The sequence below is a fragment of the Citrobacter sp. wls710 genome, from assembly GCF_005281115.1.
In the GTDB taxonomy this organism is placed as follows: Bacteria; Pseudomonadota; Gammaproteobacteria; order Enterobacterales; family Enterobacteriaceae; genus Citrobacter; species Citrobacter werkmanii.
In genome coordinates, this window is record NZ_SZXD01000001.1 from 1 (window position 1) to 115343 (window position 115343).

Below are 115343 nucleotides of genomic sequence, written 5' to 3' on the forward strand. Positions count from 1 at the left end.
TATACCCATTTACACACAGAGTTATCCACAATCGCCGAAAAATTACTGATGCGCATTGCTGAAAAGTGGAGAGAACCGGTCCAGAGATCTCTATATAGAAAGCAATTCACACTACATATATAGAAGAAGGACTGACAACTTAAGCCCCATAATCCCTACCACCTTTGAATTACGCATCCCATCAGGCAATAATACCCGCACAAACCGTGATTCCAGGACCGTGATGAGATACTCACTGCAACGTACAGCTATACGCAAACGCCCGATGAAGCTCGGCACTACCGTGATCCTCATGGTCAGTGCAGTACTCTTCTCAGTGCTGCTTGTTGTTCATCTGATTTACTTTTCGCAAATCAGCAACATGACGCGCGATGCGTTAGCGGATAAAGCGCTTGCGGTCGCGCGGACGCTGGCAAACTCGCCGGAGATCCGTCAGGGATTAATGAAAAAACCTGAGGAAAGCGGCATTCAGGCTATTGCCCAGGCGGTGAATAAGAGCAACGATTTTTTGTTCATTGTCGTCACCGATATGCAAAGCATTCGTTACTCCCATCCCGAAGCGCAACGAATCGGTCAGCCATTTAAAGGCGATGACATTTTGCTGGCTTTGCAGGGCAAAGAGAATGTTGCCATTAATCGCGGGTTTCTGGCTAAAGCTCTGCGCGTGTTTACTCCTATCTATGATGAGCATCACCGACAGATTGGCGTAGTGGCGATCGGCCTTGAGCTAAGCAGAGTGACTGAGCAGATCAATAACAGTCGCGGCAGCATCTTCTGGTCCATCTTGTTTGGCGTTCTGGTTGGGTTACTCGGCACATGGGTATTCGTCAAAGTCCTTAAGCGCATTCTGTTTGGTCTGGAGCCGTATGAAATCTCCAATCTGTTCGAACAACGCCAGGCGATGCTGCACTCTATAAAGGAAGGTGTCATTGCTGTTGACGAGTGTGGTGAAGTCACGCTGATAAACCAGGCGGCGCAGGAACTGCTTGATTACCACAAATCACAAGACGATGCCCAACTCTCAACGCTCAGCCACGCGTGGTCACAGGTGGTCGATTTTTCGCAGGTGCTACGCGATGGAACGCCACGCCGCGATGAAGAGATCACGGTGAAAGATCGGCTACTCTTAATTAATACTGTTCCGGTACTCAGCAACGGAAAAATCATCGGGGCCATTTCAACGTTCCGCGATAAAACTGAAGTTCGGAAATTGATGCAACGCCTGGACGGTATGGTTAACTATGCCGACGCACTTCGTGAACGATCCCACGAATTCATGAACAAATTGCACGTGATTCTGGGATTATTGCACCTGAAAAGTTATAAGCAGCTTGAAAATTACATCCTGAAGACCGCGAACAATTATCAGGAAGAGATTGGCTCACTGTTAGGAAAAATAAAATCTCCGGTGATCGCTGGATTTTTACTCAGCAAGATTAATCGCACATCTGATTTAGGCCATAGTCTGGTCATTAGCAATGAAAGCCAATTGCCGGAAAACAGCAATGAAGATCAGGTAGCGGTGCTGATTACCGTTTTGGGGAATTTGATTGAAAACGCCCTGGAGGCGCTAGGTCAAGAACCGGGTGGCGAGATCAGCGTATCCTTGCACTATCGACACGGCTGGTTGCATTGCGAAGTGAATGACGATGGTCCAGGGATCGTCCCTGAACACATTGAGCACATCTTTGAAAAGGGCGTCTCGTCAAAAGGAACCGAACGAGGCGTCGGTTTAGCACTTGTGAAACAGCAGGTTGAAAGTGTTGGCGGCAATATTTCCGTCGAATCTGAACCTGGGGTCTTCACCCAATTTTTTGTACAGTTACCGTGGAATGGTGAGAGGGCCAGCAGATGATCAATGTCTTAATTGTCGATGACGATGCAATGGTAGCGGAATTAAATCGTCGTTATGTCGCACAACTCTCCGGTTTTCATTGCTGCGGAACAGCCTCTACGCTGGAGAAAGCCAAAGAGATCATCTTTCATAGCGGTCATCATATCGATTTGATTTTGCTAGATATTTACATGCAAAAAGAAAACGGTCTGGATCTGCTGCCCGTTCTGCACAGCGAAGGCTGCAAGTGTGATGTTATTGTCATCTCTTCCGCCGCTGACGCCACCACCATCAAAGACTCTCTTCACTATGGTGTCGTTGACTACCTGATCAAACCTTTCCAGGCCTCCCGTTTTGAAGAAGCGCTAACCGGCTGGCTACATAAGAAAACAGAGATGGAAAAGCATCAGTACTATGAACAGTCTGAGCTTGACCAACTGATTCACGGCAGCTCATCCAGTGAGCAGGAAGTACGTCGCTTACCGAAAGGATTAACGCCACAAACATTACGCACGCTGTGCCAGTGGATTGATGAGCACCAGGATCAGGAGTTCTCTACGGATGAGCTGGCCAATGAGGTCAATATCTCTCGTGTTTCTTGCCGAAAATACCTTATCTGGCTGGTTAATTGTCACATCTTATTTACCAGTATCCACTATGGCGTTACCGGTAGACCTGTTTATCGTTACCGCGTTCAGGCTGAGCAATACTCATTGCTTAAACAATATTGCCAATAAATACATTTTTGGGATTATTTGTTATTTGAAAGTAACAATTATTAAAATAATGAAAAATCCCTATTTTACTGACTGAAGCAGACGCTTTATTAATTTGCGTTAGATCAAATATATTTGTGCACAACATGTCAAACGCTATATTTCAATATTGATAAACATCACACTGTTTTTAATTTCAAAATCGCTAACAAAAGTTAATTAAGTATTATCTAACTCGCAGAGTGTGTATTTTTACCCATAAAGGATTAGTCTGCAATTAACCAGACATACAAAATCTAGACTGGTAGCAATGGAGACCATGCTACGTACCATGGACACCGTACATTTTTGTGAGCAAATAAAAGCATCCGCATGCCAATCTCATTACATCATGAAATGGCGTGACCGTGATCACATAAATAACCCACTCACTCATTCTGTCGGTGGTTCATACCATAGCGGAAAACGCAAAACAGATAAATTACAGCGTCAACCGCAGCTCTCTATGCCCAGTTATGCTTCCCATCGCCTGAGGATTCTCTCCTCTGTTCAACGCCACAGAAAAAAGCTAAATATCGCCATAACTTTAAAAAAACATTCTAGCAAGACATTTGAACATTAATCGCAAATACGGACATATCGAATACTGACCATTTTTTGATGCCTATTCTGGCAAAAAAGAATGTGGCACAGATCCATTTTTCAAAAAATTGACTGGGTTTTTCGCGAGGGTAAATAAAATGTTATTTAGTATACAACTTCTCATAATATTAATATGTTTGTTCTATGGTGCCAGAAAAGGTGGTATCGCACTGGGCTTATTAGGCGGTATCGGCCTGGTCATTCTGGTTTTCGTTTTCCATCTCCAGCCGGGTAAACCACCTGTAGACGTTATGCTGGTTATTATTGCCGTGGTGGCCGCATCGGCAACTTTGCAAGCCTCCGGCGGCCTTGACGTTATGCTGCAAATTGCTGAAAAGCTGTTGCGCCGTAACCCAAAATACGTTTCCATCGTCGCGCCGTTTGTTACCTGCACTCTGACAATTCTCTGTGGTACAGGCCACGTGGTATACACCATCCTGCCAATCATTTATGACGTTGCCATTAAGAACAATATTCGCCCGGAACGTCCGATGGCGGCGAGTTCTATCGGTGCGCAGATGGGTATTATCGCCAGCCCGGTTTCCGTTGCCGTTGTGTCACTGGTCGCCATGCTGGGTAACGTGACGTTTGAAGGCAAACATCTCGAATTCCTCGACCTGCTCAGCATCACCATCCCATCTACCCTGCTGGGTATACTGGCTATCGGTATTTTCAGTTGGTTCCGTGGTAAAGATCTGGATAAAGATGAAGAATTCCAGAAGTTTATTTCCGTACCTGAAAACCACAACTATGTTTATGGCGACACCGCCACGCTGTTAGACAAAAAACTGCCGAAAAGCAACTGGCTGGCTATGTGGATCTTCCTTGCCGCTATCGCCGTTGTTGCCGTGCTCGGCGCATTCTCTGAGCTGCGCCCTACCTTCAGCGGCAAACCGCTGTCCATGGTGCTGGTTATCCAGATGTTCATGCTGCTGACCGGTGCGCTGATTATTATCCTGACGAAGACCAATCCCGCTTCAATATCTAAAAACGAAGTCTTCCGTTCCGGTATGATCGCGATTGTGGCGGTGTACGGTATTGCCTGGATGGCCGAAACAATGTTCGGCGCGCACATGACGGAAATCGAAGGTGTGCTGGGCAATATGGTGAAAGAGTACCCGTGGGCCTATGCAATTGTTCTGCTGCTGGTATCCAAGTTTGTAAACTCCCAGGCAGCGGCGCTGGCGGCGATTGTTCCAGTCGCGCTGGCAATCGGGGTTGATCCAGCGTACATCGTTGCTTCGGCGCCGGCATGTTACGGTTACTACATTCTGCCGACCTACCCGAGCGATCTGGCTGCTATTCAGTTTGACCGTTCCGGTACCACCCACATCGGCCGCTTCGTTATCAACCACAGCTTCATTCTTCCTGGTTTGATCGGCGTAAGCGTATCCTGTGTCTTTGGTTGGATATTCGCCGCAATGTACGGTTTCCTGTAATCACAGTTCGCGTGCCGTCCGCATTGGTACGGCACGCCACTCTTAAGACACAGTGAATTTCTAAATTCCTGATAAAAATGAAAAGGCTGGAAGCAAATGTCAAAAGTTGAATTCACTTACCAGGCGGCTTTCCCACTGGGGGAAGACAAAACTGAGTACTACCTGCTGACATCCGATCACGTCAGCGTCGGCGAGTTTGAAGGCGAGACAATACTGAAAGTAGCCCCGGAAGCACTTACGCTACTGGCCCAGCAAGCCTTCCACGATGCCTCCTTCATGCTCCGCCCTGAACACCAACAGCAAGTCGCCTCAATTCTCCATGATCCCGAAGCCAGCGAAAACGATAAGTACGTAGCGCTGCAGTTCCTGAGAAACTCTGAAATCGCCGCCAAAGGCGTATTGCCAACCTGCCAGGACACCGGTACGGCCATTATCATGGGTAAAAAAGGCCAACGCGTATGGACCGGCGGCGGCGATGAAGCAGCGCTCTCCAAAGGCGTATTTAATACCTATATTGAAGATAACCTGCGCTACTCGCAAAACGCGGCGCTGGATATGTACAAAGAAGTGAATACCGGCACCAACCTGCCTGCGCAAATCGATCTGTACAGCGTGGACGGTGACGAATACAAATTCCTGTGCGTGGCCAAAGGCGGTGGCTCAGCCAACAAGACCTATCTGTATCAGGAAACTAAAGCGCTGCTGACTCCCGGAAAACTGAAAAACTTCCTGGTGGAAAAAATGCGCACGCTGGGTACCGCAGCTTGCCCGCCGTACCATATTGCATTCGTCATTGGCGGCACGTCAGCGGAAAGCACCCTTAAAACGGTGAAGCTGGCCAGCACACACTACTATGATGCACTGCCGACTGAAGGCAATGCCCACGGCCAGGCGTTCCGCGATCTGCAACTGGAACAGGAACTGCTGATCGAGGCACAGAAACTCGGCCTCGGCGCTCAGTTTGGCGGGAAATACTTCGCGCACGACATCCGCGTGATCCGCCTGCCTCGCCACGGCGCGTCCTGCCCGGTAGGTATGGGCGTTTCCTGCTCCGCGGACCGTAACATTAAAGCCAAAATTAACCGCGAAGGGATCTGGATTGAAAAACTGGAACATAATCCAGGCCAATACATCCCAGAATCTCTGCGCCAGGCTGGCGAAGGCGAAGTGGTTAAAGTCGACCTTAACCGCCCGATGAAAGAAATCCTCGCCCAGCTTTCGCAGTATCCGGTTTCTACCCGTCTGTCACTGAGCGGCACGATTATTGTTGGTCGTGACATCGCCCACGCGAAGCTAAAAGAGCGTATTGAGTCCGGCGAAGGTCTACCGCAGTACGTGAAAGATCATCCGATCTACTACGCGGGCCCGGCAAAAACGCCAGCAGGTTATCCGTCCGGCTCTTTAGGCCCGACTACCGCAGGTCGTATGGACTCCTATGTTGACCTGTTGCAGTCACACGGCGGCAGCATGATCATGCTGGCAAAAGGTAACCGTAGCCAGCAGGTGACAGACGCTTGCCACAAACACGGCGGTTTCTACTTAGGCAGCATCGGTGGACCGGCAGCGGTACTGGCGCAGCAGAGCATTAAGCATCTGGAATGCGTGGAATACCCGGAGCTGGGTATGGAAGCTATCTGGAAAATCGAAGTAGAAGATTTCCCGGCGTTCATCCTGGTCGATGATAAAGGCAACGATTTCTTCCAGCAAATCGTCAGCAAACAATGCGCTAACTGCGCGAAGTAACCTATTCGGCCCGGCACTGGACTGACACTAAAACTTTTGGCGTCAGTCCAGCGATCCCCCCGGGCCACCTTAATCCCCCCATTTACTGGCGTTGAATTTTTCCTGCTCACAGGGAATAGTAATCTTTTCCATTACGTGTGAATTCATAATGCTCCGCACACTGAACCCCATGATTTTGCAGTCTGGCGCGCTGATTCTGGCGCTGAACCTTATCTACACCGGCATCTGTGCCACTGAGAAAATCACCTGGCTGATGGAAGTCACGCCGGTCATTATCGTCGTACCGTTGTTGCTGACTACCGTAAAGCGCTACCCGTTGACGCCGCTGCTCTACACGCTAATTTTCTTTCACGCCATCATTCTGATGGTCGGCGGTATGTATACCTATGCCAAAGTCCCCGTCGGTTTTCAGGTTCAGGAATGGCTGGATCTTAGTCGCAATCCCTATGACAAGCTGGGTCATTTCTTTCAGGGGCTGGTGCCAGCACTGACGGCAAGAGAGATTTTAGTGCGCGGTAATATTGTCCGTGGCCGAAAAATGCTGGCATTTTTAGTCTGCTGCGTGGCATTGGCGATTAGCGCGACCTATGAGCTGATCGAATGGTGGGCGGCGCTGGCAATGGGTCAAGGAGCTGATGATTTTCTCGGCACGCAGGGCGACCCATGGGATACCCAATCCGATATGTTTTGCGCCCTGCTTGGGGCCTTAACCACCGTGATTTTACTGGCTAGGACGCATTGCAAGCAGCTGCGCCATTATGGGTTAGTCACCGCCAACTGAATGAAATCATTACCGGATGTCGCTGATGCGCATCCGGCCTGCGCCCTTGCCATTCAGCAATATCAGTATCAGCCAAAAAAATATTCCCCCTGTCGATAAACGGCGGTTAAAATCCGCCATCAATATAGAGTAACCCATTGTTTAAAAACACATAAAATACAAATCAGTCTGTTTTTCACCCGCTTTACAGCCCATTTTCTCAGGATAATACTTGCCTGCGTCACATTCATACGGTGTGTCTGCAATCCATAAATTGCAACCTTTCCACAACCGGGTAAAAGATGATGAAAGTATTAATTGTTGAAAGTGAGTTTCTGCATCAGGACACCTGGGTCGGTAGCGCTGTCGAACGCCTGGCTGACGCATTAAGCCGCCAGAATGTTACCGTCATTAAGTCCACCTCATTCGACGATGGTTACGCCATCCTCGCCGCAAATGAAGCCATTGATTGCCTGATGTTCAGCTATCAAATGGAACAACAAGATGAGCACCTGAATGTCAGGCAATTGATCGGCAAGCTCCACGAGCGCCAGCAAAACGTTCCCGTTTTCCTGTTGGGCGATCGCGAAAAAGCCACTGCATCTTTGGATCGCGACCTGCTGGAGCTTGTCGATGAATTCGCCTGGATTCTGGAAGATACCGCAGACTTTATCGCCGGGCGCGCCGTGGCGGCAATGACCCGTTACCGCCAGCAGCTTCTGCCGCCGCTGTTCAGCGCGCTGATGAAATACGGCGACATCCATGAATATTCCTGGGCAGCGCCTGGCCACCAGGGCGGCGTCGGTTTTACCAAAACCCCAGCCGGTCGTTTCTATCATGACTACTACGGTGAAAACTTATTCCGTACCGACATGGGTATCGAACGCACCTCCCTGGGTTCACTGCTGGATCATACTGGCGCATTTGGCGAGAGCGAAAAATATGCCGCCCGGGTGTTTGGGGCTGACCGCTCCTGGTCCGTGGTGGTCGGGACTTCCGGCTCTAACCGCACCATCATGCAAGCCTGTATGACCGACAACGACGTCGTGGTGCTGGATCGCAACTGCCATAAATCGATTGAACAGGGGCTGATCCTTACCGGGGCAAAACCGGTATACATGGTGCCTAGTCGCAACCGCTACGGCATTATCGGGCCTATCTACCCGCAGGAAATGCAGCCTGAAACATTGCAGAAAAAAATCAGTGAAAGCCCACTGACAAAAGGCAAAGCCGGACAAAAACCGTCATACAGCGTCGTGACTAACTGTACCTATGACGGCGTTTGCTACAACGCAAAAGAGGCGCAGGATCTGCTCGCGCAAACCAGCGATCGCATCCACTTCGATGAAGCCTGGTACGGCTATGCCCGCTTTAACCCAATTTATGCCGATCACTACGCCATGCGTGGCGCGCCGGGCGATCATAACGGCCCTACCGTTTTTGCCACCCACTCGACTCACAAACTGCTGAATGCGCTCTCACAGGCATCTTATATCCACGTCCGTGAAGGTCGTGGGGCCGTGAACTTCTCCCGCTTTAACCAGGCGTACATGATGCACGCTACCACCTCTCCGCTGTATGCCATCTGCGCCTCAAACGATGTGGCGGTTTCCATGATGGACGGTAACAGCGGCCTGTCGCTCACCCAGGAAGTGATCGACGAAGCGGTCGATTTCCGCCAGGCCATGGCGCGGCTGTACAAAGAATTCACCGCCGAAGGCGACTGGTTCTTCAAACCATGGAACAAAGAGGTGGTAACCGATCCGCAGACCGGCAAAACCTATGACTTTGCCGATGCGCCAACCCAACTCCTGACCACTGACCAGAATTGCTGGGTAATGCGTCCGGGCGAATCCTGGCACGGGTTTAAAGACCTGCCGGATAACTGGAGCATGCTGGACCCGATTAAAGTCAGTATTCTGGCGCCGGGTATGGGCGACAATGGCGAACTGGAAGAGACCGGTGTTCCAGCTGCACTGGTCACCGCCTGGCTTGGCCGTCACGGTATCGTGCCGACGCGTACCACCGACTTCCAGATTATGTTCCTGTTCTCAATGGGGATTACCCGTGGGAAATGGGGCACACTGATCAACACGTTGTGCTCTTTCAAACATCACTACGATGCGAATACTCCGCTGGCACAGGTAATGCCTGAACTGGTGGAGGAACATCCAGACACTTACGCAAACATGGGCATTCACGATCTTGGCGACACCATGTTTGCCTGGCTGAAAGAGAACAACCCTGGCAGCCGTCTCAATGCAGCCTACTCCGGCCTGCCTGTTGCTGAAATTACACCGCGTGAAGCCTATAACGCGATTGTCAGCGATAACGTTGAGATGGTGGCCATTGAAAATCTGCAGGGCCGTATAGCAGCGAACTCCGTGATTCCTTACCCACCAGGAATTCCGATGCTGTTGTCCGGGGAAAACTTTGGCGATGCTAACAGCCCGCAGATTAGTTATCTACGTTCGTTGCAGTCCTGGGACCACCACTTCCCTGGATTTGAACATGAAACCGAAGGAACGGAAATTATTGACGGTGTGTATCACGTCATGTGCGTGAAAGCATAATGTCTTTTTTAGATAGTCCGATTTGAAGGATGACATGTCATGCTTGAGTAATTCCTGAGTATTGCTGCAAAACAATAACATTGTCATACCTTTTTGCGCGGGACCACCCCGCGCTTTTTTTATACGAAAATTGTACGTTGCCACTTGCGTAAAAATTTATGTACACGGCAATAATCCCTACAGATATTGTAATTAATCAAAATATCGCTATTTTATCGCTTGTCTTGATTCATCACACAATTTCATTTGCCGGTTATTTCTTGCCCAATGGTGAGTTACGGTAGTTTATGTCATATTCCTGGAGTTTGGGTATGAGACTTTGCAGCAAAGAAGCGTGTGTTGTGGTATTAACAGAGAAGGATGTTTGGTTAAGGATTAACGGTAAAGAAGCCATCAGTTTAAAAGCTAATCATATGGCATTAGTGGCATGTGATAACAATATTATCGATTTCTCATCACTTAATAACGCACAGGTCGTACATATCAACCGAGATATCATTAAAGACTATCTGCGTTTTTTAAATAAGGACCTTTCACAGATCCCATTCTGGCAGCGGAGTGCTAACCCAGTGATCACCGCTACCTGCCTGACGCCGGATGTCTTCCGGGTGGCCGCTCAACATAGCGTAATGGAAACAGGGGACGAAGGTGAAAGAGAGCGCACACGCTCACTACTATTCACGGTGCTATCCCGCTTTCTTGACAGCAAAAAATTTATCTCTTTGCTCATGCATATGCTGCGTAGTCGTATCAGCGACAGCGTTTATCACATTATTGAGAGCGACATACACAAAGACTGGAATTTAAGCATGGTCGCCAGTTGCTTATGCCTGAGTCCCAGTTTGTTAAAGAAAAAACTCAAAAGTGAAAATACAAGTTATAGCCAAATAATTACCACATGTCGCATGCGTTATGCCGTCAATCAACTCCTGATGGACGAGAAAAACATTTCCCAGGTCTCTCAACTGTGCGGATATAACAGTACCTCATACTTTATTTCCGTATTCAAAGAGTTTTATGGGATGACGCCACTGCATTATGTTAGTCAATATCGGGAGCCATCCGCTGCCTGAGTTTTAATCAGTTAGCGATAAGCCATAATAATATCAGCATTAGCGATACCCCAGCTCCGTCATCATAAAATAGTCTTTTGAAGAGGTATGATAAGTCCGTCATTTATCCTTATCAGGAGTTAAAAAATATGTCGACGGATGCTGATGCTCACAAAGTGGGCTTAATCCCCGTCACCCTTATGGTGTCGGGGAATATTATGGGTTCCGGTGTATTCCTGCTGCCCGCAAACCTTGCGTCAACTGGCGGGATTGCAATCTACGGATGGTTGGTCACGATTATCGGTGCTCTGGCACTGTCGATGGTGTACGCAAAAATGTCGTCCTTAGACTCCAGTCCCGGTGGTTCTTATGCTTATGCCCGCCGCTGCTTCGGTCCATTTTTAGGCTACCAGACTAACGTCCTGTACTGGCTGGCCTGCTGGATTGGTAACATCGCCATGGTGGTCATTGGCGTCGGTTACCTGAGCTACTTCTTCCCCATCTTAAAAGATCCGCTGGTCCTGACGCTGACCTGTGTCGTGGTACTGTGGATCTTCGTATTGCTGAACATTGTCGGCCCGAAAATGATCACCCGTGTACAGGCCGTCGCAACGGTGCTGGCGCTGGTGCCGATTGTTGGGATTGCCGTCTTCGGCTGGTTCTGGTTCCGCGGTGAAACCTATATGGCGGCCTGGAACGTCAGCGGTATGAATACCTTCGGCGCAATTCAAAGCACCCTGAACGTGACCTTATGGTCATTTATCGGGGTGGAAAGTGCCTCCGTCGCGGCAGGCGTGGTTAAAAATCCTAAACGTAATGTGCCTATCGCCACCATTGGCGGGGTGCTGATTGCCGCCGTTTGCTACGTGCTCTCCACAACGGCGATTATGGGGATGATCCCTAACGCTGCGCTACGTGTTTCGGCCTCGCCGTTCGGTGATGCCGCAAGAATGGCGCTGGGCGACACCGCAGGCGCTATCGTCTCCTTCTGCGCTGCTGCCGGGTGTCTTGGTTCACTGGGCGGATGGACGCTGCTGGCCGGACAAACCGCCAAAGCGGCGGCCGATGACGGTCTGTTCCCGCCGATTTTTGCCCGCGTTAACAAAGCCGGTACCCCGGTGGCCGGGTTAATTATCGTCGGCATCCTGATGACCATTTTCCAGTTCAGCAGCATGTCGCCGAACGCCGCAAAAGAGTTTGGTCTGGTCTCTTCGGTTTCGGTCATCTTCACGCTGGTGCCATATCTGTACACCTGTGCCGCGTTGTTGCTGCTCGGTCATGGTCACTTCGGCAAAGCGCGCCCGCTGTATCTGGCGGTAACCTTTATCGCCTTTGTCTACTGCATCTGGGCGGTTATTGGTTCTGGCGCCAAAGAGGTGATGTGGTCGTTCGTCACGCTGATGATTATTACCGCGCTGTACGCACTTAACTACAACCGGATCCATAAAAACCCCTATCCATTGGATGCCCCGGTAAAAAATAGTTAACGCAAGCGGCACTGGTGAATAGCCGACATCCAACAAAAAGCCAATCTTAAGAACTTAAGGTTGGCTTAATTTTACTTTGAGAGGATCTGCCCCACTTAGTCGATGGAATCCCTTTCATGTTAAAGCACCTGTTTAAAAGGCCCGCTCTCGGGTTAATCAGCTGGCTTCTGCTGCTCTCATTTTATCTTGCGACCTTTCTGAACATTGCGTTCTATAAACAAGTGCTGCAAGACCTGCCTCTGGATTCTGTGCGCAACGTGTTGGTGTTTTTATCGATGCCGGTCGTCGCTTTCAGCGTTATGAATATCGTGCTGACGCTGGCCTCCTTCCTGTGGCTTAACCGTCTGGTGGCGTGCGTTTTTATTCTGGTTGGCGCATCGGCTCAATATTTCATCATGACCTACGGCATCATCATCGACCGCTCGATGATCGCCAATATGATGGACACCACGCCCGCCGAAACCTTCGCCCTGATGACGCCACAAATGGTAATTACGCTCGGGGTGAGCGGTATTCTGGCCGCGCTCATTGCCTGCTGGATAAGAATCAAGCCTATTACTCCAGCGCTGCGCAGCGTGTTGTTCCGTGGCGCGAACATTCTGATCTCCGCGCTGCTGATCGTACTGGTCGCCGCGTTCTTCTATAAAGATTACGCCTCACTGTTTCGCAACAACAAAGAATTGGTGAAATCCCTCAGCCCATCCAACAGCATTGTGGCGACGTCATCATGGTATTCGCACCAGAGGCTGGCCCACCTACCATTGGTACGCATTGGCGAAGATGCGCATCGCAATCCGTTGATGGTCAAAGAAAAGCGTAAAAACCTGACAATTGTGGTTCTCGGCGAGACCTCCCGCGGCGACAACTTCTCCCTGTCCGGCTATGCGCGCCAGACCAACCCGCTACTGGAAAAAGATAATGTGGTCTATTTCCCGCGCACGACGTCCTGCGGTACGGCCACGGCGGTATCTGTGCCCTGCATGTTCTCCGATATGCCGCGCGCGCATTACGATGAAGAACTGGCTCAGCATCAGGAAGGCGTACTCGACATCATCCAGCGGGCGGGAATTAACGTGCTGTGGAATGATAACGACGGTGGATGTAAAGGAGCCTGCGATCGGGTGCCGCACCAGAATATGACTAAGCTGAACCTGCCAGGACAGTGTATTGATGGTGAATGCTATGATGACGTCCTGTTCCACGGGCTGGAAGAGTACATTAATAATCTGCAAGGCGACGGCGTGATTGTGCTGCACACCATCGGCAGCCACGGTCCGACCTATTACAACCGCTATCCTGCGCAGTTCAAGAAATTTACGCCAACCTGCGACACCAACGAGATCCAGACCTGTTCCCAGCAACAGCTGGTCAATACGTACGACAACACGATTCTATATGTTGACTATATTGTTGATAAAGCAATCAATATACTGAAAGAGCATCAGGATAATTTTACCACCAGCCTGGTCTATCTTTCCGATCACGGCGAATCCTTAGGGGAAAATGGCGTCTATTTGCACGGCCTGCCGTATTCGATTGCACCAGATACACAAAAACATGTGCCGATGCTGCTGTGGCTCTCAGAAGATTATCAGCAACGCTATCAGGTCTCTCAGACATGTTTGCAAAAACGAGCAAGCTCAGAGAACTTCTCACAGGATAATCTGTTCTCGACCCTGCTGGGATTAACGGGCGTGCAAACACAGAAATATCAGGCGGCAGATGATATTCTGCAACCCTGCCGGGGAGGCTAAGCGAATGAAAATTCTGATTGTTGAAGACGATACGTTGTTATTACAGGGACTGATACTCGCCGCGCAAACGGAAGGCTATGCCTGCGACGGTGTATCAACGGCCCGGGCAGCGGAGCAATGTCTGGAGACCGGACATTACAGTCTGGTGGTTCTGGATCTGGGTTTACCGGATGAAGACGGTCTGCACTTCCTGAACAGGATCAGGCAGAAAAAATACACCGTACCGGTGCTTATCCTCACCGCCCGCGATACGGTAAAAGACCGGGTCAGCGGGCTGGACGTGGGCGCCGATGACTATCTGGTCAAACCGTTCGCGCTGGAAGAACTGCACGCCCGCATCCGGGCGCTGCTGCGTCGTCATAACAATCAGGGTGAAAGCGAATTAATTGTCAGTAACCTGACGCTGAATATCGGTCGTCGCCAGGTGTGGATGGACGGGCAAGAGATTATCTTAACGCCGAAAGAATACGCGCTCCTGTCGCGTCTGATGCTCAAGGCAGGCAGTCCGGTTCACCGGGAAATTCTGTATAACGACATCTACAGTTGGGATAACGAACCGTCGACCAATACGCTGGAAGTCCACATCCATAATCTGCGCGATAAAGTGGGGAAATCACGTATCCGCACGGTCAGGGGATTTGGCTATATGCTGGTCGCCACTGAGGAAAGCTAAGTGAAGCTGCTGCAATATCTAAAACGACCTCTCCCTCTTCGCCAACGGTTAATACTGACGATCGGTCTAATTCTGCTGGTCTTTCAGCTCATTAGCACCTTCTGGTTGTGGCACGAAAGTACCGAGCAAATACAGTTATTCGAACAGGCGCTGCGCGATAACCGTAACAACGATCGCCACATCATGCATGAGATCCGCGAGGCTATCGCCAGCCTGATCGTCCCCGGCATCTTTATGGTCAGCCTGACGCTGCTGATTTGCTACCAGGCGGTGCGACGTATTACCCGTCCCCTTGCCGATCTGCAAAAAGAGTTAGAAGCACGGGCAGCCGATAACCTGGCCCCCATTGAAATTCACAGTTCAACCGTTGAGATACAGGCGGTCGTCTCAGCGCTCAACGAGCTGGTGACGCGGCTGACCACCACTATCGAAAACGAACGCTTATTTACCGCCGATGTCGCCCACGAACTGCGCACACCGCTGTCAGGCGTTCGCCTGCATCTGGAATTATTGTCCAAAACCCATAAAGTCGACGTTTCGCCGTTAATTGCACGCCTTGACCAAATGATGGACAGCGTGTCGCAACTGCTGCAACTCGCCCGCGTCGGGCAGTCGTTTTCGGCCGGAAGCTACCAACATGTCAAACTGCTGGAGGACGTGATTCTGCCCTCCTATGACGAACTCAGCACCATGCTGGACCAGCGCCAGCAGACGCTGCTCCTCCCGCAAAGCGCGGCGGACGTTGTCGTACGTGGCGACGCAACGCTGTTACGCATGCTGCTGCGCAATCTGGTAGAGAACGCCCACCGTTACAGCCCGGAAGGCACTACTATTACGATCGGCCTGAATACCGAACATGATGCCGTCATGGCCGTCGAAGATGAAGGTCCAGGCATTGATGAAAGTAAATGCGGGGAGTTAAGCAAAGCGTTTGTACGGATGGACAGCCGTTTTGGCGGCATTGGGCTGGGGCTGAGCATTGTCAGTCGGATCACCCAGCTACATCACGGGCATTTCTATTTGCAGAATCGTCAGGGAACGAGCGGCACTCGCGCCTGGGTGGAATTAGCGAAAGCTCAGTAAGAACTCACCCATACGTACAAAAAGCTGCTGACGATCAGCACGCTACACAGGGCAGTTAAACTTTCATAAATGCGGGTTTTCATGACACTCTCCTCCGAAACTATGGAGGAGAGTTTGCCTGAAGGATATTAAGCCAACCTTAAGTCGCTGTGATAGATCAACATAATGCGCCGGATGGCAGTTGGCGCCTTATCCGGCCTACTGAGTACAACGCTACCTGTAGGCCTGAGAGCTGATTACTCATCAATACGCGGATGCTGCTGCACCAGGCGCGAACGCTTAAGCTGCAATTCCGCAATTTCCTGATCAATATCTTCGATTTTATGCTCGATGTTATCGTAGTGCTCACCGAGGATCTCTTTCGCTTCCTGAATATCCGAAGCGGCAGGCGTCGCCCCTTTCAGTGGCTTATTCGCGGTCTCTTTCATGGTGATACCGGTAATTAAACCAACCACCGCAATCACCATCAGGTAATAAGCAGGCATCATCAGATTCTGCGAACTTTCCACCAGCCAGGCAGCCAGGGTTGGCGTCAGACCCGCAACCAGGACCGAGATATTAAACGCCGCCGCCAACGCGCTATAACGAATATGCGTCGGGAACATCGCCGGTAACGTTGAAGCCATCACCCCGGTAAAGCAGTTGAGGATCACCGCCAGCATCAGCAGCCCGGCAAAAATCAGGCCGATGACATTACTGTTAATCAGAATAAATGCCGGAATGGCCAGCACAAATAGCGCAATACTGCCCATAATCACAAACGGGCGACGACCGAAGCGGTCGCTGAGCAGACCCATCACCGGCTGCACAAACAACATACCAATCATAATGGCGATAATAATCAGCACGCCGTGATCTTCAGAGTAATGCAGGTTATGCGACAGGTAGCTCGGCATATAGGTGAGCAGCATGTAATAGGTAACGTTGGTGGCAATCACCAGGCCGATACATGCCAACAGGCTGCGCCAGTGTTTGGTAGCAATCTCTTTAAAGGAAACCTTCGGACCTTCCTGCAGACCCTCACGGTCGCCCTGTTCCAGTTTATCAACGTGCTGCTGGAACGCCGGCGTCTCTTCCAGCGCATGACGCAGGTACAGACCAATCAGCCCTAACGGCAGCGCCAGGAAGAACGGAATACGCCAGCCCCACTCAAGGAAATTTTCCTCGCCGACAATGGTTGAAATCAGAACCACCACGCCCGCGCCCAACACAAACCCGGCGATCGAACCGAAGTCCAGCCAGCTCCCCATAAATCCACGCTTACGGTCAGGCGAATATTCCGCGACAAAAATCGACGCCCCGGTGTACTCTCCGCCGACCGAGAATCCCTGTGCCATCTTACATACAAGCAGCAGAATCGGCGCCCAGATACCAATCGAGGCATACGAGGGAATAAGACCGATACAGAAGGTACTGATCGACATAATCACAATGGTGATAGCGAGGATCTTCTGACGACCGTATTTATCGCCGAGCATACCGAAGAACAATCCGCCAAGCGGTCGAATCAGAAAGGGAACAGAGAAGGTGGCGAGCGCGGCAACCATCTGCACGCTGGGGTCAGCCCCCGGGAAGAACACTTTACCTAATGCGTAAGCAACAAACCCATAAACACCAAAATCGAACCACTCCATCGCATTACCTAACGACGCCGCGGTAATGGCTTTTCGCAACTTTCCGTCATCAATGATGGTGACGTCGCGCAGCGTAATGGGTTTTATTTTTTTCCTTTTTAGCATACCAGTCCTCTTAGACTTAGCCCTGTCGCGCACAGTTCGACGCTCCTAACGCAACATGCGCTAAGGTCATCGCCGAGCGGGGAATGCACAGACGCAATCCCTGTAACAAGCGTAGCAGGTTTACTTACACTGGCTGGAAACGAGCAGTACAACCGAACCTGTTGACGCCTGATTGGGCGGTTAATGACCTCTTTACCCTAACAGTGTTTAAATTTGTGATCAACTTCACACATGGTATTTCATTTCGTCAACCTGCGTAAATAAGGTCATTCTGAGTCAGCTTTTTTACATGTCATGCTTGCGATTTACTGACAATTAAATACAAGAATAAATCGCTTTATTAAACAAACAATCACAGCGGTCACTATTATTCTGCTAGCAAAAAAACCACCTAATCACTTCACAAAAAGATCACAGCTTTTTTAATAATCAGAGCGCTTGAGAATTTTTGCGCGGAATATGTGATGAAGATAACTAAAACATCGTTTTATTTTGATTGAATCAATGTTCCCATGAATGCAAACTAATTCCAGACGCAATATCCTTGGGAGCAGTAACACGCTCAACGTATGCCGCGTTAGATTCTATAAAACAAAGAGATAGCGATTACCTTTGTTAAGAAATTTTAGTAACCATTTGAATTTATTAATTTTTAACTCCTTGCGCATATAGTGCCTGCGACAAGATATGAGGACGTTTATGAAAATTAAAGCCACGATTGAACGCATCCCCGGCGGAATGATGTTGATTCCCCTGTTATTAGGCGCAGTGTTAAATACCTTGGCTCCCGATACTGGCGCGTATTTCGGATCGTTTACCAAAGGCATGATCAGCGGAACGGTGCCTATTCTGGCGGTGTGGTTTTTTTGTATTGGCGCATCTATTGATTTACGGGCAACCGGTACAGTATTACGTAAGTCCGGTACGTTGGTCATCACCAAAATAGCCGTGGCGTGGGTAGTGGCAATGATAGCCGCGTCATTTATTCCTGATACCGGTATTCAAACCGGGTTCTTTGCGGGACTTTCGGTACTGGCAATTGTTTCCGCGATGGATATGACCAACGGTGGTCTGTACGCCAGCCTGATGAACCAGTACGGAACGAAAGAAGAGTCCGGCGCATTTGTATTAATGTCTCTGGAATCCGGTCCGTTGATGACGATGGTGATCCTTGGTTCAGCGGGCCTGGCCTCCTTCGAGCCACACCATTTTATCGGCGCGGTATTACCGTTCCTGATTGGCTTTACGCTGGGTAACCTGGATCACGATCTACGTTCTTTCTTCAGCAAAGCCACGCCGGTACTAATCCCGTTCTTCGGCTTTGCGCTGGGCAATACCATTAACCTGAGCGTCATCGTTGATACCGGTCTGTTGGGTATTCTGCTGGGCGTCGCGGTAATCGTTATCACCGGTATCCCGCTGATTATTGCTGACCGCGTTATCGGTGGCGGGAACGGTACGGCAGGTGTGGCAGCCTCTTCTGCGGCAGGCGCTGCGGTGGCAAACCCGGTGATTATCGCCCAGATTAACCCGGCATTTGAACCGGTTGCCGCCTCCGCCACGGCGCTGGTTGCTGCCAGCGTGATTGTCACCGCCATTTTGGTGCCGATTATCACCGCGCTGTATGCCAAACGCTTTAATAAAAACCTGGTCGCCAACGAGACGATGGCAACCCCGGCAGATACTCTGCACCACTAACTCTGCCTTAGCCTCACTGACCGTCCCTGCTCAATTGATGAGTGGGGGCGGCGCAAAAATCTCCTCAACCATCGCATCAACCAGACGTTTTGCCGAACACAATCGCGGCATTCCCAACGCCACATTTTGCCAACGCTGCGTCACAGACCAGCTCACCGGATGGCGCTGCGCATCACACCAGTCGCCTAACCAACTCAACATATCGTTGTGCTCGCCCGAGCCGCCGACCGTCGGCGCGCTGAGCCAATGATGATAATAATGACGCGTAGCGGGCGCCGCATTCACGCTGTCTGCCAGCGTCTGAGCAGCCATGATGCGCAGATTGTCTTTAAGCATTGAGACCACATCGGCATTCGCTAACCGGCAGGCGTCACCGAAAGCGCCCCAGCGCAGTTCTTCCAGCGCGACAAAACAGCGCCCGGGTAACGACCAGCCGTCATACGCCCCAGCTCGCCAACGGGTAAAAATTTGCTCGCTGTGTTCACCCGCCTGAACCGTCAGGCCGCGTTGCGTCAACGCCTTCTCCTTATACGCGCCGCGTTGAGTGAACCCGTCCATAAGCGAATTTATCTGCTGTATGAGACCGGGGGTGGACAGCCCCCGCGGATGTTCGGTCTGTTGCAAAAACATTAGCCCTTCAGCGATGCGCACCAGCGCCAGATGGCCTGGATCGATCATGCCCGCCAGCTTCTCCACCAGCTTCAGACGCATCACCAGGTGCTCGCTGGACACGCCCGCCATCACCCACGCACGCAGTTGCGTCTGGGATAGCACCTCCTGCGTCAGGCGTGCACGCAGACGCTGCTGCTGTTGCAGAAAACCGCCGGAACGTTTGGTTTCATCTCCTTGAACCAGATCGACCATAAACTTCGGGTAGACACACTCCAGCGTCCGCCCGGGGCCTTCCAGTAACACGTTAGTCATGTGTGCTCAGTTGCAAAAAGGGTGTTGATATCGTCGCGCAGCAAGCGGGAATCTTCATAAAGCCATGCCGCCATCGTAATACGATGCTGCAATTGTTCATTCAACGCATTCACCGCAGACTCATTTTGCTGGCGCAGAGTCAGGCTCTCACGCAGGCTCGCCTGTAATTGCGCCAGACACAGTGAAAAATCAGCAAAAAACGTGGCCATGCCTGCCGTAACGGAAATATCGACCTGAGCAACTAAAGCTTTACGAATTTGTTGGCAAAACTGGGTAACGTAATGCACAAGACTCTTGTGCAGCGCGCCCATATCAATGAGATAACGCGTTTTTGTTTCGACGTAATCATTCCACCCCCAGTTGGGTTGGTTCAGCCAACGGGAGAAAGTGTCACGCACCACACCGCCAGTAGTCGACGCATTTTCCGCCGGAATATCCTGCTCAATGGCCTCATTGAACAACTGGCGGGTATTGAAGTTAAACATCGCCGCATGAAACGCAGGAAAACGGATCCGCGCACGAAATCCGGCGTGATTCAGCTCCTCTTTCACCCGCAATTCAATGGGGTGCATAGCGTCATTGAGAGCCCGGGACAGGGTCGACTCAAGCTGCTCAAAACGTAGCGCTAAATCCCGGCTAATACTCTCCTGCGCTGCCAGCAATACCCCTTCACAGGACGAGCGCATTTTATCTAAGACAATTTTTGCCTGCCCTTCATCATGCAGCACCAGCATTTCACCCGCCATTTCAGCCGTTATAGCGCCTGATCCCTGACCGTGCGGTGACATCATCAGGACGTTTTCTTTGACAAAAAACGTATTGATGCCACACAGAATCTCAGTCTGTTGCTCATTGAGATAGGCCGCGGCAGACGCCAACGCCAGTTCTACCTCATGGTTAACTTCATCGCTCACTCGCCCCTGGCTCACCTGTAACTGCTGCATATCCTCTTCAATATGCGTAATGTTCAGCCGCAGTTTTTCATAGGCCACCGTTAATCCATGGGCGCGAAACTCCAGATATTCGTGCGCGCTTTGCGCATAGTTTAATAACTTATGCGACGCGGAACGTAGCGCATATAGCGAGGCATTGGCGTGAGCGGCATGAATCACTTTCTGGATCGGCTGCTCAAACAGCGAATCTTCCCACAGTAAATCGGCGGCATGACGGATATGCTCCGTATCCTCAAGATCGGTGGTACGCCAGCGTCTGCCAAGCGCCGCTTCGGCAAAATCCTGTACCCAGCGTTGCACCTGATGATCCGGCAACCGCCCACGGGTGGTTAGCTCATGACGCGCTCTGTTCGCCAGATAGCCCCACATCGAAGAAACCGGATAGATCCGCTCAGGGGTGATTCCGCCTTGCATCAGCGTGCCAGATATCAAGGCCCGCACCTGCTCTTCATCATCACTGTTGCGGTCTTTCTGATCGAATTTGTTGACCAGCGCGTACAGCGGCACTGATTTCCCGACCGCCATAATCGACCGCCGGACTTCTTCATCGGAAATCGACTTCAGTTGGGTGTAATCCATCACCGCCAGCACCGCAGAAGCCCGCGCCAGCTGTTCATTCAGCATTTTTTGTAAGTGCGGTTGTCCGGCCTCGTTCGGCCCCGGCGTATCCAGCAGCGTTAATTGCCCCGGATAGCTTGCCTGTCCGGCCAAATGGACAAATTCGACCTCGATAACCGGAATATGCTCAATCGCGGCATAGGCGGCAAAAGGAAAATCAGCCTCCAGCGCTTTTGACAAACGCACCAGGTCATTCAGGCTTTTAAGACAATGGAAAATAGGCTGGGCGCCAAGATAATACCGTTCAAATGCCACGCCGTTTTCAATATGCTGCAGCAGGACGTTCATATCCTTATCAATTTCCAGCGTCTGCGTAAGACGCTGGCGATCGCATGCCCGCATACGCTGCTGTAAAACTTTCATTAAGGCGTCGATCGGCGCGACATGCGAAAAATGCAGCACCGGCTCTTTCTGCCCCGGCGTATGGCGAATAAGCGTCGGTAACGCCGTCATCGGGCGATTGCGATTAGGTAAAACTTCTGTGCCGACAATCGCATTAATCGTCGTCGATTTTCCCGCTTTCATGGTGCCAACGATGGCCAGCACCATTTCCAGACGCGTAATCTTGCGCAGTTCATTATTGAGCGTTGCTTGCTGGACATCCATGCCACGCACGCTGAAATGCAGGGGCTGAACAACCTGTCTGCTGTGCTCTCCATGTTGTAGCGCGACATCATCCAACGACGTGATGGGCAATTTTTGTAATTGCCGGAGATGTTCAAGAGAGAGCATCAGCAAGCGTTCAGCTTCCTGACTTAATTCATATATTGTCTGTGTGTGCATGGAAAATTTTTCCTTAACGCAAATGGCATTGCTTTTATTTAGCCTAATCGTTTTATTTATAGATTTTCGGCTTTTATAATTACGTGTAGAAATAATTAAAATCGAAACAACCAATTGATATTATTAAAATAAATTTGGCATATAACCGCTGGCCTGATGCCTCTCACTTATGTAATAAGTAAGAAAGATAAACAGCGTAGTTCAGTTTTATAAAATCCCCGCTGAATTCCCCTACTAAAATTAAGGGGGCAGGAGATATTCAATCATCAGGACGTAGACACCCGTAAGCGGTGTTACCTATGAATATCAGTTATTTCGCCTCACCTTATCTTAAATAACCTGGGGTAGCAATTTCCCTTAAAAAATATTGCGCCATACTTCATTGATGTGAAAGCAAAGGATCTTTACAGCAGATCATTTTGCTTTATCGCGCAGTAGTCCCGACAAAAGCAGGGATTTTATGTATAATTGCGGCCTTTTTCGGCAATCTGCCATTTTTTGGGCGCATTTGCCCCTGCTGACTTTTGAGGAAATCCACATGTCATTACCAAACTGCCCGCAATGCAACTCCGAATACACTTACGAAGATAACGGCATGTTCATCTGCCCGGAATGCGCTCACGAATGGAACGATGCTGAACCGGCTCAGGACAGCGACGAGCTCATCGTTAAAGATGCTAACGGCAACCTGCTGGCCGACGGCGACAGCGTTACCGTAGTGAAAGACCTGAAGGTAAAAGGTAGCTCTTCAATGCTGAAGATCGGTACCAAAGTAAAAAACATTCGTCTGGTGGAAGGCGACCACAACATCGATTGCAAAATCGATGGCTTTGGCCCAATGAAACTGAAATCAGAGTTTGTGAAAAAGAACTGATGCAAATTGCCTGATGGCGCTGCGCTAATCAGGCCTGCGCCAGCTCATCTGCCAGGCGGGAAGCTCATACTTCCCGCCTGGTTTATTTGTGCAGACGCTAACTACACTTAACTGGTTTCTTTTACCTGAGGTAAAGATCATGCCGTTAAGTCCCTATATCTCCTTTGCAGGCAACTGCGCAGACGCCATCGCCTACTATCAAAAAACATTAGGCGCCGAGCTTCTCTACAAAATCAACTTCGGTGAAATGCCCAAATCGGCGCAGGACAGTGAAGAAGGTTGCCCTTCAGGAATGAAATTCCCCGATACCGCCATCGCCCACGCCAACCTACGCGTTGCGGGCAGCGACATCATGATGAGCGATAGCGCCCCCGATGGAAATGCCCACTACTCTGGCTTCACGCTGGTGCTCGACACGCAAAATGTCGACGAAGGAAAGCGCTGGTTTGATAACCTCGCGGCAAACGGAAAAATCGAAATGGACTGGCAGGAAACCTTCTGGGCCCACGGTTTTGGTAAAGTGAGCGACCAGTATGGCGTGCCGTGGATGATCAACGTCGTCAAACAGCAGCAACCTACCGAGTAATCCGACGGGAGGCTTGCCCTCCCGTACTGTCATTAAAAATCGCTCAACTCTTCATCGTCAAGTAACCATCCCTTAACGAAAGCGTCACATTGATCCGCCACGATGGGGCCACTTTTTTAGGGAGGCCGCATCATGCAAACGATTATCCGCGTCGAGAAACTCTCCAAATCTTTCAACCAGCATCAGGCGCTCAATGCGGTTGATCTGAGCATCTGTTCCGGTGAGATGGTGGCTCTGCTTGGGCCGTCTGGCTCCGGCAAATCCACCCTTTTACGTCATTTAAGCGGTTTGATCACAGGTGATAAATCGCCCGGTAGCCACGTCGAGCTGCTGGGTCGCACCGTTCAACACGAAGGTCGGCTGGCGCGCGATATCCGCCAAAGCCGCGCCCACACCGGCTACATCTTCCAGCAGTTCAATCTGGTGAACCGTCTGACGGTGCTGGAGAACGTGCTGATTGGCGCTCTCGGCAGCACGCCATTCTGGCGCACCTGTTTTAGCTGGTTCAGTCAGGAGCAGAAACAACGCGCGCTCCAGGCGCTGACCCGCGTTGGCATGGCGCACTTTGCGTATCAGCGCGTTTCCACGCTTTCGGGCGGGCAACAGCAACGCGTCGCTATCGCCCGGGCGCTGATGCAGCAGGCCAAAGTGATCCTGGCCGATGAGCCGATTGCTTCGCTGGACCCGGAATCCGCACGCATCGTAATGGATACCCTGCGCGACATTAACCAGACCGACGGCATCACCGTGGTCGTCACGCTGCACCAGGTGGATTACGCCCTGCGCTATTGCGAACGCATTGTCGCGCTGCGCCAGGGCAACGTCTTCTTTGATGGCAGCAGCCAGCATTTTGATAACGATCGATTTGACCATCTCTATCGCAGCATGAACCGCGTCGAACAGAACGCGCAAGCTGCCTGACATCCCCACAATGAGGAATGGAAATGAGCTATAAGACAGTTGCCGCGCTGGCCTTTACCAGCATGTTTAGTCTCAGCACCCTGCTCAGCCCGGCCCATGCCGAAGAGCAGGAAAAAGCGCTGAACTTCGGCATTATTTCGACCGAATCACAGCAAAACCTGAAGCCGCAGTGGGAACCGTTCCTGAAGGACATGGAAAAATCACTGGGCGTGAAAGTGAACGCCTTCTTCGCCCCGGACTACGCCGGGATCATCCAGGGAATGCGCTTTAACAAAGTTGATATCGCCTGGTACGGCAACCTCTCGGCAATGGAAGCGGTGGATCGCGCTAACGGACAAGTGTTTGCCCAGACCGTCGCCGCCGACGGATCCCCGGGTTACTGGAGCGTGTTGATCGTTAACAAAGATAGTCCGATCAACAACCTGAACGATCTGATCGCCAAACGTAAGGATCTGACCTTCGGCAACGGCGATCCCAACTCCACGTCAGGCTTCCTCGTCCCCGGCTACTACGTCTTCGCCAAAAACAACATCTCCGCCAGCGACTTCAAACGCACCGTTAACGCCGGACACGAAACCAACGCGCTGGCCGTCGCCAACAAGCAGGTCGATGTCGCCACCAACAACACCGAAAACCTCGACAAACTGAAAACTTCCGCACCGGAAAAACTGAAAGAGCTGAAGGTGATCTGGAAGTCACCGCTGATCCCGGGCGATCCGATCGTCTGGCGTAAAAACCTCTCCGAAACCACCAAGGACAAGGTGTACGACTTCTTTATGAATTACGGCAAAACGCCGGAGCAGAAAACCGTACTGGAGCGTCTGGGCTGGGCGCCGTTCCGTGCCTCCAGCGACCTGCAACTGGTGCCGATTCGTCAACTGGCGCTGTTTAAAGAGATGCAGGGCGTGAAGGACAACAAAGGGCTGAACGAGGAAGAGAAAGCCAGCAAAACCTCGGTGCTGAAAGCGCAGCTCGACGACCTTGACCGTCTGACCGCCGCACTGGGTGCTATGACCAGCGTCACTAAAGCTGTGCAGTGATTTGTAGTCCGGATAAGCACAGCGCCATCCGGCCTACAACGCAAACACACGTACCAACGGAGCTAAACATGCAAACCATCACCGTCGCCCCGCCCAAACGTAGCTGGTTCTCGCTGCTGAGCTGGGCCATTCTTCTCGCCGTGCTGGTGGTCTCGTGGAAAGGTGCCGAAATGGCGCCGCTCACGCTGATCCAGGATTCTGGCAATATGGCGACCTTCGCCGCCGACTTCTTCCCGCCGGACTTCAGCCAGTGGCAGGACTATCTCGGTGAAATGGCCGTCACCCTGCAAATCGCCGTCTGGGGGACCGCCCTCGCCGTTGTACTGTCGATCCCCTTCGGCCTGATGTGCGCCGATAACCTCGTACCGTGGTGGATTTACCAGCCGATGCGCAGAGCGATGGACGCCTGCCGCGCCATCAACGAAATGGTCTTCGCGATGCTGTTCGTGGTCGCCGTCGGCTTAGGTCCATTCGCCGGGGTGATGGCGCTGTTTATCCACACTACCGGGGTGCTCTCCAAACTGCTTTCCGAAGCGGTAGAAGCCATTGAGCCAGGACCGGTAGAAGGCATTCGCGCCACCGGGGCCAACAAAATTGAAGAGATCCTCTACGGCGTTTTGCCGCAGGTGATGCCGCTGCTGATCTCCTACTCGCTGTACCGTTTTGAGTCCAACGTTCGCTCGGCCACGGTGGTCGGCATGGTGGGCGCGGGCGGTATCGGCGTGACCTTATGGGAGGCGATTCGCGGCTTCCAGTTCCAGCAAACCTGCGCCCTGATGGTGTTAATCATCGTCACCGTCAGTCTACTGGATTTCCTTTCCCAGCGTTTGCGTAAGCACTTTATCTGATTAGCGAGGCATTGATTGCTATGCACTTGTCTACACATCCGACCAGTTATCCAACGCGTTATCAGGAAATTGCCGCAAGACTTGAGCAGGAGCTTCGTCAACATTATCGCTGTGGGGACTATCTCCCCGCCGAGCAGCAGCTTGCCGCACGCTACGAGGTGAATCGCCATACCCTACGCCGCGCTATTGACCAGTTGGTTGAGCGTGGTTGGGTTCAACGTCGCCAGGGCGTCGGCGTACTGGTGCTGATGCGCCCGTTTGATTACCCGCTCAATGCCCAGGCGCGTTTCAGTCAGAACCTGCTGGACCAGGGTAGCCACCCCACCAGTGAAAAACTGCTGGCGGTGCTGCGCCCGGCCTCCAGCCATATTGCCGACGCGCTCAGCATTAACGAAGGCGACAACGTTATTCACCTGCGTACTCTGCGCCGGGTTAACGGCATCGCCCTGTGCCAAATCGACCACTATTTTTCCGACCTCACGCTGTGGCCGCTTATGCAGGGCTTTAACAGCGGTTCGCTGCATGACTACTTACGCGAACAGTCCGGTCTGACGCTCCTGCGCACGCAAACGCGCATCAGCGCCCGCCGGGCCCAGGCCAAAGAGAGCAAGGTGTTGGAAATCCCCAATATGGCGCCGCTGCTGTGCGTGCGCACCCTGAACCACCGTGAAGGCGAAGAGCAGGCGACGGAATACTCCGTCAGCCTGACCCGCGCCGACATGATCGAATTCACTATGGAGCACTGAATGCATTTCGATACCGCCACCCGCCAGCGTTGGATGCGCGCGCTGGCTTATAGCAATGCCGATGCCCTGAGTGCCCGCATCAACGCGCTCAAACTGACGCCGGACTATGAACTTATCCGCGCACCGGAATGCGGACTGCTGCAAATCCAGGCCCGCATGGGCGGCACCGGCAATCGCTTCTTTGCTGGCGACACCACGCTCACCCGCGCGGTGGTGCGCCTGAAGAGCGGCACGCTGGGTTACAGCTACCTGCTGGGACGTAACAAACACCATGCCGAGCAGTGCGCGGTAATTGACGCACTGCTGCAGGAACAAACGCATTTCCAAAGCTTAATGGAAACCTTGATTGCCCCGCTGGAAGCGGAACGCGATGCGCTGATTAGCGCACGCCGTGCCGAAATCAACGCCAGCCGGGTCGACTTCTTCACGCTGGTACGCGGAGATAACGCATGACCTTACAAACCGCTTTTAATTTACCCGTTCAGGATGCGCAGCAGAGCTTTCGTCGCCTGTTGAAGGCCATGAGCGAGCCGGGCGTGATCGTCGCCCTGCATCAACTGAAACACGGCTGGCAGCCGCTGGGTCTGGCAACCACCAGCGTGCTGCTGACTCTGGTTGATGGCGACACGCCGGTCTGGCTGGCGCCGTCGATGGATAACGATATTGCCAGGCAGAATCTGCGTTTTCATACCAACGCGCCGCTGGTGGATCAGCCGCAGCTGGCGGCATTTGCCGTCGCCGACGAACACATTAGCAGCGAACAGCTAAACGCCCTCTCCGCCGGTTCCGCCGTCGCGCCAGAGACCAGCGCCACGCTGATTGTTCAGGTCTCTGGCTTAAGCGGCGGACGCATGCTGCGTCTGACCGGCGCCGGTATTGCCGAAGAACGCATGATCGCGCCCCAACTGCCGGAATGCCTGATTCACGAACTCACCGAACGCCCGCATCCGTTCCCGCTGGGGGTCGATCTGATCCTCACCTGCGGCGAACGCCTGCTGGCTATTCCGCGAACGACTCATGTGGAGGTGTGCTGATGTACGTCGCCGTAAAAGGGGGCGAAAAGGCGATAGCCAACGCCCACGCCCTGCAGGAAAACCGACGCCGGGGCGAGAAGACCATTGCCGAACTGAGCGTCGCACAAATCGAACAGCAGATGAACCTGGCTGTCGACCGGGTGATGACCGAAGGCGGCATCGCCGACCGTGAACTGGCGGCGCTGGCGCTAAAGCAGGCCAGCGGCGATAACGTCGAAGCCATCTTTTTACTGCGTGCCTACCGCACGACGCTGGCAAAAGTGGCGGTCAGCGAGCCGCTTAACAGTGCAGAAATGCGCCTTGAGCGCCGAATCTCGGCGGTCTACAAGGACATCCCCGGCGGGCAGTTGTTAGGTCCTACCTACGACTACACCCATCGCCTGCTGGATTTTACCCTGCTGGCCAATGGTGAAACGCCGCCGCTGCGCTGCGCGGATAGCACGCAGGATGCCTCCCCGCACGTCTTTTCCCTGCTGGCAAAGCAGGGGCTGGCAAAACGCGAAGAAGACAACGGCGACGCACCCGACGATATCACTCGCACACCGCCGGTTTATCCGTGCTCGCGTGCCTCACGCCTGCAACAGCTGATGCGCGGCGACGAAGGCTATCTGTTGGCACTGGCCTACTCCACCCAACGCGGTTACGGACGCAACCACCCGTTTGCCGCCGAGATCCGCAGCGGTTACGTAGCACTGGAAACCGTACCGGAAGATCTGGGATTTGCGGTAAACGTCGGCGAACTGCTGATGACTGAGTGTGAAATGGTCAACGGCTTTGTCGCGCCAGAGAACGAATCTCCCCATTTTACCCGCGGCTACGGGCTGGTGTTCGGCATGAGCGAACGTAAAGCAATGGCGATGGCGCTGGTGGACCGCGCCTTACAGGCAGTCGAATACAATGAAACGGTCACGGGACCGGCGCAGGACGAAGAGTTCGTGCTGGCGCATGCGGATAACGTCGAGGCGGCGGGTTTTGTATCGCACCTCAAGCTCCCCCATTACGTCGATTTCCAGGCCGAACTGGAACTGCTCAAACGCCTGCAACAGGAGGCCGCCCGTGACCGCTAACCTCTCCGGCTACAACTTGGCGTATCTTGATGAACAGACCAAACGCATGATCCGCCGCGCCATTTTAAAAGCGGTAGCCATCCCCGGCTATCAGGTGCCGTTCGGCGGACGCGAAATGCCGATGCCCTACGGCTGGGGCACAGGCGGCATTCAACTTACCGCCAGCGTGATTGGCGAACCGGACGTGCTGAAGGTGATTGACCAGGGCGCGGACGACACCACCAACGCGGTGTCGATCCGCAACTTCTTCAAACGCGTGACGGGCGTGGCGACGACGGAGTGTACCGAAGACGCCACGCTGATCCAGACCCGCCATCGCATCCCGGAAACCCCCTTGGTGGAAGATCAGATAATCATCTTCCAGGTGCCAATCCCTGAGCCGCTGCGCTTTATTGAACCGCGCGAAACGGAAACCCGCACCATGCACGCGCTGGAAGAGTACGGCATCATGCAGGTGAAACTGTATGAAGATATTGCCCGCTTCGGCCATATCGCCACTACCTACGCCTATCCGGTGAAGGTCAATAACCGCTACGTCATGGACCCGTCGCCCATCCCGAAATTCGATAATCCGAAGATGGACATGATGCCGGCCCTGCAACTGTTTGGCGCTGGTCGCGAAAAGCGCATCTATGCCGTTCCTCCTTATACCCGCGTGGAGAGCCTCGATTTCGACGATCACCCGTTTACCGTGCAGAGCTGGGATGAGCCTTGCGCCATCTGCGGCTCTACCCACAGCTATCTCGATGAAGTGGTGCTCGATGACACCGGCAAACGCATGTTTGTCTGTTCCGACACCGACTACTGCCGCCAACAGAGCGAGGCTCTCAGCAAATGACGCAACCGCTGCTTTCAGTCAACAACCTGACTCACCTCTACGCGCCGGGCAAAGGCTTCAGCGACGTCTCGTTTGACCTGTGGCCTGGCGAAGTGCTGGGTATCGTCGGCGAGTCCGGTTCCGGCAAAACCACCCTGCTGAAATCAATCTCTTCACGGCTGACGCCGCAGAACGGTGACATTTTGTATCAGAACCGTTCGTTGTACGGCATGAACGAGGCCGACCGCCGCCGTCTGCTGCGCACCGAGTGGGGCGTGGTGCATCAGCATCCGCTGGATGGCCTGCGCCGTCAGGTTTCCGCAGGCGGCAATATCGGCGAACGCCTGATGGCTACCGGCGCGCGCCACTATGGCGACATCCGTGCCACCGCACAGCGTTGGCTGGAGGAGGTGGAGATCCCTGCCTCACGTATCGACGACCTGCCGACCACCTTCTCCGGCGGGATGCAGCAACGCCTGCAGATCGCCCGCAACCTCGTCACCCACCCAAAGCTAGTGTTTATGGATGAACCCACCGGCGGGCTGGACGTGTCGGTACAGGCCAAACTGCTGGATTTGCTGCGTGGCCTGGTGGTGGAACTGGATCTGGCGGTGGTGATTGTCACCCACGATCTGGGCGTGGCGCGTCTGCTGGCGGACCGTTTGCTGGTGATGAAACAGGGTCAGGTGGTGGAAAGTGGGTTAACCGACCGCGTGCTCGACGACCCGCATCATCCGTATACCCAGCTGCTGGTGTCATCCGTATTGCAGAACTGATTTTTTGTTGTGCCCGATGGCGCTGCGCTTATCGGGCCTACCTGGATCGCACTTTTGTAGGCCGGATAAGGCGCAGCCGCCATCCGGCAAAAAATCTCGAGGCAAAAATGATTCGCGTTGAAAACGTCAGTAAAACCTTCGTGCTCCACCAGCAAAACGGCGTACGTCTGCCGGTGCTGCAAAACGCAACTCTGGCAGTGAAAAGCGGCGAATGCGTGGTGCTGCACGGCCACTCCGGCAGCGGAAAATCCACGCTGCTACGTTCGCTGTACGCCAACTACCTGCCAGATGAAGGACACATCCACATTCGCCACAGCGATGAATGGGTCGATCTGGTGCAGGCCCCGGCGCGCAAAGTGCTGGAAGTTCGCCGTTCAACCATCGGCTGGGTGAGCCAGTTTCTACGCGTGATCCCAAGGATTTCCGCGCTGGATGTGGTGATGCAGCCGCTGCTGGATCTCGGCGTATCCCGTGAAGAATGCGCCGCGAAAGCCGCCAGCCTGTTAACACGTCTCAACGTGCCGGAACGCCTGTGGCACCTTGCGCCATCGACCTTTTCCGGCGGCGAACAGCAGCGCGTCAACATCGCCCGTGGGTTTATCGTCGATTACCCGATTCTGCTGCTCGATGAGCCGACCGCCTCACTGGACGCCAAAAACAGCGCCGCCGTCGTCGCTTTAATTGAAGAAGCGAAAGCCCGCGGCGCGGCCATTGTCGGTATTTTTCACGATCAAACCGTGCGCGACCGCGTAGCGGACCGCCTGCACCTGATGGGAACAACCGCATGATTATCAACAATGTAAAGCTGGTTCTGGAAGATGAAGTGGTGCAAGGATCGCTGGAAATTGCGGGCGGGTTTATTCGCGCCTTTGCCGAAACCCAGAGCTGTCTGCCGGAGGCCTTAGACGGCGAAGGCGGCTGGCTGCTGCCAGGATTAATTGAGCTGCATACCGATAATCTGGATAAATTCTTCACCCCACGTCCGAAGGTCGACTGGCCTGCCCACTCGGCGATGAGTAGCCATGACGCGCTAATGGTCGCCAGCGGTATTACTACCGTGCTGGATGCGGTGGCGATTGGCGACGTGCGCGACGGCGGCGATCGGCTGGAAAATCTGGAGAAGATGATCAACGCCGTGGAAGAGACGCAAAAACGCGGGGTCAATCGCGCCGAACACCGCCTGCATCTGCGCTGCGAATTGCCGCACCACACTACACTGCCGCTGTTTGAAAAACTGGTCGGGCGCGAGCCGGTGACGCTGGTTTCACTGATGGATCATTCGCCGGGCCAGCGCCAGTTCGCCAATCGAGAAAAGTACCGCGAGTATTATCAGGGCAAATATTCGCTCACCGACGAGCAGATGGCCCGCTATGAAGAAGAACAGTTGATCCTCGCCGCACGCTGGTCGCAGCCCAATCGTAACGCCATCGCCCAGCTTTGCCGCGAACGTAATATCGCGCTGGCGAGCCATGACGATGCCACCAGCGAACATGTGCTGGAATCGCACCAACTTGGCAGCGTGATCGCCGAATTTCCCACCACTTTCGCGGCGGCTGAAGCCTCGCGTCAGCATGGTATGAACGTACTGATGGGGGCGCCCAACATCGTGCGCGGCGGTTCTCACTCCGGCAACGTGGCGGCGCATAAGCTGGCTGAACTGGGGCTGCTGGATATTCTCTCTTCCGACTACTACCCCGCCAGCCTGCTCGACGCGGCATTTCGCGTAGCGGATGACGACACCAACCGCTTTACCCTGCCGCAGGCGATTCGCCTGGTCACCCGCAACCCGGCGCGGGCATTGAATCTCGACGATCGCGGCGTTATTACCGAAGGTAAACGGGCGGATCTGGTGCTGGCACACCGCAAAAGCGGCAACATCCATATCGACCACGTCTGGCGTCAGGGCAAAAGGGTATTCTGACTATGGGGAAACTGATCTGGCTGATGGGGCCATCCGGCTCTGGTAAGGACAGTCTGCTGGCAGAACTCCGCCTGCAGGAGCCCGCGCAACTGCTGGTGGCGCATCGATACATCACCCGTGCCGCTAACGCCGGGAATGAAAATCATATTGCGCTGAGTGAACAAGAATTTTTTACCCGCGCCGGGCAGAATCTGCTGGCGCTGAGCTGGCACGCGAACGGCTTCTACTACGGCGTGGGCGTGGAGATTGACCTCTGGCTGCACGCCGGTTTTGATGTGGTGGTCAACGGATCGCGCGCCCATCTGCCCCAGGCGCAGGCTCGTTACGGCGCGTCGTTACTTCCTATTTGCTTACAGGTTTCCCCAGCGATTCTACGGCAGCGTCTGCAGGCGCGTGGGCGGGAGAGTGAAACGGAAATCGCCGCCCGCCTTGAACGCGCGGCCCGCTACGCGCCGTATGACTGCCACGTCCTCAACAATGATGGCAGTTTGCTACAGTCTGTCGATACACTGCTCGCACTGATGGGACGCAAGGAGAAGAAACATGTCTGTCTGTGAATTACGCCGCGCCACGCTCTACGATACCGATGCGGTTTACGCGCTTATCTGTGAACTCAAGCAGGGACAATTCGATCACCAGGCCTTTAACGCCGGATACGCCGCGAATCTGCAAGATCCTAATATGCACTACCAGCTGGCGCTGCTCGACGGGCAGGTCGTCGGCTTGATCGGTCTGCACCTGCAGTTTCATCTGCACCACGCCAACTGGATTGGCGAGATTCAGGAACTGGTGGTGATGCCACAGGCGCGAGGATTAACGGTAGGCAGTCAGCTACTGGCCTGGGCCGAAGCCACCGCGCGCGAAGCAGGCGCAGAAATGACCGAGCTTTCCACCAGCACCCAACGCCTTAACGCGCATCGTTTTTACCAGCGCGAAGGCTATACCCAGAGCCATTTTCGCTTCACCAAACCGTTGTAGGAGGAGCCATGAGTCTGACCATTACGCTGACGGGAACCGGCGGCGCGCAGCTGGTGCCGGCATTTGGCTGCGACTGCGCGGCCTGTCAGCGGGCGCGCTTACAGGCGCAATACCGTCGACGCCCCTGTAGCGGGGTGGTCAAATTCAATCATGCGGTGACCCTGCTGGACGCGGGGATCCCGCATCTGATGGACGACTGGCCAGCGGGCAGCTTTCAGCAGTTTCTGCTGACCCACTATCATATGGATCATGTGCAGGGGTTGTTCCCGTTGCGCTGGGGCGTAGGGGCGAATATCCCGGTGTACGGTCCGCCGGATGAACAGGGTTGCGACGATCTGTTTAAGCATCCCGGTATTCTCGATTTTAGCCATACCGTTGCACCGTTCGTGGTATTTGACCTGCAAGGGTTGCAGGTGACGCCGCTGCCGCTCAACCATTCAAAGCTAACGTTTGGCTATCTGTTCGAGACCGCGCACAGCCGCGTGGCGTGGCTCTCCGACACCGCCGGGCTTCCCGATAAGACGCTGAAGTTTCTCCACAATAACCCACCGCAGGTGATTATCATCGACTGCAGCCATGCCCCGCGTGCCGAGCCGCCGCGCAATCATTGCGATCTCAATACCGTCATCGCGCTGAACGAGGTTATGCGCTGTCCAAGGGTGATCCTGACGCATATCAGCCACCAGTTCGACCAGTGGTTAATGGAAAATCCGCTGCCGGCAGGCATCGAAGCAGGATATGATGGGATGGAGATTGTGCTGGAGTAACAGCTAACGATCATAATCCTCTTCCATTCTGCGTTCTTCGTCTTCTAACTGACGTCGTTCCTGATCGAGCTGGCGCTGGCGGTCATCCAGTTGGCGACGTCGGTCTTCAAACTGACGGCGGCGATTATCATACTGTCTGCGTCGATCGTCACTCATCTGACGCTGCCAGCTTTCATCACGAGAGTCATCATAATCCCGCCCGTTGTCCGGTTTGTATGCGTCGTTAATCGCCTGCTGAATATTGCCGATGGCGTCATCGATAATATCCGCCTGTGCCGATACGGTGGTCAGCATTAGCAAACTACAAAGAAGGAATGTCGCGGAGCGTTGCATAAAACCAGCCTCATCAAGAAACTCGCCCCACGGTAATCAAAGCGTATTTGCACGGGTAGCGGAGGAATCTCAATTACGCGAATGCCGCAGCGCCTGCGCCAACTCTCCCCGAGTAAAAGGCTTACGCAATAACGCCACATCCGGCAGTGCCGGGTTATGGGCCGGACGCAAATCCTGACCGCTCATCAGCAGGATGTTCAGCTGCGGATAATGTGCCTGGGCATGGTTAACCACATCCACGCCGCTTAAACCACCAGGCAGCATGACGTCGCTGATAAAAATATCAATCTCGGATGAAGCCGCCAGCATGTGCATCGCCTGTTCGCCGTTGGCGGCTTCTAACGTCAGGTAGCCCAGCAGGTGTAATTGCTCACACAACGTCTGGCGCACATCAGCCTCGTCCTCAAGCACCAGCACCAGTTTTTCACCGCTGTTCGCCGCATGTACCGCCACCGGTTCTGCCTGAGCCTGCACCGGCACTACGGCGCGAGGCAGTTGCAACCTGACCGTCGTTCCCTGCCCCGGCGCGCTTTCAATCTCCACGCGCCCGCCGGACTGACGTACAAAGCCGTAGACCATTGATAACCCCAGCCCGCTGCCGCTGCCGGTCTGTTTGGTGGTGAAAAACGGCTCAAAGACCTGAGCTTTCACCTCCTGCGACATCCCGCAGCCCTGGTCGGCGACCTCCAGCATCACCATATCCTGCTTACGCCCATCGCTGCGCGTGACCCGCTGGTTCCAGGTACGGATTTTAATCGTGCCCGCCTGCCCGTCCATGGCGTCACGGGCGTTCATCACCAGATTGATAATGGCGTTTTCCAGTTGGCTGACGTCAATCCACGCGGGCCAGGCGGGAGACTGGGCTTCAATCTCCAGCGTCAACGTGGCCGGAAGAGAGTGGCGCATCAGTTCGCCCAGATTTTCCAGCAGCGTTTTCAGCTCCACCGCATGAGGGTGCAACGACTGTTTGCGCGAAAAGGCCAGCAGTCGCTGGGTAAGCAGCGCCCCGCGCTCGGCGGCTTTTAGCGCCCGATTTACCCGTGGCGCATCGGGTGAGTCTGGGTTCACCAAATCCAGACTGCCAATAATCACCGCCAGCAGGTTATTGAAATCATGCGCTAATCCGCCCGTCAGTTGCCCCACCGCCTTCAGCTTTTGGCTGTGCAGCAGCGCCTCTTCCAGTTCCTGGCGCTCGGTGCGGTCGATTTCCATTTGGCTGGTTTTTTCTTTAAGTAATCGGGTGGTGTGCTCCAGCGAAGCGGTGTTACGGGCAAAGACACTAAAAGCGCGGGCCAGTTCGCCCAGCTCATCGCGCCGCTGCAGGGCCGGAACGCTGACGTCCGATTCGCCGTGCGCCAACCGGGTCATCGCCTGCGAAATTGCCGTCAGGTTAGAGCCGAGATTACGATAGATATACCAACCGGCAAAACCGGTAATCACTACGGCCAGCAACGCAAACACCATAATAAACAACGCGCCGGATTGCAGTTCCTGATGGCTTTGCGCCACCCGCTGCTCAGAAATCAGCGCCACCTGCGAGGCATATTGATTGATATCGCTATTAAGGATCGCCACCAGCGCTTTGATATGAAACATATACCAGTTGATCGCCAGATCGCTCTGCTCCAGCGCGGAAGAAAGCGGCTCCAGCTTATGCAGTTCCTGATTGAAATCGTTGAGGATTCTGCTTATCAACGGGCTGGAGTGATGTAAAGGCAGCGCGGTCATCACGCTGTCGAGTTGTTTCACTACCGATCGCGGCGTGGGAGTCTCAATGGCGGCAATGATCAAGCGGTCTATTTGCCCCAGCAGCATGTCATCCTGCGCGCCGGTAAGCGTTTGCAGATGGCGCAAATAGCTTTGATTCTGATACAGCGAACTGAGCAGCGCGTTACGTTCCAGATGCCGCAGCTGTCCGCGCTGCAACATCCCTTCTACGCTACTTTGTAACTCATTGCTGCGCTGGATAATACGCTCGACCAGCACCGGCTCCTGCTGAGCCAGCGGCGCGGTAGCCAGTTGTTGCAGCGAATGCTTCATCGCCCGCTGGGTCTCCTGCAACCGCTCCGCTTCACCTTTGTATTCCAGCGCACCGACCACCTGCGAGAGCCGCACCGCCGCCGTCGCCACATTGGCCGTATCGCGCGCCAGGTTCATGCTGCCGGTCATGTCATCGACAGTTTGCTGCTGTACCTGCTCCTGAATTTGACTGGCATGCTGAAACCCCAGCACCGCCACGCCGCTCACCATCAGCGTGACCGCCACGACCAGCAGATTGAAGAACAGCAATCGTCCGCGCGCACTGGCGAAAAAGTGACGTCCCGGTTGCGGCATATCACGCTCCGTGAAGAAAAATCGCAATATGACAAATATGAACGGCTTCTGACATTTTGCATTTACATTCCTGTGATGGACTGCTGATATCGGCCACCCCACAGGAGATCCGCTATGAGCAGGACACCGGTTCTGGAGATGCGCAACATTGCCAAAGCGTTTGGCAAATTTTACGCGCTGAAAGGGGTCGATTTAACCGTCTGGCCGGGTGAGATTCATGCCCTGATGGGCGAGAATGGCGCGGGGAAAAGCACCCTGATGAAGATCCTCGCGGGTGCCTATACCGCCACCAGCGGCGAGATCCTGATTGACGGTCAGCCGTTCCACATTCGTGGACCAAAAGATGCGCTCAGCGCGGGCATCACGCTGATTTATCAGGAGATGCAGCTAGCGCCGAACCTGACGGTAGCGGAAAATATATTTCTTGGCAGCGAGCTGTCGCGCGGCGGTCTGGTCCAGCGTAAAGAGATGGTGCTGCAGTCGCAGAAAGTCATCGACCGACTCGGCGCCCAGTTTAAGGCCAGCGATCGCGTGATGACGTTGACCATCGCCGAACAGCAACAGGTAGAAATCGCCCGCGCTCTGCACCGTAACAGCCGCATTCTGGTGATGGATGAACCCACCGCCGCCCTCTCCTCACGTGAAACCCACCGCCTATTCGAACTGATCATGCGCCTGCGCGATGAAGGGATGGCGATTATTTACATCAGCCACCGCATGGCCGAAGTGTACGAACTTTCCGATCGCGTCAGCGTCCTGCGCGACGGGCAATACGTCGGTAGCCTGACCCGCGACAAGCTCAACGCCGCGGAGCTGGTGCGCATGATGGTGGGCCGTCCGCTAAGCGATCTGTTCAACAAAGAGCGCGATATTCCCTTAGGTAAAGCGCGCCTCAACGTCCACCACCTGACCGACGGTCATAAAGTCCAGCCGTGCAGCTTGTTGGTGCGCTCCGGGGAGATCGTCGGCCTCGCCGGGTTAGTTGGCGCCGGGCGTTCTGAACTGGCGCAGCTGATTTTTGGCGTGCGTAAAGCCATCGGCGGCATGATTGAAGTAGACGGTGAACCGGTGGTGATCCACTCCCCGCGCGAAGCGATTGATCACGGCATCGGCTTTCTGACCGAGAACCGCAAAGAACAGGGGCTGTTTTTAGAACTGGCGGCAGCAGAGAACATCACCATGGCGACGCTGGAGCGCGATGCCAACTGGGGCATGCTCGATCGCAAAAAGGCGCAGGCCATTTCCGATGACGCTATCAAACTGCTCAACATTCGCGTGCCGCACGCGCAGGTACGCGCAGGTGGGCTGTCCGGCGGCAATCAGCAAAAATTGTTGATCTCGCGCTGGGTGGCGATCGGCCCACGCATTTTGATCCTCGATGAACCCACGCGCGGGGTAGACGTTGGCGCGAAAAGCGAGATCTACCGGATCATGAACGACATGGCGCGCAAAGGCGTGGCGATCCTGATGATCTCCAGCGAATTGCCGGAAGTCGTTGGCATGAGCGATCGCGTGTACGTCATGCGCGAAGGCAGCATTGCCGGCGAGCTGAACGGACAAAGTATTACCCAAGAAAATATTATGACGCTGGCGACCGGCGTGAACGACTCCCATCATCAGGCGGTGCCCCATGAATAATCCAACCACTCCCCAGCAGGTGGCGAAATCCACCACCGCAAAAAAGATGCTGATGAGCGATCTGATGCAAACGGTCGGCATCTTACCGATTTTGATCCTGATTGTGGCGGTATTTGGTTTTATTGCGCCCAATTTTTTCACCGAGAGCAACCTGCTGAATATTACCCGCCAGGCCTCAATCAATATCGTGCTGGCGGCTGGCATGACCTTTATCATTTTGACCGGCGGGATCGATCTCTCAGTTGGCTCGATTCTCGGCACCACCGCCGTAGCGGCGATGGTCGTTTCTCTTATTCCTGAGTTTGCCATGCTGTCGATTCCGGCGGCGCTGATGCTCGGCCTGGTGCTGGGGCTGTTTAACGGTGCGCTGGTTGCTTTTGCCGGGCTGCCGCCGTTTATCGTCACGCTTGGAACCTATACCGCGCTGCGCGGCGCGGCCTATCTGCTGGCCGATGGCACCACGGTGATTAACTCCAATATCAGCTTTGAATGGATCGGCAACAACTATCTCGGCCCGGTTCCGTGGCTGGTGGTCATTGCGCTGGCGGTGGTGGTGGTGTGCTGGTTTATTCTGCGCCGCACCACGCTCGGCGTACATATCTACGCGGTCGGCGGCAACATGCAGGCCGCACGCTTAACCGGGATCAAAGTATGGCTGGTGCTGCTGTTCGTCTACGGCATCAGCGGTTTGCTTTCAGGTCTGGGCGGGGTGATGAGCGCCTCGCGGCTGTACAGCGCCAACGGCAACTTAGGTATGGGTTACGAGCTGGACGCCATCGCGGCGGTAATCCTCGGCGGCACCAGCTTTGTCGGCGGGATCGGCACCATCACCGGCACGCTGGTGGGGGCGCTGATCATCGCCACGCTCAATAACGGCATGACGCTAATGGGCGTCTCCTATTTCTGGCAACTGGTGATCAAAGGGGCGGTGATCATCATAGCGGTGCTGATCGACAAATACCGTACCCGACACCATCAAAGTGCATAGACAAGCTTGCCGGATGGCGGCGTAATCGCTTTGTCCGGCCGATAACAACAATACCCTACGTGAGGAAACGAGTATGCGTTTGAAGCCATTAGTGACCGCGCTCTGTGCTGGCGCACTGCTTGCTGCAGCTCCGTTTGTGCAGGCAAAAGAACTGAAATCGATCGGCGTTACGGTGGGCGACCTGGCGAACCCATTCTTCGTGCAAATAACCAAAGGCGCGGAGCTGGAGGCACGTAAACTGGCGGGTGATAGCGTCAAAGTGACGCTGGTCTCCAGCGGCTACGATCTGGGGCAACAGGTGTCGCAAATCGACAACTTTATTGCCGCCAAAGTCGACATGATTATCCTTAACGCCGCGGACTCCAAAGGCATCGGTCCGGCGGTAAAACGCGCGAAAGACGCCGGGATTGTGGTGGTGGCCGTTGACGTGGCGGCGGAAGGCGCAGACGCGACCATCACCTCCGATAACACTCAGGCGGGTGAAATGGCCTGCAAATACATTACCGACCGTCTGAAAGGGAAAGGCAACGTCGTCATCATCAACGGACCGCCGGTTTCCGCCGTCCAGAACCGTGTGGAAGGCTGCCAGACCGAGTTCAAACGCCATCCGGACATCAAGGTGCTGTCGTATAACCAAAACGCCAAAGGCAGCCGCGAGGGCGGGCTGGAGATCATGACCGCGCTGCTGGCGGCAAATCCGAAGATCGACGGTGTATTCGCCATTAACGATCCCACGGCGATCGGTGCCGATCTGGCGGCAAAACAGGCGCAGCGTAACGAATTCTTTATTGTCGGCGTCGACGGATCGCCAGACGGTGAAGAGGCGCTGAAGCGCGAAAACTCATTATTTGTGGCGACGCCGGCACAAGATCCGCAGGTGATGGCTGCCAAAGCGGTCGAAATCGGCTATGACATACTGCAGGGGAAACCCGCCCCAAAAGAGCCCGTGCTGATCCCGGTGACAATGATCGATAAAAACAACGTTGCTAATTATAAAGGTTGGACGGTGAAATAACCCGCCACAGCAACGTCGGATAGCGGCAAAAATGCCTTCTCCGGCCTACAAGATCGGTATGAATTTGTAGGCCGGAGAAGCGCAGCGCCATCCGGCATTATTCTAAGGAGAATTCTGCGATGAAACGCTCCGCAATAAACGAAATCCTTGGCCACACGCGCCAGTTTTTTTCTCTGCACGACGTGCACCTCCCCCCTTTCGCCAGTTTCCCGCCGACCCAATGGCGCAAGCTTGATGCTTCTGCCTGGAGCGAAGTTTTCGACCTTAAGCTCGGTTGGGATGTCACCGCCTTTGGCGGCAACAATTTCGCCGCGCAAGGGTTAACGCTGTTCACCCTGCGTAATGGCTCGCCGAAAGGTATGCCTTACGAGAAATGCTACGCCGAGAAAATCATGCATGTTCGCGAGGCGCAGGTCACGCCGATGCATTTTCACTGGCGCAAACGCGAAGACATTATCAATCGTGGCGGCGGTAATTTAATAGTGGAACTGTGGAATGCGGGGCTGCGGGAGCAAACGGAGGACAGCGACGTGAACGTGGTGATTGACGGCTGTCGGCAAACCCATGCCGCGGGCAGCCAACTGCGCCTGACGCCGGGTGAGAGCATCTGCCTGCCGCCGGGCCTGTATCACAGCTTCTGGGCGGAAAAAGGTTTTGGCGACGTGCTGGTTGGCGAGGTCTCATCTATTAATGACGACGACCACGATAACCATTTTCTGCAACCTATCACCCGCTATAACGACATTGAAGAAGATGAACCGGCGCAGCTGGTGCTGTGTAACGAATATCGCCTGTTCCGCTAACCAAGGAGCGCATTATGCCGTTGATATCTCTCGCCGATGGCCTCGCCCATGCCCGTGAGCACCGCTATGCATTAGGCGCATTTAACGTTCTGGACTCGCATTTCCTGCGCGCCCTGTTTGCCGCGGCTAAACAGGAACGTTCGCCGTTTATCATCAACATCGCCGAGGTGCATTTTAAATATATCTCGCTGGATTCTCTGGTCGAAGCGGTCAAATTCGAAGCCGCCAGGCACGACATTCCGGTGGTGCTGAACCTTGACCACGGCCTGCACTTTGAGTCAGTGGTGCGGGCGCTACGCTTAGGTTTCAGTTCAGTGATGTTCGATGGCTCCACGCTGGAGTATGAAGAAAATATCCGCCAGACCCGCGAAGTGGTGAAGATGTGTCATGCCGTCGGCGTCTCGGTGGAAGCCGAACTGGGTGCGGTGGGCGGTGATGAGGGCGGCGCGCTGTACGGTCATGCTGACGAGTCGTTGTTTACCGACCCGATGATGGCGCGTGATTTCGTCGACAGAACCGGGATTGACGCGCTGGCGGTCGCCATTGGCAATGCGCACGGCAAATATAAAGGCGAACCGGAACTCGACTTCCCGCGTCTGGACGCTATTCGCCAGCAGGCGGCGATCCCGCTGGTACTGCACGGCGGTTCAGGCATCAGCGATAACGATTTCAAGCGCGTAATTGAACTCGGTATTCACAAAATCAACTTCTATACCGGCATGTCGCAGGCGGCGCTGACAGCGGTAGAGTCGCGGATGGCCAATCGCCAGTCGCTGTACGACGAGTTTGCCGAACTGCTGCTGGCCATTGAAGAGGCCATTACCGATACCGTTTCTGAACAAATGCGCATTTTTGGCAGTGCGGGGCAGGTCTGATGGAACGCAAAGGCGTTATCGCCGCAGGCAACATGCTGGTCGATCATGTCCATCAAATTGTGCAGTGGCCGGAACGCGGCTGGCTGGCAGAAATCACTCGTAGCGAACGCGCCACGGGCGGTGCGCCGCTGAACGTGCTGCTGACGCTGGCAAAAATGCACACTGGGCTGCCGTTGCAGGCGGTGGGGTTAATCGGTCAGGACAGCGACGGCGACTACATCATGGCGATGCTGGAGCAGTATCACGTTAATCGCCAACATGTGCAGCGCACCACATTCGCCCCCACATCGATGTCGCAGGTGATGACCGATCCCAGCGGTCAGCGCACTTTTTTTCATTCGCCCGGTGCCAATCGACTACTGGATTTACCCGCCTTTGAGCAACTGGATACCTCGATGAAAATCTTCCATCTTGGCTATCTGCTGCTGCTCGACAGTCTGGACATGCCGGATGAGGAGTACGGGACGCGTAGCGCACGGCTGCTGGCGCAAATGCGCGACAACGGCTTTGAAACGTCGTTGGATCTGGTCTCGCGTAAGGGCGATCCGCGCTACCAACCACTGGTGATGCCGGCCCTGCGCCATCTCGACTATCTGGTGATTAACGAGCTGGAGGCCGGGGAGTTCAGCGGGCTGGAGATTCGCCAGCCCAACGGCGAGCTGCATATTCCCCATATCGCTACCGCCGCGCGCGAACTGCTGGATGCAGGCGTGCGCCAGCGGGTGGTGATCCACTGTCCGGAAGGTGCCTGGGGTGAAGCGCCGGATCTGCCGGGCGTCTGGATACCGTCACAGTTACTGGCGCAAGAAGAGATTGTCGGCAGCGTCGGCGCAGGAGATGCGTTTTGCGCCGGATTTCTGTATGGCTGTCATGAGCGCTGGTCGCTGGCAGACAGCATCAGACTGGCGCACGCCTGTGCGCGGGCAAGCTTGCTGTGCGCTAACGCGATAGATGGCGCGAAAACGCTGGCAGAGTTAAAAGCGACTATGGCTGATGCCTGACGATCACGCCGCTTTATCGTGATGCTGCACATCGGCGGCAAACACATAGCCCAGCCCGCGCAGGGTTTTGATCAGCATTGGCTGGTGCGGGTTGTTCTCTATTTTGCGCCGCAGCCGCATGATTAACACGTCAATAGTGCGGTCAAACACCTCAACGCTGTCGCTGCGCGTCAGTTCCAGCAATTGCTCACGGCTGAGCACCCGACGAGCGTTTTGCGCCAGCGCCAGCAGCAGGCTGTATTCGCCCTGCGTCAGCTCCACCTTCAGTTGTTGAGGGTTATGTAACTGGCAACCGGCGGTATCCAGATGCCAGCCATTAAAGGAAAGTCCCGTGGTTTGCGGACTGCCGCTTTCAGGCGTCAACACGCCAACGCGTCTGAGCACCGCCTTTACCCGCGCCACCAGCACCCGCGCATTGAACGGTTTCCCGATATAGTCGTCAGCGCCCATTTCCAGTCCGACCACCACATCCGACTCGCTGCCTAAGCCCGTCAGCATGACTACCGGTAATCCGGGCCTCATCTTTTGCACCTGCTGCAACACCATCAGACCGTTGATATCGGGCAACATCATGTCCAGCAATACCAGAGCGATATCCGGCTGAGTCTCAATGCAGCGCAGAGCCTCCTGTCCGCTATGGCACGCGCTCACTGCAAAGACGTGCTCGCTCAGCACGTCCTGTAATAGCGTGCAAACAGCCTCGTCATCATCCACAACCAGTATGGCTGGCTTCATTGTTTTTCCCCATTTCAGGCCAACTTAAATGAGTGTGATTGATTCTGCACAGAGTGACAGCGATAAGGCACAAGGTTGTGCGGGAAACATAACCTCGGTCACACTGCCGGACCGTCACGTATTGGAGATTCGTCACGTCAAATATGACGACAGCCTGTTTTTCGTCAGAGTTTTGACCAAAAATCGCCCGTAATATCGACTAATGCCCCTGAAAAAAACATGGCATAAAAGATGCATAAGCAAAGCGACAAGCGCGTATGCGCGATTTGATTAACTGGAGCGAGACCGATGAAAAAAGTCGTCACGGTTTGCCCATATTGCGCATCAGGTTGCAAAATCAACCTGGTGGTCGATAACGGCAAAATCGTCCGGGCTGAGGCGGCGCAGGGGAAAACCAACCAGGGTACCCTGTGTCTGAAGGGCTACTATGGCTGGGATTTTATTAATGATACCCAGATCCTGACCCCTCGCCTGAAAACCCCAATGATCCGTCGCCAGCGTGGCGGCAAACTGGAATCTGTTTCCTGGGATGAAGCGCTGAATTACGTCGCCGATCGCCTGAGCGCCATCAAAGCGAAGTACGGCCCGGACGCTATTCAGACGACCGGTTCATCTCGCGGTACAGGTAACGAAACCAACTATGTAATGCAAAAATTCGCGCGCGCCGTTATTGGTACCAATAACGTTGACTGCTGCGCTCGCGTCTGACACGGCCCTTCGGTTGCAGGTCTGCACCAATCGGTCGGTAACGGCGCAATGAGTAATGCTATCAATGAAATTGATAACACGGATTTAGTGTTCATCTTCGGGTATAACCCTGCGGATTCCCACCCGATCGTGGCGAATCACGTAATTAACGCTAAACGTAACGGGGCGAAAATTATCGTCTGCGATCCGCGCAAAATTGAAACCGCGCGTATTGCCGACATGCACATCGCGTTGAAAAACGGCTCGAACATCGCGCTGCTCAACGCCATGGGACATGTCATCATCGAAGAAAAACTGTACGACCAGGCGTTCGTCGCCTCCCGTACGGAAGGATTCGAAGAGTACAGCAAGATTGTCGAAGGCTATACGCCGGAGTCTGTCGAAGATATCACGGGCGTTAGCGCGCACGATATTCGTCAGGCTGCGCGTATGTACGCCACGGCGAAAAGCGCGGCAATTCTGTGGGGCATGGGTGTGACCCAGTTCTATCAGGGTGTGGAAACCGTGCGTTCACTGACCAGCCTCGCGATGCTGACCGGTAACCTCGGTAAGCCAAGCGTGGGCGTTAACCCGGTTCGTGGCCAGAACAACGTTCAGGGCGCATGCGACATGGGCGCGCTGCCGGATACCTATCCGGGCTATCAGTACGTTAAATTCCCGGAAAACCGCGAGAAGTTCGCTAAAGCCTGGGGCGTGGAAAGCCTGCCTGCGCATACCGGCTATCGCATCAGCGAACTGCCGCACCGTGCGGCGCATGGCGAAGTGCGCGCGGCGTACATTATGGGTGAAGATCCATTACAGACCGATGCTGAGCTCTCCGCAGTGCGCAAAGGCTTTGAGGATCTGGAACTGGTCATCGTGCAGGATATCTTCATGACCAAAACCGCCGCTGCCGCAGACGTTATTTTACCGTCTACGTCATGGGGCGAGCATGAAGGCGTCTTCTCTGCGGCTGACCGTGGCTTCCAGCGCTTCTTTAAAGCCGTTGAGCCGAAGTGGGATCTGAAAACGGACTGGCAGATTATCAGTGAAATCGCCACCCGTATGGGCTACCCGATGCACTACAACAACACCCAGGAAATCTGGGACGAGTTGCGTCATCTGTGCCCGGATTTCTACGGCGCCACTTACGAGAAAATGGGCGAACTGGGCTATATCCAGTGGCCTTGCCGCGACACCTCAGATGCCGACCAGGGTACGTCTTACCTCTTCAAAGAGAAATTTGACACCCCGAACGGCCTGGCGCAGTTCTTCACCTGCGACTGGGTAGCGCCAATCGACAAACTCACCCCAGAGTACCCGATGGTACTGTCGACGGTGCGTGAAGTCGGCCACTACTCTTGCCGTTCGATGACCGGTAACTGTGCGGCGCTGGCCGCGCTGGCGGATGAGCCTGGTTATGCCCAGATCAACACCGCTGACGCAGAGCGTCTGGGTATTCAGGATGAAGATCTGGTGTGGGTTAACTCACGTAAAGGCCGGGTTATTACCCGCGCGGCAGTCAGCGATCGTCCAAACAAAGGTGCGATTTACATGACCTACCAGTGGTGGATTGGGGCATGTAATGAACTGGTAACCGAGAACTTAAGCCCGATTACCAAAACGCCGGAGTACAAATACTGTGCCGTTAACGTTGAACGCATTGCCGATCAGCGCGCTGCCGAGCAGTATGTTATTGATGAGTACACCAAGCTGAAAGCCAGCCTGCGCGAAAGCGCGATGGGTTAGTCCGTTTACGTACCTGTTCTGCAACAGCCTCCGCCCGGAGGCTGTTTTTTTATCCATACGATCTCTTTATACTGTTCATTCCGTACCCTAAATAAAACTCAAAATGAAACAACTTCTTGCATTGATGTTCCTCGTGACATTCTTTGCCCATGCCAGTGATACTGAGCCAGGAAGCCAGTATTTACAGGCAGCAGAGGCAGGTGACCGACGCGCACAGTATTTTCTCGCCGATACCTGGTTCAGTTCAGGCGATTTAAGTAAAGCCGAATACTGGGCGCAAAAAGCCGCCGACAACGGTGATGCGGATGCCTATGCTTTGTTGGCGCAGATTAAGATAACCAACCCGGTCAGTCTGGATTACCCTCAGGCCAAAACGCTGGCGGAAAAAGCGACGCAGGCGGGCAGTAAGGCTGGTGAAATTACGCTGGCGCGTATTCTGGTGAACACCCAGGCAGGCCGCACCGATTACCCCAAAGCCATTACCTTGCTGCAAAACGCCTCCGAGGATCTGGAGAATGACTCCGCCGTCGACGCGCAAATGCTGCTCGGGCTGATTTACGCCAACGGCGTAGGCATTCCTGCTGACGATGAGAAAGCGACGTGGTATTTCAAGCGTAGTTCAGCCATTTCCCGCACCGGTTATTCCGAATACTGGGCCGGGATGATGTTCTTAAACGGCGAGCAGGGTTTTATCGAGAAGAATAAACAGAAAGCACTGCACTGGTTGAATCTGAGCTGTATGGAAGGATTCGATACCGGCTGCGAAGAGTTTGATAAGTTAACCAACGGCTAATGGTTTGCATTGCCGGATGGCGGCGCAAGCGCCATCCGGCAATCTGTCATTAATTACTGATTAGCGGTCTTATCAAATTTACCCAGCACATCGCGCTCATAGGCCAGCGCTTTCTTGCGGTCAAATTTATGTTCCCACTTGGCGATAACCAGCACGGCCAGCGCATTACCCACCACGTTCAGCGCAGTACGCGCCATATCGAGGATACGGTCAACACCGGCAATAAACGCCAGACCTTCCAACGGGATCCCCACGCTGCCAAGCGTTGCCAGCAACACCACAAACGATACGCCCGGCACGCCCGCAATCCCTTTCGAGGTAACCATCAGCGTCAGCACCAGCACGATTTCCTGCCACAGCGACAGATCGATACCGTATAGCTGCGCGATAAAGATAGCGGCGATACTCTGGTACAGCGTTGAACCATCAAGGTTGAATGAGTAACCGGTCGGCACCACAAAGCTGGTGATTGACGCCGGTGCGCCGTAGGCTTCCATCTTCTCGATAATACGCGGCAGCACGCTCTCGGAACTCGCGGTCGAGTAGGCCAGAATCAGCTCGTCTTTCAGAATGCGGATCAGGATCCAGATGCTCAAGCCGCAGATACGCGCCACGATCCCCAACACCACCAGCGCGAAGAACAGGATGGCGAAATGCACCAACAGCACCAGCTTCGCCAGCGGCCACAGGGAGGCAAAACCGAAGTTCGCGACGGTAACAGCGATCAGCGCAAAAACCCCGACTGGCGCGTAACGCATCACCATGTGCGTCACTTTAAACATGGTTTCGGAGATCGAGCGGAACACGGTAACCAGCGGCTCGCGGTGAGTTGCCGGCAGAGAAGACAGACCTAAACCGAACAGTACCGAGAAGAAGATAATCGGCAGCATGTCGCCTTTTGCCATCGACGCGACGATGTTGGTCGGCACCAGTGACAAAATCGTGCCCATCAGGCCATGCGCGTGGCTCTGCACTTCCGCGGTGGTGCTCTGATATTTCGAAATATCGACGGTTGCCAGTTGCGACATATCTACCCCGGTACCGGGCTGGAACACGTTCGCCAGCGTGATACCAAGGATAATCGCCACGGTGGTGATCACTTCGAAATAGATAATCGTTTTGGCGCCAATACGGCCCAACTGTTTGGCATCACCTACCCCGGCGATACCGACAATCAATGTAGAGATAACAATTGGTACGACGATCATTTTGATCAGGTGGATAAAGATATCGCCCGCCGGAGACAGCAGGTTTACAATCAGCCATTCACGGCTGTCACTATGGTAATGCAGGTAACTCCCTAGCAGAATGCCCAGCACCATAGCGATTAGAATCTGCCATGCCAGGCTGACTTTCAAATTTTTCATAACAACGGACTTCCTCGATGGAGCGCTATTCCACATGCAGCGCGTGGGAATAGTACATACTGAAAGGGTATGATTTGTGTTGCGTTCGTTTATGGAGTTTTTTAACGCTTATTATCATTATCATCTGCATGGCATTCAGCGCAACCCTCTGAGAACAGGGCCTTTCGCTGATTATTTGCATAAAAATGCAATTTTATCGGGGTAATGATGAATAACTTTTTGTTATAAAAGAATTTTAATATGATCAAAAATGAAGAAGTCAGGATATGAGTTTTTTTTGCTCGCTTGTTCGTTCGCCTGTTTTTTAAACAGGCAAAATGATACAAATCACAAATAAAACAAATTTATTTTTGCCGATTCTGCAACAACTTCGCCATATTAATAGAGTCAATGAGCTGTGCCCGGTTCACCCTCGGCGAGTTTAAATCCATAACCTTTTGCCACACTGAAATAGCCTGGGCGTAGTCTGCCTGCATAAACGCATCGGAAGCTAACAGCATCAGCGCAGTGACCTCTGCCGGGTCAAGCGCCAGAGCCTTATCAATCATCTCGCGAGTGGGCGGCGTCATATGTTGTCCGGCCTGGTAATACAATACCGTTGCCATCGCTGAATAGATCTCAGCATTTTCACCGCCGACACGCAGCGCCTGTTCGTAGGCCAGCAGCGCATTATGATACGCGTTTTGCCACAGATAGTACTCACCCAGTTGCGCCCATTTCACGGCGTCCTGTGGATGAGCGCGAATTTGCGATTGCAGAGATAGCAGCCGTTTTTCCTGAATATTTTCATCAGAAAAAGCATGTAAAGGGTCTGCCAGACGCGCCTGCTCCTGACGTGCCGCCTGCCATTTTGGCGTTAACAGGTAACCGCCGATGCAGGCCACAACCATCAGCCCCACCGCAACAGCCAGCCGCTTCACGGGCATTGGACGTAACGGCGCAGTGGAATGTTCGGCCTGGCTCATTGTTCATCCTCCTGCGCACGCTGACGCTTTCTCACCCGCCAGACCACCACGCCCAACAGCAATAACAGCAGGCACGGCAGCGCCCACAATAGCAGCGTTTGCTCATTCAGCGGCGGGTTGTAGCGCACGAAATCACCATAGCGGTCGGTCATCCAGGCGGTGATTTCCGCTTCGCTTTTACCTTCGGCAACCATGCTGTAAACCTGATGGCGCATACTGACCGCCACGGGCGCATTGGATTCCAGCAAGTTCTGGTTCTGACACTGCGGACAGCGCAGCTGACTGGCAATAGACAGCGCTTTCTCCTGCTGCTGCGGATTGTCAAAGCGCCAGGTATCCACAACCTGGGCGTGGGTGGCAAAAGGCAGAAAAATCAGTAAAGCCACAAGTAACATCGTTTTGCCGGATGGCGGCGTGAACGCCTTATCCGGCCTACCCTGCTTTTCACTCGTAGGCCTGATAAGCGCAGCGCCATCAGGCAATAACTCAGGATGCTTCCTCCCTCGCCATGCGCTCAGCAACGCGCCAAACACCATCAACAATCCACCTCCCCAGATCCAGCGCACGCCAGTCTGCACGTATAAGCGCATGGCGTAACGGTCCGGTCCGGTTTTTTCTCCCATCACTGCGTACCAGTCATGCATCAGATTCCAGCGGATACCCGGCTCCATCATCTGTTGACGACGCGCGGCATAGAAGCGCCTTTCGGGCTGCAGGCTACCGATACGCTGCTCATTTTGCCACAACGTGATCAGCGCTTTTTCACTGGTGTAGTTACCTTTGGCTTCCAGGTCGAGACGCTCAAAACGGAAAATGTAGCCCGCCAGATCCACCTGCTGCCCGGGGCTCAGATTCAGGCTTATCTCCTGACGACTACCGCTGGAAAAGACGATCCCTGCCGCAAACACCAGTACCCCGGCATGCGCCAGCAGTGCGGGAAGCTGACAACGCACAGAGACTTTGCGGCTTCTGATTGTCGCCAGTACGATAACCAACAGCATCAGCAGGCCAAAGGGCAGCGTGGCGCGGTTAAAGTACGGTGCGCCCACGGAGAGCCTCCCCCAGCCAAACAACCCGTAAATCATCGGATAGAGGGTGCCAATCAGCACAATCAGCAGCACCGCGCAAAAAAGTAATAGCGCGACCAGAATCAGCATCTCGCGCGACCAGCCGCCAAAACGCGCACTCTGGCGGACTTGCTGGCCTCGCCAGGCGTACAGCCCCAGCGACGCCAGGCTCAATACGCTAAACAGCGCAAACAGCGGCGCGGCACGCACGTTATCCAGCGCGAAAGCATGCACCGAAACGAGAATGCCGGAACGCACAATCAGCGTCCCCAGCAGCGATAAGATCAGCGTGACAATCGCCAGCAACAGCGACCAATGGCGGAAGATCCCCCGCTGGCGCGTGACATACAGGCTATGCAGCAGCGCGCTGGCGGAGAGCCAGGGTAATAAGGAGGCATTTTCGACCGGGTCCCAGAACCACCAGCCGCCCCAGCCCAGCTCGCAGTAGGCCCACCAGGAACCGAGGATTATCCCCAGCGTCAGCGCGCACCAGCCGGGCAGCGCCCAGCGCCAACACACCCAGGCGCTCTGCGCGTTAAAGTCACCGCGCAGCAGTGAGGCCAGCGCCACGCCCGCGGCTACCATCAAACCACCGTAACCCAGGTACAGCAGCGGCGGGTGGAGGATTAACCCAAGATGTTGCAGCATCGGGTTAAGGTCCCGTCCTTCTATAGCAGGCGGGAAAATACGCACGAAGGGATCGGACCAGACCACCACAAACAGCAGCAACAGGGCTGTCACCATTGACAGGACACTGAGCGTCAGCGGAAACAGTGGATCAGAATCACGCCGATAGCACAGAGCGAACAGCGCGCTCCAGCCGGAAAGAAACAGCACCCACAGCAGCAGCGATCCTTCATGGCCGCCCCAAACCGCCGCCAGTTTTAATCCCCACGGCAGCAGGCTGTAGCTGTGCTGAGCAACATAGACCACCGAAAAGTCGCTGGTCAGAAAACAGAATACCAGAATGGCAAAAGCCAGCAGCAGCAGCGCAAACTGCGTCCATACGCCGACGCTTGCCAGGCGCATCACGCCCTGCCAGCGCTGGCGGACACCCACCAACACGGCAAGTGGGGTCAACACGTTGACCCCGAGGCTTAATAACAGTGCCAGAAAACCGGCTTCAGGAAGGAGAACGTCCAGATATCACCTTACGCAACGGTTAGCTGACCCGCATAGAGAATGAAAAAGCGCAGCAGCAGTACGCCGGTCAGGCTGGCGCCGCATACTGCCAGCACGCCATGAAACGTCGAACTGCGGTTGGCCCAGGGTTTTAGCAACATCGGCAGTATCAGCCCAAGCCCAGCCACGCCAAGCCAGAACCACCAGGTCCAGAATCCGCCGCCCAGTGCCGCCGCCAGCGCGCGCATTTTGCCATCATCGCCCAGCGCCAGGCCGACGAAGAACGCCGCAAGCAGGAAGATCTCCAGCCATACCACCGGGACCTCCATGCGATGCACAAAGTGCGCTTCAGTGCTGTGCGGGTTGCTACGATGGCGTAACGCCATGGCGATCAGCGCCACCGCCGCGCCGGAGGAAATCCCGGAGAACAGGAATAGTACCGGCAGAATCGGGTTATTCAGGAACGGGTAGGACTTCAGCGCCGACAGCAAAAACCCGGTGTACGCCCCGAGCAGAACCGCCAGCACCAGCATTAACGTCTCCAGCGCGCGATGAAACGGCGCGATCAGCGTCAGCACTTTCTGTACGATACCTAACCGCGGCAGCCAGCGTTGTTGCAGGGCAATCACCTCTTTTTCAAAGATTTTTGCCAACCACAGCACCAGAACCACCATGTACAACTGGAACAGCATGACCCCCATCGACATCACCGAAGTGAAGCTGTAGTGGAACATCAGTTTCCAGAAGGTCCATGGACGCGTCAGGTGGAACACCAGAATTAACAGACCGAAGATTATCGCCCCCGGCCCTAACACCAGCGTAGTGCGCAGCAGCGTGCTGTCCGAACCGCCCGCCTCCGGATGGAAGCGGCGCAGCAGAATCGCCAACGTCACCAGTCCGGCGGAGATGCCAATCAGGAACAGATAGATGGCGATGGGCCAGTCCCACACCAGTGATTCAAAATGAAATGCAGAAGCGGGTGTCATTGGCTCACCTCCCCATATTTAAAGGGAACGCGGTAGACTTTCGGTTTTGTGCCCAGCGCCAGCTTGTAACGGTAGGTGGTTTTCTGCTGCAACAAACGGGAGATATCGCTGTTGGGATCGTCCAGATTACCAAACGTCAGCGCCTTCGTCGGACATGACTCAACGCAGGCGGGCTGTTTGCCCGCTTTCAGGTTAGTTTTCCGGCAGAAATCGCATTTATCCGCCGTTTTGCTCACCGGATGGATAAAGCGCACGCGATAAGGACACGCGGCGATGCAGTACTGACAGCCAACGCAAAGGTCAGGGTTCACATCCACAATACCGTTGGCGGCATCGCGATACGATGCCCCTGTCGGGCAGACGTCAACGCAGGGGGCATGGTCGCAATGCTGGCACGAGTGGCGGAAAAAGCGATATTTCACATCAGGAAACGTCCCCTGCGGCTCGCTGCGAATAATCGTCAGGCGCGATACGCCGTCCGGCACGCTGTTGACTTCCCGACAAGCATCCATGCAGGCCGTACAGCCGATGCATAATGACTCATCGTGTACCATACCGTAACGCACGCCGTTGATGTTCAACGTCTTCGCCACAACGCGTCCCGCCGTCCCGCTCACTGCCACCAGCGCGCCGACGCCGGTGATAAACTGGCGACGAGAGCAACTCATGGATGCTCCTTAAGCAACGGAACCGACGCCGGGTTAAAGTTCGGATTGTTACGCTGATCGCTGTGGCAATCGACGCAAATCTTGATCCGTCCTTTATCGCTTAGCGTCTGCATCGTGTCTTGCTTCGGATGCAGTGAGTGACAGCTGGCGCACGCCACTTTTGTGACGTGGACATCGTGCGGCCAGAACGCTTTTTGCAACTGCTCAGGCAGGTGACAGGACATACAGACGCTGTTCTGCTGCTCCACGTTGTACATTGGCTCATTAAAGCGCATCACATCCTTCACCCCTTCGCGGTGGTTCGGTGACGGCTGGCCGTGACAGTTAGTGCAGGTGACCGGCAGTTTGTTGTTCGGGTTAATGACTTCCGCATGTTTACCATGCATACCTTCGGTATCCGGCTTGTGACAATCCAGACAGGCAGCATCCGGATTACGCTGCTGAGTAACCGTCCAGCGTTGATCCGACTCCTGCGGCGTTGGCGTGGCAGTGATTCCACTCAGGCTCCAGAACAGGCCTGACGCCAGCACCCCAGCAGTTAATAACGAACGTAATACGCTCATATTCACTCCGTTGAGTTATCCGCCCCTTACGGGGCGGAATGGGGTTATTGGCTTAACAGACCGTTTTTACGCGCCTGCTCTTCCCACTGCGGAATCACCGTTTTGATGAAGTCCTGCTTCTCAGCATTAATTTGCTGCATGTTCAGACCAATCGCCGCCTGGGCTTTCTCTTTGGTAGAGATATCCGGTAACGGAATTTCATGCGTGATGCCTTTGGTCGCCAGCAGACGAACCAGTTTGGTACGCGCGTCGGCGGCTTTATCCATTGCGCTACCCAGCATCCGCAGACCTTCTTCCGGCGCGTGCATATGGATGCCGTGTGAGGCGATAGACAGATCCCAGCGCCATTGCGCGTGACGGATATCTTCCAGAATCGGCTTCATTTCCGCTTCGGTCGCACCCGCATCCCATGCGGCTTTCGCTTCGAAGTGCGCATGTACCAGCTGATCTTCAACCTTGATTTTCAGGTCATGAATGGCCTGTTTACGCTCGGCGACCACTTTTTGCAGGGACGCTTTGTCCTGGGTGTGGCAGTTTGCGCAGGTCTGGGCGAAGTTATCGAACGGGTTGCCAATCTTGTGATCGGTATAGATCTTACCTTCCGCGTTTTGCACTTTCGGCATGTGGCAGTCAATACAGGTCACGTTGTTCTTACCGTGAATGCCCGCGCTCCAGGTTTCATATTCCGGGTGCTGCGCTTTCAGCATCGGGGTTTTGGACAGAGAGTTAGTCCAGTCAGAGAAGGCGATGGTGTCGTAGTATTTCTCCATGTTCTCGACTTTCATGCCCTCATCCCACGGGAACTTAACGGCTTTGTTCTTACCGTCGAAGTAGTACTCCACGTGGCACTGGCCGCAGACCATGGATTGCTGATCAAAGCGACCAGCTTTCTCAAATGGTTTGCCGATGGCTTCCATCGCGCGCTCAGCGTAAGGACGCGACAGTGTCAGTTCTGGCTTGCCTTTGGCGAAGTCCGGCGACGCGGTGTTATGGCAATCTGCACAACCGAGGTTGTTAACAATTTCCGGACCGCCGCGCGCCCATTTACCGTGGAAGTAACCATCTTCACCGTCTTTCTGGATCAGACGCGCCACATCCGGGCTTTTACAGCTCCAGCAGGCCATCGGCAGCGGGCCGTCTTCGGCCGTTTTTGGTGCGCCGGTACGTAAAGTTTCACGTACATCGGTCACCGCATACGCGTGCCCGCGCGGTTTGTTGTAATCGCGAGAGAATGGATATCCCGCCCACAGGATCACCAGACGCGGATCTTCTGCCAGCGCATCTTCACGGGCTGATTGCTCAGACGTGGCTTTCCAGGAGAGATATTGATCGGGATGCTGAGGGGCGAAGGTTTCATTCTTCGCTTCAACGGTGACGGTCTTTGCGGGTACAGGAGTTTGTTCAGCGTGAACAGCAGAGATAAATAATAAAGGTAATAACAGGCTGAAGAAACGGCGTACGCGTGATTTTGTCCTTGCCATAGGGGTCTCATCCAGATGACGCCATTATCTGCAATGGCGGTTCTTTTATTGTTTTCCATAACAGCAACCACACGAATACTGTCATGACATTGCTCCCCCCAATTTGTAACAAGAAACCACACTGAAAATGTTGTCTTTAATCAATTGTAAGTGTATGTAAAATACCACTTTAGAGTTAGTTACCCCCTCAAACCCCTCACTCTTTTGTTTAATTCTGAGGCAGATCACCTTTTCAACAATTCTCAGATAACCTCATGTTATCGCGAGAATTAATCAATTTTTGCTAGTTCTCTTCAAAATTCAGTTTGTCGCTAATTTGCACAATTCGTTTATTGCGTGATCTGCCGCCCAAATACTAAACAAAACTCGCAAAGCCCCTACATTTAACGTTTATGCGACATATTATTAACATCCTACAAGGAGAACAAAAGCCATGAGCCAAATACATAAACACGCTATTCCCGCAAACATTGCGGATCGTTGCCTGATAAATCCGGAGCAGTACGAAGCGAAGTACCAGCAGTCTGTTAACGAACCCGACACATTTTGGGGCGAGCAGGGAAAAATTCTTGATTGGATCAAGCCGTACAGCCAGGTGAAGAACACCTCGTTTGCGCCAGGCAACGTCTCTATTAAATGGTATGAGGATGGCACGTTAAACCTGGCAGCGAACTGCCTTGACCGTCACCTGCAGGCAAATGGCGATCGTACCGCCATCATCTGGGAAGGCGACGACGCCAGCCAAAGCAAACATATTACCTACCGCGAGCTGCATCGCGATGTCTGTCGTTTTGCCAATACGTTGCTGGATTTAGGCATTAAAAAAGGTGATGTAGTGGCAATTTATATGCCGATGGTGCCGGAAGCTGCGGTCGCCATGCTGGCCTGTGCCCGTATTGGCGCGGTGCATTCGGTCATCTTCGGTGGTTTCTCACCGGAAGCCGTCGCCGGACGTATCATCGACTCCAATTCACGTCTGGTTATCACTGCCGATGAAGGCGTACGCGCCGGACGCGCTATCCCGTTGAAAAAGAACGTCGATGATGCGCTGAAAAACCCGAACGTGAAAAGCGTCGAACACGTTATCGTTCTCAAACGTACCGGTGGAAAAACAGAATGGCAGGAAGGTCGTGACCTGTGGTGGTCCGATCTTATCGAGAAAGCCAGCCCGGAACATCAGCCGGAAGAGATGAACGCCGAAGATCCGCTGTTTATCCTGTATACCTCCGGGTCAACCGGCAAGCCGAAGGGCGTGCTGCACACCACCGGCGGATATCTGGTCTACGCCGCAACCACCTTTAAGTACGTGTTTGACTACCATCAGGGCGATATCTATTGGTGTACCGCTGACGTGGGTTGGGTAACCGGGCACAGCTACCTTCTGTACGGTCCACTGGCCTGCGGCGCAACCACGCTGATGTTCGAAGGCGTGCCAAACTGGCCTACTCCGGCACGAATGTCGCAGGTTGTAGACAAGCACCAGGTCAATATTCTGTATACCGCACCGACCGCCATCCGCGCTCTGATGGCAGAAGGCGATAAAGCGATTGAAGGTACTGACCGTTCGTCGCTGCGCATCCTGGGTTCCGTTGGCGAGCCAATCAACCCGGAAGCGTGGGAGTGGTACTGGAAGAAGATCGGCAACGAAAAATGTCCGGTCGTTGATACCTGGTGGCAGACCGAAACCGGTGGATTCATGATCACCCCACTGCCGGGCGCCACTGAGCTGAAAGCCGGTTCCGCAACCCGTCCGTTCTTTGGCGTGCAGCCTGCGATTGTCGATAACGAAGGTAATCCGCTGGAAGGCGCAACCGAAGGCAACCTGGTGATTATTGACTCGTGGCCAGGCCAGGCGAGAACGCTGTTTGGCGATCATGAACGTTTTGAACAGACCTATTTCTCCACCTTCAAGAATATGTACTTCAGCGGCGACGGCGCACGCCGTGATGAAGATGGTTATTACTGGATCACCGGACGCGTGGACGATGTGCTAAACGTCTCTGGTCACCGTCTGGGCACGGCAGAAATCGAATCGGCGTTGGTGTCGCATCCGAAGATTGCCGAAGCCGCGGTGGTCGGTATTCCGCATAATATTAAAGGCCAGGCGATCTACGCCTACGTCACGCTGAATCACGGTGAAGAGCCGTCGCCTGAGTTGTATGCAGAAGTTCGCAACTGGGTACGCAAAGAAATTGGCCCACTGGCAACGCCAGATGTGCTGCACTGGACCGATTCACTACCGAAAACCCGCTCCGGCAAAATTATGCGCCGCATTCTGCGCAAAATCGCGGCGGGCGATACCAGCAATCTGGGCGATACCTCAACCCTCGCCGATCCAGGCGTCGTTGAGAAACTGCTCGAAGAGAAGCAGGCCATCGCGATGCCATCATAACCATAACCGTGAAATGCCCGATGGCGCGCTGCTTATCGGGCCTACAAATCCTATCCCTACCCCTCCCCTGAGCGGGAGGGAAATATAAAAACCCTCCCCCAAAGGATTTCGTGTTACAGGAAGGCGGCAAGCGAGCACATCCTCAGGAGCATAGTTCACTATGTGACTGGGGTGGGCGAGTGCGGCCAACGAACCTGTAGCGCGAAAGACGCAGGGGACCTCTGGAGAGCTCTGTGATGAATGACAATATTTATCAGCGGATAGAAGACAGTGCGCGTTTCAGGGAGTTAGTTGAAAAAAGGCAACGGTTTGCCACCATTCTGTCCATCATCATGCTGGCAGTTTACATCAGCTTTATTTTACTGATTGCCTTTGCGCCTGGTTGGCTGGGTACTCCGCTGCACGCGGGAACCAGCGTCACCCGGGGTATTCCGATTGGGGTCGGCGTGATCCTTATCTCCTTCATCCTGACCGGGATCTATATCTGGCGGGCAAACGGTGAATTCGATCGCCTGAACAATGCGGTTCTGCACGAGGTTAAAGCATCATGAAGAGAGTCCTGACGGCGCTTGCCGCCACGCTGCCCTTCGCCGCAAACGCGGCGGATGCTATAAGCGGAGCAGTCCAACGCCAGCCAACCAACTGGCAGGCGATTATCATGTTCCTGATTTTCGTCATCTTTACGCTTGGTATTACCTACTGGGCGTCTAAGCGCGTACGTTCGCGCAATGACTATTACACCGCTGGCGGTAACATCACCGGTTTCCAGAACGGGCTGGCGATTGCGGGCGACTATATGTCTGCTGCATCGTTCCTCGGGATTTCCGCGCTGGTCTTTACCTCCGGTTATGACGGACTGATTTACTCGCTCGGCTTCCTGGTCGGCTGGCCAATTATCCTGTTCCTGATTGCTGAACGTCTGCGTAACCTTGGTCGCTACACCTTTGCCGACGTGGCCTCTTATCGCCTGAAACAAGGTCCAATTCGTATTCTCTCGGCCTGTGGTTCCCTGGTGGTAGTCGCGCTGTATCTGATCGCGCAGATGGTCGGCGCGGGTAAGCTGATTGAGTTGCTGTTTGGCCTGAACTACCACATTGCCGTCGTACTGGTTGGCGTATTGATGATGATGTACGTCCTGTTTGGCGGCATGCTGGCAACCACCTGGGTACAGATCATCAAAGCCGTTCTGTTGCTGTTCGGTGCCAGCTTTATGGCCTTTATGGTGATGAAGCACGTCGGCTTTAGCTTCAACAATCTGTTCACCGAAGCGATGGCGGTACACCCGAAAGGTTCAGCCATTATGAGTCCGGGCGGGCTGGTGAAAGATCCGATCTCCGCGCTGTCGTTAGGTCTCGGCCTGATGTTTGGTACGGCGGGCTTGCCGCACATCCTGATGCGTTTCTTCACGGTCAGCGATGCCCGCGAAGCGCGTAAGAGCGTGTTCTATGCCACCGGTTTTATGGGTTATTTCTACATCCTGACCTTTATCATCGGCTTTGGCGCGATCATGCTGGTTGGTGCCAACCCTGTGTATAAAGACGCTGCTGGCGCGCTTATCGGCGGTAACAACATGGCGGCGGTACATCTGGCGAATGCGGTGGGCGGGAACCTGTTCCTCGGCTTCATCTCGGCAGTGGCGTTTGCCACCATTCTGGCAGTGGTTGCTGGTTTGACGCTGGCGGGGGCATCGGCAGTTTCTCACGACCTGTACGCCAACGTATTCCGCAAAGGCGCAACCGAGCGCGAAGAGCTGAAGGTATCGAAAATTACCGTACTGGTGCTGGGTGTGATTGCTATCGTGCTCGGCGTGCTGTTCGAAAACCAGAACATCGCCTTCATGGTGGGACTGGCATTTGCTATCGCAGCCAGCTGTAACTTCCCTATCATTCTGCTCTCCATGTACTGGTCAAAACTGACCACGCGTGGCGCAATGATGGGCGGCTGGTTAGGTCTGCTGACGGCCGTCGTGCTGATGGTGCTTGGCCCAACAATTTGGGTACAAATCCTGGGTCACGAAAAAGCCATTTTCCCGTATGAATATCCGGCGCTGTTCTCCATCAGCGTAGCGTTCCTCGGGATCTGGTTCTTCTCTGCTACCGATAACTCAGAAGAAGGTAACCGCGAGCGCGAGCAGTTCCGTGCTCAGTTCATCCGTTCCCAGACCGGGTATGGCGTAGAACAAGGTCGCGCGCACTAATCTTCCCTCTCCTCCGGCTTCCGGGCCGGAGGATTACTGCCTCTCTCAGAACATCAGCCTTGCAACCAGCGGCGCTACCAGCACCATCACCACGCCAGAAAGCATCATCACCAGGCTAGCCACTACGCCCTCCTGTTGGCCAAGCTCATATGAGCGAGCCGTGCCTGCGCCGTGCGATGCAGCGCCAAAACCTGCGCCTTTCGCCATCCCTTCGCGAATAGAGAGCCGCAAAAACAGCACATCGCCGACCGCCATCCCGAATACGCCAGTCACGACCACGAACAATGCCACCAGATCCGGTTGACCACCCAATGGCTCTGCCGCCGCCAGCGCAAATGGCGTAGTGACGGACCGCACCGCCAGACTGCGCTGAATTTCATCAGGCAGCATAAACAGGCGCGCCAACCAGACGGAACTGGTGACCGCCACCAGTGTCGCCGTAACCACACCCGCCGTCAGCGACATCCAGTGACGTTTAATCACGGCGAGGTTGTCATAGACCGGAACGGCGAAGGCAATGGTTGCAGGACCTAGCAGCCATAGCAGCCAGTGCGATTCACCAATATAGTTTTGCCAGGAGATATGTCCAAAGACCAACATCAGCACCAACAGCGCCGGAGTAAGCACTAACGGCATCAGCGGTAATTTACGAAAGCGGCGATACAGGCGCTTGTTGGCAAAATAGATGCCCAGCGTAATCACCAGACACAGCACGCTTAACTGGAAATTACTCACGGTTTAACCTGCTCATTTCATAGCGATACACTTTATCCACGACCCATGCCGTTGCGCCAAGCACCATCATCGTACTTAGCGCAATAACGGCAAAAATACGCCAGCCATCAACCAGTAGCAGTTGCGTATAGTTAACGACGGCGACCACCGCCGGGACAAAAAACAACAGCATTTCAGCCAGTAACCAGCGAGCACCCGCGCGGATCCAGTTCAACGGGATAACCCGGCAGACAATCAACGCCAGCATCAGCACCATCCCAACCAGGTTGGCAGGAAGCGGCAGATGCAGCCAGGAGACAAGGTATTGAGCAAAAACAAAGAGACCTGCGTACAACAGAACCTGAACGGGGATCTGGAGTCGATGAATAACGGCAGGCGTCACGCGGCTTATCGCCACAGCCATGAGGGTATGTCCTTAAAAAATAGAGAGCGCCAGTATAGAGAGCCCCCGTCCAGGACTGAAATGAATTAAAATCATTGCAGGCATAGTCTTAAGGAATAATCATGGATATCAGAACGCTGCGATATTTTGTTGAGGTGGTGCGTCAGCAGAGCTTTACCCGCGCAGCGGAGAAGCTCTTTGTCACCCAGCCCACCATCAGCAAAATGTTGAAGAACCTTGAAGACGAGCTTAATTGCACGTTGCTCATCCGCGACGGGCGGCGGTTGTTGTTAACCGATACCGGACAGGTCGTGTTCGAACGCGGCCTGGCGATCCTCGCCGAGTTTCGCCAACTCGAAGCAGAACTCAGCGACATTAATCACCTCAACAAGGGAATACTGCGCCTCGGTATCCCGCCCATGGTTGGTATGTTGATGGCTGGCCCCATCAGCCTTTTTCGCCAGCGTTATCCCGGCGTGGAACTGAAGGTGTCTGAATTTGGCGGTTTAACCGTCCAACAGGCGGTGATGAACGGCGATCTGGATGTTGCAATGACCGCGCTACCGGTTGAAGAAGAGAGCGGTCTGGCGACCTTACCGCTTTTCAGTCATCCGCTCTGCGTGCTGGTCCCCCGCTCCGGTCAATGGACAACGTGCGACTCCATTTCCCCCGAAGCGCTGGCGGAGCATCCGCTGCTTATATACAACGAAGATTTCGCGTTGAGCCGTCAACTGCTTGAGTTGTTTAACCAGCACAACGTAAAACCGCGTATCGCTGTGCGTAGCGGACAGTGGGATTTTCTGGCGGCAATGGTCCAGGCCGGCGTCGGGATCGCCATTTTACCGGAGCCGATTTGCCAGCGGTTGGATAAGCAAACGCTGCGCTGGATCCCTCTGGAAAGCGACTTACGCTGGCAGTTGGGTATGATTTGGCGCGAAGGTGTGTATCTGTCGCACAGCGCTCAGGCGTGGCTGAAATGCTGCGAAGGGTTTTGGTTAACGCAGGAGTCGTAAAATGCCGGATGGCGACATAATCACCATCCGGTTACATTTACTGATTCTCGATCAACAGCGCTTCCAGCAAATCCAGATCGTGCAATAGCTTTTGCAGCGTTTCATTGCTGATTTCACGCGTGGCGCGCAGATGATAAAGCTCGGCGCGTTCTGAACGCAGCGCCGCCAGACGGAACCGTCGCTCCAGGTTCTCTTCCTGCATTGAGCTTTCTACATCGTTTCGCCCATCGGCGCGACGACGCAGGTTACCAATAACACGGGAACTCACCTCGGTCAGCAGCTGATTATCAATGTTCTCTTCGCTATCCGCAGCCAGACGCTCCTCCATTTTCTGGATCGCGACAATCGCTACTTCCGCCGTGGCAGCGCGGGCAATGCGTTCCTCTTTTTGCTGTTGCGAGTGGTCTGCAACTTCCAGATGCTGTAGCAGAATCGGCAGCATCACCACGCCGACAAACAGCGAGAACAGAATCACGCCCGCGGCGAGGAAGATCAGTTCATAACGCGCCGGGAAGCCGCTACCATCCGGTAACAACAGCGGAATGGAGAGCACACCGGCGAGGGTAATAGCCCCGCGAACCCCCGCAAAGGAGGCAATGAGGATTTCACGCGTTGTCCAAGAGCCAAACTCCATCGGCTTTTTCTTCAGGAAGCGCAGGCTGAACTTCTTCATGGTCCACAGCCAGCCAAAACGTACCAGCATCAGCGCGGCGTAAATCAGCACGATATCGGTAAACAGCATCCAGATTTCAACGTTCGGATCGACTTCTGCCGCCGCCAAAGATGACTCCAGAATTCCCGGCAACTGTAGTCCTAACAGCAAGAAGACCATGCCGTTAAACACAAACTCCAGCATCGCCCAGGTGCTGTTAGCACGTAAACGCATCGCCAGCGGCGCGCGGCGCATCACCCCAGAACGGGTAATCGTCATGCCGGCAGCGACCGCCGCGAGGATGCCTGAAACACCAATGTGTTCCGCAATCAGATAAGACGCAAACGGCAGCAGGAACAGCAGGACGATTTGCGTTGCTGGCTCATCACCGCCCCAGCGGCTAAGAAAACGCAGGGAGCGTCCGTATAACCAACTGACGACAAAACCGGCCAGGATGCCGCCAATCGCCACTTTGAAGAACTCAACCGTCGCGCCGCCGACGGTAAATACCATCGTGCCCATCGCCACGGCCACGGCAAATTTCAGCGAGACCAGGCCGGACGCGTCGTTCATCAACGCTTCGCCCTGCAGGATGCCCATGATTTTCTTCGGGATACGCCCCTCACCTACAATACCGGAAAGGGCGACGGCATCGGTTGGCGACAGCACGGCCGCCAGCGCAAAAGCCGGGATGAGAGGGATCCCCGGCACCAGCCAGTAAATCATAAAGCCAATCCCGACCACCGTGACCAGAACCAGCGCCAGCGCAAGGCCGAAAATCTCTCGCCCGTGCTCCAGAAACTCACGCGTTGGCGTCTTCCAGCCATCGGCAAACAGCAGCGGCGGGATAAACAGCACCAGAAACAGCTCAGGATCGAATTCCACATGCAAACCAAACGTCGGCCACGCCAGCAAGGCGCCGATGGCGATCTGCATAAGGGGTAATGGGAGTTGGAAGGGCAATACGCGAGTAAATACCCCCGACAGCGAGACCACAAGGGTCATGATGAGTATGGTGAAAAAGATTTCCATGCGTTCCCTGTTTGCGATGTTTCTTATGATTGGTGATAAAGGCGTCGTGCCTTAATTCTATCTACTTGAGAGTAACGCAAAAGACAACGAGTGTGTTCTGAAAATAAAAACGGGCGGCCTGAGCCACCCGTTTTCAGGAGCGTCATCGAAGCAAAATCAAATAGCCCAACCGCCCGCGTAGAAGGCCACCAGCGCGATAGCAATCACCACCGTACCGATGTTCAGTTTGCGCCATTCGCCAGAGACAATGCGACCAATGACCAGGGTAGCAAAACCAATCATAATGCCGGTAACAATGTTACAGGTCAGGACGATAAATACAGCAGTGACCAGACCCGCCATCGCGTCGACAAAGTCAGCAAAGTCGATTTTCGCCACGTTACTCAGCATCAGCAGCCCCACATACATCAGCGCAGGCGCCGTTGCGTAAACAGGAACAAGATAAGAGAGCGGAGAAAGGAACAGGATCAGCAGGAACAATACGCCAACGGTGATCGCCGTCAGGCCGGTTTTGCCACCTGCCGCCGTACCCGCTGCGGATTCAATGTAAACCGCTGCTGGTGCGGCCCCTACCAGACCAGAGAACACGCTGCTCAGGGAGTCGGTGGTCAGCGCTTTGCCGCCATCGATAATTTGTCCGTCTTTATCCAGCAGATTCGCCTGTCCGGCCACCGCACGGATGGTTCCGGTCGCATCGAAGACCGCGGTCATAACCAGCGCCAGCACGCTCGGCAGAACGATCGGGTTCAGTGCGCCCATAATATCCAGGCTGCCGATCAGCGAGTTGCCGTTTTCATCGCTCAGAGACGGCATGGCAAAAATACCGGAGAAATGCACGGCCGGATCGAAAATCAGGCCGACGATGGAGATACCGATAATGGTCAGCAGGATGCCGCCCGGTACTTTCAGTTTTTCGAGACCAATAATCACCGCCAGACCAACCAGCGACATAATCACCGGGAAGGTATCGAAGTCGCCCAGCGCAACCGGCAGGCCATCCAGCGGGTTCTTAATAACCAGACCAACGCCATTGGCCGCAATCAATAGCAGGAACAGGCCGATACCAATCCCCGTACCGTGCGCAACGCCCTGCGGCAGATTGCGCAGGATCCAGCTACGGATACCGGTCGCAGAAATGATGGTAAACAGAACCCCCATCAGGAACACCGCGCCCAGCGCCACAGGCACGCTAATATGTTGTCCCAGCACCAGGCTGAATGCGGTAAACGCGGTCAGCGAAATGGCGCAGCCAATCGCCAACGGCAGGTTCGCCCACAGGCCCATCACAATAGAACCGACGCCCGCAACCAGACAGGTTGCCACAAACACAGCGGCAGGCGGGAATCCGGCTTTACCCAGCATCCCCGGAACGACGATAACGGAGTAGACCATGGCCAGGAACGTCGTTAATCCGGCAACGACTTCTTGACGAACGGTACTGCCGCGATGCGAAATTTTAAACCAGGCGTCGAGTGAGCCGCCGGTACGCGCTGAAGGCGTAGACATAGAAAACATCCCCTGAGAGTTTATTTTTTCGTCATTATGCGTGGTGGACAATCCACTGCCTGCTAAACGATTTCTCCATGTGCCAGCTTTGCGTCAATAGGGGTGTCGCAAAAAAGCAAACGTTTAGCTCCGCGCATAAAAAACGGGTGATAAAAAAAAGCAAACGATTATCCAGCGATCATACGTTGGTTTTCAACTGAACTTTGCCGCTTTTTACTCATTTCTTCTTATAATGCGCAAGAAATAGCCAGACGATGCGCAAACGTTATCGTCAATGCGCAATCTGGCAACAAATTTCGCTGAGTTATTACAAGATTTGCATTTATTTTTCACGTCTGCTCGCGCAAAAAAATGCATGAAGATGCAGAAAATTTTTTGGCTAAAAAGCAATCAATTCACTGGCAAATAGAACGGGGTGGCTTACACTTACTTTATCAACACAGACCGGGACCTCCCCAAACGTGCTCGACTGAGGGGTGTTGATGTCGGGGGAAACCCTCCCGTGAACCAGCGGGATAGAGTGAAAGACAAAGACCGGAACCAAACTAAAGCGCCCTCTGTGGCGCTTTAGTTTTATACCAATCAATCGTCTTCCAGCAGGCGTGCCCCGGTCCCCTGCTCGCCAAGCTGATCGCCGGGGTTACGCAACGGGCAATCACTGCGGGATAAACAGCCGCAGCCAATACACCCATCCAGTTCATCGCGTAACGCCACCAGAGTATGAATGCGTCGGTCTAACTCCTCGCGCCATTGCGAAGAGAGTTGCTTCCACTCTTTGGCGCTGAGCGAATGCCCTTCAGGTAATACGCCTAACGCGTCGCCGATGGTGGCCAGTGGAATGCCGATACGTTGGGCAATCTTGATAATCGCTACATAACGCAACACATCGCGTTTGTATCGACGCTGATTGCCGCTGTTGCGCATACTGCTGATTAATCCTTTGCTTTCATAGAAATGCAGGGTCGATACCGCCACACCGCTACGCTTTGCAACTTCACCTGGTGTGAGCAGCGCTTTTATCCGGGGTAATTTCTTTTCCATAAATCGCTTTACCTCAAGTTAACTTGAGGAATTATACTCGCCCACAGACAAAACGACGAATCGAACACTGAGAAAGAGGCAACTCTATGTCCCATCAGCAGATTATTCAGACCCTTATTGAATGGATTGATGAACATATCGATCAACCGCTGAACATTGAGGCGGTTGCGAAAAAATCAGGTTACTCAAAGTGGTATTTGCAGAGAATGTTCCGCACGGTGATGCGCCAGACGCTGGGTGACTACATCCGCCAACGTCGGCTTCTGCTGGCCGCCGTTGAACTACGGACGACCGAACGGCCTATTTTCGATATTGCGATGGATCTTGGCTATGTATCGCAGCAAACCTTCTCGCGCGTATTTCGCCGAGAGTTTGATCGTACTCCCAGCGATTACCGCCACCGCCTGTAAAATTATTGCCCGCTCTGCGTCAGTATGGCGGGCGAGTGTTTTATCCAATCCATGAACTCCTGCGGCGGCAGCGCCTTCGCAAAATACCAGCCCTGGCAATACTGTACGCCGCGTTCAAGCAACCACGCGATTTGCTCCGCCGTTTCCACCCCTTCCGCAACCGTCTTCAGGTTTAAGCTTTGCGCCATCTCGATGATATGTTCGGCAATCAAGTGACTGGTGCTGTTAGTGGCCAGCGTGCTAATAAACGATTTGTCGATCTTCAGGATATCGATATTCAATGCTGACAAATTATGGAGGTTAGAATATCCCGTGCCAAAATCGTCAAACGCCACTTCAAAACCGGCCTGGCGGAACGCCTGGATGATGGGCGTCATTTTATGTACATCGATAAAGCCACGCTCTGTCACCTCAACTTTAATTTGCTGGGCCGCCACGGAGTACTCATGATTTTTTTCAGCAATCAGGGCAATCAGTCGGGATGAATGAAAGTCAGAAGCAGAGAGGTTAATCGAGATAGACAACTGAGGATTCGCCGAAAGAAAATACCCCAAATCGTTGAAGACTTCCTCAACAACGTAATCCGTGATCTGCTCAATCATTCCCTCTTTTTCCGCCAGCGGAATAAACTCCGTTGGGCTCATCACCTCACCTTTACAGCCTGGCCAGCGTAGCAAAGCCTCCGCCCCGACACATTGTCCATTTTTGATGTCAATGATCGGCTGGTAGTACAGGCAAAGCTGACGTTTCTTGATCGCACGTTTTAATAAGCGGCGGGGAGAGAGGTATTCCTGACGCGTGCGCCACCACATGAGCAGTATCAGGATGCTGCAGATAATCCCAAAGGGGATCGTTAACGCCGCCTCATGATAGAAAATCTGATTCACACGAGCGTCAGAGGTCGAAACAATAATCGCGATGGGTCGTTTTTCTGAATGTACGATGGTATAGAAGCGCTCGCCCTGCTGGAATGTTGAGGCCTCACCGCGTATCAGCGGCGAGAATTGCGCAATATTCGCCCCTTCACTGGAAGAGAAAAAGGTATCCGTTACCGTGTCATACACCCCCCATGACAGATCCGGATCATCTGACATGACTTCGCTGTAAGATAATGGATTGATGACGACAACGTAGTTTCCCCGTTGCATGTACGTCATTTTGTAGCCAGCGAAAAAGGGGGTATCGCGGTAGTAATAGATGGAGACGTCCGGCGCGCGTTTATAGTCGGCTGTCGCCATAATATATGGGACTCGCGGCATCATTGACGTAGAGCACAAAAAATGATCGCCCTGCGCATAAATTAGCTCACTGATATATAAACGACCACGAATAATATTCAGCATACTTTTCTGATGGGCAGGAGTACACATCTTACCCTGGTACAACTGGGCCATATCACGCGCTAAATCGGCCTGGAAGATCACCAATTCCGTTTTATTTAACACCAGTTGAGCAAAAGAGCTGAGTTGATTACGGGTTTCGGACATCGCCCGGATGTGAGCAAACCATAAAGCCAGTACCACGGGGAGCAATACCACCATGAATGTTCCGAAGAACTTCAGCATCTTGCGTCGCGCACTGTGATTCATGTCAGCCCTATTTCCCTGTTTCGTATATGCCAGAACCCATTAGGCGGGATGCTATAAACACTGACTGATTAAGTTGCATGAATCTATCATTATTAGCAACAGACTTCTCTATGTAAAAATCTGATAATAGTTGATGATGATATTATTTTTCCGTAAGGCAAACTTAAAGTTATGCTTATTTCATAACATTATTATCAACAAGTAGTAATTTTTTATGAGCATTATCCTGGTCGCGTTTAAGAAATTCATTAAATTTTTTAACGAATAATTTAGGATAAACATAACAGGTAATTCATATGCATCTTTTTATTAGATTATTTGTTATCGGTTTTTTTTATTAAACATAACCATATAGAAAGCATGGCTATTACCTTGCAAAAATAACCTCTAACACTGGTGAACAAACGAGCAAATGTGATATAGTTCACACAATTCATGTAACAGAAACAATGTTTCATTCGTGTTATTGCCCGTCGAGAGCCAGAGTACTACACCCTCGGTGAACACCCCCGCGCTGTCATGGGCATCAAGACTTTCTGAGGACGTTTTTTCATGGCAACGATAACAACTGGCGTGGTTCTTCTGCGATGGCAGCTACTCAGCGCGGTGCTGATGTTTTTAGCCAGTACGCTCAATATCCGTTTTCGTAAATCAGATTATATTGGCCTGGCCGTCATTAGTAGCGGTTTGGGACTGGTTTTCGCCTGCTGGTTTGCAACCGGGCTGCTCGGCATAACCCTGGTGGATATGTCCGCAATCTGGAAAAACATTGAAAACGTGATGGTTGAAGTGATGAGCCACACACCGCCAGACTGGCCGATGGTGTTGAACTGATAAAAAATTACATATGGCTACCCCAGTTTTGAGGTAGCCATAATTTTTCGTATAAAACAGAAAAGTTAGAACGGAATATCGTCGTCGAAATCCATCGGCGGCTCGTTAGACGGCGCTGCCGGAGCTGACTGCTGCGGGCGAGACTGCGCGCCGCCGCTGAACTGATTGCCGCCCTGCGGCTGCTGAGGCTGGCCCCAACCGCCCTGCTGCTGACCGCCGCCTGCCGGAGCGCCACCACCCTGACGGCCGCCCAACATTTGCATGGTGCCACCAACGTTAACCACAACTTCAGTGGTGTACTTTTCTACGCCGGACTGATCGGTCCATTTGCGGGTACGCAGCTGGCCTTCAATATAGACCTGAGAACCTTTACGCAGATATTCGCTGGCTACTTCTGCCAGTTTGCCGAACAGCACAACACGGTGCCATTCAGTCTGCTCTTTCATTTCGCCGGTCGCTTTATCACGCCAGGATTCGGAAGTAGCCAGCGTAATGTTGGCAACTGCGCCACCATTCGGCATATAGCGTACTTCCGGGTCCTGGCCCAGATTACCGACGAGAATCACCTTGTTTACGCCTCTGCTGGCCATGATCGTGTCTCCTGAAAAACGTTACTGAATAAGTGTAAGCGCGGGATTGTAGCATTTCCAATAGCGCTTTTACTACGTTGCGAGGTCGATTCCAGTAAACAACCCCGGACAGGCATTGTTGCACAAGCATCTGCGTTTTGCATTCCAATACTGTATATCCATTCAGGTCAGGTTGTGTCATAATTAACCGTTTGTGATCGCCGGTAGCACCATGCAGCCAGGCAAAAAAGCGTTTAATCCGGGAAAGATGAATGGATAAGATCGAAGTTCGGGGCGCCCGCACCCATAATCTCAAAAACATCAACCTCGTCATCCCGCGCGACAAGCTGATTGTCGTCACCGGGCTTTCGGGCTCAGGCAAATCTTCGCTCGCTTTCGACACCTTGTATGCCGAAGGACAGCGTCGTTACGTTGAATCCCTTTCCGCGTACGCGCGTCAGTTTCTGTCACTGATGGAAAAGCCGGATGTCGACCACATTGAGGGGCTGTCTCCCGCCATCTCAATTGAACAAAAATCGACGTCCCATAACCCGCGATCCACGGTAGGTACAATTACCGAAATTCACGACTATCTGCGCCTGCTGTTTGCCCGCGTTGGCGAACCGCGCTGCCCGGATCACGACGTTCCCCTGGCGGCGCAGACCGTGAGTCAGATGGTGGACAACGTTCTGTCGCAGCCGGAAGGTAAACGTCTGATGCTGCTGGCGCCGATTATTAAAGAGCGTAAAGGGGAGCACACTAAAACGCTGGAAAACCTGGCAGGCCAGGGCTATATCCGTGCCCGTATCGACGGGGAAGTGTGCGACCTGTCCGATCCGCCCAAGCTTGAGCTGCAAAAGAAACACACCATCGAAGTGGTGATTGACCGCTTTAAAGTACGAGACGATCTTACCCAGCGCCTGGCGGAATCGTTTGAAACCGCGCTGGAACTGTCCGGTGGTACGGCGGTGGTTGCCGATATGGACGACCCGAAAGCGGAAGAGCTGCTGTTCTCCGCCAACTTCGCCTGCCCGATCTGCGGTTACAGCATGCGCGAACTGGAACCGCGTCTGTTTTCATTCAACAACCCGGCGGGCGCATGCCCGACCTGTGACGGCCTCGGCGTACAGCAGTATTTCGATCCTGACCGGGTGATCCAAAATCCGGAACTGTCGCTGGCCGGCGGTGCTATCCGCGGCTGGGATCGTCGTAACTTCTATTACTTCCAGATGCTTAAGTCACTGGCGGAACACTATAAGTTCGACGTCGAAGCCCCATGGGCCAGCCTGACCCCCACCGTGCATAAAGTGGTGCTGTACGGTTCCGGTAAAGAGAATATCGAATTTAAATACATGAACGATCGCGGCGATACGTCCGTACGTCGCCATCCGTTCGAAGGCGTATTGCACAATATGGAGCGCCGTTATAAAGAGACGGAATCCAGCGCAGTACGTGAGGAATTAGCCAAATTCATCAGCAACCGCCCGTGCGCCAGCTGTGAAGGGACGCGTTTGCGCCGGGAAGCCCGTCACGTATTTGTCGAGAATACGCCGCTGCCCGCCATTTCCGACATGAGCATCGGCCATGCGATGGATTTCTTCAACAACCTGAAGCTTGCCGGCCAGCGAGCGAAGATTGCAGAGAAAATCCTGAAAGAGATTGGCGATCGTCTGAAGTTTCTGGTTAACGTCGGCCTCAACTACCTGACGCTGTCGCGTTCAGCGGAAACGCTCTCCGGCGGCGAAGCCCAACGTATTCGCCTGGCGAGCCAGATCGGCGCGGGTCTGGTCGGCGTGATGTACGTCCTGGATGAACCGTCTATTGGTCTGCATCAGCGCGATAACGAACGTCTGTTGGGCACGCTCATCCATCTGCGTAATCTGGGTAATACCGTGATTGTGGTCGAGCACGATGAAGATGCGATTCGCGCCGCTGACCACGTTATCGATATCGGCCCGGGCGCTGGCGTTCACGGCGGCCAGGTGGTTGCCGAAGGGACGCTCGATGACATCATGGCGGTGCCTGAGTCGCTGACCGGCCAGTACATGAGCGGTAAGCGTAAAATTGAAGTACCGAAACAGCGCGTGGCGGCCGATCCGGAAAAAGTGCTGAAGCTAACCGGCGCACGCGGCAACAACCTGAAAGATGTCACCCTGACGCTACCGGTTGGCCTGTTCACCTGCATTACCGGGGTTTCCGGTTCGGGTAAATCGACGCTGATCAATGACACGCTGTTCCCGATTGCACAGACGGCGCTGAACGGCGCCACGCTGGCTGAACCTGCGCCGTACCGCGATGTTCAGGGCCTGGAACATTTCGACAAAGTGATCGACATTGACCAAAGCCCGATTGGTCGTACTCCGCGCTCTAACCCGGCAACCTACACCGGTGTGTTTACGCCGGTGCGCGAACTGTTCGCTGGCGTACCAGAATCCCGCGCGCGCGGTTACACGCCGGGTCGTTTCAGCTTTAACGTTCGCGGCGGACGCTGTGAAGCCTGTCAAGGCGACGGCGTGATCAAAGTTGAAATGCACTTCCTGCCGGATATCTACGTGCCGTGCGACCAGTGTAAAGGCAAGCGCTATAACCGCGAAACGCTGGAGATTAAGTACAAGGGCAAGACCATCCACGAAGTGCTGGATATGACCATTGAAGAAGCACGCGAGTTCTTCGATGCCGTCCCGGCGCTGGCGCGTAAGCTACAAACGCTGATGGATGTGGGCCTGACGTATATCCGTCTCGGCCAGTCGGCCACTACGCTCTCCGGCGGCGAAGCGCAGCGCGTGAAGCTGGCGCGCGAACTGTCAAAACGCGGCACCGGGCAGACGTTGTATATCCTTGATGAGCCGACCACCGGTCTGCATTTTGCGGATATTCAGCAGTTGCTGGACGTGCTGCATCAGTTGCGCGATCAGGGCAACACCATCGTGGTGATTGAGCACAATCTGGACGTGATTAAAACGGCGGACTGGATTGTCGATCTCGGTCCGGAAGGCGGTAGCGGCGGCGGGGAAATTCTGGTCTCCGGCACACCAGAAACTGTCGCCGAGTGTGAAGCTTCACACACGGCACGCTTCCTCAAACCGTTGTTGTAATCATGCCCAATGGCGCAGCGCTTATCAGGGCTGCGCCAGTATCCGGCGTTTATCTTCCGGCAGCGTGTTCACCGCCAGCTGATAAGAGGCATCAACCAGATAATAAATCTGCGAATCCGGCAGCGAGCCGTCCAGATACACCGTGCTCCAGTGCGCTTTATTCAGATGCCTGCTTGGTCGTACATCGCTATGCTGCTGACGCAGTAATTCCGCCAGTTCAGGGCTGGTTTTCAGAGAGACCGCCGGGCGTTCTTCTACCTCTTTTACCATGGCAAAGAGTACATCTTCGACTTTGATTTGTGTGGCTTTCCAGTCACTGTGCACGCTCTGCTCCGCGCCCGTTTTTGCCATGCAGTATTGCAGCAACTCCGAATTCGTCATCTTTATTCCCCTTACCAGCACTCGCCTAATGAGAACATCTTTTATTCAGTGTGCAGCAAGTCCGCAAAAGGTAAAAGCCAGTAACGCAAATTTGTTTAAAAAACCACCAAATAGCAGCCTGCGCCTTTAATACTCAGAATTTACGATCACCTCTTCACCAAACGCGCCAGCCTGGGGTAGCGGTTTATAGGTGGAGTTGGAGGCACGTAAAATACGAATACCGCGAATACCCACGTCGAGAGCGGCGGTGATGTCATTGTCAGAATCGCCGTAGAACATGCGCACGTTTTTATCCTGTAACCACTGCGTTTTGGTGTTCTGGCCCGGCTTGTCGCCGGCAAAAATGACCGGATTCATATTGGCGGCTGGGATGTGAAAGTTATCAGCCAGCGTTTTCGATACCGTTTCAGTCTTCGTCGGGCTACGTCCGGTGACGAAGAAAATACTATCGCCACGACGCACGTGCATATCAATCAACTGACGCGCCACTTCTTTTGGAATACTGAACTCGTCCCAGCCGTTGTTCATTTTCTCCCAGAAAGCCGGATTCTTCAGGTAATCTTCACTGTCCGGAGAGTACGTTTTCTTACCGCGCCAGAAGCCCGGGCTGGAAAAAAGGACGGTGTCATCGATATCAAACCCGACGGCCATCGGCGGGCGGCCTGTCAGACTGTTTTCAATTTGCGCCACGGAAACCCAGTGAATGGGAGCCTGCTCGGCGAGTTTTGCAACGTTGGTGCCTGGATTGAGCTGCGAGGGAGAAGAAACTAATGCCTGAGCAGGCTGATTTAACGTGAACAATAAACAAACGGCACTCAGTGCCAACGTAAACTTGCGCATATTTTTCCCTAAGTAGTCAGTTAGTTATCATTTTTTTATTAACAACTGGTCAAAAAACTATCTGACCTTACCCCCTGAGGGAAGGGAAAGGAAGGATTTTCTCTGGTTTTGTTACAGAAAAAGAGCACGATCACACAGAAAAGCGTGCCTGATAGCGCAACGCTCATCAGGCCTACAAACGAAAAATCCACTGCCTTTGTAGGCCGGATAAGGCGTTTACGCCGCCATCCGGCAACACTGTGCGAGAAATAACAAACCGGGTTAAATAACGGCAGCAAATGCCTTCGCCACGCGCTGCACGTTAGCGTGATTCAATCCGGCCACGCACATACGACCGCTGGCAATCAGGTACACGCCAAACTCATCACGCAGGCGATCGACCTGAGCGGCGCTAAGCCCGGTATAGCTGAACATTCCGCGCTGTTGCAGCAGGTAATCAAAGTTACGGCCAGGGATTTCAGCGTTCAGCACGTTAACCAGCTCCTGGCGCATTGCCAGGATGCGGGTCCGCATCTCTTCGACTTCCGCCAGCCAGCTGGCTTTCAGCGCGTCGTCACCCAGTACCGTAGCGACCACCTGTGCGCCAAAGTTCGGCGGGCTGGAGTAGTTACGACGCACGGTCGCTTTTAATTGCCCCAGAACGCGGCTGGCGGCATCGGCGTCTTCACATACCACAGACAACCCACCGACGCGCTCGCCGTATAAAGAGAAGATTTTAGAAAATGAGTTGCTGACCAGAGCCGGTAACCCGGCGCTGGCAATGGCGCGGATCGCATAAGCATCGTCCTGCATTCCGCCGCCAAAGCCCTGATAAGCAATGTCGAGGAATGGGATCAGATCGCGCGATTTCAGAATCTCAATAACCGCATCCCATTGCGCAGGGGTTAAATCTGCACCGGTCGGGTTATGGCAGCACGGATGCAGCAGCACGATGCTGCGCGCCGGTAAGGTATTCAGCGTGGCCAGCAGGTCATTGAAACGTACCCCGTTGGTTTCGTTGTCATACCAAGGGTAAGTACTCACTTCGAATCCAGCCCCTTCAAAAATCGCGATATGGTTTTCCCATGTCGGATCGCTAACCCACACACCAGAGTCAGGGAAATAGCGTTTCAGGAAGTCTGCGCCAATTTTTAGCGCCCCGGAACCACCCAACGTCTGAATGGTTGCGACACGCTGTTGCTGGAGAACCGGATGATCCGCACCAAACAACAGCGGCGCAATGGTATGGCGATACGTGTTCAGACCTTCCATCGGTAGATACAACGAAGCGCCGTGCGGTTTGGCATTGAGTCGGGCTTCCGCCTCCGCCACCGCTTTAAGCTGAGGAATAATGCCGTCTTCGTTGTAGTACAGGCCAATGCTGAGGTTCACTTTGTCGCTACGTGAATCTTCTTTGAATCGCTCCATGAGCGATAAAATCGGGTCGCCAGCGTAGGCGTCAACTTTTTGAAACACGAGGTGGTTCTCCAGGTTTACAGGCAGAGGATAAGAACACAATAAACCGGAAGCGGAAGAAGATCGAGAGGATGTTGCAGTTGGCGAGCATATTGCCGGATGGCGGGGTTCCCGCCTGTCCGGCATGTCATGAACTTAGTCGATATACTTCATCGCCACCCTTGAGGTCAGGCGTGTGATAAGTTCGTAAGCACTAACTTTCGTCATTTCAGCAATCCGTTCAACGGGCAAACCTTCACCCCAAAGAATCACAGAATCACCAGCCTTATCCTGCGCCCCGGGACCTAAATCGACGCAGATCATATCCATCGCGACGCGACCCACGATCGGCACTTCACGGCCATTGACCAGCACCGGTGTCCCAGACGGCGCCGCACGCGGGTAACCATCGCCATAACCCATCGCCACCACGCCTAAACGCGTGTCGCGCTCGCTCTGCCAGGTACCGCCATAGCCGACCGGTTCGCCCGCTTTGTGATCACGCACCGCAATCAGGCTGGAGGTTAGCGACATCACCGGCTGGCAGCCAAAATCGGCGCCGATAGAGTGGTTTTCCAGCGGTGATACGCCGTACAGAATCAGCCCCGGACGCGCCCAGTCGAAGTGAGACTGCGGCCACAGCAGAATACCACCGGATGCGGCAATCGAACGCTGCCCCGGTTTGCCTTCACAGAAGCGATTAAAAATATCGAGCTGCTTTTCAGTCGCGCCACACTCAGGCTCGTCCGCGCGTGCAAAGTGGCTGACGATATTGACCGGCTGGCGCACATTTTCACATTGCGTCAGGCGCTGATAAAACGCTTCAGCCTGCTCAGGACGCACGCCCAGGCGGTGCATGCCGGTGTCGAGCTTCATCCAGACGGTAACAGGTTCAGCCAGTTTTGCCGCTTCCAGAGCTTCGAGCTGCTCCAGGTTGTGGACGGCAGTATGCAGACGCTGCGCGGAAATAGTCGGTAGATCGGAGGCATCGAAAAATCCCTCCAGTAGCAGGATAGGCTGCGTGATGCCCCCCGCGCGCAGCCGCAGGGCTTCTTCAAGACGAGCGACACCAAAAGCGTCCGCATCGGGGAGCGTTCGCGCGGTCTCTAACAGACCATGGCCGTAAGCGTTCGCTTTCACGACCGCAACCAGTTTACTGGCAGGAGCCAGTTCACGCAGACGTTGCAGGTTGTGTCGCAGAGCGCGGCGGTTAATAACTACAGTTGCCGCTTGCATTTGTATTCCTTAATAAAAGAATCTCCTAAATCATTCGTGTTGCAGAAAGGCGACAAGCCAGAGAATCCCCGGGAGCTTAGTAAACTAAGTGACCGGGGTGAACGGGCGTAGTCAACGCATCTGCAGCGTGAAGGATGACGGAGATTTATTCGTCGTCGTATTGTGGGCCCGCATAGTTGTCGAATCGCGACCACTGTCCGTTAAACGTCAGGCGAACCGTTCCGATCGGACCGTTACGTTGCTTACCAATAATGATTTCTGCGATCCCTTTCAGGTCGCTGTTTTCGTGATAAACCTCATCACGATAGATAAACATGATTAAGTCGGCATCCTGCTCGATGGAACCGGATTCACGCAGATCTGAGTTGACCGGACGCTTGTCGGCGCGTTGTTCCAGAGAGCGGTTAAGCTGCGACAGCGCCACCACCGGTACATGCAGTTCTTTCGCTAACGCTTTCAGCGAGCGGGAAATTTCAGCAATTTCCAGCGTACGGTTGTCGGAAAGCGACGGCACGCGCATCAGCTGCAGGTAGTCGATCATGATAAGTCCGATACCGCCGTGTTCACGGGCGATACGACGGGCACGCGAACGCACTTCCGTTGGCGTCAGGCCGGAAGAGTCATCAATATAGATGTTTCGTTTCTCCAGCAAAATACCCATTGTTCCGGAAATTCGCGCCCAGTCTTCGTCATCCAGTTGACCGGTACGGATTTTGGTCTGGTCTACGCGTGAGAGCGAGGCCAGGGAACGCATCATGATCTGTTCTGAGGGCATTTCCAGACTAAAGATAAGAACCGGCTTATCCTGCAACATCGCCGCATTTTCGACGAGGTTCATTGCAAATGTCGTTTTACCCATCGACGGACGCGCGGCGACGATGATGAGGTCTGACGGCTGCAAACCAGCGGTTTTTTTGTTGAGGTCGTCATAACCGGTGTTCACCCCGGTGACACCGTCGTGCGGCTGCTGGAATAGCTGCTCGATACGCGCGACGGTAGCGTCGAGCACATCGGTAATGTTTTTCGGGCCTTCGTCTTTGTTGGCGCGGCTTTCAGCGATTTTAAAGACGCGAGACTCCGCGAGATCCAGCAGGTCTTCACTGGAACGTCCTTGCGGATCGAATCCGGCTTCCGCAATTTCGTTCGCGACCGAAATCATGTCACGGACAACGGCACGTTCGCGGACGATATCCGCATAAGCGCTAATGTTGGCCGCACTTGGCGTATTTTTCGATAACTCAGCCAGGTACGCAAAACCGCCGACGCTGTCCAGCTGGCCCTGAACTTCCAGCGACTCTGCCAGAGTAATCAGATCGATGGGTTTTCCCATCTCCTGCAAGCGATGCATTTCCGTGAAGATATGCCGGTGCGGGCGGGTATAAAAATCTTCCGCCACCACGCGTTCGGCCACGTCATCCCAGCGTTCGTTATCCAGCATTAAACCGCCCAACACCGACTGTTCCGCTTCAATCGAGTGCGGCGGTACTTTCAGCCCGGCGACCTGGGGATCGCGCTCACGGGCATCAGTCTGTTGTTTGTTGAAGGGTTTATTTCCTGCCATAGTGAATGGAGTTACCGAGATAATGATTGGGTCGAAAGATTACCACATTTCTTTTGGAGGAAGCATGGCAACACGTATTGAATTTCACAAGCATGGTGGGCCTGATGTACTCAAGGCTGTGGAGTTTACGCCAGTTGACCCGGCGGAAAACGAAATCCAGGTCGAGAATAAAGCGATTGGGATCAACTACATCGACACCTACATCCGCAGTGGTCTTTATCCACCACCTTCTCTGCCCAGCGGTCTGGGTACCGAAGCCGCGGGCGTGGTCAGCAAAGTTGGCAGCAAAGTGACGCACATTAAAGCTGGCGATCGCGTGGTGTATGCCCAGTCTGCGCTTGGCGCTTACAGCTCAGTGCATAACGTGCCGGCTGATAAAGCCGCTATTCTGCCTAACGCTATCTCATTTGAACAGGCAGCCGCCTCGTTTCTGAAGGGGCTGACCGTTTTTTACCTGTTACGCAAAACCTATGAAATCCAGCCTGACGAACCGTTTTTATTCCACGCAGCCGCAGGTGGCGTCGGTCTGATCGCTTGTCAGTGGGCGAAAGCGTTGGGAGCGAAACTGATTGGCACCGTCGGCAATGCGCAAAAAGCGCAAATTGCGCAGCAGGCCGGGGCGTGGCAGGTAATTAACTATCGTGAAGAAAGCATTGTTGAGCGGGTAAAAGAGATCACCGGCGGTAAAAAAGTGCGGGTGGTGTACGACTCGGTGGGGAAAGATACCTGGGAGGCCTCTCTCGATTGTCTGCAGCGCCGCGGACTGATGGTCAGTTTTGGCAACGCGTCCGGACCAGTGACCGGTGTAAATTTAGGGATTCTGAATCAGAAAGGTTCGCTATACGTGACCCGTCCCTCTCTGCAGGGTTACATCACCAACCACCGCGAATTAACCGAAGCCAGCAATGAGCTGTTCTCGCTGATTGCCAGTGGGGTAATAAAAGTGGATGTCGCACCTGGTCAGACATTTGCGCTGCACGACGCGCAACGGGCCCATGAAGTGCTGGAAAGTCGGGCCACGCAGGGATCGAGTTTGCTGATCCCGTAGCCCCCTCATTTCCCCTAAATAATTTAAGCTCCAGGACGGCGGCAATTGAGTGAATCCCCAGGAGCTTACTGGAGTAAGTGACTGGGGTGAATGAAAGCAGCCAACACACCTGGAGTTTGAATTATGACGGGGAAAGAAAGAATTAGGGCTTCCCGCAGGAAGCCCTTTCTTTTTTTAGTTCGGCTGTATGTAGGGTACAGCTCGATGAATTCGTTAACCTGGCAATAGTGACAGATTTGATAATCAATTCCTATTTGGTTCTAAAGGCAATGTTTCAGGTTGTGACGGACCACTCAATACCTTAGTAAAATCGGCGGTTATTGCGCTGATACTGGGGGACTTTTGGCGCTTTTATCGCCTTGATCACCCACACCACGGCAACGGCCAGTAGCAGCCAGGGCAACAGTTTAATCATCAAGGCAAATAGTCCACCCAAAAACATCACGACGGTGGCTACGACCAGCGCGGCCAGCACCCCCAGCAACGAGACGCCGGTGACCATCAGCATGATAAAAAATCCAATCACAAAAAGTAGTTCCAGCATGACTCTCTCCCGAAATAAAATACTCTCCATTCCTTTACAAGAAACATGCCAAAGTTAATCCACTGATTTATAAAACAAAAAACCCTGTGACAACGCACAGGGTGTGGTGAAATTAACTAACTTTTAGTGAGAAACTAACGCTTATCGGCCACCAGCTTCAAAGCATGTTCCAGGACGTTAATATCGGCTCCGGCTTTATGCGCGTTCTCACTCAGGTAACGACGCCACTGACGTGCGCCGGGGATCCCCTGAAACAGTCCCAGCATATGGCGCGTCACATGCCCCAGATAAGTACCCTGACTCAGTTCACGCTCAATATATGGGTACATGGCACGCACCACGGCGACCGGATCGGCATCATGAGTAGCGGCAGCAAAAATTTCGCGGTCGACCGACGCCAGAATTCCGGGATTTTGATAGGCTTCACGCCCCACCATCACGCCATCCATATGTTGCAGATGCTTTTTCGCTTCTTCCAGCGATTTAATACCGCCGTTGATCGACATCGTCAGATGCGGGAAATCACGCTTTAACTGATAAACACGGTCATAATCCAGCGGTGGGATCTCGCGGTTTTCCTTCGGGCTTAACCCGGACAGCCAGGCCTTGCGGGCGTGAATGATGAACATCTCGCATTCGCCGTTGCCAGATACCGTGTTGATGAAATCGCACAGGAACTCGTAGCTGTCTTGATCATCAATGCCGATTCGGGTCTTCACCGTCACCGGAATCGACACCACATCGCGCATCGCCTTGACGCAATCGGCGACCAGTTGCGCATTCCCCATCAGACAGGCGCCAAACATGCCATTCTGTACGCGGTCGGAAGGACAACCCACGTTGAGGTTAATTTCGTCATAGCCCCGCTGTTCAGCGAGCTTCGCACACTGCGCCAGCGCAGCCGGATCGCTCCCGCCCAGTTGCAACGCGACCGGATGTTCTTCTTCGCTATACGCCAGATAATCGCCTTTACCATGAATGATCGCTCCGGTAGTCACCATCTCCGTATACAGCAGCGTCTGGCGGGACAGTAAGCGCAAAAAGTAGCGGCAATGTCTGTCCGTCCAGTCGAGCATCGGCGCGATAGAAAAACGATGAGCGGGAAAAGCGGTAGACTGAGATTCAGGCAGCATGGCGAATATTCAAGCATCCGGTTAAAAAAGGGGCGCTACTATAGCATAGACCGGTGCGATAGTGCGCCCCATCATCGTGGCTACCGCAGCATATTCTCACAGTGCGTTATTTGCGCCCCGGCTTGCCGTCATGTGGGCCAAAAAACTGCGGCGGATGGTCCACCCAGCGATCCTCGCGCGTGGCGGCATAGACCGGGTTAAGCGGGTAGTAAATGCGATTATATTTTTTGTTTGCCTCACCCACGACCAGCAGGCGCACCTCTTCACTGGTGTTATTGATAAAGGTGTGACACACCCCGGTTCCAGCCGGAAAACCGACGCTGTCGCCAGGCTCGAGCTTCCATAAATAACCGTTGATCCAGGCTTCCGGATAGCCTTCCAGCACATAGATAAACTCTTCTTCATCGCTTTCCGCATGAGGATAAGATGTGCGACGCCCCGGCGGCAGGCGTTCATGATGAATACCCAGTCTTCCTAACCCCAGTTTACGGGCAAGCGGCGCGCCAATAGCAAAAAGTTCATTGCTGTCGGGGTAGGTGGAGTCATCAGCCCCCTCCACCTCTCGCCAGTGGCGAATACAGTCGGGTCTTTTCATGTTGATTCTCCAGAATACGATGCGTCAGGTATAGCACACAGCGGCGGATCTCGGCGTTTTATGCAGAACATGATAAAGTAAGGGATTAACCTTTCACACGAATCGAGGCGCCAAATGGACAAAACCACCACGCAGGAGTTATTGGCTCAAGCTGAAAAACTCTGTGCGCAACGCAACGTGCGGCTAACGCCGCAGCGCCTCGAAGTGCTGCGCCTGATGAGCCTGCAGGAAGGCGCCATCAGCGCTTACGATCTGCTCGACCTGCTACGGGAAACCGAGCCACAGGCCAAGCCGCCGACCGTTTATCGTGCGCTCGATTTTCTGCTTGAACAAGGTTTTGTGCATAAAGTGGAATCGACCAACAGTTACGTGCTGTGTCACCTGTTCGATCAACCGACCCACAGTTCTGCGATGTTTATTTGCGATCGCTGTGGCGTGGTAAAAGAAGAGTGTGCGGAAGGTGTGGAAGACATCATGCATATGCTGGCGGCAAAAATGGGCTTTGCTCTGCGGCATAACGTGATTGAAGCTCACGGACTCTGCCCGGCATGCGTGGAGGTTGAAGCCTGTCGCCATCCAGGCGAATGCCAGCATGACCACTCAATTCTGGTGAAAAAGAAAGTCGGTCGCTAAGCAAGAGAGCGTACATCCCTGTACTCTCAGGAGGGGACTAATTACCAGCGGTAATCGTTGCGGGTTTCCCAGTCAGTGACTTCTTTCTCCGCCTGATCTTTTGCATAACCGTAACGCTCCTGGACTTTACCGACCAGTTGGTCACGTTTGCCTTCAATGACCGTCATATCATCGTCGGTCAGTTTGCCCCATTGCTCTTTCACTTTACCTTTGAACTGTTTCCAGTTGCCGCCGACTTCGTCTTTATTCATCATCAAATCCTCATCGTTAGGTTGTGAATAGCCAGAGTATCTCGTCCAACTCTGCTATCTTTTCTGCTGGACGTGAGAATAAGTGTAGTCACTGATTCGGCATTCGATTCACTATTCAGAATTTTTAACCGTCAGGCTTCAACGAACCACGTCCCGTTGCGCCAGTGACGTCGCCAGATAAAGGCCAGCGAAAGCCCGCGCAGGGCAAGAAACACGGTGAGCGCCAGCCACAAGCCGTGGTTACCCAGCAGCGGTAGAGCCAGCAACGTTAATGCGAATCCCGCGGCGGCAACGGCCATGCTGTTGCGCATTTCTGCAGCCCGTGTTGCGCCGATAAACATACCGTCCAGCAAATAACACCAGACGCCAACCAGCGGCAAAATCACCTGCCAGATAAGATAGCGATCGGCCAGCAGTTGAATCTGCGGGAGCGAGGTTAGCAACGCTATAATGTGCTCGCCAAACAGGGCATAAACCAGCGAAAACAGAATCGCCACAAGACCGGACTGTCGACAGGCTGCGCGCCAGACATCCAGTAATTGGCTGCCATCTCTTGCGCCATACGCCTGACCAGAATGCGCTTCTACGGCGTAGGCAAACCCGTCCAGCGCGTAGGCGGTAAAAGTCAGTAGAGTCATCAGAACAGCATTTACCGCAATGATATCGCTCCCCAGACGTGCGCCCAGCACCGTAATGGCACCAAAACAGAGCTGCAGCAACAGCGAGCGCAGCATGATGTCGCGGTTAAGCGCCAGTAACCGGCGGAAATTGCCACGCCACGCTTGTTTCAACATTGCCAGCGAAATTCCGCGCATATGCAGGACTTTGCGGACCATTAACAGACCGATCAGCAAGGTGGCGTATTCAGCAATGACCGTTGCCAGCGCCGCGCCCTGCACGTTCATATGCAGGCCCATTACCAGCCATAAATCGAGCACAATGTTGAGAACATTACCGACTATCAGCAGGATAACCGGCGCCCGCGCATACTGAACGCCAAGCAGCCAGCCGAGCAGCACCAGATTCGCCAGCGAGGCGGGGGCGCTTAACCAACGGATTTCCAGGAAACGTCGGGCCTGCTCCAGTACCGCTTCACTTCCCCCGACAATATGCAGAGCCAGATCGATAATCGGCGTACGAAACAGTGCGATAAGCAGCCCCGCACCCAGCGCCAGCATTAGCGGCTGCACCAGCGCACGCGCCAGTGCCTGCGGATTTTTCGCGCCAAATGCCTGGGCGGTAAGGCCCGTGGTGCTCATGCGTAAAAAAAGCAGCAGCATAAAGAGAAAACTGGTCGCGGTGGCGCCAACGGCAACGCCGCCAAGATAAATCGGGCTATCCAGATGACCAATGACCGCAGTATCGACCAATCCCAGCAAGGGAACGGTGATATTGGAGAAGATCATCGGTAAGGCTAGACGCCAGAGTGCTTTGTCGGAGGAGGTAAAGAAAGGCATGAAATAGCGCCTGAAAAGAAGTTAGACGTACTGGAAGAGTTGTTCAGGCCCGGTAAGCACAGCACCACCGGGCTAGTTGCCGGATGGCGACGCAAACGTCTTATCCGGCTGTCGGGAAAGCAACCTGTGATTACAGCCATTCACCGTTACGAATGACGCCTACCGCCAGCCCTTCAATAGTGAAGTTTTGCTCGCGCAGGTCGACCACAATCGGTTTGAATTCGCTGTTTTCTGGCAGAAGCTCAACCTTGTTGCCCTGTTTTTTCAGGCGTTTCACCGTCACTTCGTCGTCAATGCGCGCGACAACAACCTGACCGTTACGCACATCCTGTGTTTTATGCACAGCCAGCAAATCACCGTCCATAATCCCGATGTCTTTCATCGACATACCGCTGACACGCAGCAGAAAATCGGCGTTCGGTTTGAACAGTGAAGGATCGACCTGATAATGGCCTTCAATGTGTTGCTGCGCCAGAAGTGGCTCACCTGCCGCAACGCGACCTACAAGCGGTAAACCTTCTTCTTCTTCCTGCAACAGACGAATACCACGCGATGCGCCGGATACAATTTCCAGCACGCCTTTACGCGCCAACGCTTTCAGATGTTCTTCAGCAGCGTTTGGGGAACGGAACCCCAAACGCTGCGCGATCTCCGCACGCGTCGGTGGCATACCTGTCTGGCTGATGTGATCTCTAATAAGATCAAACACCTCTTGCTGCCTGGCCGTTAACGCTTTCATTCCGCCCCCTGGGTGTATATACAGTTATGCTGTGAGTATATACAGCTAAAGGTGATTTTGGAACCGCAAACTGCACAAAAAACAGGAGAATGATGAAGTTGTGGAATCTTTATCGCAAATGCGACCACAACAGGATGCCCCAGGTGATCAGGGCGACAAAAATTGACAGCAATACCGCCGCCGACCCCATATCTTTCGCACGACCAGACAGTTCGTGGTACTCGGAACCGATACGATCAACCACCGCCTCTATCGCACTGTTAAGAATTTCAACGATCATCACCAGCATCACGGAACCAATCAGCAACACGCGCGTAATGGCGTCGACGTCCAGCCAGCAGGCGATGGCAACGCCTAGCAGAACGGCAACGCTTTCCTGGCGAAATGCCGCTTCATTAATCCATGCGGCGCGAAAACCTTTCCAGGAATAGCCTGCAGCTTTGATAATTCGGGTGAATCCAGTGGTATTATTGGCCATCAAAAAGAACCTTTTTACATTATTAGCGTCAATGTCATTGTAACGTTACCCCGTTTGTTTCAGGGTGTGGCAAAGCAGCGCGAAGTATGACCGGATACACCAGAAATTCACTAAACTTTCTGATATCCTTGCAGCGCATTTGCATTATTAACCAGAGGCTTTACATCGTTTATGTCCGGCTGGCCACGAATTTACTACAAATTACTGAATTTACCATTAAGCGTGCTGGTAAAAAGCAAGTCTATTCCGGCGGAACCTGCACCGGAATTGGGGCTCGATACTTCTCGCCCCATTATGTACGTCCTACCGTACAACTCCAAAGCAGACTTGCTGACGCTGCGCGCCCAATGTCTGGCGCACGATCTCCCGGATCCCCTGGAACCGCTGGAGATAGACGGAACTCTACTGCCGCGCTACGTGTTTATTCACGGCGGCCCACGTGTCTTCACCTATTACACGCCAAAAGAAGAGTCTATTAAGCTGTTCCATAACTATCTCGACTTGCATCGCAGCAATCCAGACCTGGATGTGCAGATGGTGCCGGTTTCGGTGATGTTTGGCCGTGCGCCTGGACGCGAAAAAGGCGAGGTCAACCCGCCGCTGCGTATGCTGAACGGCGTACAAAAATTCTTTGCTGTGTCCTGGCTGGGTCGCGACAGCTTTGTCCGCTTCTCCCCGTCGGTTTCCCTGCGTCGCATGGCGGATGAACACGGTACAGATAAAATTATCGCCCAGAAATTGGCGCGCGTAGCGCGTATGCACTTTGCTCGCCAGCGCCTGGCCGCAGTCGGTCCGCGCCTCCCTGCCCGTCAGGATCTGTTCAACAAGCTGTTGGCCTCAAAAGCTATCGCGCGCGCGGTAGAAGATGAAGCGCGCAGTAAAAAAATCTCCCACGAAAAAGCGCAGCAAAATGCGATAGCGTTGATGGAAGAGATTGCCGCCAACTTCTCCTACGAGATGATCCGTCTGACAGACCGTATTCTGGGTTTTACCTGGAACCGTCTGTATCAGGGGATTAACGTTCATAATGCAGAGCGTGTACGCCAGTTGGCGCACGATGGCCATGAAATCGTTTATGTTCCGTGCCACCGCAGCCATATGGACTATATGCTGCTGTCGTACGTGCTGTATCATCAGGGTCTGGTTCCGCCGCACATCGCGGCAGGCATCAACCTGAATTTCTGGCCAGCAGGTCCCATCTTCCGCCGCCTGGGCGCGTTCTTTATTCGTCGTACCTTCAAGGGCAACAAGCTTTATTCCACCGTTTTCCGCGAATACCTGGGCGAGTTGTTCAGCCGCGGCTACTCGGTTGAGTACTTTGTCGAAGGCGGTCGTTCACGTACTGGTCGTTTGCTTGACCCGAAAACCGGCACGCTGTCGATGACCATTCAGGCGATGCTGCGCGGCGGTACGCGTCCGATTACCCTCGTACCGATCTACATCGGCTACGAGCACGTAATGGAAGTGGGCACGTATGCGAAAGAACTGCGGGGCGCGACGAAAGAGAAAGAGAGCCTGCCGCAAATGCTGCGTGGCTTAAGCAAGCTGCGTAATCTGGGTCAGGGTTACGTTAACTTTGGCGAGCCGATGCCGTTGATGACTTACCTCAACCAGCATGTGCCGGAGTGGCGTGAATCTATCGATCCTATCGAGTCTATTCGTCCTGCCTGGCTGACGCCGACGGTAAATAACATTGCCGCCGATCTGATGGTACGCATTAACAACGCAGGCGCAGCCAACGCCATGAACCTGTGCTGTACCGCGTTACTGGCTTCCCGCCAGCGCTCTCTGACCCGTGAGCAGTTGACTGAACAACTCGATTGCTATCTGAGTCTGCTGCGCAACGTACCGTATGCCCCGGATGCGACGGTTCCTGCGCAGAGCGCCAGTGAACTGATTGACCATGCCTTGCAGATGAACAAGTTTGAGGTCGAGAAAGACACCATCGGCGACATCATCATTCTGCCGCGCGAGCAGGCGGTATTGATGACGTACTACCGCAACAACATTGCGCATATGCTGGTACTGCCTTCGTTAATGGCGGCCATCGTAACTCAGCATCGTCATATTTCACGCGCCGCGCTGCTGCAGCATATTGAAGCGCTATACCCGATGCTGAAAGCGGAGCTGTTCCTGCGCTGGGAGCGTGACGAACTTGCAGGCGTGATCGACGAACTGGCCAGCGAAATGCAGCGCCAGGGACTCATCACCCTGGACGATGGCGAACTGCATATCAATCCGGCACGCTCCCGTACGCTACAGTTGCTGGCGGCGGGTGCTCGTGAGACGTTGCAGCGCTATGCTATTACCTTCTGGCTGCTGAGCGCTAATCCGTCTATCAACCGTGGTACGCTGGAGAAAGAGAGCCGCACCGTGGCTCAGCGTCTTTCCGTCCTGCACGGCATTAACGCGCCAGAATTCTTCGACAAGGCCGTGTTCAGTTCTCTGGTGCTGACGCTGCGTGACGAGGGATATATCAGCGATACCGGAGATGCCGAACCGGAAGAGACGATGAAGATCTATCAGATGCTGGCCGAACTGGTCACGTCGGATGTGCGTCTGACCATCGAGAGCGCCACACAAGGCGAGTAAGCATAAAAAAACCGGTCATAATGACCGGTTTTTATTTTGCAGGCTAAGCCAAACTCAAAAATGCCAGTAGCTCATTGCCAGGCCTAAGAACAGCACCAGACCAACATAGTTATTGTTCATAAACGCTTTAAAGCAGGCGTCACGTTCACGGTTGACGATCAGTTTCTGCTGATACACAAACAGCGCCCCAGCCACTAACAGAGACCAGTAATAGCCCAGTCCCAACCCGTTTAACCAGCCCACCAGCGCCATCAGCACCAGCACGCCCACCTGCAGGATACCAATAATCAGCTTGTCGTTCTGGCCGAACAGAATCGCGGTCGATTTAATACCGATCTTCAGGTCATCATCGCGGTCAACCATTGCGTACTGCGTATCATAGGCCACAGCCCAGAGGATGTTGGCAAGGAACATCAGCCAGCAGCTCAGCGGTACGGACTCGCTCACGGCGGCGAACGCCATCGGGATCGACCAGCCAAACGCCGCCCCCAGCACCACCTGCGGCAGATGCGTATAGCGCTTCATAAACGGGTAAACCCACGCCAGCGCTAATGCCGCAACGGACAACAAAATGGTCATCGTATTAAGGGTCAGAACCAGCAGGAAGGCCAGTAATACCAATACGACAAACAGCGTTCGGGCTTCTTTCTCGGTGACTGCGCCGCTCGGCAGCGGTCGATTCGCGGTACGTTTAACATGGCCGTCAAACTTCCTGTCGGCATAGTCATTCACCACGCATCCGGCGGCGCGCATTAACCATACGCCGGCGACAAAAACCGCCAGGATCCACAGTTGCGGCATACCAGGGGTTGCTACCCATAATGCCCACAGCGTAGGCCAGAGCAGCAGTAAGGCGCCGATTGGCTTATCCGTACGCATCAAGCGGTGAAACGCCAGCAGCTTATTCTGCGTCAGACTCCACTCCATCTTTATCTTCCTCTCAGTACAACGGCGATGCAGGCAGAAAAAGCTCGGTAAGCATCAACGGCTTACCGCTCAGCCGCAGGCGGGAACGACGCCCCCACAGCGCTGCATCTTGGCCAATCTCAATAAAATCTCGGGTCAATGTCGATGACGTAAACAGGTAGCGTCCGAGCGGGGTTTTCCCCAGGTTTTGTAAGGCCAGTTCAGGGCCACACAGGGTGGATTCAGGCACCACGGTACGTCCGGCAAGCCAGGGTTCACCATCCGCGCATAAAAGGATTTCGCGTAACCAATAGCGGGACTCTTTGGGCAGCAGCGTCAGTTCTTCAGCCACCTCATTTTGCCCAACGAACGCTTCGCGAATCAACGTGACGGTGACTTCTTTGCCCTGCTGCTCAAAACGTTTGGTCATGGAATCTTCCAGTAACAACCAGTCGAGCAGTTGCGGGTCCAGCGCCGGGATCGCATCAAAATAACGCAGCGCACGCAGTTGCGTTAACGCAGGGTGTGGCATGCCTTACTCTCCGATTTATAACCTAAAGGCATTGTATCGCAGAAAAGGCATTACGGGGTGAGCAAACACAATTAAGTGATCGGCAGAGCAACATAAGCGTAACAATTCGCACTGAAGGATAAAAAAAGGTGCGCCAGGAGACGCACCAGTTGTTGCAAAATCAACAATGTGGGGTGATGTTTACCCCTTGCCTTTTACACTGCTGATAAAGGTGGATCGGGCTGATTTGGATCCCAGACGTTCAGCTTCATCAAGCAGCTTCAGCGCTTTATCAACATCGCCTTTCGCCACGGCATCCTTAATCGCCTGATTAAAATAGCTTTCGGTGTCGTTCAGCATCGGCTCACTTTTCTTCACCGGCTGCGGCGCTGGAGCGGCAACCGCAGCTGCCGGAGCCGCATAAGTCACTGCAGGCGCTGCGGTATTGCCGACAGTGACAGGGCCAGGGCCGGAAGAACCGAACAGCGGCCCCACCAACACACTGGAGGACGAGCTGGTTTTGACTTTTAATTTCAACAGACCATCGGTCGTATGACGCGCGATCGGGTCCGGAATATCTGGAACAGCGTTACCGACGCCCTTGGCATAAGCTTTCGCCGGATCAAGCAGGGTCGTGGTCTGTTGGAGGTCTTTATCAGTCGTAAAGACCAGAACATAGAGCTTTTGCTGGCCCAGCGCTGGCGTCAGACGCATTACGCCTTCCAGACGATCGGCACTCATCACGCCAGGCTCCTGGTAGGTGAAATAGCTGCTGGGGAAGAACGCAGATGGCGTCATGTTCTGATCAAGAATTAAGACGTTTGGCGCAAATACGCTCGTTTGTTTGTTTACTTCACTGGTTAGCGTCAGGGTCAACTCACCAATATTGGCCGGTACGCTCCAGGCCGCGACCGGACCGGTAATACCAGCAACATCCAAACGCTGGCCCGCGCTCGCAAGCTGCGTGGACTGAGTTTTGGATTGATCAACGGGCGTCCAGGTTAGCTGTTGCAACGCAGCTGTAGGAATAACAGGCGCCGCGGTAGTGTTCTGCGGAACAATATTCACATCAGCCAGGCTGATGCCAGGCGCGCTGGCAAATAACCCTGCAGATAAACAAAGGGCAACGAGACTTTTCTTCATTTTCATTGTTATCACCTCAGATAGCATGGGTTCAGCGGTGGCCAGGCAATAGCGCGCTAAACCGTAATCAAGAGGGGCTTACGCCCCTCTTTCGGTCTTTACGTCAGGTTAGTGCTGAATTACCACCAGATTTCCATCTGAGCACCGAAGGACCACTCATCGCTGTCACCACGGCTGGTGGTGCTGATACCAGAGTTCGTTGCAGCTGCGTATTTGGTTACGTCGTTACCATTTTTGACGTAGCCCCACTCCTCATCCCACTTGGCATAGGTTGCGAAGACACGAATTGCCGGGCGGGACCAGATGCTGTCGCCAGCCTGCCACTGTTGCGCGAGGGTGATTTTGTACTGGCTGTTGCGATCGCCAGTCTGCTGAGATTTGACGTTGTCGTAACCGACTTCCATCAGGGTGCTCATGATTGGCGTCCATTTGTACATTGGGCGGATACCGACGGTGTACCATTCGGTACCCAGATCGTTATCCATATCGAGGTTCTGATACATACCGACGTACATCAGATCCCATTTGTCGCCCAGGGAGATGGCGCCGTGGTCAAGAATACGAACCAGGCTACCGTTGTTATTAATCACGTTATTGGCGTAATTGGTTTTACTACCATCTGGGTTAGTAATGGTGAAGGAAGAAGAACCGTAAGACCCCTGGTTCAAACCTTTACCCTGCGTGGTCATGGAGTCTGTCGCGTACTGAACAACAAACTTGTTGTAGCCCTTCAGCATGCTCTGGGTATGTTCAGCGGTGAACATCCAGCCATCTTTTGATGCGCCGTCTGCCAGGCTGTAATCATCTGTCGTATTCGCACGACCGTAGTCAACACCCAGTTCCAACATACCATCAGTGTTCGTTGCCAACTGCGCTAAACGAACGTCAAATACGTCGTTAGCGGTGTCTTTGGTACGATCATAGATATTCTGGCTGCTGAACGCGTATGAACCACCCGCTTCCTGAGAACGGCTCGCGGCCAGAGACAGTTTACCGAAGCCCAGATCGATGTTTTCAATACCGGCACCAGGACCTGAAATATCCCAGTAGTAGAAGTCGATCATGTGCACGTCATGACGTTGGTAGAAGCGCTTACCGGCCCAGATAGTAGAGCCTGGCAGCCATTCAATCAGGTTTTTACCCTGCACGTTGGCTTCACGGAAGGCTGGGTCAGTCCCTTCCCAGTCATTCTGCTGTGCTACGGAGTAGGCGACGTTGGTGTCGAAGTAGAAGCTCTTATCGCCTTCTTTCCACACTTCCTGGCCTAATTTGATTTCCGCATAGGTTTCACATTCGTTACCGAGACGGTATTTACTTTGTGCACCTGTTGCCTGGAAACATTGTTGTTCGCCGCCACTACCCGTCCAGCCGATACCGGAACGAGCATAACCATGGAAATCCACAGCCATTGCCTGAACAGACATAATGCCTGCTGCCACAGCAACCGCCAGAGGAAGTTTGCGCAGAGTAATCATCGTTCTATCTCCTGAGATCATTGCTTTTCTTTAAACGCTGCCACCTTCTAAAACTGCGAATGGTTTTGCGTTTCGTTTTTTATGGGGACCTTAAACGCCCGGCTCCTGGTGCAACCGACGACATGCAGTGCCATCCTCACGGAACAGATGGCAACGCTCTGGCGGCAGGCCGATAGCGAATGTGGCACCCTCTTCTACCAACACCACGTCGTTCTGGCGGTAAACCAGGTTTTGACGGATGGCGGGGATCTGGATATGAATTTGTGTTTCGTGACCAAGTTGTTCGACCACCTGGACTTCACCTTCGAGAGTGACATCGGCGATTTCGCTGGGCAGCAGATGTTCCGGGCGGATACCTAAAGACATATTGGCGCCAACCTGAACGCGGGCACTGTCGACGGGTAACCAGACTTGCTGGCGGTTTGGTAATTCAACCTGCACCTGATCAATCGCCGTTGCGGTAACTTTCACCGGCAGGAAGTTCATTTTTGGCGAACCGATAAAGCCCGCGACAAAGCGGTCGGCAGGATAGTGGTACAGCTCCAGGGGTTTACCGACCTGCGCCACACGACCGGCATCCAACACCACAATTTTGTCTGCCAGGGTCATCGCTTCGACCTGATCGTGGGTGACGTAAATCATCGTGCGGCCAAGACGTTTATGCAGGCGGGAAATTTCAATACGCATCTGGACGCGCAGCGCGGCGTCAAGGTTCGACAACGGTTCGTCCAGCAGAAATACTCGCGGCTCGGCAACCAACGTACGGCCAATCGCCACACGCTGACGTTGTCCACCGGAAAGCGCTTTCGGTTTACGGTCCAGCAGGTGCGCCAGTTGCAGAACTTCAGCTACCTGATTAACACGCTGGTTCATTACCTCTTTTTTCGCACCGGCCAGTTTGAGGCCAAACGACATGTTTTCCGCGACAGATAAATGGGGATATAACGCATAGGACTGGAAGACCATACCCACACCGCGTTCGGCGGGCGGAATGTCGTTCATCCGGGTCTCCCCGATAAACAGGTCGCCACTGGTGATGGTTTCAAGTCCGGCGATCATACGCAGCAAGGTCGACTTACCACAGCCTGACGGCCCGACAAACACCACGAATTCCCCTTCGTGAATGTCGAGATTGATATCCTTCGATACCACCACGTCACCCCAGGCTTTCGTTACATTTCGCAGCTGTACGCTCGCCATGCCCTTCTCCCTTCGTTACAACCTGTCATCGACAGCAACATTCATGATGGACTGACTATGCGTTATCCCTCACGGGCGTGAATCCTCCACCCCCCAGCTTTTTTATGGGGGAGGAGGCGGGAGGATGAGAGCGCAGCGTCTGAGACCCGGACCACCAGCCTCAGAGGAATTTCGTGATGCAGCTTGCAAAAATGGGTGGGGTTTTATGTGCGCCAGTGCGCAATACTCACATTTATGTAACACAGATCACATAAAGAGCGGGTGGGGCGTAGGAGTAAGGAGGATGGAAAGAGGTTGCCGTATAAAGAAACTAGTACCCGTTAAGCCACCTCTGCAAAATCACCAAACAGGATGGGAACTATGAATATCAAAACTGGCGCACGCATCCTCGCATTGTCTGCATTAACGACGATGATGTTTTCCGCCTCGGCTCTCGCCAAGATTGAAGAAGGTAAGTTGGTCATCTGGATTAACGGCGACAAAGGCTATAACGGCCTCGCTGAAGTGGGTAAAAAATTCGAGAAAGACACGGGAATCAAAGTCACCATTGAGCACCCGGACAAGCTGGAAGAGAAGTTCCCGCAGGTTGCCGCGACTGGCGACGGCCCGGACATTATCTTCTGGGCGCATGACCGTTTTGGCGGCTACGCACAATCTGGCCTGCTGGCTGAAATCACCCCAGACAAAGCGTTCCAGGACAAGCTCTATCCATTCACCTGGGATGCCGTACGCTATAACGGCAAGCTGATTGCTTACCCGATCGCGGTTGAAGCGCTCTCCCTGATTTACAACAAAGACCTCGTTCCGAACCCACCGAAAACCTGGGAAGAAATTCCGGCGCTGGATAAAGAGCTGAAAGCGAAAGGTAAATCCGCGCTGATGTTCAACCTGCAAGAACCGTACTTCACCTGGCCGCTGATTGCCGCCGACGGCGGTTACGCGTTCAAGTTTGAAAACGGCAAGTACGACGTGAAAGACGTTGGCGTGGATAGCGCTGGCGCGAAAGCGGGCCTGACCTTCCTGGTTTCTCTTATCAAAAACAAACACATGAATGCGGATACCGACTACTCCATCGCCGAAGCGGCCTTTAACAAAGGCGATACCGCGATGACCATCAACGGTCCGTGGGCGTGGTCCAACATCGATAAGAGCAAGGTGAACTACGGCGTCACGCTGCTGCCAACCTTCAAAGGCAAGCCGTCTAAACCGTTCGTTGGCGTACTGAGCGCGGGTATCAACGCCGCCAGCCCGAACAAAGAACTGGCGAAAGAGTTCCTCGAAAACTACCTGTTGACCGACCAGGGCCTGGATGAAGTGAACAAGGATAAACCGCTGGGCGCGGTTGCGCTGAAATCCTTCCAGGAACAGTTAGCGAAAGACCCGCGTATCGCGGCCACCATGGATAACGCCCAGAAAGGCGAAATCATGCCGAACATCCCGCAGATGTCCGCATTCTGGTATGCCGTGCGTACCGCAGTGATCAACGCCGCCAGCGGTCGTCAGACCGTCGATGCCGCGCTGAAAGACGCGCAGGGTCGTATCACCAAGTAATACAGTTGTGAACGTGCCGGATGGCGGCATACATGCCTTATCCGGCCTACAACGTATGTAGGCCTGATAAGCGCAGCGCCATCAGGCACGCTGACCAACAGGTTTTCATTGTTGTTGAGGATTGAACCCCATGGATGTCATTAAAAAGAAACACTGGTGGCAAAGCGACATGCTGAAATGGTCAGTAATGGGTCTGCTTGGTCTGCTGGTCGGTTACCTTGTTGTTTTGATGTACGCTCAGGGGGAGTATCTGTTTGCCATCATGACGCTAATTTTAAGCTCTGTTGGCCTGTATATTTTCGCTAATCGTAAAGCCTATGCCTGGCGCTATGTTTATCCTGGCGTGGCCGGTATGGGGCTGTTTGTCCTGTTTCCGCTCATTTGTACCATCGCCATTGCTTTTACCAACTACAGCAGCACCAACCAGCTGACCTTTGAACGTGCTCAACAAGTCCTGATGGATCGTTCTTATCAGGCAGGTAAAACTTACAACTTTGGCCTGTATCCGGCGGGGGATGAGTGGCAACTGGCCCTCACCGACGGTGAAACGGGAAAAAATTATGTTTCCGACGCCTTTAAATTTGGCGGCGAACAGAAGCTGCAGTTAAAAGAAACCGAGGCGCTGCCAGCGGGCGAACGTGCGACACTGCGCATCATCACCCAGAATCGTCAGGCGCTGACTCAGCTAACGGCTATTCTGCCGGACGAAAGCAAAGTCATCATGAGTTCACTGCGTCAGTTCTCCGGTACGCAGCCGCTCTACTCCCTGGCCGATGATGGGACGCTCACCAACAACCAAAGCGGCGTGAAGTACCGCGCTAATAACGATATTGGTTATTATCAGACCATTAACGCAGACGGTAGCTGGGGTACTGAAAAACTCAGCCCGGGCTATACCGTCACCATCGGCTGGGACAATTTCACCCGCGTATTTACCGACGAGGGCATCCAGAAACCGTTCTTCGCCATCTTTGTCTGGACGGTAGTGTTCTCAGTCCTGACGGTGATTCTGACCGTGGCTGTGGGTATGGTGCTGGCCTGTCTGGTGCAGTGGGAATCTCTGAAGGGCAAAGCGATTTACCGCGTCCTGCTGATTCTGCCCTACGCCGTACCGTCGTTTATCTCGATTCTGATTTTCAAAGGGCTGTTCAACCAGAGTTTTGGTGAAATCAACATGATGCTCAGCGCGCTGTTTGGTATCAAGCCGGCCTGGTTTAGCGATCCAACCACCGCGCGTTCGATGATTATCATCGTTAACACCTGGCTGGGTTACCCGTACATGATGATCCTGTGCATGGGGCTGCTGAAAGCGATTCCTGACGATCTGTATGAAGCCTCGGCAATGGACGGCGCGGGTCCGTTCCAGAACTTCTTTAAAATTACATTACCGCTGCTGATTAAGCCGCTGACGCCGCTGATGATCGCCAGCTTCGCCTTTAACTTTAATAACTTCGTGCTGATTCAACTGTTAACCAACGGCGGCCCGGATCGCCTCGGTACCACCACGCCTGCCGGTTACACCGACCTGCTCGTCAGCTACACCTACCGTATCGCCTTTGAAGGCGGCGGCGGTCAGGACTTCGGTCTGGCGGCAGCGATTGCCACCCTGATCTTCCTGCTGGTTGGCGCGCTGGCGATTGTGAACCTGAAAGCCACACGTATGAAGTTTGATTAAGGGAGACAACGAACATGGCTATGGTCCAACCGAAATCACAAAAGTTACGTTTATTCGCAACGCACTTAGGGCTGCTGATTTTTATCGCGGCGATCATGTTCCCACTGCTGATGGTCATCGCCATTTCGCTGCGTGAAGGTAACTTCGCTACCGGCAGCCTGATCCCGGATAATATTTCCTGGGAACACTGGAAACTGGCGCTGGGCTTTAGCGTAGAACACGCGGATGGCCGCGTCACTCCGCCGCCATTCCCGGTGCTGCTGTGGCTGTGGAACTCGGTGAAAGTCGCCACCATTACCGCGATTGGTATTGTGACGCTTTCCACCACCTGTGCTTACGCCTTTGCCCGTATGCGCTTCCCGGGTAAAGCGACCCTGCTGAAAGGGATGCTGATTTTCCAGATGTTCCCGGCGGTGCTGTCTCTGGTTGCGTTGTATGCCTTGTTTGACCGCCTGGGCCAGTACATTCCTTTTATCGGCCTGAACACTCACGGCGGCGTGATCTTCGCCTATCTCGGCGGTATCGCACTGCATGTCTGGACGATTAAGGGCTATTTTGAAACCATCGACGGTTCGCTGGAAGAAGCGGCCGCGCTGGATGGCGCCACACCGTGGCAGGCATTTCGCCTGGTACTGCTGCCGCTTTCCGTACCGATTCTGGCGGTCGTGTTTATTCTGTCATTCATTGCCGCTATTACCGAAGTACCGGTCGCGTCACTGCTGCTGCGTGATGTGAACAGCTACACCCTTGCGGTTGGTATGCAGCAGTACCTCAATCCACAGAACTACTTGTGGGGCGACTTTGCCGCCGCAGCTGTACTTTCCGCTATTCCGATTACTCTGGTGTTCCTGCTGGCACAGCGCTGGCTGGTCAACGGCCTGACGGCGGGTGGTGTGAAAGGTTAAGTTTTATCGAAGTACCTGCCCGGCAACGGGCAATGCCACTGCAACCCTCAACTTATGTTATCCCAACCTGTGACTGTTATTCGGCGCTCTACGGAGCGCCCTTTTTTTATGTAAATTCCATACGTTTAAGCGATATAAAACGTTTACACTCACTGGATTATTTTTATTGACAGACAGTTAACATCTTTGTGATAAGCATCACATATGCAAATTTTCATAATGACGAAAACAAAATACAGAATAACACTTCCACTCTCGAAATATTACATTACCCTAACGATAAAATCGGGCGAGTAACAAATATGAAAGTTTATAATTTTGATAAAGTTATTTCACGCGACGGAACCTATAGCGCTAAATATAATAACAAGGGGCGTGACATCATCCCTCTGTCTGTAGCTGATATGGATATCCCCGTAGCTGATTTTATAGTTTCTGAATTGTCAGTCGCAAATCAGAAAGGTATCTACGGTTATACATTATTAAGTGATGACTGGCAGCAAGTAACAGCACAGTGGTACCAACGCCATTACTCGTGGAAGGTCAACCCTGAACACATTGTTTTTTGCCCACGGGTGGTACAAGCCGTCTCATTATTTATCCAGAACTTTACCCAGCCGGGAGATGCTATTGTCAGCCTGGCCCCAGCCTATCATCCTATTAGCCATGCAGTTGAAGTCAACCATAGAGTATTGCTGGAAAGTGCGTTACTTTATCGTGACCACCGCTATGAAATAGACTTTGCGGATCTCGAAGATAAGTTTAAAACGGCTTGTTGTTTTATTCTAATATCGCCGCATAATCCAACAGGAACAATCTGGTCAGAAGACAATCTGAGAAAAATAGCTTCATTAGCAGAGAAATATAATGTTTTTATTATTTCCGATGATGTTCATGCAGACTTCAATTTCACCCAAAAACAACATCAAACAATTTCTTCGATAAGTTCATACGTTGCACAAAACTCGTTTATTTGTACATCTCCAGCAAAAACATTCAATATGGCCGGACTTGAAATCGCCAATATTGTTATTGCTAATGATAAGTATCGTGAAAAATTTAAATCAGCTCTTATTGCAGCAGGTATCCATAATCCTGGTTATTTCTCTGTTCCTGCATTTCTCTGTGCTTACCGCCATGGCGATTCTTGGTTAGCAGCATTAAAAGATTATTTGGCCGAAAACAGGCGCTGGGTTCAATCATTCTGCCAGGCTCATTTTCCAGACTGGGTTGTCGCCTCTGGTGGTGGAACTTACATGTTGTGGATCGACTACCGGGCGATGAACATCAGCGAAGAGCAACTACGCCATTGGTTTGTCTCCCTCGCTGGTGTTGAGATGAGTTGGGGATCAGATTTTGGCGATGAAGGACTTGGTTTTTTCCGCGTGAACATCGCCACGCCGAGAACCACTCTTACACAAGCATTTGAACGGATTTATCAGAGCATACCCTTCACTACAGGAGTTTCCCTCCATGAATAATAACAATACTCCAAGAACACCAACTCTGGTGGAATCATTGTTACCAATACTAGCGATGGTTCTATTGCTGGGAGTTGGCTATGCAGCTTTCGATCTGCCACCTGAGCCATTAATGGTTCTTTCAACCGTCATTGCTGCGCTGTTAGTTAAGCGGTTGGGGTACGGCTACAATGCAATCCTTGAATCAATATCGCAGAAAATCGCCAAAACAATGCCTGCTCTGCTAATTTTGATCAGCGTGGGCCTCCTTATTGGGACATGGATGATAGGCGGTACTATTCCGCTGATGATTTATTACGGCCTTAATCTGATAAATCCTTCAATGATCTATGTGACCGCCCTGCTCGTTACTGCCGTCGTCTCTGTATGCACAGGGACATCCTGGGGATCGGCAGGCACCGTCGGTGTAGCATTTATGGGTGTGGCCATCGGAATGGAGGCTAATCTGGCAGCAACTGCTGGCGCTATTGTGGCGGGGGCTTATTTCGGGGACAAACTGTCTCCCCTTTCTGGCGACACTAACCTGGCCGCGATGGCGGCCCAGATAGATCTCTATGAACACATCGCTCATTTACTTTACACAACCCTTCCTTCATTGATTCTGTCAGCCGTTGTTATGACCCTCTATGGAATGAATGGCGATCTCGGCGGCTCAACCGTGCCCGACAAAGTTCAGCTAATTACAGAAGGATTAAAGGGGATTTATCATTTTAATTTGTTGTTATTGCTACCCATTGCAATTGTCCTGTACGGTTCGATTACCAAGAAACCAACTATTCCTATTATGCTTGTTTCGGCACTGGTAGCCATGATCAACGCCAGCGTCATTCAGGGTTTCGCACTACACGACATTGTAAAAAGTGCAGTAGACGGATTTAACGTTTCAATGCTTACCGATAAAGATGTTAATCCGCTATTAGGTAATTTGCTCAACCGCGGTGGCATGAACTCGATGATGAGTACGTTGCTTATTTGTTTCTGCGCCCTTTCATTCGCGGGAACATTGGCCTTGAGCGGCGCTTTAGAAGTCATCGTCCATAATCTGCTCAAATTAGTTCATTCCACAGGAACCATGATTCTTGCGACTATTGCCTGTGGCTTAACAATGATTAGCGTGACCTGCAATGGTCAGATCTCAATCCTAATCCCGATTGAAATGTTACGAAGTGCTTATATTGAGCGCGGGCTACATCCAAAAAATCTGGCGAGGACTGTAGAAGACTCTGCCACCATATTTGAACCGATTCTGCCCTGGACTGCCGCAGGTGCCTACATGGCAGGTACGCTTGGTGTTGCTACATTAAGCTATCTTCCGTGGGCTATTCTCTGCTGGAGTGGCATTTTCTTTGCGACGCTATGGGGTTTCACTGGCTTTGGCATCGCTCGCCTGTCCAAAGAAAAGCAGCAACAGCTCATGATGGAAACCGTAAATGAAAGCAAATAGAATCGGCCTGATTAAGATATTCGCCAGTCATTAACCACGTCTACACGCCGCAGCCCGATTGCGGCGTGTTGTCTTTTACTCTCGCTTCAGCCGTTTAGAATTACACAGCCACAGAGTGATCACCAACAGCAGGATCGCTGCAGAATAGATCAGCACATCCATCGGCGCTTTATGATCGACGATGATCAACCGCACAATCGCGGTGATCCCGATATAGACAAAGTAGCGCAGCGGAAAGTGAAACCCTGACTGAAAGTATTTCACAATCAAGGCGATAAATTCAAAGTAGAGGAAGTAAACCACCAGCCCTTCCACCAGCTCATACTTGCTGGTTTGTTCCGGCGCGAACAGCACATCTGCCAGATGCAGCGTTTCTTTCCCCAGGAATACGACCAGGATCAGGCCCAGACTCAACAACCCCAGATTCAACACGGTCTGTAAGATGGTGGAGATAAACTCCACGCGCGGACGAGATAGCGACGTCATAACGGCCCCTCCTGTTCAGTAACAAGGTTCCTGTATAACGCAGAAATGTGACAGAGATCTACATTTTTTGTTTATGTTTTGTGCAGCTCAATAATAGTGCAACAATGCTTCTGACTCTAACATCTTGAACGGAATAGAAATGCTTAAGATTCAAATGGCAACCGTCGACGATGCCAGCTTGCTAAGCTCAATGGGCTATACCAGCTATCGACATCACTTTGCGCCTTTGTGGAAAAACCCGAGCGAGCTCGACGCTTATCTTGAGCAGGAATATTCCTTACCAGCGATATCCAGCAGTTTGGCCGAGCCTGGAACCTTCTGGCTTATCGCCTTTGCCGATGCACCGGTTGGCTTTGCCAAATACAGTCTCCGCCACTCTGTTGATCCAGAAGGGCGTTCAGGGGCATTGCTACATAAGATCTACCTGATGCCAGATGCAACGGGCAAACAGTACGGTGAGCAGCTTTTTGCCGAAGTTATTCGCCAGGCCAAAGAGCAGGATGAAAAATGGCTCTGGCTTGAGGTACTGGCTGATAATCCTAAGGCACGGCAGTTCTATGAACGGCAAGGGATGACGTTTGTAAAGGAAATTGCTTTCACTACCGCCTCCCAGACCAGCATTTTGTACGTTATGGAAAAGCAGATTTAAGAGGATATAAATGGTGAATATTCGTCAATCCGCTGTTCGCAACGTCACGTGCGGTGAGAATGTAGTGGTTTATGAACCGGCGAACCTGTACGACTGCATACTGGAGGATAACGTTTTTGTCGGACCATTTGTTGAAATCCAGGGCAACACGCAGATTGGCGCAGACAGCAAAATTCAGTCTCACACCTTCATCTGCGAATATGTCACCATCGGTTCCCGCTGTTTTATCGGGCATGGCGTGATGTTCGCCAATGATATGTTTCGGCAAGGAAAACCCAATGCCGACCGCACCAGTTGGGGAAGAATTACGATTGGCAATGATGTCTCGATCGGCAGTGGGGCGACCATTCTGGCAGTCACAATCTGCGATGGCGCAGTCATCGGCGCGGGAAGCGTGGTGACAAAATCGATTACCGAGAAAGGCGTGTACGCGGGCAACCCGGCAAAATTATTGCGTCGTTTGTAAATCGCCGGATGGCGGCATAAATGCCTTATCCGACCGGCAATTTAGGCCGGATAAGCGCACCGGGCGATCAAGCATTAACGGAAGTTCTCGCTTCTGTCGCTGGTCATATCATACAGACCAAACTTACGTCCAAGCTGCTGCCCACCGTCACGTGTCAGCGGCGTCCAGCCAATCGCCGCACGGCTGCGGGTTGGGCCTGAAGAGAAGAGATCCAGCGGCACGGAAACGTACACCCCTTTGGTAAAATCACCCTCGCCATATTCATCCGGCGAGGCGTCGGTGATGGTCGCATAGCCTCCTACCACCACACCGCTGTCGAAGCGTTTGGCAATTTCCAGCGTTCCCCCCTTATCTCCCGCCAGATACTGACCCACGCTGGCTTTTACCAGTACATCCTGAGCGAATGAAGGATTCCAGTAAGCCGTCAAATGCCCGGTCTTCACGCTGTAGTCGGTGAATTTCATCATATCCTGCGCGCTACGCCAGTCACGCTGTTTCACATAGTTGGCGTCAATGCCAAACGCCCAGTTGCTGTCTAACGGACGATACAACACTTCTGCCCCTGCCCCGCCGTACATGGTCTCCAGATAACCAGCGTAAACCTGTCCGTAGAACCCGTTTCCGAGTGACTGGAAGTAGTTGGCCTGCAGGTTATTCACGTAGACATCGTTTTGTACATACTCACGCACGTGGGTACGAACGCGTGGTAAATGCGAATCCTGCGGCGGGTTGGTGTAGTTAAATTTGTCATAGTTATTGGCGAGGTTGGCGAACAAACTCCCGGTAGTCAGCAGATGATCGGTCACCCACCAATCCGCAGTTCCCATTACACCCAACTGGTACATATAGAAGTTTTCCGGGCCGCCCACCGACTGATTGAGTACCGGATCGATATGAAAATCAAAGCGAGACTTATCAATATACCAACCCTGCTCAGTCGTTTTCGGCACCACAGGCTCAACGCGTTTTTGCGCCAGTTGTGTTTCATGACCCAACGGCTCACCTTCCAGGTGTCGCTTAAGGCTGGAAACCTCCGTTTCGGTCGTCACCTGCGGCAAGTTAAGGCGATTTTCGGTAATACGGATCATGCGGATCCCGTCGGGAAGATCGTTCATCACGATCCGGTTGGCGCGTTCGATCCCTTCACGCGAATCACGGTATTTCACCTGTTCGCCGGTCACATACAGCGTATCGCCCTGCACCTGAATTTTAGGATCCGCCAGCCCGGCGTTATATTTCAGCAGCGTTAGCTGATTCGCCACTACCGAATGTTGCAGAATCGCATCCTGCGGCTGTGGTTGATACTTCGGACGGGCGTTATCGTTATAGTTTGGTCGCAAGTCGTTGAAGTTAGTCCGCAGCGTGAACCCAAACATAAAGGTGTTCCCGCGCTCATAGCTGAGGTTAACGTCGGCCCAATCGGTGACGCGATAGATAGCGCCGACGTTAAACTTGCTCTTTTGATCCAGCTTGCCCGCAAAATCCTGCTGGTAATTATTGCCTTCATACTCCAGTTTCAGGCGCAGCGGCTGCCAGGGTGTCTGATATTCCACGCCGCCAAATAACGATGCCGGACCATGAAACATCTGACTGCCGTCAATAGAACCAGCCTGCTTGTAGCTGTTATCGCGATGACAGAATTTATCGCTGTATGAGCAAAACGGATTGCTGACGTTGCCGCTGGTGCCAAGATATCCCCAGCCCAGACCGAGCGAGAAATCAAACGGGCCCCAGGCTTTGTTCGCTACAATATACTCCGCATCAAACAGACCCGTCCCGCCGATATCCCGCGCGCCAACGGCCACCTGCGGCATCCAGTAGCTCTCTTCCCACAGCCGAAGTTTGAGATCAAACGCTTTATCCTTGTATGTCTGATCGCCAGAAAATGACTCTACGCTGCTGTATTTTTTGGTACGCACATCGGTATAGCGCAGCGTGGTTTCCAGCCATGGGAACAGTTGCGCCGACGCAGAGTAGTAGCGGTACTGATCGTTGTCCCGGTAGTTGAGGCTCATTTCCCCTTCACGCGCCATCCGTGCAGTCGGGGTTTGCAGCAGACCTACGCCGCCAAAATCGGACTGGGATGGACCAATGGGCGCAGGCCATGTTTCACCGTGACAGGCAACGCTTACGCCCAGCGCCAGTAAGCTGAGCAGATAAGTTTTTCTCATTATTCAGGTATCCGCTGGGTCAGGGTGTGAAGAATATCGGCATTGATTTCATCCGGGGTACTGCTCCAGTAGGCATCAGAGAGTCCGACAAAAATGATGCTGCCGGGCATCGGCTCAACGTGACGTTTGTTCCAGTAAGCGATAGGGACTTTTTGCGAGCGCCCATCGGGATAGATGACCCACGCGTAGCTGCGATCCGCACCGCTGAGCCGACTTTGCCCATCGAGATAGCTGGCGACATCACGCCCGGGCACAAACGGTTGTTTACCCGGACGGCTTAGCAAACCAAACAATGTGATATCCGTTGGCTGGGATCCAACCCATAGCGTGTAGTTGCCCTGCAACGGTGGGTTGCCTCGCTCGCTGACGCGCACCACATCCGGGTCAAGGTTAATTTTCTGTCTGCCGGTCACCTTCAGCGCCTGAATTTGCTGGCGTAAGGTGTTGATAGCCTCGGCATCGTCACCGCTTTCTTCAGCACTCAGCGCTGCCAGACGAGCCAGTAATGTCTGCTGTTGGCGTTCTGCCGCCGCCGTTGCCCGCTCTTCGCTGATGACCGCTCCGGGCCACCAGCTATTACTCAACCGCGGCTGTCCAACCAGATCGATCAGATGCTCCGCACCGGTCAATATTTTGGGTTCAGCGCTGCCTGCAATCATTACTTTGACATTGCCCGCAGCAAAAACAGAGGGTGCGCTCAGGCTAAAAATCAGCGCCATTACGGCTCGTTTCATCATGATTTTGCCGCCTTAATCAGCGTGGTTTTCACCGGGAAGAAGTTAGCTCCCAGATACTGTTCCGACTGACGGATTTGCCCTTCGCTATCGACCCAGTAGCGGTTATGCCAGCGCGTTTGATCGGTAGTTATCTCTTCATCAAGGATGCGCACTGGCGTTTCATCACTGCCGACCTGAATACTGTCAGTGCCATCCCATGTGAAAACAGAGCGGGCGGTGGCATAGCGCACCTGCTGATGTTCAGTCCAGCCCATCGTGCGGGTCCATGTTGCGCCATCGGTTATCTGATTGGGTTTGATGAGCGGGTCTGCTGCCAGATTATTCACCTCAATCAGGTTGTCCCCGCCGAGCTGCGTTTTCACAATGCGCCCATGCTGCGTCACGAGAATGGCCTGATCCTGAGTCACCCATTTCTGCTGTCCGTTTTCTGCAAACGCGAGTACGACAAACAGCTGTGGACCACCATTGAGCTGCATATACTGGCTGGCGTAGGGCATGTTTTGGATTTCATCATCCGTCATTTGAACGCCGGGAGTACCAAACACACTATCCCACAGCGAATGGCCCAGCCCTTCGGTGGTGGCCGAGCACGCCTGTAGTAACAGGCAAACCAATATGAGCGCTGGTCGCTTCACGACACTTCTCCGCATTATTGCCGGGTGCGCAACGCTTACCCGGCCTACAAATCCCGCAGGCTTTTGGTCATTCAAAATAACCACACCGAAGTGTGGTTAGAATTAAACGTACCGGTATTACTGGGTACTGGTGGTTGTCGTGGTTGTGGTTCCGGTATTAGAACCATCACCACCACCGGTTGCCGCAAGGGCCACCCCCACCGCAGAACTTACGGTGCTCACGCTGGTGGCAGAGGAACTTCCTGCCGAAACCGACGTGGCAGCCGACCCTGCAGCCTCACCCACCTGAACGGGGGCAGCATAGACAGAGGTCGCCGCAAGCGCAGATATAGCCCAAAGGCCATACAGAACTTTTTTCATCACAAATTCCCTTCATTTAATGAATGGAGATTTACCCAAAAGAATTTCGGGCGAGATCGAGTATACACAAGCCAAAGTGTGCGAATTACGTCAGGCGGGAATTTAGGATAATTAGAAAAGAAAGCAAATCGTCATTATTAATTAATAATATTAAACATTAAAATCAATCAGTTAAAATATAAACATCAGATATGCAATATCCGTAAATTCCGAAAATAACAGAGATGGAATTCCGGTAAGTTAATTACTTTAGGATTAAGCTCAATTAGGGAGTGAAGTTACAACGTAGATATCCTGGAGCAATCTTATAAAAAAAGCCGATATTAATATCGGCTTTTATATTTCATTAATGCCGGATGGCGGCTAAACGCCTTATCCGTCCTACAAATGTGTGCCTGTAGGCCGGATAAGCGCAGCGTCATCAGGCGCGCCAGGACTTATAACGGTTAATCAAACCGTTAGTCGAGCAATCATGGCTGGTGATCTCTTTATCATCATTCAGCTCAGGCAGGATGCGATTTGCCAGCTGTTTGCCCAGCTCAACGCCCCACTGGTCAAAGGTGAAGATGTTCAGGATCGCGCCCTGCGTGAAGATTTTGTGCTCGTACAGGGCAATCAGCGCACCCAGGCTGAACGGCGTGATTTCACGCAGCAGGATGGAGTTGGTCGGGCGGTTGCCTTCGAACACTTTGAACGGCACCACGTGGTCCAGCGTTGCCGGATCTTTACCCTGGTCGCGGTATTCCTGCTCTACCACCTCGCGGGATTTACCGAACGCCAGCGCTTCGGTCTGAGCGAAGAAGTTGGACAGCAGCTTCGGATGGTGGTCGGACAGCGGGTTATGGGTGATAGCCGGCGCGATGAAATCGCACGGTACCATTTTGGTGCCCTGGTGAATCAGCTGGTAGAACGCATGCTGGCCGTTAGTCCCCGGCTCGCCCCAGATAATTGGGCCCGTCTGGTAGTCCACCGCATTGCCGTTACGGTCCACGTATTTACCGTTGGATTCCATATTGCCCTGCTGGAAGTAGGCCGCGAAACGGTGCATATACTGGTCATACGGCAGGATCGCTTCGGTTTCAGCGCCGAAGAAGTTGTTGTACCAGATCCCGATCAGCGCCAGCAGCACCGGCAGGTTTTTCTCCGCCGGGGTAGTGGAGAAGTGTTTGTCCATCGCATGCGCGCCGGACAGCAGCTCAACGAAGTTATCGAAACCAACGGACAGGATGATCGACAGACCAATCGCTGACCACAGAGAGTAACGACCGCCAACCCAGTCCCAGAACTCAAACATGTTGGCGGTATCAATACCGAATTCGCCGACCGCTTTCGCGTTAGTGGAGAGGGCTGCGAAGTGCTTGGCAACGTGTTTTTCATCACCGGCGGTTTTCAGGAACCAGTCGCGCGCGCTATGGGCGTTGGTCATGGTTTCCTGGGTGGTGAAGGTTTTCGAAGCGACCAGGAACAGCGTGGTTTCCGGGTTCACTTTCTTCAGCACTTCAGCGATGTGCGTCCCATCGACGTTAGACACAAAGTGCATGTTCAGATGGTTTTTATACGGACGCAGCGCTTCGGTCACCATGAACGGACCAAGGTCGGAACCGCCGATACCGATGTTCACTACATCAGTAATGGCTTTGCCGGTATAGCCTTTCCAGCTTCCGGAAATGATCGCTTCCGAGAAGGATTTCATCTTCTCCAGCACCGCGTTCACTTCCGGCATCACATCTTTGCCGTCAACGATGATTGGGGTATTGCTACGGTTACGCAGCGCCACGTGCAGCACGGCACGGTCTTCGGTACGGTTGATTTTCTCACCGGAGAACATGGACTTGATAGCGCCTGCCAAATCGGTCTCTTTCGCCAAATCCTGCAGTTTGGCCAGCGTCTCTTCAGTGATGCGGTTTTTGGAGAAATCCACCAGCATCAGATCGTCAAATGTCGCGGAAAATTTGGTGAAACGATCGCTATCTTTCGCGAACAGATCGGCGATAGTAACGTCTTTTATCTCTTCAAAGTGTTTTTGTAGTGCCTGCCAGGCTGAGGTCTGCGTTGGATTGATGTTTTTCATTAGCAATACTCTTCTGATTTTGAGAATTGTGACTGAGATCGATTGTAACGCCAGTCACAGAAAAGTGTGATTGTTTTAATGCCATTGCCAGGGCATCCGCCAAACGAGGCTACAAAGTATAGCCGTTATCAGCATTGTTATTAGTACCGTTACTCAACGCAGTTGCAGCATGAAAAATCCGCATAATCCCAGCGTTGACAGTGCAAGCTACACATTTTATTTATAAATACGGTATTTGCATTTGCGCCTGCACCGGTTTCCGTTCTGCCTTATGTGCCATGGTCGCTCTATTCACTCCCTGACACGAGGTAGTTATGACTGATGTAGTTGTCTCCAAGTTTGGCGGTACCAGCGTGGCGGATTTTGATGCCATGAATCGCAGCGCCGATGTGGTGCTTTCTGATGCGAACGTCCGATTAGTGGTGCTTTCCGCGTCGGCAGGCATTACTAACCTGCTGGTCGCGCTGGCCGAAGGGCTGGAGCCAACCGAGCGCTTCGAAAAACTCGACGCCATTCGTCAAATTCAGTTCAATATTCTGGAACGCCTGCGTTATCCAAACGTGATTCGTGAAGAGATCGAACGCCTGCTGGAAAACATCACCACGCTGGCAGAAGCGGCGTCACTGGCGACCTCAACCGCGCTGACCGACGAACTGGTCAGCCACGGTGAGCTGATGTCTACCCTCCTGTTTGTTGAGATCCTGCGTGAGCGCAACGTCCAAGCGCAGTGGTTTGATGTGCGTAAAGTGATGCGCACTAACGATCGTTTCGGTCGTGCAGAACCCGACGTCGCAGCGCTGGCCGAACTGACCACGCTCCAGTTAGCCCCGCGTCTGAGCGAAGGCCTGGTGATTACCCAAGGCTTTATCGGCAGCGAAAGCAAGGGCCGCACCACCACGCTGGGACGCGGCGGCAGTGATTATACGGCCGCCCTGCTGGCTGAAGCGCTGCACGCAACGCGCGTCGATATCTGGACCGATGTTCCCGGCATTTACACCACCGATCCGCGCGTCGTTCCAGCCGCTAAACGTATTGATGAAATCGCCTTCGAAGAAGCCGCGGAAATGGCGACCTTCGGCGCGAAAGTGCTGCACCCGGCAACCCTGTTACCTGCTGTACGTAGCGATATCCCGGTGTTTGTTGGCTCCAGTAAGGATCCAAAAGCAGGCGGTACGCTGGTATGCAATAAAACCCAAAATCCACCGTTATTCCGTGCCCTGGCGCTACGCCGTAAGCAAACGCTGCTAACGCTGCATAGCCTGAATATGCTGCACTCTCGCGGCTTTTTAGCGGAAGTGTTCGGCATCCTGGCGCGCCACAACATCTCGGTAGATTTAATTACTACATCGGAAGTCAGCGTGGCGCTGACGCTGGATACCACCGGTTCAACGTCTACCGGCGATACGCTGTTAACACAGTCTCTGCTGATGGAACTGTCTGCCCTGTGTCGGGTTGAAGTGGAAGAAGACCTGGCGCTGGTGGCGCTGATTGGCAACGACCTGTCCAAAGCCTGTGGCGTGGGTAAAGAGGTGTTCGGCGTACTGGAGCCGTTCAACATCCGTATGATTTGCTACGGCGCATCCAGCCATAACCTGTGCTTCCTGGTGCCCGGAACCGAAGCCGAACAGGTGGTGCAGAAGCTGCACCATAATTTGTTTGAATAATATTTCATCACGCGATAAATAATAACTATAGCCGGGCTCGAACCCGGCTTTTTTATAACAACACAACACATTTCAATCGCAAGGAATATAACATGCTCGCTACTCTGACGCGGCTGTTCCCATTATGGGCGCTGCTGCTCTCTGTTATTGCGTATTACACGCCCTCCACCTTTACGCCTGTCGGGCCATTCGTGCCGTCGTTACTGATGTTGATTATGTTCGGCATGGGCGTCCATTTGAAAGTGGATGACTTTAAACGCGTACTCTCACGTCCTGCGCCGGTCGCCGCGGGTATTTTCCTGCACTATCTGGTGATGCCGCTCGCCGCATGGATTTTGGCGCTGGCTTTTAATATGCCGCCGGAACTGTCCGCAGGCATGGTGCTGGTCGGTAGCGTCGCCAGCGGAACAGCGTCTAACGTCATGATCTATCTGGCCAAAGGCGATGTAGCGCTCTCCGTGACTATTTCATCCGTTTCAACGTTGGTCGGCGTTGTCGCCACACCACTGCTGACACGGCTGTATGTCGATGCGCATATTCAGGTGGATGTGATGGGTATGCTACTGAGTATTCTGCAGATCGTGGTCATTCCGATTGCCCTGGGACTGGTCATTCACCATTTGTTCCCACGCATCGTAAAAGCCGTCGAGCCGTATCTGCCCGCGTTTTCTATGGTGTGCATCCTGGCGATCATCAGCGCCGTCGTGGCAGGCTCCGCTTCGCACATTGCGTCCGTCGGCTTTGTGGTGATTATCGCCGTTATCCTGCATAACACCATTGGCCTGCTCGGCGGCTACTGGGGCGGAAAACTGTTTGGTTTCGACGAGTCGACCTGCCGTACGTTGGCTATCGAAGTCGGCATGCAGAATTCAGGGCTGGCCGCTGCGCTGGGCAAAATCTACTTTGGCCCTCTCGCCGCCCTGCCCGGTGCGCTGTTCTCCGTCTGGCACAACCTTTCTGGTTCGCTGCTGGCAGGCTACTGGTCCGGTAAGCCGATTGATGAGAAACCACACGCAGTAAAAGAACACTAATCTTCATAAATGGAGGAGGCATCCTCCATTTCTCCCTACCCGCATTTGAACCCCATCACAAAACAACAAATATCAACATAAAACAAAATTAAAACTTAATTGTTATATTTCAATTAAATACATAAATTAACCTGTTTTAACCTCAAATTTAATCATTTTTCCAATGTTGATTTAGTTTGTTTTAATTGGGAATATGATTTCACTACAACACAGACAAACCCTTACCCTATCTTCGAGGCCGCTATGAAAAAAATTGCGATTATTGGGAGCAGTGGAGGCAACCTCTACAACCTGGGTGGTGCTGAACCAGAAAAGCTACTCCAGGAAATTTACCAGCAGTGTGAAGCCGCAGGAGTGGAAGTTGCCGCTGTGCAGTTCATTGCGGCAGAAGCCTCAATGGACGTTGCCAAAGCTCACACGCCAGCGTCGGTATTTGCACTAACCACAGAAAACCAACAAAAACCACAAAGGATATTTCAGGGCAAACTTTCAGAAGTGAACGACTCGGTAGTTGAGAGCGATTTCAGGATTGCAGAAATGATCCGTAACGGTGAGATCGATGGGATCATCGTGATGAGCGCCGATCCGGTGAAGGCCAACCAGGCTGTCTTTGCCGCAGCTGTTGAAATGAAAATACCGATTGTTGGCACCGGCGGGACCTCAATGGCGCTAGTGGCGGCAAAGGGGGCAAATGTCGTCGCAACCTCGGGCACGACGGGTACCACCAGCCGAACCCGCGCAGTCTCCTTCATCGCATCACTGTGTAAGCACTGGGGCGTTAAATACAAACCACAGTTGGGCAGTGCTTCTCCTTCACAGGGCGGTTCTGGAAAAAGTCTGCTTAAACGCTTCAATATTCGCAGCATAATGATCCCTGCGCTGCCGGGCTTTATCGCCATGGCAATCGTGCTCGCACTCAGTCACATTCCGGGCCTGGAAAAACTCAACGATATCTTTGAAATTCTACTGAAGGGCCTGCCGGTTTTAGTTGCAGTTCTCGCAGCAAAACAGATTTCGGAACTGGATGAAGTCTCAATTGTTGCCGGGGTGGTCGCCGGAGTGCTTTCCGTCGAGGGCGGTCTGATTGGAGGGATCATCGGTGGTTTGATGGCCGGGATTTTCGTTCGTTGGCTGTTTGAATTATGCCTGAATTGGCGCTTTCCGATGACCACCGTCAACATTGTAGCGGGTGGGATCTCGGGTCTTGCCGCCGGGTTAATCATGCACTATCTGCTAAGTCCGCTGGCGCTGTCAGCAGGTAATTACATCAAACTGGCTATCGAAACCACGCTGGCTTTCAGCCCTATTCTTGCCGGCCTGCTGGCTGGGTTGGTTATCTGGCCAGCAATTCTGGGGGGAGTCTATCACGCAGTCATTCTGCCGCTGGTGCTCCTGGAAATGGAAAAATCCGGAGTCAGCTTCCTCGGCGCTGTCGATATGGTCGGCCTGGTGATGGTTGCTGCAGGAATCAACCTGGCTAACGTCATCGCACCACGAGAAAAAAGCGAAGCAGCCGTCGCGACGCCCGGCCTGCTTATCAACCTCGGCTTTGGGACCTTCGTTGAATCGGCCTATCCGTTCATGTTTGCCAACAAAATTGTCTTTGGTTCAGCGATCGTTTGGGCCGGTCTGGGCGGCATGATGCTGGGTTTCTTTAACGTCAAAGGCGTGGCTTATGTCCCTGCATTCGCCTCCCCGTTTTTGTCCAGTAATGCGCTTCAAATGGCCATTGTGATGGTTACCGTCATGGGGCTGACCTGTATTTCCACCATTATTGCCAACCGTTTTAAGGCTGTCGCACAGAAAGAATCTACCGCGTCGGCCCATTAATTAATGCACCAACACCAGAGGTACACCATGTTTAAAGGCGATATGAATAAAAAACGCGCTAAAGCGTTACAGAAAGTGAAAGATGCCATCACGCTGCACGGCGGGCAGACCATCCTCAGCACAGGGATAACCGGCGACGATGCGCGTCTGGCAAAAGCAGTATGTGAGGCGGGCGTTAAGCTGCTCGAACCGAACCATCCCGCACTGGCGCTGGCGCGTGGGCATAAGGGGGTGAGCAACATGCACGCGGCGGAACAAATCCGCCACGAAATCACTAACAGCCAGATGGCCGAAGCAGTGCATGGTGTGCGTAATGTGGTTCCTGACGATATCTTCATTACTGTCGGTATCGCAGGAGGCTTTACCGAAACGTTACCGGTCCCGCTCACGGAAACAGAGATACTGGAGATTGCTCGTGCTGGTGCCGATGGCTTACACACCCATAAATCTGACTGGGACGATCTACAGGACATCGTAAATCTCGCCCATCAGTATGGCCTGACCGTTGATGCTTATATTGGACACCCGGATGACCTGCATACTTTCGGTATTCCTGCACGCACTCCGGAAGAGGTCACCAGCGTAGCAAAACGGATGCAGGAGATTGGCGTCGATATGATTGGTTTAATGACCGGTATGAGCTACGAAGGCGTAGCCGCAGGTGATATTCCGCAAGCCATTAAAGATCGCCTGTGGGCACTGGTCAGCGCGGTAAGCGTGCCGACGCTGGCGGAAGGCGGAATTAACCTCGCCAATGCCAAAGCGTTTAAGGATACCGGGGTCAATATTCTGGTCGTCGGTACGGCAATCGACAATATGGTCTGCAACGCCGCCAAAGAGGCTGTCACACCGTTTATTGCGCATTGAGATTAAGGGAAAGAAGCATGTTACTGGTCACCGATCTGGATGGAACACTACTGACTTCGCAAAAGACAATCAGTCCACGTACACGTCAGGCACTCATCGAATTCCACCAGCGCGGTGGCCTGCTGGCCGCTTGTTCCGCCAGACCGGTCTCCTCTATAATGCGCCTGCTACAACAGCATCAGGTTAATGCGCTGTTTGGCTGGTGCGCAGGCTTCAACGGAGGTCAGATCCTCGAGATGGCGCAGCAGCGCAATATTCATACTGCAGCGTTCTCTTGTATGAATCTTCGGGATATTGACCGACATATTGCGCTTTCCCTCTGTCCTCATCACTTTTTTAGCGCTGATGCTATTTATCATCGTTGCGACCAACAGATAGCGCCATGGACAACTTATGAATCCCGTTTATTTGAGTTACCACTTATTTCGGCAACGCCCGGAAATATTTTAAACCGGCAGGATATTTATAAAATTACACTCACCACCGAGCAGTTAAAAATAAATGCACTGTGTACAGAAGTGAACAATAAATTGCCTTATGGCTATACAGCGACTATCACTGGGGAGAATTACATTGATATCCAACGTAGCGAAATAAATAAAGGTTATGCTATTAGCATGTTAATGCGCCAGCTAAATATAGCAGCAGAAAAGGTTGCAGCGATTGGAGACCAGCAAAACGATATCAGTATGTTTTCCGCCGCCGGCATTGGTATTGCAATGGGGAATGCGCCTGAGGCAGTAAAACAACAAGCCAGCTATGTGACGGCCTCTAATGATGATGAGGGTATTGTCTGTGCGTTGGAGTGGTTGCGTTGCTCTGCACATCCAGTTACCATGCGCCAAAGCTCGACGTTGGCGGAAAATAATGAACCCGATTAAAAGAAGAAAACATATCCTCGATGAATTAAATAAATTCGGTGAAGTGACGGTTATCAAATTATCGGAAACACTAAAAGTCACATCAGAGACCATTCGTCGCGATCTCTCCATTCTGGAGTCTGAAGGACAAATTACCAAGATTCACGGTGGAGCCGTCAAGAAGCAGGTTGTTCAGGAAGATGAATTTGGCGCGCGGATTGATATACACCGCGAAGAAAAAATGGCAATTGGTAAACTTGCCGCCCGGATGGTCAGTGAGCACGACACTCTATTCATTGACTCCTGCACAACCAATCTTATTCTGGCCGAACAATTACCTCCTCTGGCCTATTCCGTTATTACTAATTCAGCCTTAATTGCCGATAAAATCAAAGAACATAATCTTAAAGCGCGCGTTTATGTATTAGGTGGTGAATATGACTACCATTTCCGCGCCAATCTCGGCGTCTCCGTTTGTCAGCAAATAAACACTATTCATGCAGATATCTGCTTCATCGGCGCGGGTGGTGTTTCACCTCAACATGGTGTGCTGGTGAAAAGCTTCGATGAAGCCTATGTTGCCAAGTCAATGATTGCTATGAGTAAAAAGTCGGTAATTCTTGCCGACCATACAAAATTTGGCCAGGATGGTGTGATGTGTATCGCCACATTAAAAGAGATCGATAACATCATCACAGACAAACGATTCAGAACAACGGGCTATACACAGCAGGACTTCGCCGGAAAATTACGTATTGCTGAATAATACAATACATGACGCTATCAGCAGGTTCTGGATTACCGTACACTGAGGATACCGGCTAACAGAGGGCACCCCTA

104 protein-coding genes (1 of these 104 running past the window's edge) are annotated in these 115343 nt (G+C 53.3%); 60 read left to right on the forward strand and 44 right to left on the reverse strand.

Going from position 1 to position 115343, the window contains the following annotated elements:
* The first annotated feature begins 223 nt into the window (after positions 1–223).
* The 11 genes from FDX14_RS00005 (at position 224) to pmrB (ending at position 15756) form a co-directional block, all read left to right on the forward strand.
* Positions 224–1855, forward strand: coding sequence for a sensor histidine kinase (locus FDX14_RS00005; protein WP_042312887.1), 1632 nt, complete (start codon positions 224–226; stop codon positions 1853–1855).
* Positions 1852–2571 (forward strand): two-component system response regulator DcuR, encoded by a 720-nt coding sequence (gene dcuR / locus FDX14_RS00010; protein WP_042312889.1) that lies wholly within the window; start codon positions 1852–1854, stop codon positions 2569–2571. The genes FDX14_RS00005 and dcuR overlap by 4 nt, the downstream gene beginning before the upstream one ends.
* A gap of 719 nt (positions 2572–3290) precedes the next feature.
* Entirely contained in the window at positions 3291–4631 is a 1341-nt protein-coding gene (gene dcuB, locus FDX14_RS00015) for an anaerobic C4-dicarboxylate transporter DcuB (RefSeq protein WP_003031873.1), read from the forward strand.
* A 96-nt stretch (positions 4632–4727) separates the two neighbouring features.
* Positions 4728–6374: a class I fumarate hydratase FumA gene (fumA, locus tag FDX14_RS00020; RefSeq protein ID WP_003031871.1), complete on the forward strand. Its 1647-nt coding sequence runs from the start codon at positions 4728–4730 to the stop codon at positions 6372–6374.
* Positions 6375–6522: 148 nt separating this feature from the next.
* Positions 6523–7155 carry a DUF2238 domain-containing protein gene (locus FDX14_RS00025; RefSeq protein ID WP_137348827.1) on the forward strand — a complete coding sequence of 211 codons (633 nt, stop codon included), beginning with the start codon at positions 6523–6525 and terminating at the stop codon, positions 7153–7155.
* 284 nt (positions 7156–7439) lie between these two features.
* Positions 7440–9707: an arginine decarboxylase gene (gene adiA / locus FDX14_RS00030; RefSeq protein ID WP_137348858.1), complete on the forward strand. Its 2268-nt coding sequence runs from the start codon at positions 7440–7442 to the stop codon at positions 9705–9707.
* Positions 9708–10018: 311 nt separating this feature from the next.
* Positions 10019–10780: an AraC family transcriptional regulator gene (locus FDX14_RS00035; protein ID WP_137348828.1), complete on the forward strand. Its 762-nt coding sequence runs from the start codon at positions 10019–10021 to the stop codon at positions 10778–10780.
* 128 nt (positions 10781–10908) lie between these two features.
* Positions 10909–12246, forward strand: a complete 1338-nt coding sequence (adiC, locus tag FDX14_RS00040) for an arginine/agmatine antiporter (protein ID WP_038636433.1) — start codon at positions 10909–10911, stop codon at positions 12244–12246.
* 116 nt (positions 12247–12362) lie between these two features.
* Positions 12363–14000 carry a phosphoethanolamine transferase EptA gene (gene eptA / locus FDX14_RS00045; protein ID WP_137348829.1) on the forward strand — a complete coding sequence of 546 codons (1638 nt, stop codon included), beginning with the start codon at positions 12363–12365 and terminating at the stop codon, positions 13998–14000.
* A 4-nt stretch (positions 14001–14004) separates the two neighbouring features.
* Positions 14005–14673, forward strand: coding sequence for a two-component system response regulator PmrA (gene pmrA / locus FDX14_RS00050; protein WP_038636427.1), 669 nt, complete (start codon positions 14005–14007; stop codon positions 14671–14673).
* Positions 14674–15756 carry a two-component system sensor histidine kinase PmrB gene (pmrB, locus tag FDX14_RS00055; RefSeq protein WP_038636424.1) on the forward strand — a complete coding sequence of 361 codons (1083 nt, stop codon included), beginning with the start codon at positions 14674–14676 and terminating at the stop codon, positions 15754–15756. It begins immediately after the preceding gene.
* Here pmrB and pmrR read toward each other — a convergent pair.
* On the reverse strand, positions 15750–15839 hold the full coding sequence (gene pmrR / locus FDX14_RS25645) for an LpxT activity modulator PmrR (protein ID WP_038636421.1): 90 nt from the start codon (positions 15837–15839) through the stop codon (positions 15750–15752). The genes pmrB and pmrR overlap by 7 nt on opposite strands.
* Positions 15840–15992: 153 nt before the next feature.
* Positions 15993–17495, reverse strand: coding sequence for a glycine betaine/L-proline transporter ProP (gene proP / locus FDX14_RS00065; RefSeq protein ID WP_042312901.1), 1503 nt, complete (start codon positions 17493–17495; stop codon positions 15993–15995).
* 699 nt (positions 17496–18194) lie between these two features.
* Here proP and kdgT point away from each other — a divergent pair.
* A complete protein-coding gene (gene kdgT, locus FDX14_RS00070; RefSeq protein ID WP_137348830.1) occupies positions 18195–19193 on the forward strand; it encodes a 2-keto-3-deoxygluconate transporter in 999 nt (332 codons plus the stop codon).
* A gap of 30 nt (positions 19194–19223) precedes the next feature.
* Here kdgT and FDX14_RS00075 read toward each other — a convergent pair whose 3' ends face one another.
* Both FDX14_RS00075 and crfC read right to left on the reverse strand, forming a co-directional pair.
* Entirely contained in the window at positions 19224–20117 is an 894-nt protein-coding gene (locus FDX14_RS00075) for a diguanylate cyclase regulator RdcB family protein (RefSeq protein ID WP_061382672.1), read from the reverse strand.
* Positions 20114–22471 (reverse strand): clamp-binding protein CrfC, encoded by a 2358-nt coding sequence (gene crfC / locus FDX14_RS00080; protein WP_061382673.1) that lies wholly within the window; start codon positions 22469–22471, stop codon positions 20114–20116. The genes FDX14_RS00075 and crfC overlap by 4 nt, the downstream gene beginning before the upstream one ends.
* A 538-nt stretch (positions 22472–23009) precedes the next feature.
* Here crfC and FDX14_RS00085 point away from each other — a divergent pair.
* The 16 genes from FDX14_RS00085 to phnP all read left to right on the forward strand — a co-directional run bounded on the left by FDX14_RS00085 (position 23010) and on the right by phnP (position 34846).
* Positions 23010–23345, forward strand: coding sequence for a zinc ribbon domain-containing protein YjdM (locus FDX14_RS00085; protein ID WP_079225646.1), 336 nt, complete (start codon positions 23010–23012; stop codon positions 23343–23345).
* Positions 23346–23484: 139 nt separating this feature from the next.
* Positions 23485–23931, forward strand: coding sequence for a VOC family metalloprotein YjdN (gene yjdN, locus FDX14_RS00090; RefSeq protein ID WP_038636411.1), 447 nt, complete (start codon positions 23485–23487; stop codon positions 23929–23931).
* 132 nt (positions 23932–24063) lie between these two features.
* Positions 24064–24852 (forward strand): phosphonate ABC transporter ATP-binding protein, encoded by a 789-nt coding sequence (gene phnC / locus FDX14_RS00095; protein ID WP_038636408.1) that lies wholly within the window; start codon positions 24064–24066, stop codon positions 24850–24852.
* Between the two features lie 23 nt (positions 24853–24875).
* Positions 24876–25892 (forward strand): phosphonate ABC transporter substrate-binding protein, encoded by a 1017-nt coding sequence (gene phnD, locus FDX14_RS00100; RefSeq protein ID WP_137348831.1) that lies wholly within the window; start codon positions 24876–24878, stop codon positions 25890–25892.
* Positions 25893–25960: 68 nt separating this feature from the next.
* A complete protein-coding gene (gene phnE, locus FDX14_RS00105) occupies positions 25961–26740 on the forward strand; it encodes a phosphonate ABC transporter, permease protein PhnE (protein ID WP_038636402.1) in 780 nt (259 codons plus the stop codon).
* A gap of 20 nt (positions 26741–26760) precedes the next feature.
* The gene (phnF, locus tag FDX14_RS00110; protein ID WP_079225648.1) at positions 26761–27486 is read left to right on the forward strand and encodes a phosphonate metabolism transcriptional regulator PhnF; all 726 of its coding nucleotides are present in this window, start codon (positions 26761–26763) and stop codon (positions 27484–27486) included.
* Complete coding sequence (phnG, locus tag FDX14_RS00115) at positions 27487–27939, forward strand: phosphonate C-P lyase system protein PhnG (protein WP_042312918.1); 453 nt, start codon at positions 27487–27489, stop codon at positions 27937–27939. It abuts the gene before it with no gap.
* On the forward strand, positions 27936–28520 hold the full coding sequence (gene phnH / locus FDX14_RS00120) for a phosphonate C-P lyase system protein PhnH (protein WP_042312920.1): 585 nt from the start codon (positions 27936–27938) through the stop codon (positions 28518–28520). Before phnG ends, phnH begins: the two co-directional genes overlap by 4 nt.
* Entirely contained in the window at positions 28520–29587 is a 1068-nt protein-coding gene (locus tag FDX14_RS00125; RefSeq protein ID WP_137348832.1) for a carbon-phosphorus lyase complex subunit, read from the forward strand. The genes phnH and FDX14_RS00125 overlap by 1 nt, the downstream gene beginning before the upstream one ends.
* Before the next feature lie 46 nt (positions 29588–29633).
* The gene (gene phnJ, locus FDX14_RS00130; protein ID WP_061382714.1) at positions 29634–30425 is read left to right on the forward strand and encodes an alpha-D-ribose 1-methylphosphonate 5-phosphate C-P-lyase PhnJ; all 792 of its coding nucleotides are present in this window, start codon (positions 29634–29636) and stop codon (positions 30423–30425) included.
* Positions 30422–31180, forward strand: coding sequence for a phosphonate C-P lyase system protein PhnK (gene phnK / locus FDX14_RS00135; protein WP_042312925.1), 759 nt, complete (start codon positions 30422–30424; stop codon positions 31178–31180). The genes phnJ and phnK overlap by 4 nt, the downstream gene beginning before the upstream one ends.
* Before the next feature lie 107 nt (positions 31181–31287).
* Entirely contained in the window at positions 31288–31968 is a 681-nt protein-coding gene (phnL, locus tag FDX14_RS00140; RefSeq protein WP_042312926.1) for a phosphonate C-P lyase system protein PhnL, read from the forward strand.
* Complete coding sequence (gene phnM, locus FDX14_RS00145) at positions 31965–33101, forward strand: alpha-D-ribose 1-methylphosphonate 5-triphosphate diphosphatase (RefSeq protein WP_137348834.1); 1137 nt, start codon at positions 31965–31967, stop codon at positions 33099–33101. The genes phnL and phnM overlap by 4 nt, the downstream gene beginning before the upstream one ends.
* Before the next feature lie 2 nt (positions 33102–33103).
* Positions 33104–33658 carry a ribose 1,5-bisphosphokinase gene (phnN, locus tag FDX14_RS00150; RefSeq protein ID WP_038636371.1) on the forward strand — a complete coding sequence of 185 codons (555 nt, stop codon included), beginning with the start codon at positions 33104–33106 and terminating at the stop codon, positions 33656–33658.
* Entirely contained in the window at positions 33645–34079 is a 435-nt protein-coding gene (gene phnO / locus FDX14_RS00155) for an aminoalkylphosphonate N-acetyltransferase (protein WP_137348835.1), read from the forward strand. The genes phnN and phnO overlap by 14 nt, the downstream gene beginning before the upstream one ends.
* Before the next feature lie 8 nt (positions 34080–34087).
* Positions 34088–34846: a phosphonate metabolism protein PhnP gene (phnP, locus tag FDX14_RS00160; RefSeq protein WP_042312931.1), complete on the forward strand. Its 759-nt coding sequence runs from the start codon at positions 34088–34090 to the stop codon at positions 34844–34846.
* A gap of 3 nt (positions 34847–34849) precedes the next feature.
* Here the strand turns inward: phnP and yjdP are convergent, their stop codons facing one another.
* Positions 34850–35179: a DDRRRQL repeat protein YjdP gene (gene yjdP / locus FDX14_RS00165; RefSeq protein WP_137348836.1), complete on the reverse strand. Its 330-nt coding sequence runs from the start codon at positions 35177–35179 to the stop codon at positions 34850–34852.
* 69 nt (positions 35180–35248) lie between these two features.
* On the reverse strand, positions 35249–37513 hold the full coding sequence (locus FDX14_RS00170; protein WP_137348837.1) for a hybrid sensor histidine kinase/response regulator: 2265 nt from the start codon (positions 37511–37513) through the stop codon (positions 35249–35251).
* 114 nt (positions 37514–37627) lie between these two features.
* On the opposite strand from FDX14_RS00170, the gene FDX14_RS00180 reads away from it, so the two are divergent.
* The 6 genes from FDX14_RS00180 to FDX14_RS00205 all read left to right on the forward strand — a co-directional run bounded on the left by FDX14_RS00180 (position 37628) and on the right by FDX14_RS00205 (position 43833).
* Positions 37628–39151, forward strand: coding sequence for a sugar ABC transporter ATP-binding protein (locus FDX14_RS00180; RefSeq protein WP_042312939.1), 1524 nt, complete (start codon positions 37628–37630; stop codon positions 39149–39151).
* Entirely contained in the window at positions 39144–40139 is a 996-nt protein-coding gene (locus FDX14_RS00185) for an ABC transporter permease subunit (protein WP_038636347.1), read from the forward strand. Before FDX14_RS00180 ends, FDX14_RS00185 begins: the two co-directional genes overlap by 8 nt.
* A 73-nt stretch (positions 40140–40212) precedes the next feature.
* Positions 40213–41154 (forward strand): ABC transporter substrate-binding protein, encoded by a 942-nt coding sequence (locus FDX14_RS00190; protein ID WP_042312943.1) that lies wholly within the window; start codon positions 40213–40215, stop codon positions 41152–41154.
* A gap of 119 nt (positions 41155–41273) precedes the next feature.
* Entirely contained in the window at positions 41274–41957 is a 684-nt protein-coding gene (locus FDX14_RS00195) for a D-lyxose/D-mannose isomerase (RefSeq protein WP_042312945.1), read from the forward strand.
* Between the two features lie 14 nt (positions 41958–41971).
* Positions 41972–42832 carry a ketose 1,6-bisphosphate aldolase gene (locus tag FDX14_RS00200; protein ID WP_042312948.1) on the forward strand — a complete coding sequence of 287 codons (861 nt, stop codon included), beginning with the start codon at positions 41972–41974 and terminating at the stop codon, positions 42830–42832.
* Complete coding sequence (locus FDX14_RS00205) at positions 42829–43833, forward strand: carbohydrate kinase family protein (protein ID WP_137348838.1); 1005 nt, start codon at positions 42829–42831, stop codon at positions 43831–43833. Before FDX14_RS00200 ends, FDX14_RS00205 begins: the two co-directional genes overlap by 4 nt.
* A gap of 3 nt (positions 43834–43836) precedes the next feature.
* Here the strand turns inward: FDX14_RS00205 and FDX14_RS00210 are convergent, their stop codons facing one another.
* Positions 43837–44568, reverse strand: coding sequence for a response regulator (locus tag FDX14_RS00210; RefSeq protein WP_042312951.1), 732 nt, complete (start codon positions 44566–44568; stop codon positions 43837–43839).
* Between the two features lie 288 nt (positions 44569–44856).
* On the opposite strand from FDX14_RS00210, the gene fdhF reads away from it, so the two are divergent.
* On the forward strand, positions 44857–47004 hold the full coding sequence (gene fdhF, locus FDX14_RS00215; protein ID WP_079225655.1) for a formate dehydrogenase subunit alpha: 2148 nt from the start codon (positions 44857–44859) through the stop codon (positions 47002–47004).
* 103 nt (positions 47005–47107) lie between these two features.
* Positions 47108–47797: a Sel1 family TPR-like repeat protein YjcO gene (gene yjcO / locus FDX14_RS00220; protein WP_079225656.1), complete on the forward strand. Its 690-nt coding sequence runs from the start codon at positions 47108–47110 to the stop codon at positions 47795–47797.
* A gap of 53 nt (positions 47798–47850) precedes the next feature.
* Here the strand turns inward: yjcO and gltP are convergent, their stop codons facing one another.
* The 7 genes from gltP to nrfA all read right to left on the reverse strand — a co-directional run bounded on the left by gltP (position 47851) and on the right by nrfA (position 56016).
* Positions 47851–49164: a glutamate/aspartate:proton symporter GltP gene (gene gltP, locus FDX14_RS00225; protein ID WP_038636320.1), complete on the reverse strand. Its 1314-nt coding sequence runs from the start codon at positions 49162–49164 to the stop codon at positions 47851–47853.
* Positions 49165–49508: 344 nt separating this feature from the next.
* Entirely contained in the window at positions 49509–50129 is a 621-nt protein-coding gene (gene nrfG / locus FDX14_RS00230) for a heme lyase NrfEFG subunit NrfG (RefSeq protein WP_137348839.1), read from the reverse strand.
* Positions 50126–52339, reverse strand: coding sequence for a heme lyase NrfEFG subunit NrfF (nrfF, locus tag FDX14_RS00235; RefSeq protein ID WP_137348840.1), 2214 nt, complete (start codon positions 52337–52339; stop codon positions 50126–50128). Before nrfF ends, nrfG begins: the two co-directional genes overlap by 4 nt.
* A gap of 8 nt (positions 52340–52347) precedes the next feature.
* Positions 52348–53304: a cytochrome c nitrite reductase subunit NrfD gene (nrfD, locus tag FDX14_RS00240; RefSeq protein ID WP_137348841.1), complete on the reverse strand. Its 957-nt coding sequence runs from the start codon at positions 53302–53304 to the stop codon at positions 52348–52350.
* Positions 53301–53972, reverse strand: coding sequence for a cytochrome c nitrite reductase Fe-S protein (gene nrfC, locus FDX14_RS00245; protein WP_137348842.1), 672 nt, complete (start codon positions 53970–53972; stop codon positions 53301–53303). Before nrfC ends, nrfD begins: the two co-directional genes overlap by 4 nt.
* Complete coding sequence (gene nrfB, locus FDX14_RS00250) at positions 53969–54535, reverse strand: cytochrome c nitrite reductase pentaheme subunit (protein WP_005132587.1); 567 nt, start codon at positions 54533–54535, stop codon at positions 53969–53971. The genes nrfC and nrfB overlap by 4 nt, the downstream gene beginning before the upstream one ends.
* Before the next feature lie 44 nt (positions 54536–54579).
* On the reverse strand, positions 54580–56016 hold the full coding sequence (gene nrfA / locus FDX14_RS00255) for an ammonia-forming nitrite reductase cytochrome c552 subunit (protein ID WP_038636304.1): 1437 nt from the start codon (positions 56014–56016) through the stop codon (positions 54580–54582).
* Positions 56017–56449: 433 nt separating this feature from the next.
* Here nrfA and acs point away from each other — a divergent pair, with 433 nt between their 5' ends.
* The 3 genes from acs to actP all read left to right on the forward strand — a co-directional run bounded on the left by acs (position 56450) and on the right by actP (position 60605).
* The gene (acs, locus tag FDX14_RS00260; RefSeq protein WP_042312967.1) at positions 56450–58408 is read left to right on the forward strand and encodes an acetate--CoA ligase; all 1959 of its coding nucleotides are present in this window, start codon (positions 56450–56452) and stop codon (positions 58406–58408) included.
* 236 nt (positions 58409–58644) lie between these two features.
* The gene (locus FDX14_RS00265) at positions 58645–58959 is read left to right on the forward strand and encodes a DUF485 domain-containing protein (RefSeq protein ID WP_006688274.1); all 315 of its coding nucleotides are present in this window, start codon (positions 58645–58647) and stop codon (positions 58957–58959) included.
* Positions 58956–60605, forward strand: a complete 1650-nt coding sequence (gene actP / locus FDX14_RS00270; protein WP_042312968.1) for a cation/acetate symporter ActP — start codon at positions 58956–58958, stop codon at positions 60603–60605. The genes FDX14_RS00265 and actP overlap by 4 nt, the downstream gene beginning before the upstream one ends.
* Positions 60606–60650: 45 nt before the next feature.
* Here the strand turns inward: actP and FDX14_RS00275 are convergent, their stop codons facing one another.
* Positions 60651–61340: an LrgB family protein gene (locus FDX14_RS00275; protein WP_003031745.1), complete on the reverse strand. Its 690-nt coding sequence runs from the start codon at positions 61338–61340 to the stop codon at positions 60651–60653.
* Complete coding sequence (locus FDX14_RS00280) at positions 61333–61743, reverse strand: CidA/LrgA family protein (RefSeq protein WP_042312969.1); 411 nt, start codon at positions 61741–61743, stop codon at positions 61333–61335. The genes FDX14_RS00275 and FDX14_RS00280 overlap by 8 nt, the downstream gene beginning before the upstream one ends.
* 101 nt (positions 61744–61844) lie before the next feature.
* Here FDX14_RS00280 and FDX14_RS00285 point away from each other — a divergent pair, with 101 nt between their 5' ends.
* A complete protein-coding gene (locus tag FDX14_RS00285; protein WP_038636290.1) occupies positions 61845–62735 on the forward strand; it encodes a LysR family transcriptional regulator in 891 nt (296 codons plus the stop codon).
* Positions 62736–62772: 37 nt separating this feature from the next.
* Here FDX14_RS00285 and FDX14_RS00290 read toward each other — a convergent pair whose 3' ends face one another.
* The 3 genes from FDX14_RS00290 to soxR form a co-directional block, all read right to left on the reverse strand.
* Positions 62773–64419 carry a Na+/H+ antiporter gene (locus FDX14_RS00290; protein WP_061382687.1) on the reverse strand — a complete coding sequence of 549 codons (1647 nt, stop codon included), beginning with the start codon at positions 64417–64419 and terminating at the stop codon, positions 62773–62775.
* Between the two features lie 156 nt (positions 64420–64575).
* Positions 64576–65925 carry a guanine/hypoxanthine transporter GhxP gene (gene ghxP / locus FDX14_RS00295; RefSeq protein WP_038636284.1) on the reverse strand — a complete coding sequence of 450 codons (1350 nt, stop codon included), beginning with the start codon at positions 65923–65925 and terminating at the stop codon, positions 64576–64578.
* A 582-nt stretch (positions 65926–66507) separates the two neighbouring features.
* Entirely contained in the window at positions 66508–66966 is a 459-nt protein-coding gene (soxR, locus tag FDX14_RS00300) for a redox-sensitive transcriptional activator SoxR (RefSeq protein ID WP_003826630.1), read from the reverse strand.
* 86 nt (positions 66967–67052) lie between these two features.
* On the opposite strand from soxR, the gene soxS reads away from it, so the two are divergent.
* Positions 67053–67376, forward strand: coding sequence for a superoxide response transcriptional regulator SoxS (gene soxS / locus FDX14_RS00305; protein WP_005132611.1), 324 nt, complete (start codon positions 67053–67055; stop codon positions 67374–67376).
* Positions 67377–67378: 2 nt separating this feature from the next.
* Here soxS and pdeC read toward each other — a convergent pair whose 3' ends face one another.
* Positions 67379–68965: a cyclic di-3',5'-guanosine monophosphate phosphodiesterase PdeC gene (gene pdeC / locus FDX14_RS00310; RefSeq protein WP_137348843.1), complete on the reverse strand. Its 1587-nt coding sequence runs from the start codon at positions 68963–68965 to the stop codon at positions 67379–67381.
* 552 nt (positions 68966–69517) lie between these two features.
* Between pdeC and FDX14_RS00315 the strand changes: the two genes are divergently transcribed.
* Complete coding sequence (locus FDX14_RS00315) at positions 69518–69799, forward strand: YjcB family protein (RefSeq protein WP_038636276.1); 282 nt, start codon at positions 69518–69520, stop codon at positions 69797–69799.
* 65 nt (positions 69800–69864) lie between these two features.
* On the opposite strand, the gene ssb1 is transcribed toward FDX14_RS00315, so the two are convergent.
* Positions 69865–70389, reverse strand: a complete 525-nt coding sequence (gene ssb1, locus FDX14_RS00320) for a single-stranded DNA-binding protein SSB1 (RefSeq protein WP_003826621.1) — start codon at positions 70387–70389, stop codon at positions 69865–69867.
* 251 nt (positions 70390–70640) lie between these two features.
* Here ssb1 and uvrA point away from each other — a divergent pair, with 251 nt between their 5' ends.
* Positions 70641–73463 (forward strand): excinuclease ABC subunit UvrA, encoded by a 2823-nt coding sequence (uvrA, locus tag FDX14_RS00330; RefSeq protein WP_061382689.1) that lies wholly within the window; start codon positions 70641–70643, stop codon positions 73461–73463.
* A 24-nt stretch (positions 73464–73487) separates the two neighbouring features.
* Here uvrA and FDX14_RS00335 read toward each other — a convergent pair whose 3' ends face one another.
* From FDX14_RS00335 to dnaB, 5 genes are all read right to left on the reverse strand, one after another.
* On the reverse strand, positions 73488–73844 hold the full coding sequence (locus tag FDX14_RS00335; RefSeq protein WP_038636271.1) for an MmcQ/YjbR family DNA-binding protein: 357 nt from the start codon (positions 73842–73844) through the stop codon (positions 73488–73490).
* 126 nt (positions 73845–73970) lie between these two features.
* Entirely contained in the window at positions 73971–74684 is a 714-nt protein-coding gene (aphA, locus tag FDX14_RS00340) for an acid phosphatase AphA (RefSeq protein WP_061382690.1), read from the reverse strand.
* Between the two features lie 261 nt (positions 74685–74945).
* Entirely contained in the window at positions 74946–76139 is a 1194-nt protein-coding gene (gene tyrB, locus FDX14_RS00345) for an aromatic amino acid transaminase (protein WP_079225665.1), read from the reverse strand.
* A gap of 135 nt (positions 76140–76274) precedes the next feature.
* Positions 76275–77354: an alanine racemase gene (gene alr, locus FDX14_RS00350; RefSeq protein ID WP_137348844.1), complete on the reverse strand. Its 1080-nt coding sequence runs from the start codon at positions 77352–77354 to the stop codon at positions 76275–76277.
* A gap of 145 nt (positions 77355–77499) precedes the next feature.
* Positions 77500–78915: a replicative DNA helicase gene (dnaB, locus tag FDX14_RS00355; protein WP_003826610.1), complete on the reverse strand. Its 1416-nt coding sequence runs from the start codon at positions 78913–78915 to the stop codon at positions 77500–77502.
* A gap of 64 nt (positions 78916–78979) precedes the next feature.
* On the opposite strand from dnaB, the gene FDX14_RS00360 reads away from it, so the two are divergent.
* The gene (locus tag FDX14_RS00360; RefSeq protein WP_079226193.1) at positions 78980–79963 is read left to right on the forward strand and encodes a quinone oxidoreductase; all 984 of its coding nucleotides are present in this window, start codon (positions 78980–78982) and stop codon (positions 79961–79963) included.
* 301 nt (positions 79964–80264) lie between these two features.
* Here the strand turns inward: FDX14_RS00360 and pspG are convergent, their stop codons facing one another.
* The 3 genes from pspG to FDX14_RS00375 all read right to left on the reverse strand — a co-directional run bounded on the left by pspG (position 80265) and on the right by FDX14_RS00375 (position 82235).
* A complete protein-coding gene (pspG, locus tag FDX14_RS00365; RefSeq protein WP_016155352.1) occupies positions 80265–80507 on the reverse strand; it encodes an envelope stress response protein PspG in 243 nt (80 codons plus the stop codon).
* Positions 80508–80641: 134 nt separating this feature from the next.
* Positions 80642–81640 carry a tRNA dihydrouridine(20/20a) synthase DusA gene (gene dusA, locus FDX14_RS00370; protein WP_038636262.1) on the reverse strand — a complete coding sequence of 333 codons (999 nt, stop codon included), beginning with the start codon at positions 81638–81640 and terminating at the stop codon, positions 80642–80644.
* Between the two features lie 106 nt (positions 81641–81746).
* Entirely contained in the window at positions 81747–82235 is a 489-nt protein-coding gene (locus tag FDX14_RS00375; protein WP_038636260.1) for a cupin domain-containing protein, read from the reverse strand.
* Positions 82236–82349: 114 nt separating this feature from the next.
* Here FDX14_RS00375 and zur point away from each other — a divergent pair, with 114 nt between their 5' ends.
* Positions 82350–82868: a zinc uptake transcriptional repressor Zur gene (gene zur, locus FDX14_RS00380; RefSeq protein ID WP_038636258.1), complete on the forward strand. Its 519-nt coding sequence runs from the start codon at positions 82350–82352 to the stop codon at positions 82866–82868.
* A 41-nt stretch (positions 82869–82909) separates the two neighbouring features.
* On the opposite strand, the gene FDX14_RS00385 is transcribed toward zur, so the two are convergent.
* The 4 genes from FDX14_RS00385 to FDX14_RS00400 all read right to left on the reverse strand — a co-directional run bounded on the left by FDX14_RS00385 (position 82910) and on the right by FDX14_RS00400 (position 85793).
* Positions 82910–83119 carry a CsbD family protein gene (locus tag FDX14_RS00385; RefSeq protein ID WP_006688302.1) on the reverse strand — a complete coding sequence of 70 codons (210 nt, stop codon included), beginning with the start codon at positions 83117–83119 and terminating at the stop codon, positions 82910–82912.
* 131 nt (positions 83120–83250) lie between these two features.
* Positions 83251–84576, reverse strand: a complete 1326-nt coding sequence (gene dinF, locus FDX14_RS00390; protein WP_061382695.1) for an MATE family efflux transporter DinF — start codon at positions 84574–84576, stop codon at positions 83251–83253.
* A gap of 130 nt (positions 84577–84706) precedes the next feature.
* Complete coding sequence (lexA, locus tag FDX14_RS00395) at positions 84707–85315, reverse strand: transcriptional repressor LexA (RefSeq protein WP_003826596.1); 609 nt, start codon at positions 85313–85315, stop codon at positions 84707–84709.
* A gap of 109 nt (positions 85316–85424) precedes the next feature.
* The gene (locus FDX14_RS00400) at positions 85425–85793 is read right to left on the reverse strand and encodes a diacylglycerol kinase (protein ID WP_003826594.1); all 369 of its coding nucleotides are present in this window, start codon (positions 85791–85793) and stop codon (positions 85425–85427) included.
* Between the two features lie 171 nt (positions 85794–85964).
* Between FDX14_RS00400 and plsB the strand changes: the two genes are divergently transcribed.
* A complete protein-coding gene (plsB, locus tag FDX14_RS00405; RefSeq protein WP_042313000.1) occupies positions 85965–88385 on the forward strand; it encodes a glycerol-3-phosphate 1-O-acyltransferase PlsB in 2421 nt (806 codons plus the stop codon).
* 54 nt (positions 88386–88439) lie between these two features.
* Here plsB and ubiA read toward each other — a convergent pair whose 3' ends face one another.
* The 5 genes from ubiA to malK all read right to left on the reverse strand — a co-directional run bounded on the left by ubiA (position 88440) and on the right by malK (position 93620).
* A complete protein-coding gene (gene ubiA / locus FDX14_RS00410; RefSeq protein ID WP_003826589.1) occupies positions 88440–89312 on the reverse strand; it encodes a 4-hydroxybenzoate octaprenyltransferase in 873 nt (290 codons plus the stop codon).
* Positions 89313–89325: 13 nt separating this feature from the next.
* On the reverse strand, positions 89326–89823 hold the full coding sequence (gene ubiC / locus FDX14_RS00415) for a chorismate lyase (RefSeq protein WP_042313004.1): 498 nt from the start codon (positions 89821–89823) through the stop codon (positions 89326–89328).
* A gap of 180 nt (positions 89824–90003) precedes the next feature.
* Positions 90004–90951, reverse strand: a complete 948-nt coding sequence (malM, locus tag FDX14_RS00420; protein WP_042313006.1) for a maltose operon protein MalM — start codon at positions 90949–90951, stop codon at positions 90004–90006.
* Between the two features lie 113 nt (positions 90952–91064).
* Positions 91065–92420: a maltoporin gene (locus FDX14_RS00425; protein WP_038636248.1), complete on the reverse strand. Its 1356-nt coding sequence runs from the start codon at positions 92418–92420 to the stop codon at positions 91065–91067.
* A 90-nt stretch (positions 92421–92510) separates the two neighbouring features.
* The gene (gene malK / locus FDX14_RS00430) at positions 92511–93620 is read right to left on the reverse strand and encodes a maltose/maltodextrin ABC transporter ATP-binding protein MalK (RefSeq protein ID WP_038636246.1); all 1110 of its coding nucleotides are present in this window, start codon (positions 93618–93620) and stop codon (positions 92511–92513) included.
* A gap of 360 nt (positions 93621–93980) precedes the next feature.
* Between malK and malE the strand changes: the two genes are divergently transcribed.
* The 5 genes from malE to nhaC all read left to right on the forward strand — a co-directional run bounded on the left by malE (position 93981) and on the right by nhaC (position 100676).
* A complete protein-coding gene (malE, locus tag FDX14_RS00435) occupies positions 93981–95171 on the forward strand; it encodes a maltose/maltodextrin ABC transporter substrate-binding protein MalE (protein WP_042313011.1) in 1191 nt (396 codons plus the stop codon).
* A 130-nt stretch (positions 95172–95301) separates the two neighbouring features.
* Positions 95302–96846 (forward strand): maltose ABC transporter permease MalF, encoded by a 1545-nt coding sequence (malF, locus tag FDX14_RS00440; protein ID WP_137348845.1) that lies wholly within the window; start codon positions 95302–95304, stop codon positions 96844–96846.
* A 14-nt stretch (positions 96847–96860) separates the two neighbouring features.
* Positions 96861–97751 (forward strand): maltose ABC transporter permease MalG, encoded by an 891-nt coding sequence (malG, locus tag FDX14_RS00445; protein WP_038636242.1) that lies wholly within the window; start codon positions 96861–96863, stop codon positions 97749–97751.
* Between the two features lie 302 nt (positions 97752–98053).
* Entirely contained in the window at positions 98054–99232 is a 1179-nt protein-coding gene (locus tag FDX14_RS00450) for a MalY/PatB family protein (protein WP_061382716.1), read from the forward strand.
* Complete coding sequence (gene nhaC / locus FDX14_RS00455) at positions 99225–100676, forward strand: Na+/H+ antiporter NhaC (RefSeq protein WP_043018068.1); 1452 nt, start codon at positions 99225–99227, stop codon at positions 100674–100676. The genes FDX14_RS00450 and nhaC overlap by 8 nt, the downstream gene beginning before the upstream one ends.
* 75 nt (positions 100677–100751) lie before the next feature.
* Here the strand turns inward: nhaC and psiE are convergent, their stop codons facing one another.
* Entirely contained in the window at positions 100752–101162 is a 411-nt protein-coding gene (gene psiE / locus FDX14_RS00460; protein WP_003031674.1) for a phosphate-starvation-inducible protein PsiE, read from the reverse strand.
* Between the two features lie 139 nt (positions 101163–101301).
* Here psiE and FDX14_RS00465 point away from each other — a divergent pair, with 139 nt between their 5' ends.
* A complete protein-coding gene (locus FDX14_RS00465) occupies positions 101302–101811 on the forward strand; it encodes a GNAT family N-acetyltransferase (protein WP_137348846.1) in 510 nt (169 codons plus the stop codon).
* 10 nt (positions 101812–101821) lie between these two features.
* On the forward strand, positions 101822–102277 hold the full coding sequence (locus tag FDX14_RS00470) for an acyltransferase (protein WP_042313022.1): 456 nt from the start codon (positions 101822–101824) through the stop codon (positions 102275–102277).
* 74 nt (positions 102278–102351) lie between these two features.
* On the opposite strand, the gene FDX14_RS00475 is transcribed toward FDX14_RS00470, so the two are convergent.
* The 5 genes from FDX14_RS00475 to pgi all read right to left on the reverse strand — a co-directional run bounded on the left by FDX14_RS00475 (position 102352) and on the right by pgi (position 108251).
* Positions 102352–104448, reverse strand: a complete 2097-nt coding sequence (locus FDX14_RS00475) for a YjbH domain-containing protein (RefSeq protein ID WP_137348847.1) — start codon at positions 104446–104448, stop codon at positions 102352–102354.
* Entirely contained in the window at positions 104448–105185 is a 738-nt protein-coding gene (locus FDX14_RS00480; protein WP_137348848.1) for a capsule biosynthesis GfcC family protein, read from the reverse strand. The genes FDX14_RS00475 and FDX14_RS00480 overlap by 1 nt, the downstream gene beginning before the upstream one ends.
* Positions 105182–105820 carry a YjbF family lipoprotein gene (locus tag FDX14_RS00485; protein WP_042313028.1) on the reverse strand — a complete coding sequence of 213 codons (639 nt, stop codon included), beginning with the start codon at positions 105818–105820 and terminating at the stop codon, positions 105182–105184. The genes FDX14_RS00480 and FDX14_RS00485 overlap by 4 nt, the downstream gene beginning before the upstream one ends.
* A gap of 117 nt (positions 105821–105937) precedes the next feature.
* Entirely contained in the window at positions 105938–106180 is a 243-nt protein-coding gene (gene yjbE, locus FDX14_RS00490) for an exopolysaccharide production protein YjbE (protein ID WP_137348849.1), read from the reverse strand.
* Positions 106181–106601: 421 nt separating this feature from the next.
* Positions 106602–108251: a glucose-6-phosphate isomerase gene (pgi, locus tag FDX14_RS00495; RefSeq protein ID WP_079225672.1), complete on the reverse strand. Its 1650-nt coding sequence runs from the start codon at positions 108249–108251 to the stop codon at positions 106602–106604.
* 314 nt (positions 108252–108565) lie between these two features.
* On the opposite strand from pgi, the gene lysC reads away from it, so the two are divergent.
* The 7 genes from lysC to FDX14_RS00530 form a co-directional block, all read left to right on the forward strand.
* Entirely contained in the window at positions 108566–109915 is a 1350-nt protein-coding gene (gene lysC / locus FDX14_RS00500; RefSeq protein WP_042313032.1) for a lysine-sensitive aspartokinase 3, read from the forward strand.
* Positions 109916–110007: 92 nt separating this feature from the next.
* Positions 110008–110946, forward strand: coding sequence for a ketopantoate/pantoate/pantothenate transporter PanS (panS, locus tag FDX14_RS00505; protein ID WP_079225673.1), 939 nt, complete (start codon positions 110008–110010; stop codon positions 110944–110946).
* Between the two features lie 243 nt (positions 110947–111189).
* Complete coding sequence (locus FDX14_RS00510; protein ID WP_170973565.1) at positions 111190–112776, forward strand: PTS sugar transporter; 1587 nt, start codon at positions 111190–111192, stop codon at positions 112774–112776.
* Between the two features lie 27 nt (positions 112777–112803).
* Complete coding sequence (locus tag FDX14_RS00515; RefSeq protein ID WP_079225675.1) at positions 112804–113643, forward strand: beta/alpha barrel domain-containing protein; 840 nt, start codon at positions 112804–112806, stop codon at positions 113641–113643.
* A 17-nt stretch (positions 113644–113660) separates the two neighbouring features.
* A complete protein-coding gene (locus tag FDX14_RS00520) occupies positions 113661–114524 on the forward strand; it encodes a Cof-type HAD-IIB family hydrolase (RefSeq protein ID WP_137348850.1) in 864 nt (287 codons plus the stop codon).
* Positions 114511–115269, forward strand: coding sequence for a DeoR/GlpR family DNA-binding transcription regulator (locus tag FDX14_RS00525; protein ID WP_079225677.1), 759 nt, complete (start codon positions 114511–114513; stop codon positions 115267–115269). Before FDX14_RS00520 ends, FDX14_RS00525 begins: the two co-directional genes overlap by 14 nt.
* A 73-nt stretch (positions 115270–115342) precedes the next feature.
* Position 115343, forward strand: a 1-nt sliver of a protein-coding gene (locus FDX14_RS00530; RefSeq protein ID WP_003826541.1) for a YjbD family protein. Its footprint extends 272 nt past the window's final position; a 1-nt sliver of its 273-nt coding sequence is all that appears in the window; the start codon is cut by the window's right edge — 1 of its three bases falls inside, at position 115343; the stop codon falls past the right edge of the window.

What these genes read in the sequence shown, in the direction of transcription:
- FDX14_RS00005 (WP_042312887.1), top strand. Translation starts at nt 224, where the DNA reads ATGAGATACTCACTGCAACGTACAGCTATACGCAAACGCCCGATGAAG.
- dcuR (WP_042312889.1), top strand. Translation starts at nt 1,852, where the DNA reads ATGATCAATGTCTTAATTGTCGATGACGATGCAATGGTAGCGGAATTA.
- dcuB (WP_003031873.1), top strand. Translation starts at nt 3,291, where the DNA reads ATGTTATTTAGTATACAACTTCTCATAATATTAATATGTTTGTTCTAT.
- fumA (WP_003031871.1), top strand. Translation starts at nt 4,728, where the DNA reads ATGTCAAAAGTTGAATTCACTTACCAGGCGGCTTTCCCACTGGGGGAA.
- FDX14_RS00025 (WP_137348827.1), top strand. Translation starts at nt 6,523, where the DNA reads ATGCTCCGCACACTGAACCCCATGATTTTGCAGTCTGGCGCGCTGATT.
- adiA (WP_137348858.1), top strand. Translation starts at nt 7,440, where the DNA reads ATGAAAGTATTAATTGTTGAAAGTGAGTTTCTGCATCAGGACACCTGG.
- FDX14_RS00035 (WP_137348828.1), top strand. Translation starts at nt 10,019, where the DNA reads ATGAGACTTTGCAGCAAAGAAGCGTGTGTTGTGGTATTAACAGAGAAG.
- adiC (WP_038636433.1), top strand. Translation starts at nt 10,909, where the DNA reads ATGTCGACGGATGCTGATGCTCACAAAGTGGGCTTAATCCCCGTCACC.
- eptA (WP_137348829.1), top strand. Translation starts at nt 12,363, where the DNA reads ATGTTAAAGCACCTGTTTAAAAGGCCCGCTCTCGGGTTAATCAGCTGG.
- pmrA (WP_038636427.1), top strand. Translation starts at nt 14,005, where the DNA reads ATGAAAATTCTGATTGTTGAAGACGATACGTTGTTATTACAGGGACTG.
- pmrR (WP_038636421.1), bottom strand. Translation starts at nt 15,839, where the DNA reads ATGAAAACCCGCATTTATGAAAGTTTAACTGCCCTGTGTAGCGTGCTG.
- proP (WP_042312901.1), bottom strand. Translation starts at nt 17,495, where the DNA reads ATGCTAAAAAGGAAAAAAATAAAACCCATTACGCTGCGCGACGTCACC.
- kdgT (WP_137348830.1), top strand. Translation starts at nt 18,195, where the DNA reads ATGAAAATTAAAGCCACGATTGAACGCATCCCCGGCGGAATGATGTTG.
- FDX14_RS00075 (WP_061382672.1), bottom strand. Translation starts at nt 20,117, where the DNA reads ATGACTAACGTGTTACTGGAAGGCCCCGGGCGGACGCTGGAGTGTGTC.
- crfC (WP_061382673.1), bottom strand. Translation starts at nt 22,471, where the DNA reads ATGCACACACAGACAATATATGAATTAAGTCAGGAAGCTGAACGCTTG.
- FDX14_RS00085 (WP_079225646.1), top strand. Translation starts at nt 23,010, where the DNA reads ATGTCATTACCAAACTGCCCGCAATGCAACTCCGAATACACTTACGAA.
- yjdN (WP_038636411.1), top strand. Translation starts at nt 23,485, where the DNA reads ATGCCGTTAAGTCCCTATATCTCCTTTGCAGGCAACTGCGCAGACGCC.
- phnC (WP_038636408.1), top strand. Translation starts at nt 24,064, where the DNA reads ATGCAAACGATTATCCGCGTCGAGAAACTCTCCAAATCTTTCAACCAG.
- phnD (WP_137348831.1), top strand. Translation starts at nt 24,876, where the DNA reads ATGAGCTATAAGACAGTTGCCGCGCTGGCCTTTACCAGCATGTTTAGT.
- phnE (WP_038636402.1), top strand. Translation starts at nt 25,961, where the DNA reads ATGCAAACCATCACCGTCGCCCCGCCCAAACGTAGCTGGTTCTCGCTG.
- phnF (WP_079225648.1), top strand. Translation starts at nt 26,761, where the DNA reads ATGCACTTGTCTACACATCCGACCAGTTATCCAACGCGTTATCAGGAA.
- phnG (WP_042312918.1), top strand. Translation starts at nt 27,487, where the DNA reads ATGCATTTCGATACCGCCACCCGCCAGCGTTGGATGCGCGCGCTGGCT.
- phnH (WP_042312920.1), top strand. Translation starts at nt 27,936, where the DNA reads ATGACCTTACAAACCGCTTTTAATTTACCCGTTCAGGATGCGCAGCAG.
- FDX14_RS00125 (WP_137348832.1), top strand. Translation starts at nt 28,520, where the DNA reads ATGTACGTCGCCGTAAAAGGGGGCGAAAAGGCGATAGCCAACGCCCAC.
- phnJ (WP_061382714.1), top strand. Translation starts at nt 29,634, where the DNA reads ATGATCCGCCGCGCCATTTTAAAAGCGGTAGCCATCCCCGGCTATCAG.
- phnK (WP_042312925.1), top strand. Translation starts at nt 30,422, where the DNA reads ATGACGCAACCGCTGCTTTCAGTCAACAACCTGACTCACCTCTACGCG.
- phnL (WP_042312926.1), top strand. Translation starts at nt 31,288, where the DNA reads ATGATTCGCGTTGAAAACGTCAGTAAAACCTTCGTGCTCCACCAGCAA.
- phnM (WP_137348834.1), top strand. Translation starts at nt 31,965, where the DNA reads ATGATTATCAACAATGTAAAGCTGGTTCTGGAAGATGAAGTGGTGCAA.
- phnN (WP_038636371.1), top strand. Translation starts at nt 33,104, where the DNA reads ATGGGGAAACTGATCTGGCTGATGGGGCCATCCGGCTCTGGTAAGGAC.
- phnO (WP_137348835.1), top strand. Translation starts at nt 33,645, where the DNA reads ATGTCTGTCTGTGAATTACGCCGCGCCACGCTCTACGATACCGATGCG.
- phnP (WP_042312931.1), top strand. Translation starts at nt 34,088, where the DNA reads ATGAGTCTGACCATTACGCTGACGGGAACCGGCGGCGCGCAGCTGGTG.
- yjdP (WP_137348836.1), bottom strand. Translation starts at nt 35,179, where the DNA reads ATGCAACGCTCCGCGACATTCCTTCTTTGTAGTTTGCTAATGCTGACC.
- FDX14_RS00170 (WP_137348837.1), bottom strand. Translation starts at nt 37,513, where the DNA reads ATGCCGCAACCGGGACGTCACTTTTTCGCCAGTGCGCGCGGACGATTG.
- FDX14_RS00180 (WP_042312939.1), top strand. Translation starts at nt 37,628, where the DNA reads ATGAGCAGGACACCGGTTCTGGAGATGCGCAACATTGCCAAAGCGTTT.
- FDX14_RS00185 (WP_038636347.1), top strand. Translation starts at nt 39,144, where the DNA reads ATGAATAATCCAACCACTCCCCAGCAGGTGGCGAAATCCACCACCGCA.
- FDX14_RS00190 (WP_042312943.1), top strand. Translation starts at nt 40,213, where the DNA reads ATGCGTTTGAAGCCATTAGTGACCGCGCTCTGTGCTGGCGCACTGCTT.
- FDX14_RS00195 (WP_042312945.1), top strand. Translation starts at nt 41,274, where the DNA reads ATGAAACGCTCCGCAATAAACGAAATCCTTGGCCACACGCGCCAGTTT.
- FDX14_RS00200 (WP_042312948.1), top strand. Translation starts at nt 41,972, where the DNA reads ATGCCGTTGATATCTCTCGCCGATGGCCTCGCCCATGCCCGTGAGCAC.
- FDX14_RS00210 (WP_042312951.1), bottom strand. Translation starts at nt 44,568, where the DNA reads ATGAAGCCAGCCATACTGGTTGTGGATGATGACGAGGCTGTTTGCACG.
- yjcO (WP_079225656.1), top strand. Translation starts at nt 47,108, where the DNA reads ATGAAACAACTTCTTGCATTGATGTTCCTCGTGACATTCTTTGCCCAT.
- gltP (WP_038636320.1), bottom strand. Translation starts at nt 49,164, where the DNA reads ATGAAAAATTTGAAAGTCAGCCTGGCATGGCAGATTCTAATCGCTATG.
- nrfG (WP_137348839.1), bottom strand. Translation starts at nt 50,129, where the DNA reads ATGAGCCAGGCCGAACATTCCACTGCGCCGTTACGTCCAATGCCCGTG.
- nrfD (WP_137348841.1), bottom strand. Translation starts at nt 53,304, where the DNA reads ATGACACCCGCTTCTGCATTTCATTTTGAATCACTGGTGTGGGACTGG.
- nrfC (WP_137348842.1), bottom strand. Translation starts at nt 53,972, where the DNA reads ATGAGTTGCTCTCGTCGCCAGTTTATCACCGGCGTCGGCGCGCTGGTG.
- nrfB (WP_005132587.1), bottom strand. Translation starts at nt 54,535, where the DNA reads ATGAGCGTATTACGTTCGTTATTAACTGCTGGGGTGCTGGCGTCAGGC.
- nrfA (WP_038636304.1), bottom strand. Translation starts at nt 56,016, where the DNA reads ATGGCAAGGACAAAATCACGCGTACGCCGTTTCTTCAGCCTGTTATTA.
- acs (WP_042312967.1), top strand. Translation starts at nt 56,450, where the DNA reads ATGAGCCAAATACATAAACACGCTATTCCCGCAAACATTGCGGATCGT.
- FDX14_RS00265 (WP_006688274.1), top strand. Translation starts at nt 58,645, where the DNA reads ATGAATGACAATATTTATCAGCGGATAGAAGACAGTGCGCGTTTCAGG.
- actP (WP_042312968.1), top strand. Translation starts at nt 58,956, where the DNA reads ATGAAGAGAGTCCTGACGGCGCTTGCCGCCACGCTGCCCTTCGCCGCA.
- FDX14_RS00280 (WP_042312969.1), bottom strand. Translation starts at nt 61,743, where the DNA reads ATGGCTGTGGCGATAAGCCGCGTGACGCCTGCCGTTATTCATCGACTC.
- FDX14_RS00285 (WP_038636290.1), top strand. Translation starts at nt 61,845, where the DNA reads ATGGATATCAGAACGCTGCGATATTTTGTTGAGGTGGTGCGTCAGCAG.
- FDX14_RS00290 (WP_061382687.1), bottom strand. Translation starts at nt 64,419, where the DNA reads ATGGAAATCTTTTTCACCATACTCATCATGACCCTTGTGGTCTCGCTG.
- ghxP (WP_038636284.1), bottom strand. Translation starts at nt 65,925, where the DNA reads ATGTCTACGCCTTCAGCGCGTACCGGCGGCTCACTCGACGCCTGGTTT.
- soxR (WP_003826630.1), bottom strand. Translation starts at nt 66,966, where the DNA reads ATGGAAAAGAAATTACCCCGGATAAAAGCGCTGCTCACACCAGGTGAA.
- soxS (WP_005132611.1), top strand. Translation starts at nt 67,053, where the DNA reads ATGTCCCATCAGCAGATTATTCAGACCCTTATTGAATGGATTGATGAA.
- pdeC (WP_137348843.1), bottom strand. Translation starts at nt 68,965, where the DNA reads ATGAATCACAGTGCGCGACGCAAGATGCTGAAGTTCTTCGGAACATTC.
- FDX14_RS00315 (WP_038636276.1), top strand. Translation starts at nt 69,518, where the DNA reads ATGGCAACGATAACAACTGGCGTGGTTCTTCTGCGATGGCAGCTACTC.
- ssb1 (WP_003826621.1), bottom strand. Translation starts at nt 70,389, where the DNA reads ATGGCCAGCAGAGGCGTAAACAAGGTGATTCTCGTCGGTAATCTGGGC.
- uvrA (WP_061382689.1), top strand. Translation starts at nt 70,641, where the DNA reads ATGGATAAGATCGAAGTTCGGGGCGCCCGCACCCATAATCTCAAAAAC.
- FDX14_RS00335 (WP_038636271.1), bottom strand. Translation starts at nt 73,844, where the DNA reads ATGACGAATTCGGAGTTGCTGCAATACTGCATGGCAAAAACGGGCGCG.
- aphA (WP_061382690.1), bottom strand. Translation starts at nt 74,684, where the DNA reads ATGCGCAAGTTTACGTTGGCACTGAGTGCCGTTTGTTTATTGTTCACG.
- alr (WP_137348844.1), bottom strand. Translation starts at nt 77,354, where the DNA reads ATGCAAGCGGCAACTGTAGTTATTAACCGCCGCGCTCTGCGACACAAC.
- dnaB (WP_003826610.1), bottom strand. Translation starts at nt 78,915, where the DNA reads ATGGCAGGAAATAAACCCTTCAACAAACAACAGACTGATGCCCGTGAG.
- FDX14_RS00360 (WP_079226193.1), top strand. Translation starts at nt 78,980, where the DNA reads ATGGCAACACGTATTGAATTTCACAAGCATGGTGGGCCTGATGTACTC.
- pspG (WP_016155352.1), bottom strand. Translation starts at nt 80,507, where the DNA reads ATGCTGGAACTACTTTTTGTGATTGGATTTTTTATCATGCTGATGGTC.
- dusA (WP_038636262.1), bottom strand. Translation starts at nt 81,640, where the DNA reads ATGCTGCCTGAATCTCAGTCTACCGCTTTTCCCGCTCATCGTTTTTCT.
- FDX14_RS00375 (WP_038636260.1), bottom strand. Translation starts at nt 82,235, where the DNA reads ATGAAAAGACCCGACTGTATTCGCCACTGGCGAGAGGTGGAGGGGGCT.
- zur (WP_038636258.1), top strand. Translation starts at nt 82,350, where the DNA reads ATGGACAAAACCACCACGCAGGAGTTATTGGCTCAAGCTGAAAAACTC.
- FDX14_RS00385 (WP_006688302.1), bottom strand. Translation starts at nt 83,119, where the DNA reads ATGAATAAAGACGAAGTCGGCGGCAACTGGAAACAGTTCAAAGGTAAA.
- dinF (WP_061382695.1), bottom strand. Translation starts at nt 84,576, where the DNA reads ATGCCTTTCTTTACCTCCTCCGACAAAGCACTCTGGCGTCTAGCCTTA.
- lexA (WP_003826596.1), bottom strand. Translation starts at nt 85,315, where the DNA reads ATGAAAGCGTTAACGGCCAGGCAGCAAGAGGTGTTTGATCTTATTAGA.
- FDX14_RS00400 (WP_003826594.1), bottom strand. Translation starts at nt 85,793, where the DNA reads ATGGCCAATAATACCACTGGATTCACCCGAATTATCAAAGCTGCAGGC.
- plsB (WP_042313000.1), top strand. Translation starts at nt 85,965, where the DNA reads ATGTCCGGCTGGCCACGAATTTACTACAAATTACTGAATTTACCATTA.
- ubiA (WP_003826589.1), bottom strand. Translation starts at nt 89,312, where the DNA reads ATGGAGTGGAGTCTGACGCAGAATAAGCTGCTGGCGTTTCACCGCTTG.
- ubiC (WP_042313004.1), bottom strand. Translation starts at nt 89,823, where the DNA reads ATGCCACACCCTGCGTTAACGCAACTGCGTGCGCTGCGTTATTTTGAT.
- malM (WP_042313006.1), bottom strand. Translation starts at nt 90,951, where the DNA reads ATGAAAATGAAGAAAAGTCTCGTTGCCCTTTGTTTATCTGCAGGGTTA.
- FDX14_RS00425 (WP_038636248.1), bottom strand. Translation starts at nt 92,420, where the DNA reads ATGATTACTCTGCGCAAACTTCCTCTGGCGGTTGCTGTGGCAGCAGGC.
- malK (WP_038636246.1), bottom strand. Translation starts at nt 93,620, where the DNA reads ATGGCGAGCGTACAGCTGCGAAATGTAACGAAAGCCTGGGGTGACGTG.
- malE (WP_042313011.1), top strand. Translation starts at nt 93,981, where the DNA reads ATGAATATCAAAACTGGCGCACGCATCCTCGCATTGTCTGCATTAACG.
- malF (WP_137348845.1), top strand. Translation starts at nt 95,302, where the DNA reads ATGGATGTCATTAAAAAGAAACACTGGTGGCAAAGCGACATGCTGAAA.
- malG (WP_038636242.1), top strand. Translation starts at nt 96,861, where the DNA reads ATGGCTATGGTCCAACCGAAATCACAAAAGTTACGTTTATTCGCAACG.
- FDX14_RS00450 (WP_061382716.1), top strand. Translation starts at nt 98,054, where the DNA reads ATGAAAGTTTATAATTTTGATAAAGTTATTTCACGCGACGGAACCTAT.
- nhaC (WP_043018068.1), top strand. Translation starts at nt 99,225, where the DNA reads ATGAATAATAACAATACTCCAAGAACACCAACTCTGGTGGAATCATTG.
- psiE (WP_003031674.1), bottom strand. Translation starts at nt 101,162, where the DNA reads ATGACGTCGCTATCTCGTCCGCGCGTGGAGTTTATCTCCACCATCTTA.
- FDX14_RS00465 (WP_137348846.1), top strand. Translation starts at nt 101,302, where the DNA reads ATGCTTAAGATTCAAATGGCAACCGTCGACGATGCCAGCTTGCTAAGC.
- FDX14_RS00470 (WP_042313022.1), top strand. Translation starts at nt 101,822, where the DNA reads ATGGTGAATATTCGTCAATCCGCTGTTCGCAACGTCACGTGCGGTGAG.
- FDX14_RS00475 (WP_137348847.1), bottom strand. Translation starts at nt 104,448, where the DNA reads ATGAGAAAAACTTATCTGCTCAGCTTACTGGCGCTGGGCGTAAGCGTT.
- FDX14_RS00480 (WP_137348848.1), bottom strand. Translation starts at nt 105,185, where the DNA reads ATGATGAAACGAGCCGTAATGGCGCTGATTTTTAGCCTGAGCGCACCC.
- yjbE (WP_137348849.1), bottom strand. Translation starts at nt 106,180, where the DNA reads ATGAAAAAAGTTCTGTATGGCCTTTGGGCTATATCTGCGCTTGCGGCG.
- pgi (WP_079225672.1), bottom strand. Translation starts at nt 108,251, where the DNA reads ATGAAAAACATCAATCCAACGCAGACCTCAGCCTGGCAGGCACTACAA.
- lysC (WP_042313032.1), top strand. Translation starts at nt 108,566, where the DNA reads ATGACTGATGTAGTTGTCTCCAAGTTTGGCGGTACCAGCGTGGCGGAT.
- panS (WP_079225673.1), top strand. Translation starts at nt 110,008, where the DNA reads ATGCTCGCTACTCTGACGCGGCTGTTCCCATTATGGGCGCTGCTGCTC.
- FDX14_RS00510 (WP_170973565.1), top strand. Translation starts at nt 111,190, where the DNA reads ATGAAAAAAATTGCGATTATTGGGAGCAGTGGAGGCAACCTCTACAAC.
- FDX14_RS00515 (WP_079225675.1), top strand. Translation starts at nt 112,804, where the DNA reads ATGTTTAAAGGCGATATGAATAAAAAACGCGCTAAAGCGTTACAGAAA.
- FDX14_RS00520 (WP_137348850.1), top strand. Translation starts at nt 113,661, where the DNA reads ATGTTACTGGTCACCGATCTGGATGGAACACTACTGACTTCGCAAAAG.
- FDX14_RS00525 (WP_079225677.1), top strand. Translation starts at nt 114,511, where the DNA reads ATGAACCCGATTAAAAGAAGAAAACATATCCTCGATGAATTAAATAAA.